The organism is Opitutus sp. ER46 (assembly GCF_003054705.1).
Classification (GTDB): domain Bacteria; phylum Verrucomicrobiota; class Verrucomicrobiia; order Opitutales; family Opitutaceae; genus ER46.
This window is the reverse complement of record NZ_QAYX01000023.1, coordinates 57,672-173,014: the sequence shown is the minus strand read 5'-3', so window position 1 is coordinate 173,014 and position 115,343 is coordinate 57,672. Positions and strand designations below refer to the sequence as shown.

Here is a 115,343-nt window from a genome sequence, read left to right as displayed (position 1 = left end):
CCTCCACGCGTCCCCGCCTGGCGGCGAGGTCGATCAGCACGCGACGCGGCAGATCGCTGAAATACACCCCACCCTGCGCGATCTGCTCAAACGCCAGGAGGAGTTCGTTCAACGACGCCCCCTTGTCGATGTAGGCGCGCGCGCCCAGCCGCACCGCCAGGTTCACCGAGTGCTCCGTGGCCGTCGCGCTCAGGATCACCACCTGTGGCGCCTTCGGCAGCTTGCCCAGTTCCTCGAGCACGCGCATGCCACCCGCACCCTGCAGATTCAGATCGAGCACCACGACGTCGATCTCCCGCGTCCCGAGTTCGCGAAACAGCGGGGCCTGGTCGACGCTCGTGCCCACGACCTCCACGTGCGCCGCCGCCTTCAGGTAATCGATCAGCAATTCGCAAAACAACTGATGGTCTTCAACGATCCAGACGCGCATCGGATGCGGCTTCGTTGGCTTCGTCGCGGCGGGGTGGGGAGCGGCGGTGGGCACGGTAGGTGTGGTGGGCATGACAGAGGGTCACCAACAGGTTACGGCTACGCCGCTCGGTACTACACCGCCAAAAACACTTAGCAATCCCGCCGTCGGACTTTCGCCTCGGGCCCGTGGTTAAGCGCTACGTGTAAATGCGAAGATTCGCCCGGACATTTCCACCCGGGCGAAGTTGAAGCTACGCAGTCTATGCCGAGCCGATCAGGCCTGGGCCGCGCCCCGCGTCTCCGCGAGGGCCGCCATGAGTTCCGCACCCGCATCACGGCGCTGCGGCGTGGGAAAATCCATGAGGTTCAACTGCGCTAGGTGCACAAACGAGGACTGCGGCCGATGCCGGAACATCGCCGCAGCGATCGGATGCGCCCGCGTCGGTGCCGCGACGCCGTCGAGCGCCTCGATCCGCTCCGCAAATCGGGCCAGTTCGCCGTCGCTGCCGAGCGCGCGTTCGAGCGAGCGCCACAGCGCCGCGTGCCCGCCGCGCAACACCAGCGCGTCCGCGTCGTCGCGCTCGAGATACGCAGGCGCCATCGCCGCAGCCGCTACGGGGACCGCCCCCACGCCCACGGCCAGAGGCTCGCCGTACGGCGAGGGCTGGGCCCAGTCCGCGGTGGCCACGGCACGCCGAGGCAGCCGCGCCCGCAGCATCACCAATTGCCCGACGGCCAGCTCCCAGGCCGGCCGCATCAGAAAGATCAGCCCCAGTCCCACCTGCGTCACTCCCATCAACTGCGTCCAGATCTCCCGCGTGCTGGAGCCGTCCACCGCCTGGCGCGGAAACCAGCCCGGCGCCACCACCGGCAACAGCCACATCGCGAGACCAACTCCGAGAAATCCGAGGGCGTTTGCGAAATTCATAGCGGCCACCCTAAAGCGACGCCCGTGCCAGTGATCGCCCCCACGCTCCGGAACGTTGCACCGCAGCAGGATGCGAATTCCCGCCCACCTCATTGGCCAACATCCATCCCACATTTCGCACGATCCTATCCCCTCCGCTCGTGCATTCCTCGGCCGGCCTCCCCCGCTCCGCGCCCCTCCACTCTCACTCCCTCATTCCCTCACTCCCTCATTCCCTCACTCCCTTTTCACACATCCCCTCGCTGCGGCCGTAGCACGATCTCCTCGACGACGGTCCGCCGCGACAGCTGGTAAACACCCACAAACGCCTGCGCCACATCGTCCGCTGGCATCATCCGTCGCGGATCCACCCCGCTGCCCGCCCAGGAAGGCGACGAGGTCGCGCCCGGTTCCACGCAGCAGACGCGCACGCCTTTGTCGCGCAACTCCGCCCGCATCACTTTGCTGAGGCCCCGCACCCCGAACTTCGCTGCTGAATACCCGGTGCCTCCGCGGTACGCGTCGAGCCCGGCGATCGAACCCATGTTGAAGACGTCCCCCCGCCCGCGCCGCACCATCGCCGGCACGAACGCGCGCGACACCAGGAACGTGCTCCGGAGGTTCGCCGCGAGCACCTCATCAAACTGCGCCACCGTCATCGTCGTGAACGGCGCCGAGACAAACTTGCCGGCGTTGTTGACCAAGACATCCACCGGACCGAGCCGTCGCCGCACGCTCACCGCCAGCTGCGCCACCGCGGCTGCATCGGTCACGTCGCACGGGAACACCTCCGCCTTCGCGCCCAGCCGCCCGCACGCCTTCGCCACCGCGCCGAGCTTGCGCGCATTCCGCGCGACCAGCGCCAGCACGACGCCGGGCACCGCGCGGGCAAACGCCCGCGCGATCGCCGCGCCAATTCCCTGCGAGGCACCGGTGATCACCACGACCGTCTTCATGGGCGGACGGAACACGCGTCAGCAGACGAGCGACCCAAAGTCCATGAAGTCGGCATTGAAGCCGCCCTTCACGCCCTTGCAGATCACGCTCACGGCGTCGTGCGAGTGCAGCGATTCGAGGTGCGAGCACGCGATCCGGAAGTCCCGGATGCGCGGGTCGGCGTCAAACTCCCGGTACAGCAGCCGCGCCGCATCCTCGACGAACTTGAGATGCGCGCCATTCAGCTCGGCAAACGCCTGCTCGTCCTCGCGCTTCACCATCACCTGCGTCTCCGTTTGCAGTCCGCGCGCGCACAGCGCCTGGATGTCCTCGATCCAGATCTTCTTCCCCGGCGCCTCCTCCACCGTCACGCGCGCCTTGCTGCGCTGCGAATGCGGCACCGTGTACATGCCCCGCGTGTCGCGCGCATGTTCCGACAGCTCCGCCGAGCAGGGGCAGGCCGAGGAATACACGAAGTCGAAGTGGATGAACCGGCGGTAGTCGCCGCCGCGCGTCATCACCCCTTCCCAAGCCACGTCGTAGAACTGGTAGCCCTCGAGTCCGCTTCGCAGGCTGCGCTGCAGCATCGGATACGAAAATTTTACCCGCAGCCGCGCATCCTTGGTCGCCACGTTGCGCAGGTAGGCGCGCAGGATGCGGCCCATCCACTCGCCGGTGAACACCGCGTCCTTGTGCTCGTAGAACGAGCGGACGATGCGGCTCATGTTGATGCCCTTGAGGTCCGCCTCCAGCGAGACGGTCCCCGTGACGCTGGCCTCCAGCGTGACGATCTCCTTCTGCTTGGTCCGGAACTTCAGCGGCAGCCGAAAATTATGCACCCCGACCTGCTGAATCGGGACGTGGGCCCCCTGAATGGCGTCATGCTCCGCTTCCATCATGTCGGGAAGCGAGGCGCGGTACTGCGGCGTCACGCGGAAGGCCGCGTCATAACGACGCGCAATCCGGGGCGCAGTGCCGCTCGCCGAGCGGTGGAGGTACATTGGTTTGGCTTTGCTCATGTTCGTTTTTGATGCAGGGGCCAGGCGGTTGGATACGATAACCGTAGTCCCGACACGGCGGGATTAGCTGGCTGAAAGGTCGTCACAGCGGCGCGTCCGGGCCGTTGTACTCGGCGAAGTTGCGCGGCGTCTCGTAGAGCCGCACCCGGTGCAGCCGGCCGCATGGCAGGAGCGGCTCAATCCGCTGCCAGAACGCGATCACGAGGTTTTCGGTCGTCGGGATCACGCCGCGCAGGAATGGCACGTCGGTGTTGAGGTTGCGATGATCGCAGGGCTCCACGATCGCCCGGTTGAGAATCTCCTTCAACATGCCCAGGTCCAACACGTAGCCGGTCTCCGGATCCGGGGTGCCGGCCACTGTTACTTCGAGCACGTAGTTGTGCCCGTGCCAGTGGGGGCGGGTACAAGCCCCATATTGAGCCTGGTTCCAACGCAGGCTCTTCGTCGGGTTTTCGAGCCGGTGCGCCGAGTTGAAATGCACCTGGCGCGTGACGTAAACCGTTCCACCCAGCGCGCGCACCGGCGCGGACCGCCCTCCCCGGCGAGGTGATGCGTCGGGTTTCTTTCCGCGTGGTGAGATGGCCGGCATGAGGGGTCAGCAGTAGCACAAAACCCCGGTCGGTCAACCGCCGCCACCCCACCGGATTGCACCCGGCGCATCGATATGCGCCTCCCTGGCCCAGCCACGCCGGTCCCGGGCGGGAACCGTCACCCGGACCCCGCGACTATGCGGCACCATGAACGCGAAACACCTCACGCTCTCTCTCGCCCTTTCGGCCCTCGCCGCGGGCTGCGCCAGCACGGGTCCCAACACGGAACGCGGCGCCGCGGCCGGCGCTGCCATCGGTGCGCTCGGCGGCGCCATCATCGGCAACAATGTCGGCGACGGAAACAACAAGCTCGCCGGGGCCGCCATCGGCGCCGCCGCCGGCGGCCTCGCCGGCGGGGCCTACGGCCGGCACCGCGACCAGCAGCAGGGCACCGAAACGCAGATCATCCCGCCCACCACCCAGGGAGGCCAGTATGGCCAGAACCAATACGGCACGGGCGCCGTCGTCACCCAGCCGCCGCCCACGCCCACCGCGGAACCCCAGGACGTCCCGACGCCGCAGCCGACGCCCAACGCCGTCTGGGTTCGCGGCCACTACGAATACGCCGGCGACGGTCGCAACTACCAGTGGGTGCCGGGGCATTGGGAGACGCCCCCGTCTGGCGCGCGCACGTTCGTCACCGGCCACTGGGAGCCCCAGGGCAACGGCTACGTCTGGGTGCCGAGCCGCTGGCAGTGAGCGGATAGCCCCCTCCCGCCCCACCAACGCAAAAAAGTGTCACGCCTAAGACGGCGTGACACTTTTGTTTTAGCCAGACCGCGGCACTCAGACCGGCGGGCGGCCGCGAAATGCGCCCACGATCGCCGAGATCACGAGCAGCACGAGAAACACGAAGAACAGGATGCGGGCGATATCCGCCGCGGTGCCGGCGACACCGCCGAAGCCGAACACGCCGGCGATCACGGCTACGATCAGGAACAGGAGACTCCATCTAAGCATGATTCGAGTGGGTTGAGGGTTGGTTGCGGGCACTGGGCCCGCGCACACGGACCCGCCCTGCAACGCCCGCGTTCGTCAGGCCGTGGCCCGCATCGCGCGCCGGAGATTCTCCACGCCGGGCGGGGAGTTGCCCACTCCATCTCCTGGCAACCGCACGCGTCCTCCGCGCCGCCGGCCCGCGCGCCGCGGGAACCATCCGCAGCCTCGCGGTACCGTGCACCAGCCGACGCCGCGCTGGGCGCCGCCGGCACGCAATCCTCAACCTCTAATTCCACGAACATGCCTGCACTGAAAAATCTCCGCGACCTCCTCGTCGACGAACTCCGTGATCTCCACAACGCCGAGTCCCAACTGGTCAAAGCGCTGCCCAAACTCGCCAAGGCGGCCTCCAACGAAGAGCTCCGCGAGGGCTTCGAACAACACCTCGAGGAGACCCGCGGCCACGTCGACCGCCTCGACCGCTGCTTCAAGATTCTCGGCGAAAAGGCCAAGGGCAAAACCTGCCACGCGATGAAGGGCCTGGTCGAAGAGGGCTCCGAGGCGATCGAGACCGAGGCGCCCGACGCCATCCGCGACGCCAACCTCATCGGCGCCGCGCAGCGCGTGGAGCACTACGAGATCGCCGCCTACGGCACGGCCCGCTCCTTCGCGGAAACGCTCGGCGAGACCAAGGTCGCCAATCTGCTCCAGGAAACCCTCGATGAGGAGGGCGAGACCGACAAGCGGCTCACCGCCCTCGCCTCGCAGATCAACGAGGAAGCGTCCTCGTCCGACGACGAAGCGGAAGAGGACTGAGTGCCTCGTTGGCGCCGCATCCGGCGCAACACTCCGCGACCTCACTCCCGCCCGGAGTGAGGTTCGCGCGTCCTTCGCTCCGTGGTCCCGCTTCCGTCCGCCCCGCTCAACCATCTCCCCCGCCCATGAGCACCCGCACTCCTTCCGCGCCTCCGCGCCGCCGCAGCAAACCCAACCGGTCTGCCCCCGTTTCCCGCCGCAAGCCGCTCATGCAGGACGAACCCAAGGGTCCGTTTCCGGAGCAGCATCAGCCCCAGCCCGGCCTGGAGTCCGAGCTCAAGCCGCGCCCCCGCTGGGAAGCGACCCGCTATCGCGCCGCGGGCAAACTCGAGGGCCGCGTCGCCCTCATCACCAGCGGCGACTCCGGCATCGGCCGCGCCGTCGCCTTCCTCTACGCCCGCGAGGGCGCCGATGTCGCCATCAACTACCTGCCGGAAGAACAGTCCGACGCCCAGGAGGTGCAGCGTGCCATCGAGGCTCTCGGACGCCGCTGTCTGCTCCTCCCCGGCGACCTCACCCGCGGCGCGGTCTGCACCCAGATCGTCGCACGGACCGTGAAGGAATTCGGCCGCCTCGACCTCCTCGTGTCCAACGCCGCCCACCAGTCGCGCAAGGAGCGACTGGAGGACGTCACCGACGAGGAGTTTGACCGCACCTTCAAGACCAACATCTACGCCTACTTCCGCCTCACCAAGGCCGCCCTGCCCCACCTGAAGCCCGGGGCGTCGATCATCGCGACCAGCTCCGAAACCGGAATCATGGGCTCGAACAAGCTGCCGGACTACTCTTCGACCAAGGGCGCCATCAACGCCTTCACCAAGACGCTCGCGCTCGATCTCATCCCGCGCGGGATCCGGGTGAACGCCATCGCCCCCGGTCCGGTGTGGACGCCGCTCAATCCTTCCGATCCCGGCGCTTCGCCGCAGAAGGTCTCCAAGTTCGGCTCGCAATCTCCCCTGGGCCGGCCCGCCCAGCCCGAGGAGCTCGCCCCCGCCTACGTCTTCCTGGCCTCCGACGCCGACTCATCGTACATCACCGGCATCGTACTCCAGGTGATGGGCGGTGAGACCACCGGCGGCTGAGGCCCGCGACCGCCGCTCCGGCGCCGGCCCACGCGCGCGCGCCGCCGCGCCCTCCCGCTGCATGCGCCCCGCCTCCCTCCGCGCCTCCCCGCCTCCCGACGCCCTCCAGGACGCTCGCGCCGCGGGGCTCCGCTATGTCTCCGACGCGGCGCCGGGGATCCGCCGCGTCGGCGCGCCCGGGCGCTTCCAGTTCCGGCACGATGAGGGCCGGCGCATCCAGGATCCGGAGACACTCAACCGCATCCGCCGGCTCGCCATTCCCCCGGCGTGGCAGGAGGTGTGGATCTGCCCGCGCCCCGACGGGCACCTGCAGGCCACGGGCCGCGACGCGCGTGGCCGCAAGCAGTACCGCTACCACCCCGACTGGCGCGCGGTACGCGACGAGAACAAGTACGAGCGTACGCTCACCTTCGGCCAGGCGCTGCCCCGCATCCGCCAGCGGGTCGCCCGCGACCTCCGCCGTCCGGGCCTCGGCCGGGACAAGATTCTCGCGACCATCGTCCGCCTCCTCGAGACGACCCTCGTGCGCGTAGGCAATGAGGAGTACGCGCGGACCAACGGCTCCGTCGGCCTCACCACGATGCGCGACCGGCACGTTCGCGTCCGTCGTGGCACGCTGCGCTTCGCCTTCAAGGGCAAGAGCGGCCAGCATCACGACATCGAGCTGCGCGACCCGCACCTCGCCCGCATCGTCCGCCGCGCCCAGGACCTGCCGGGACAGGAGCTGTTTCAATACGTCGACGCAAACGGGCAGCAGCAGACAATCCACTCGGAGGACGTGAATGGCTACCTGCGGGAGATCGCCGGCGCGGAGTTTTCGGCGAAGGATTTTCGCACCTGGGCCGGGACCGTACTCGCCGCCGTCGCGCTCGCGGGGCTCGCGCCGTCCGCCACCAAAAGGGAAGCGAAGCGCAACGTCACCCAGGCGATCACTCGCGTCGCCCAGCGGCTCGGCAACACCCCCACCGTCTGCCGCAAGTGCTACATTCATCCCGTCATCCTCAGCAGCTATCTCGCGGGAGAAACCGTCGGCCAGCTCCGCGCCGGCGCCGACGCCCTGCTCCAGGAGCAGGGCCCCCGCCTGAGTCCGGAAGAACGCACCGTCCTCCGCTTTCTCCGCCACCGGTTGCGCCAGCCGCCCGCGCCTTCGCTCGGCCAGGCGCTGCGCGCCTCCCTCAGCGCGGCCGCGCGTTCACCCCGCCCCGCCATCGTCAGCCGCCGGCGCCCGCGGGGTGCACGCGGCGGTGATGCCCGCGGAGCCACCACAGGACCACGCCGCAGATCACGATCTGCAGCCCCTCGATCGCGACGAGCATGACCAGGCGCCGCCCATCGGGGTCAGCCCCCATGTCGCCGACCAGGATTGAGACATAGGAACGGATCACATGGATGGGGAGGCAGACCCAGAAGAAAACCGCGAACCGGATCCCCGCCATCGCCAGCAGGTAGTTGCGGACCACATACGGGAGCCCGGGCACCAGCACGGCGATCACCGCCACCGCCGCTTCCTCATCGCGCGGGATCTGCGGCAGATGGGCCTGCCACCGGACCAGCCGCCGCTCGAGCGGACCCCGCAGTACCGTCCGGGCGATGACGAAACTTCCCAGCAGATGCGCGGCGGTCACGAGCGCGACCACCAGACCTCCGCCCCAGGCGCCAAAACGCGCGCCCGCCACCAGGTACACCGGCACGATCGGAAAGCCGACCAGCGGCAGCACCATCATGGCCACGAGCAGCGGCCCCGGCCGCAGCGCCTCCACCGCGCGAATCACGCGGCTCCACTCAAATCCCGAAAACACCAGCGTCGCCACGATCGCACTCACCAGCACCGCCCCCACGCCCGCCGCCAACCACCACGTCCGCGGCCGCACGCGCCGGGTCGCGAAAAGCAGCGCGTGATGCGCAGGTCGCGCCGGCTGCCCGGCTTGCGAATCACCCGCGCCCGCCGCCGAACCTGACTCCGTTTGTGCCATGCCCGCATGGACCACGCCCGGCGTCCTTTGCGCCGCCACCCGCGCAGTTCTCTCCGCGATACGGAGTCGATCCGTCTGGCAGCCTGAAACAGGCCAACCTCGCCCCCAACCGCTCCTCTCCCATGATTTGGTTGGAGATTGATGCTGTATCGGCCGAGCGCCCCGGTATGGTCGCTCTCCTAAACCGCGCCTGATGAGCGAGCTTTTCCCCGCCGTTCACGACCCCGGGCCCACGCGAGACGAACGTCTTGGTGCCGCCGCCATTGCCTTGGGCGCAGCCGTCACTGCCGGGCTCTATCTCGTCCGCCACTTTACCGGCGCACCGGTACCGAGCCTCAACGAGATTCCCGCGCGCGAGCAGGGCGCCGCGGCCGCCTTGTGCCTGCTCGGCCTGGCGCTCGCCGCGCAGCAGACGCGCCTCCCTCCCGTCTGGCAACGGGTCGTCAGCGCGGTGATCGCGGGCATCGGGCTCCTCAACGCCGGTTTCGCATTGGCTGACCTCCTGCAGATTTCGTCTCCCCGCTGGATTCCCAACCTCTCCGCTGGCATCGCCGGCGGCATCGCCCTCGTGGCGCTGCTCCAACTCGCCTGCCGGTTGCTGCCGCGGCCCCGCTGGCACAGCACTTGCCTTCTCGGCAGCCTCATGCTCTTCGGCGCCGGGGGCGTCATCGCGCTCACCGGCGCCTCGGGCCTGCCGCTCCTTTCCATGGACGGCACAGTCCTGATTCCGTTCTGGATCGGCAGCGTCCTGATGGCGCTTTGTGCCGCGACCGCTCTCAGCATCGGCATGCAGCGCCTGCCGCACTCCGCCGCCCACGCCGGCAGCTCCGAATGGCGCCCACAGGCCTGGCTGCTCTGGGCCACGCTGCTCGCCGGCGGCGGCGTGGCCTTCGGCAGTTACGCGTACCTGCGCCTCCACTACCGCCAGGTCTCCACCACCATCGAGGCAACACTGTCCTCCCTCGCGGACCTGCAGGCCGGCCAGCTCGCCGCCTGGCGCCACGAGCGCATCGCCGACGCCGCGCTGCTCATGCAGGCGCCGTATCTCGCGGATGAAGTCCCCGCCCTCCTCTCCGGCCAGGGTTCGCAGATCGACCGGCAGCGCTGGACGACCTACTTTGAACAGTTTCGCCGGAGCTACGGCTACCACTCGGCCACGCTGTACGACGTCACCGGTCGCCCGCTCTATTCGTCGCCGCCCGCCGCCGCCCTCGAGGGCGACCCCGCCCCTTGGGCCCGGGCCACCCAGCAGGCCAACGACGCCCTCGTGCGCGATTTGTACCGCGACCGCAATCGCGGGATCTGGATCGAGTTCTGGGCCCCCATCCGCGATCCGGAGAACAACCAACCCCAGGCGGTTCTCCGTCTGCGCGTCGACGCCCGCACCCACCTCTTCCCGCTGATCAAGTCCTGGCCGCTGCCCAACGTCAGCGCCGAATCCCTGCTCCTCCGCCGCGACGGCGACCAGTTGCTCGCCCTCAACGAACTGCGGTTCGAAGTCGATTCTGCGCTCCGCAGCTCGCGCCTGGTCTCGGAACGACAGCTCCTCGGCGTCAAAGCCCTCCTCTCGTCCTGGCTTCCGCTCACCGCCGGCATCGACTACCGGGGCCAGAGTGTCGTGGGCGTCGCGCGACCGGTGGAGGGCACCGCCTGGGTCCTCGTCGCCAAGATCGATCGGGCCGAGGCCTTCGCCCCGGTGCGCAGGGAAGGGTGGCGCGTCGCCCTTGTCCTCACTGGCTTGTGTGCCCTCGCCGGCCTCCTGCTCAGCCGGTTCCTCCGCCGGCAACGCGCCCGGCAGGAAGTTGCGGAACGCGACCGCCGCGCCGCCCTCGAACGGCTCGGCCTCGTCCTGCGCAACGCCAACGATGTCGTCCTCCTCCTCGACGAATCCCAGCGGATCATTGAGGCGAGCGAACGCAGCCTCGCCGTTTACGGCTGGCCCCCGGCGGAGATAGCCGGCCGGCACGCCGCCGACCTGCGCGTGGCCGACGCCCCCGGCGCGGTGGACGAATCTCTCGCCACGTTGCCCGACACCGGTCGGGTGTTCACCACCATCCACCGCCGCAAGGACGGCACCACATTCCCCGTCGAGATCAGCGCGCGCCCCGTCCGCATCGAGGGCCGCACCCAGATTCTCGCCATCATCCGCGACATCACCCAGCGCCGGGACCACGAGCGCGAGATCGAGCAGCTCAATCGGCTCTACCAGGTGTTGAGCCGGGTAAACAGCGCCCTCGTGCACCGGCAGGAACGCGCGAGCCTCTTCGACCGCGTCTGCCGCGCCTTCGTCGAGGAAGGCGGATTCAAGGCCGCGTGGATCGGCTGGCATGATCCCACTCTGGAAGAAATTGTGCCCCAGTGCGTGGCCGGCGGCACCCGCGAACTCGTCGCCAACCTCCACTCCTCCACCGACGCCGCCCTCCCCACGGGCCGCGGCCCCTGCGGCACCGCCTTCCGGGAAGCGCGCATCGTTGTCTGCAACGACGTGGCCACCGATCCCTCCACCGCCCCCTGGCGTGACCAGGTGCTCCAGATCGGCATCCACTCGGCCGTCGCCCTGCCGCTCGCGCCCCATGGCACCGTCCAGGGCGTGCTCGCCATCTACGACACCCGGATCGACTCCTTTGGCCCGCGCGAGATCGCGCTCTTCGAGGAGGCCGCCCGCGATATTTCGTTCGGCATCGAGGTCCTTGACAGCGAGGCAGCCCGCCTCGCCGTCGAGGAGGAGCTGCGCCGGAGCGAGCTGCAGTACCGCAACCTTTTCGAAAGCATGGATCTCGGGGTCGTGTACCACGACGCCACCTGCCGCCCGACCTCCGCCAATGCCTCCGCCCTTCGCATCCTCGGCCTCACGCTGGAACAACTCGTCGATCCGGGAATCCGCCCCGAGGGCTGGCGCACCACCCGCGAGGATGGCTCCGACTTCCCCCGCGAGGAGCACCCTATCGCCACCGCCCTCCACACCGGCCAGCCGGTGAGCGGCGCGATCGTGGGTGTCGTCCCGGCCACCGGCGCCGAGGTGCGCTGGGTGCTGATCAACGCCGTGCCGGAGTTCCGGCCCGGCGAGGACAAGCCGTTCCGCGGTTTCACCGTCTTCGCTGATATTTCCGAGCGCATTCACGTCGCCGCCGCGCTGCAGGAAACCCAGGAGCGGTACCGTCTCGTCGCCGAGAACACCGAAGACGTGATCTGGCTCTACGACCTGACGACCCACCGGTTCGCCTACCAAAGCCCGTCCCTCGCCCGCGTCCTCGACCTCGATCCCGACGAGCTCAACCAGCTCACTCTCGAGACGCTCTTCGCGCCGGAATCGCTCGCGCGCCTGCGCCAGGAGTTCCAGCAGCGCATTGCCGACTTCACCGCCGGCGACGACGCCGCCCGCATCGGCGTCCTCTACGCCGAGCAACTGCGCCACGACGGCACCACCATCCCGACCGAAATCGTCGCCACCCTGCTCACCGATGAGCACGGCCAGCCCACGCGCATCCTCGGCGTCAGCCGCGACATCACCGAACGCCAGCGCGCCTCGGACGAACTGCGCCGCAGCCGCGACCGTCTCGCCAAAGCCGAACAGATCGTCCACCTCGGGAACTGGGAATACGACGCGGCCCGGCGCGAGAGCCTCCTCTCCGACGAGGTGTACCGAATCTTTGAGTACGAGCCCGCCGCCGGAGCCGACGCCTTGTTCGACCGGTTCATGGACCGGGTGCATCCGGAAGACCGCGACCGGGTTACCCGCGCCATCAACGAGGCGGTCCAGCACCAGGGCCGCTACAACTTCGGGCACCGCCTCCTCCTCCCCGACGGCCGCATCAAGTACGTCGAGTGCAGCGGGGAGCTCGTGGCCGGCCCCGACGGCCGCCTGGCCCACGCCGTGGGCACCGTGCAGGACGTCACCGAGCGCAAGCTCGTCGAGTTCGAGCTGCACGAGCTGGTCAAGGTCCTGCGCGCCGTGCACGTGATCACGCTCACCACCGAGCAACGTCAGCTCAGCGTCGCGGACCTGATCAGCACCATCGTGCGTCAGCTGCCCAGCGGCATGCGCGTACCCCGCCTCGCGCAGGCCGAGATCACGGTGGGCGCGCACAAGGCCCAGGCGGGCGCCGAGGGCGCCCGCACCATCGAGGCCTATGCCCCCATCACCGTGAACGGCGAGATCGCCGGGCGGGTGATCGTGGGCTACATGCACCGCCCCGACGCCGCCACCGAGGCCTGCACCGTCCAGGAACACGAGTTTGTCGAAAGCGTGGCCCGCACCATCGGCCTGGCCCTCGGCGAACGTGAATCCTACGAGCAGATGCGCCGCAGCGAGGAGCGCTTCCGCGCCATCTTCGATCACGCCGCCGTCGGCATGTTCGAGACCACGCCCGGCGGCCGCATCACCCGCGCCAACCCCTTCCTCGCCGAACTCCTCGGCGAGGCCGCGGCCGCCTGGGTCGGTCGCCACTGGACCGAGTTTGTCGCCGGCGATGACGTCGCCCCCGACACTCCCCCGCCGACCGCGCCACGCGAACTGCACTGCAAGCGGCGCGAGGGTCGACCTTTCTGGGGCCTCGTCTCCAGCAAGATCGAGCGCAACGCCGACGGCCAGGCCCTCGGCCATATCTGCCTTCTGCAGGACATCTCCGCCCAGGTGACCGCCCGTCAGACCCTCATGCGCTTCACCTCGGAACTCGAAGCCCAGGTCAGGCAGCGCACGGCGGAACTCGATGCCCGCAACCGCGAAGTCCAGGGCTTGCTCCAGGCGAATCCCGACCTCGTCCTGCGTCTGCGCACCGACGGCACCATTCTCACGGTGCAGCGGGCCCAGGGCGCGCAGCGCCTCGCCTCCATCGACACGAACCTCACCCGCGGCGGCTCCGGGGTGCTCTACGACCTCGCCTCCCGCAGCGTCGAGATCGGCCGCCGCGCCGTCACCGAGGGCACCACCCACAGCGTCGAGGCCAGCGTGCCCCTGCCCGACGGCGAGTGCTTCGTCGAACTCCGCGCCGCGCCGGTCGGCAGCGACAACTTCGTCGTGTACGTCCGCGACATCTCCGCCCGTCGCCGCCTTGAGGAGGAGACCGCCGCCATGCTCGAGAAGGAGCGGCAGGTCTCGGAAATGAAGACGCGGTTCATCTCCGTCACCTCCCACGAATTCCGCACGCCGATGTCGGCCGCCATGGGTTCGGCCGAACTGCTCGCCAACCACCTCGATCGGCTCGCCCCCGCCAAGCGCACCGAGCTCCTCAGCCGCATCAGCCAGTCGCTCCGCCGCATGACCGACATGCTCGACGACGTGCTCACGCTGAACCGCATGGACGCCGGCCGCACCCAGGTCCGGTTCGTTCCCGTGGACCTGCGCGCCTTCCTCCAGAGCGTCATCGACGAGATCAAGCTCGGCGACCGCGACGCCCACCCCATCGACTTCCGCCCCCACGGCACGCCCGAGGACTTCATCAGCGACACCAACCTCCTCCACCACATCTTTTCCAATCTCCTGAGTAACGCCGTCCGCTACTCTCCGGCCCAGGCTCCGATTCACGTCAGCCTCGAACTCAGAGGCACGCTCGTCTCCGTTACGGTCCAGGACCATGGCATCGGCATCCCCCCGGCAGACCGCGCCCGCATTTTCGAGCCATTCGAACGCGGCTCCAACGTCGGCACCATCAACGGCACCGGCCTCGGCTTGAATATCGTCCGCCGGATGACCGAGCTGCTCGGCGGCACCATCTCCGTCGACAGCGAGACCGGCCGCGGCAGCTCCTTCCACGTCACGCTTCCCCGCACTCCGCCCGACCGGCCCCAATCATGAAACACGCCAACGCGACCATCCTTATCGTCGAAGACGACGCGGCGGTTCGCCAGACGCTCAGCGACATTCTCGAGCTCAACGGTTTCCGCCCCATCGTCGCCGCCAACGGCATCGAGGGTCTCGAAGCCGCCAAATGCGAGGCCCCCGCCCTCATCCTCACCGACGTCTCCATGCCGGGCATGACGGGCTTCGAGTTGCTTGAAACCTTCCGTGCCGACCCTGACCTGCGCAGCATCCCCGTCATCATCATCTCCGCCAAGGTCGACCGTGCCGCCACCCGGCAGGGGATGGAACTCGGCGCCGCCGACTTCATCACCAAGCCGTTTACCGAGTCCGAGGTCATTCACTCCGTCGCCACCCGCCTCGACCAAAAGGAGCTGCTCGATGAGCTCGACGCCTTCGCCCACACCGTCGCGCACGATCTCAAGAATCCCCTCTGCGCCCTCAACGGCCGGATCATCCTCGCCCAGATGACCCTCGACGAGGGCAACACCGACGAACTGCGCCGCCACCTCGCCGAGGCCACCGTCGCCTCCGAGCGGCTCAGCGCCATCATCGATGAACTGCTCCTCTTGTCCGGCGTCCGCCGCCAGCACGTTCCGCTTCGGACGCTGGACATGACTGCCATCGTCGACGAAGCGCTCGAGCGCGCTGCGAGCACCCTCCAGCAGCACCCCGCCACCCTCCACCGGCCCGAGGGTTGGCCCGTCGCCGTGGGGCACGCCCCGTGGGTCGTCCATATCTGGGTCAACTACATCACCAACGCCGCCAAGTACGCCGGCCCCAACGCCGACATCACCCTCGGCAGCCAGCGGAGCGCCGACGAGACGCGCGTTCGCTACTGGGTTGAAGACCACGGGCCCGGCCTCGACGCCGCCGGCTGCGCCAAGATGTTCGTCCCCTTCACCCGCATTTCCACCGTGCGCGCCACCGGCCACGGGCTGGGGCTCTCCATCGTCCGCCGCATCGCCGAAAAGCTCGGCGGGGGCGTCGGCGTGGAAAGCACTCCCGGCAGGGGCTCCCGCTTCTGGTTCGAACTGCCCGCCTCAACCCAGGCGCGCTTCTCCAGTTGAGGCACTCTCACCCGCCCGCCAGAGGGACGAGTATCTGGACATTATTCGGGGAGTATCTGGACATTATCCCGTTAAGCATTGCGGGATAGTTATTAATAATTGCAGGCCTCCTGCCCCCTGAATCGAGGAGGTAGGACACGAAAGCCGAAATCTAGGTTTCCGCTCCGGCGAAAACCTCGCCAAGGTTCACCCTTCCCCGTCCGCTGCCGCGCTTTACCACCGGCCGCGGCCGCTTCGTTCACCTGCGTTTCATCACCCGCAACCGCTTATGCTCACCGTCCTCGTCACCGGCGCCGCCGGCTTCATTGGCAGCCACACCTGCGATCGCCTGCTCCAGGAGGGCCATCAGGTCATCGGGGTGGACAATTTCCGTACCGGCCACCGGGAGAACCTCACCGCCGCCCTCGCCCAGCCGCGGTTCCGCCTCGTCGAGGCCGACGTCGCCGCGGACGGCGTGCTCGACGGGCTGGTCGCCTCGGCCAGGCCCGACGCGATCATCCATCTCGCCGCCCTGGTGAGCGTGCCCGAGAGCATCACCGACCCCACCACCAACTTCCGGCTCAACGTCGAGGCGACCCACCGCGTCGCCGAGGCCGCGCGCACCCACGGGGTGAAGCGCATCGTGTTCGCCTCCTCTGCGGCCGTCTTCGGCGACAATCCCGAGTTGCCGCTCACCGAGCGCAGCGCCACCCGGCCGATCAGCCCGTACGGCGGCGCGAAGCTTGGCTCCGAGGCCCTTCTGCTGGGCCACGCCGCCGCCTACGGCATCACCGTTCGCTGCCAGCGCTACTTCAACGTCTTCGGCCCGCGCCAGGACCCACGTTCGCCGTACTCCGGCGTGATCTCGATCTTCTGCGAGCGCTTCGCCGCCGGCCGCACCCCCACGATCTACGGCGACGGCGAACAGACGCGTGACTTCATCTCCGTGCACGACGTCGCGCGGGCCAACGTCCTCGCCGCCACCGCCCCCGGAATCACCACCGGCATCGCCAACATCTGCACCGGCACGCCCACCAGCCTGAACCAGCTCGCCGCCATCCTGCGGCGCGAGTTTGCCAACGCCCCCGCGCCCAGCCACGGCGAACCGCGCGCCGGCGACATCCGGCACTCCCTCGGCGCGCCGGAACGCGCCCGCGCCGAACTCGGTTTCGCCGCCGCCCATCCACTCGAGCCCGCGTTGCGCGAACTCGTCGCCAGCGTCCGCTGACCCACGCCGCCCCACACTCGCCGTGCGTCGCCTGCTGCTCCCCGCCGCCGTCCTGCTCGCCCTGCTCCTCGCCGCCGGCTCGGCCTGGATTGTCCAACGCGCTTTCCGCGGACCGGAGCGCGCCTTCATGCCCGGCCCGCTCGGCCGCGAAGCATCGCGCCCGGTGCACACCGTGCAGCAGCGCGATCCCGAGGGTCGCTTCCACGCGCAATCCGGCTTCCAGATGCGCCACATCGGCCTGCGCACCGAGGAGGAGCGCGCCTGGGGCCGCCACAACGACCTCACGCCCGGCCTGCCGTTCTCGCACAACCTCAACCGCGTGTTCCCACCCGCCCTCGCCGAAACCCACCCCGAGTTCTTCCCGCTCGTCGGCGGCTCGCGCCTCAAGCCGCCGGAAAAGTCCTATTTCTGGAATCCCGACCTGGGACGCGAAGACGTGGCCCGCTGGGCCGCCGCCGCCGCCAGCGCCCGCTTCGCGCAGCATCCCCACGAGGTCTCGTTTGCCCTCGGCGTGAACGACGGTCTCGTCTTCGGCGAATCGCCCGAAACCCTCGCCCTCATCCAGCCACGGCAATGGTTCCGCGGGCGCCCCGACTTTTCCCGGCTCGTGTTCACGTTCATGAACCGCGCCGCCGCCGACCTCGCCGCGCGACACCCCGACAAGTACCTCGGCTGCCTCGCGTACTACTGGGCCGAGAATCCGCCGCCTTTCCCCGTCGATCCCCATGTCATCCCCTTCCTCACCGCCGACCGCAGCCAGAGCTACGACCCCGCCTTCAAGCAGGAGGAGTTTGACCTCCAGCGCCGCTGGGCCGCCACGATGGGCAAGGGCCCGGATACCCTCGCCCCCGGCGCCTCCGCCGTGCCCAGCCCGGGCCCCGGTTCCCCGCCGCGGCGCATCGGGTACTACGACTACCTCGACGGCTATGGCTTCCTGATCCCGCGCGTGCCGATCCGCGCCTTGGCCGAAAGTCTCCAGCACGCCCACCGGGTCGGCTTCACCGACTACTACGGCGAATCGAGCCGCAACTGGGGCATCGACGGCCCGCTGCCGTGGGTGATCGCCCAGTTGCTCCGCGCGCCCGCGCAGGACGTCGAAGTTCTGCTGCGCGAGTACTACACCAGCTACTTCCAAGGCGCCGCCGAGCCCATGCGCGCGTTCTTCGAGCGGTGCGAGCAGCAGTGGATGCAGCAGCCCGGCCCCTCGTACTGGCTCAAGCACTACCGCAATGAGTCGCAGGCCATCGTGTTTCCGGCCGCCGTCTGCGCCGAGCTGCGCACCCTGCTGAACACCGCCGCCTGCCGCGCCAACAACGAGCGCGTGCGGCAGCGCGTCGGCTTCGTCGCCCGCGCCTTCGGCGTCACCGAGCGCTTCGTGGCCTTCCAGGAGGCCCGTGCCGCCCTGTCGACGCGGCTGCTCCGGGACCGGCTAAGTGACGAGGCCGGCCTGCGGCGGTTCGAGGACTACATTGCGAAACGCGGCGAGTTCATCCGCTACACCCAACAGCTCACCGCCCGCGAGCCGCTGAGCTTCCATCCGATTCCCTACGCCGACTTTCTGCAGAACGATCCCACCGCCCCCGCGGCCGCCGCCCTCGCCCGCGCCGGCTTCGCCGTCGCCGTGGCCCGGCACGATGCCGCCGGCGTCGCCGACGGTCTCGCCGCCGCCGATGTCCCGGCGACGTTCCAAAGCCGCGAGGTCCTGCCCGGCCGCGGCTGGGCCGGCGTGCTGCCGCCGGCCCGCCGCATCGCCGGGATGGACTACGGCATCAGCCTGCCCGCGCCGTGGCGCTCCTCGCACGAACCCACGCAGCACGGGTTCGCCGCGCTGGTCTCGCCGGCCGGCGCGAACGGCGACCAGGCGCGGGTGCTCCGGATCTCCGGTGCCGAGAACACCACCGCCTTCCAATGGGCCCCCGCCACGCCCGGTCATCTTTACGTCGCATCGGTGCCCGCGCGCGGTCGCGTCAGCAACAGCGACCTTGTCGCGCTTTCGATCGGCTTCCTCGACGCCCAGCAGAAACCCGTTGGCCGGCTGCTCTTCATGCGCCTGCCCGATGGCGAATGGCCCGACTGGGCCACGCTCCGGCAGGCCGCCCGCGCCCCCGGGAACGCGGCCTGGGTCGGCGTGGGCCTGCGCGTCATGCACCAGGTCGCACCCGACTGGATCGAGTTCGGCCCGGTCAGCCTGCGCAGCTCGAAGTAGGTGGCCGCGCGCGGACGCTATCCGCGCCGGCTTTCCTCAAAGCGCGCCCACATCACCGCAAATACCCAGAGCACGCACCACGTGATCAGGATGGCGGGACACTGGAAGACAAAGTCCCCCCAGGCCATCACGAGCATCAGGATCGCGCCGAGCACCAGCGCCGCACTCACCGGGTTCTGCCAGAACGCCGACCGGATCAGCGCCACGCCCCAGTAAGCGAACCCGCCCAGGATCAGCAGCATGCCGGGCACGCCGAACTCGAGAGGAAACTGCAGGACGTCGTTGTGCGCATGTTCCCAATACATGCCGCGGCCGTTGCGCTTCCGAATGTCGGGGTAGTTCTGCTGGTACACCGGGAACAGGAACCGGAAGCTGCCCGCTCCGATGCCCCCGACCCAGTTTTTCTCCAGCGCATCGAGCGTCGCGCGCGACGCGATTTGTCGCGCCTCGACCGATACGTCCTGGCCGGACACCGCCCGCTGCAGCCGCTCCCAGGCACGATCCGCGTTGAGGGAATCCCAGCCGGTTTTCACGAAGAGGCCGAAGAGCACCAGCAGTGCGACAGCGATCAGCGGGTTGCGCACTTCGCGCGGCAGCCGCCACTGGTGCACGACAAATGCGCCCACCACCACCGCCATGTACGCCAGCGTGATCAGCGTCGCGCCGCGCGCGTAGCTGACGAGCACGCTCACCGCGATGCACGTCGCGAGAAACGCAAACACCCCCGAGGGATTGGATTTCTCCATGCGGCGCACGCCGCGCAGATAGTACCAGCCGCCCAGGCCGCACACGATCGCCAGGGCCAGGTTCAGGTAGGCGCCCGCGTGGTTCTTGTAGATGAAGCTCGCGAAGAACATCTCGTTGGGCGACGTCACGAACCAGAAAATCTTCTTCGCGCCGGTGAGCCGCTCCGCGATGCCGAACAACGCCAGCACGATGCCGTTCACTCCGAGCACCAGCAGCAGCCGCTGCAAGCTCCGCCGGCGCGTGAAACCGACCCAGATCGCGCAGACCGTAAGCCAGCCCGCCGCATAAATCATCAGCATGCGCCAGGGGCCCCACCGCTCGAATGGCCCGCGCACGCCGCTGGGCAGCCACTCGATGTGCGGGATTCCCTGCATCCACCAGACCTTGCCGTCGGTGCGAAATTCCCACGCCGGATTCAGGCCGTGCAGCGTCACCAGCCCCAGCAACGCGAGCCCCAGCCAGAAAATCGGAAAGCGAAGCAGCTTCGGGAAGGCGTACAGCTTGAACGCGGGGCCGCCCGTGTACGCCTCCGTGTAGGTTCGGGGCAGCAGCGCCAGCACCAGCGCCAGCGCCGCCGCGATCAGGCTCGGGATCTGCGCCCACAGCCGCATCGTCCCCAGCGCCCATGGCAGGAACACCAGGTGCGCGGCGACCAGCCACAGCAAGGTCAGCTCGAGCGGATGCGTACGGGGGCGGCCCCCCTCGGTCCTGAACGACTCCAGCGGCACGCTGCCAGGCGCCCCGGAATCGCGGTTCACCGGCGGAAAGGGAGCGTCCGAGGGACGGCTTTGCAGCTTTTCGAAGTTGGGATGGGAGCGTCGACGCACAGGCAGGCGGCGAGCAGAAGCAGGAAACCACGCCCACGCAAGCGCCCTCCCTCCCGCCGCCCCTCACTCTCTCACGCTCACTCTCACTTTCCCTTTCGCCGTTTGGAATGCTGGTGGTGCGCATGGCCTGGCCGTGGGGCCGCCGCCGTCTGCCACCCCGCGCGTTTCGCGGGCTTGCCCCTCGCCACCTGCTCCGGCCGCGAAGGCGGCCGGAGGTTTGACTTTGGCCGGAGGATGGCCGCCATTGTCGCTCACCCGCATGCGTTCGAACGTCCTCAACTCTAGGCTCGATTTCCGGCGCCCATCTGCGTCGGCCATCGCGGGTATTCACGCCACACCGGGCTAGCCCCGGGTGCGCGGACCGTCCAGCTGCCTATATTGGAGCCGGACCCCGCTCCCGGGGTGCGCAGTCACGCACCTGCTGGGTGCGCCACCGCGGCCGATCGCCGCGTTTCCCTCGCCTACAATCTCAACGCCTTCTCCGCCTGCTTGGGCAGGCGGCATCGCCGTCGGCCTACCCCACCGCCCGGCGCCCGGGGCGCAACGTTTCAAACCCCGTTCATCATGTCCGACACTCCTCTCTATCTCGCCACCACCGATCACGCCCGCCTGCGCCAGTTGCTCGCCTCCCTGGGTTCGAGCCGCACCGCCACGCTGGAACAACTCCAACGCGAGCTCGATCGTGCCGTCGTCCTCGATCCCGCCGCCATCCCGCCCCACGTCGTCGTGATGGGCTCCACGGTCGAGGTCGAGGATCAGGAGACCGGGGAGGTGGACACCTACACCCTCGTGTATCCGGAGCGTGCCGACATCGAAAAGGGCCAGCTCTCTGTCCTCGCCCCCATCGGGACCGCGCTGATCGGATTTCCGCGCGGTACGGAGATTGCGTGGCAGACGCCGGGCGGCACGCGCCGCCTGCTGATCCGATCCGTCACGCCGCCGGTGCGCCATGCCGCGCCCGAGCTGCTGCCGACCCGCTGATCCTCCGGCGCTGCCTCCCGCAATCTCCGCCGATCTCGTGACCCCAGCCTCAGCCGTCGCTCTCAGGCGTGCGGCTGTCGCGGTGGGCCGCAACCTCCGCGCCGCGATGGGGCGTTCGTGAACAGGCGTGCCACCTTGTCGGGCACGCGCTCCGCCGTGCCAGGTCCAACTCGCAGCGCTGCCGCCGCCCCAAACCCAAACACCGCCACCCGGGCCTTCCTCGGTCACGCTTACTGTCCGCGCACTTTCACTCTCACTCTCACTTTCACTTCCCCCCATGCCCTCCTCCCTTGCCGCGCGCCTGCTCCTGGCCGGCGTACTGACGTCAGTCGTGTGCGGCGCCAGTGCCCCGCCTTCCCCACCGGCGCCCACCGGTCCGAAGGTCGTGCCTTGGCAACCTCCGCTGATCTCGAGCCCCGCCTTCGAATCGCATCCCGCGTTCGATCCGCTCACCGGCGACTTCTACTTCGTGCGGAGCACCCCGCAGTTCTCCGGTTGGCGCATCTGGGTCTCGCATCCCACGCCCAAAGGCTGGTCCACGCCCGAAGTCCCGGCCATGGCCGGCGATGGCGTCGAGGCCGACCCGTGGTTCACCCCCGACGGACGCACGATGTATTTCATTTCCAACCGCTCCACCGACGGCGTGAAACGCAAGGATCTCGACCTGTGGCGCATCGACCGTGAGGGCGATGGTTCCTGGGGCTCCGCCGTTCGCCTGCCCGAACCGCTCAACTCCACTCACACCGAGTGGTTCCCCCGGCCCGCACCTGACGGCTGGCTTTATTTCGGCTCCAACCGCCCCGGCGGACGCGGCGGCAACGACATCTGGCGCGGACGCCAGGCTGCCGACGGGCGCTGGACCGTCGAAAATCTCGGGGATGCGATCAACACGCCCGGCGACGAGTTCGAACCGCTCCCCTCACCCGATGGCTCGCGGCTCGTCATCATGGCGTCCGACGGACTCTACGAGTCGCATCGCACCGCCACCGGCTGGTCGCCGAAGCAGAAGCTCGGCTACGGCGTGAACGACGAAGGCATGGAGGGCGGCGCCGTCTTCTCACCCAGCGGTCGTTCGCTGCTCTTCGCCCGTGACACCGGCCGCACTCTCTCCGGCGAGTTCTTCCTGTTGAAGGATCCCGCCGACACCTCCTGGCCCTCCGACGGCCGCCCCGCCGCCAAGTGACGCGGTGACGCCCGCCGTTTTCAGGCAAACGGGGTCAGAGTCACCGCGTCACATTTCTCACGGCAATCGGTGGCGTGACATCGGCGGAAGGGTGCACTTCGCTGGTGGGTCACCAACATGCAGGGCCTCGCATTGCTCAAAACCATCCACTCCCTTCCGGCCCACGCCCCCGCGGCCGCCTTTCTCCGGCACGCGGAACGCCACCAGATCGTTGACGTCAAGGACCCGGCCGCCGCCGAACTCACGGCCAAGGGTCACGCCGACGCCGAAGCCTTCGGCCGCCAGATCCATGGTTTTGACTGCGTGCGACTCTTCCACAGCCCGGTGAAACGTTGCCGCCAAACCGCCGAGGCGATCGCGCGCGGCATCGCCGCCACCGGCGTCAGCTCCACCGAGATTGTCGGTCCCGAAAACGCGCTCGGCATCGACTACATCCTCGATCTCAAGGAGGCCGGCCGGCTCACCCTGCTGCACGGCGATCATTTTGTCCGTCTCTGGTTCACCGGCCAGATTCCCGCCAACGTGGTCGAAGCCGCCGAGGCAATCGCCGCCCGCAAGGTCACACACCTCGTGCAACGCCTTCAGGAGCCCTGCGCCCAAGGCCGGCGACTCGACCTCCACGTTTCGCACGACTGGAACATCCTCATCCTTCGCGAACTGATGGTCGGTGTCCGCCACGAGGACGCCGGCTGGCTCAACTTCCTCGACGGAGTGGCCTTCGCCCCCACCGCCGACGGACTTCAGGCCGTGTACCGCACCACCACTGTCACCCGTCCCCTCCCCTGGTCATTCGCTTCGCGCTGAGCTTCGGGACCGGGGCAACCGCGGCACGCCCCGCGTCCGCCAGTCTCGCGAGTCCTTCACCACCCGCACCGGCGTCGCATGCAGCCGCGTCGCCGTGCCGAGAACATCCCGCACGGCCGCAGCAGCTCCGCCATCGTGCACCTCGCGCGAACTTTTTGGCGCCGCACGCTACTCTGGGGCCATGCAAGCCACCCTCGAAACGCTTCAAAAACCAGTCACCTGGGCCCGCCAGCAAATGGGCTCCCTACCGTGCAACGTCGGCCGCACCGAGCAGAAGGTCCGGATTGTCGCCGGTTCCGTCATGATCGCCGCCGCCTTCGCCGCGCCGCTCCCCTCTCGCTGGCGCACCCTCCTCGGCGTCTTCGGCGCGATGGAACTCGCGACCGGCGCCGTGCGCTACTGCCCGGTCTCCCACGCCCTCGGGATCAACACCTGCCGGCTCGGCGACCTCTAGTCAGCCCCGTCTCTGAGACGGGAGCCGTCGGTAACGTGACCACGTGACGCCGTGACGACCTTGATGCCCCGTCTCCGGAGGATGGGGTCAGCAACGGCGTCACCGCGTCACAATTCTCCCGCATCGGCCCAGAGCGCTCAGGCCGGGGCCAGAGCCGGGGCGCCAACGAGGTCTTCGATCGAGTCGCTCTCAACGTTCACGTCGGCAAACAGCCATGTGGACAGGTACCGCTCGCTGCTCGAGGGGATGATCGCGACGATCTGCTTGCCCTTGTTCTCGGGCCGCTTCGCCAACTGGATCGCCGCCCAGACGGCCGCGCCCGAGGAGATGCCGATCGGAATGCCGTCGAGCTGGTTCACCTGCTTCGAGACCGGACCGGAGTCGGTGTCCTTCACGCGAATCACCTCGTCGTACACCTTCGTGTTGAGCACGGCCGGGATGAACCCCGCGCCCAGCCCCTGCAGCTTGTGCGGGCCCGGCTGGCCACCCGAGAGGATCGGCGAGGCATCAGGCTCAACCGCGATGATCTTCAGACCGGGTTTGCGCGGCTTCAGCACCTCGCCGATGCCCGTGATCGTGCCGCCCGTGCCGATGCCCGAAACGACGAAGTCCACCTTGCCGTCGGTATCGCGCCAAATCTCCTCCGCAGTGGTCTTCCGGTGGATCTCGGGATTCGCGGGATTCGAAAACTGCTGGAGAATGACGGCGTTGGGAATCGTCTTCGCGAGTTCCTCGGCCTTCGCGATCGCGCCTTTCATGCCCTTTGCGCCCTCAGTGAGCACCAGGCGCGCGCCAAGCACCTTCAGGAGCTTGCGGCGCTCCGTGCTCATTGTCTCGGGCATCGTGAGGATCAACTTCAGGCCCTTCGCCGCCGCGACGAACGCCAGCGCGATGCCGGTGTTGCCACTCGTCGGTTCGATAAGGACCGAGTCCTGGCGGATTTTGCCGGTGCGCAGCGCGTCCTCGATCATCGCGGCGCCGATGCGGTCTTTCACGCTCGAGAGCGGATTGAAGAACTCGAGCTTCAGCAGAATCTCCGCCTGCGCGCCATGGGCGGCAGCGGTGCGGTTCAGACGAACGAGCGGCGTGTTGCCGATCGTCTCAGTGATATCGTTGTGGATCTTGGCCATGGTGCGTGTGTGTCGGCCGTACATCTGCCCCGGTATCAGCTGCTTCGCAAGGCATTTCTTTACTACTTGAGTCATCCGGTTATTTTATGCCTCTAAATCGCTGTCCTAGCGTCGCATCAAAATCTAGAGATAACTGGCATTCGCCCCACTTCCCGCGCGCTACCTCCTCCGCTCCGCCTCGGCGCTTGCCCCGCTGGCGCCGCTCTGCGGCGATACCCTCCGCGCGATGAAACCGCCCGCTCCGCCCACTTCCCCCTTCGGTGGCCTGATCTCCGCGGCAGAGTGGCAGGCTCTCGCCAACGCCCATGCACGCACCACGCGCCTGCACGTGCGCCCCACCGATGTGCACGGCACCTGGCTGGACGATCACGGCGAGCCTCGCTCCTGCTCCCACGCCGCCGACTGTCCTCTGGTTCGCGCCCAAGCGATCGCCGAGGCGCTCCGCTGGGGCGAGCCGTGCGTGGTCTGCTGTCCCGGCGAGCGCGCCGTGTGGGGCGTTCCCGTCATGCGCAACCAGCGCGTCGAAGGCGGGCTCGTCGTCACCTGCGTTTCCCTCCAGCGCCCCAACCGCGCCGGTTCGCTCGATCGCCGCATCCTCCAAGCCTGCCAGGCCCTGCAGCGGCTCGCCGTCGATCACAACCTCACCAACGAGGCCCATCTCTCCACCCGGCGCCAGTTCGCCAGCCGCGAACGCGAAAAGGCCGAGGCTATGCACGAGTTGAAGGGTCGGCTCCACGACGACATCCGCAGCACCTATCTCCACGAGGAACCCGCTCTCCTCGCCGCCATTCGCCGCGGCGAGCGTCGCGAGGCCCGCCAGATTCTCAACCGGGTCCTCACGGCCATCTACGCCGCCGGCGGTTCCCACACCCCGCTCCTCAAGAGCCTCGCTCTCGAGCTGGTCGTCATCATGACCCGCGCGGCGGTCCAGGCCGGCGCCCAGCCCGAAAAGATTCTCGGCTTCAACTATCAGTCGCTCACCACTCTCGCGCACGTCGACGACCAGGAGGTACTCGCCGCCTGGCTCTGCCAGATGCTCGAACAGCTCATCGACGCCATCCAGGCCAACGTCCGCCATCCCAACTCCGTCCAGCTCGCCCGGGCCGTGGAGTTCATGCAGGAACACCTCGCCGAGCCGCTCACCCGCGAAACCGTCGCTCGCGCCGCCGGCCTGTCGCCCAGCCACTTTTCCCATCTGATGCGCGCCAAAACCAGCTGGACGTTTGTCGAGCTGCTTACGCGCCTCCGCACCGATCACGCCTGTCATCTCCTCGCCCACACCGCCGCCGACCTCACCCGCATCGCCCTCGACTGCGGCTTCAGCGACCAGAGCTACTTCACCCGCGTCTTCCGCCGCCGCACCGGCCAGACGCCCGGCGACTACCGCCGCGCCCGCCTCGCGCCCGCACAAAAGTCCTAAAGAAAGGCACCCGCTTACAAGCGGCCCGCCTGCCCGCTCCGGTACTCTCGGGGAAACTCCTCCCCGCGATGACTACCCTGGAACTCCTCGCCGAGGCCGTCGCCTCCGGCAAAAGCAACGACGCCAAGGCCCTTGCCCAACGCGCCCTTAACGAGGGCACCCCGCCCGGCACGATCGTCGACCAGGCCCTCGTTCCCGCGATGACCTCCGTCGGCGACAAGTTTAAGCGCAACCTGATCTTCGTCCCCGAGATGCTCATCGCGGCCCGCGCAATGAAGGCCGCCATGCTCGAGCTCGAACCCAAGCTCATCGCCGCCGGCATCACCCCGAAGTACACCGCCGTCCTCGGCACCGTCCAGGGCGACCTCCACGACATCGGCAAGAACCTCGTCGGCGTCATGTGGAAGGGTGCCAACTTCAAGGTCGTCGACCTCGGCACCAACGTCCCGCCCGCCAAGTTCATCGCCGCCATCCGCGAGCACCAGCCCCAGATCGTCGGCCTCTCCGCCCTGCTTACCACCACGATGCCGGCCATCACCGACACCGTCCGCGCCATCCGCGCCAGCGACTGCCCCCCCGTGAAGATCATGATCGGCGGCGCCCCGGTCTCCCAACACTTCGCCGATGAGGTCGGGGCCGACGGCTACACGCCCGACGCCGCCTCCGCCGTTGATCTCGCCCGCACGCTCGTCGGCGCCGCCTGACCCCCGCCATGAAATACCGCCAACTCGCCATCCCGCATGCGGATGGCCTGCTCTTCGGCACCGCGCCGCACCCGCTCATCACCCGGCGCGGACTGCGCCTGGGCGGCGGCCTGGTGTATCCGGAGCTCAACTTCACGCTCCCCGCCATGGAGGTCACCGCCGCGACCATGCCGGTCGTGGCGCGACACTACCGCGACATCATCACCGACGCCCTCCGCCGCGCGGTCGACCTCGACGCCCCGGGTGTGGTCATCGAGTTCGAAACCCTGCCGCCCATGACGGCGACGCCCGCGTTCGGCCTGGAAATCGTCCAGATCCTCCTCGGCGCCATGGAGGAAGCCCACCGCCAGCACGGTCTCAAATCGGTCCTCCGGATGACCCCCAACGACAACCGTGAGTTCGCGCGTCCACCGGTCATGCGCTCCGGCGAGCACTGGGAACGCATGCTCGAGCTCTTCGACGGCGCCGCGCGCGTCGGCGCCGAGCTCCTCAGCATCGAATCCGTCGGCGGCAAGGAACTGCACGACGACGCCTTGATGATGGGCGACCTCGGGCAGGTCATCTACTCGCAGTGCGTCCTTGGCGTGCGCGACATGGAATTCCTCTGGCGTCAGCTCGGCGCCATCGCCCGGCGCCACGGCGTCGTCTGCGCCGGAGACACCGCCTGCGGCTTCGGCAACACCGCCATGGTGCTCGCCGAGCAGCGCATGATCCCCCGCGTGTTCGCCGCCGTCGTCCGCGCCGTCTCCGCCGTGCGCACCTTGGTCGGCTACGAACAGGGCGCCGTCGGTCCCGGCAAGGACTGCGGTTACGAGAACCCCTACCTCAAGGCCATCACCGGCTACCCGATGGCGATGGAGGGCAAAACCTCCGCCTGCGCCCACCTCAGCCCGCTCGGCAACATCGCCGGCGCGTACGCCGACACGTGGTCCAACGAGTCGGTGCAGAACGTCCGCCTCCTCGCCGCCTCCGCGCCCACCTGCTACCTTGAGCAGCTCATCTACGACTGTCGCCTGATGAACCGCGCCCTGGCTGAGGGCACGGCCTCCGCCCTCACCCTCCGGCGCTGGATGGTCGACTCCGACGCCGCGCTCGACCCGCAGGCCTGGGTGCTCACGCCCGACAGCGTCATCGCCATCGCCCAGGCCATCGTCAGCGCGCCGAACCATTATCAGGCCGGCGTCGCCGCCGCGCGTTGCGCCATCACCCTCCTGCGCGACGCGCACGCCACGGGACGCTGCCGCATCGCGCCGCGCGAAGTGCCGTTCCTCGAAACCATGCTGGCGCACGTGGACGCCCTGCCGGCCGATGAGGCCGAGTTCATCGCGCAACAGAAGGGCGTGGTCGACGCCTCCCGTTACCTGCCCGCCGAATACGGCGTGTAAGCCGGTGCGGCCCGGCCGGTCCCCATCACCGTCGGGCCGTCGCGTCCACTCCCTGCCCCGGCCGTCTTCCGGCCTCTGGCACTGACATCTGACCTCAGGCTTCCGGCTTCCGTCCTCTGGCCTCCGGCTTCCGGCCTCCGGCTTCTGGCTTCCGTCCTCTGGCTTCCGGCTTCCGGCCTCCGGCTTCTGGCTTCCGTCCTCTGGCCTCCGGCTTCCGGCCTCCGGCTTCTGGCTTCCGTCCTCTGGCTTCTGGCCTCCGGCTTCTGTCCTCCGGCTTCCGGTCCCACGTCAGCAGTACACGTTCACGGCGCCAGGCTCCACCTTCACGTCGATCCTGGCGCGGTGATCCGGCAGCTTGGCGAAGTCCGCCGGTGTCATCGCAATCTTGTCGTCGATCCGCAGTTCGCAGGGGGCGATCTCGAGCCGCAGTTTCTTGATCGCCTGTTCGTGCAGCGAGTTCTTGCCCTGGTCGTGCGCCACGTGCCGCTCAAGCTGTTCTATAAACGTCTGCCGCTCCTCACTTGGGACGGACACGACGTTGAGCTTGCCGTCGGTCGGCTTCGCGTCGTTGGCCAGCACGATGCCCGGCCCCGCGCGGCTGATGTTCAATATCTCCAGCAACAGGAACTCGTCCTTAACCTTTTCCTGACCAAACTTCAGCCGCGCCTTGATCGGCGGCATCTCGTGCGTCAGCGCCACCAGCACCGACACATCGCGGTGCAGCTTGTCCGCCGCACTGGGAAACGTGTGCACCGTGTGTTCATCCAGGCTGTCGAGGATCGCCATCGTGCGGCTGATCAACCCGAAGCCGATGCCCTCAATGAAGGCGGTGCGTCCCCAAGGTCCCTTCGCGACGCCGAGATCCACCGCGCGCGGCTTGCCGGTCTTCCAGCCGGCGACAACGGCCGCGACGTCGGTCGATATGCCGAGGCTTCGGGCGATGTTGTTGGCAGTGCCGAGCGGCAGGATTCCAACCGGAGCCTTCCGACCCGCCATGCGGATGACGGTCCGCCGGATCGTGCCATCTCCGCCCGCCGCAATCACCATATCGGCGCGGTCCAGGAGCTTACCGTTCCCGAGCCCCTCTTGGACGGGTGAGTACGTGACCTTGTGACCGTGACGCTTCAGGAGGCGGACAAGCTTGGCCTCCGTATGGTCCTCATCCCCGGCGGTGTGGTTGTGAAGCAGGAGGGCATCCATGGCGCAGCGTGGCGGGAACCAGACAGGCGGAGCGGGTACCAGTTCGGCATGCGCATCCTGATTTCGAACGACGACGGCATTTACAGTCCCGGCCTGGCGGCCCTGGCGCGCATGGCCTCGGCGTACGGCGAGGTCCGCATCGTGGCGCCCGACGTGGAGCAATCCTCGAAAAGCCACTCCATAACCTCTTCCCGTCCGCTGAACATCCGCCGCACGCAGGTGCCGCTGCTGGACGGTTTCGAAGCCTACCGCGTGGACGGCACGCCGGCCGATTGCGTGGCGCTGGGCGTCTCGAGATGGGGCAAGCCGGACCTCGTGCTGTCGGGCGTGAACCTCGGGCCCAACCTCGGCAACGGCATCTGGCATTCTGGCACCCTCGCCGCCGCGAAGCAGGCGGCCTTGCACGGGGTCCGCGGCATCGCGTTCAGCACGCCGGTCCCCGATGACGAACCCAAGTTCGACCGGGTCATGCCTTGGGCCCGGAAAGCGCTGGAGATTCTGCTCCCGCACGCCCAGTTGCCCCTCGTCAACGTGAACATCCCGGAGAACGCCCGGGGCCTCGCGTGGACCTGCCAGTCGTTTCGGCATTACGACGGTTACGTCGTGCCGGGCACCGACCCGCTGGGCCGCCAGCACTACTGGTTCAGCGTCCGCCCCATCGAGGAAGTTGAGCCCGGCAGCGACCGCTGGGCCGTCGAGAACCACTTCGTGTCGCTCACGCCCCTGCGCCTCGACCTCACCGACGAGGCGCGGCTCGAAGAGGTCGAGAAACTAACCCCGCTCGACGCCAGCTGCGCCGCCAGCGAAACGGCTCGGTGACGCACGGTCTCCCGGGCCCGAAGCGCATGGTGTTCCCTCACTTCTCGTCGCCGATGCACCACTCGTCGTGCCAGCGCAGGACGGGGACGTCGTTTTCAAAGGCGATCGGGAGCCAGATGTAGCGGCCATCGATCGCGTCCTTGGGACGCCACCGGTCCGCCATGAAGATGAAGGTGTCCTTCCGTCCTTGCACGGGCAGCACGAACGTCGACTGAGACTCGAACGTATTCGCGCACTGTTCCGGCGTGCCAACGCATGGATTGCCGAGCGACCGCCACGGCCCCCAGATCGAGGTCGCCACCGCCAGCCGCGCGGCGTTCGGTCGCCAGCCGGTGCAACCCGAGGTGAAAAGGAAGTACTTTCCGCCGCGCTTCAGCACCGCCGGCGCCTCGTTGAACTCTCCCGGCAACACCCGCACGTACCGGCCTGCGGGCCGCAAATAGTCGTCCGTCAACTGCGAGATCTGCAACGTGCCGTTCTCCTCGGACGCGTAGAGGTGGTACGCCTTTCCGTCGTCATCGACGAACAGCGTCATGTCGCGTGCCATCTGCCCGCCGGCAAAATCGCGTCGGCAAACCAGGTCGCCAGGGAAGCTCGGCACGGGGCCGCCCACCAGCTTCAGCTTTTGGAGCTTATCCGCCTCCTCCGCACTCAGCGGCCGGCGCGCGTCCGCCGGCAGGTTCTCCGGCCACACGCCTGCATTCGGCCGGAAACTGCCCAGAAAGCGAAAGGGACCCGTCGGAGCGTCTGCCACCGCCACGCCGCTCCGCGCGGCGCGATAGCCCTGGCCCTTCAGCTCGAGGTGAAACCACATCACGAACTTTCCGGTGCGCGCGTTGTGCAGGACTTTTGGCCGCTCGAGAATGCAGCCGCGCGCCAGGTCGTGCGCCGGATCGTCCGAGACCGCCAGTGCGATCCCGGCGTCCGCCCAATGATAGAGATCCCGCGAGGTGTACACGTGCACGCCCACCTCCGCGCGGTTGCCGGCGCCGCCGGCCACCTTGTGCTCGCCGTACCAGTAGTACGTTCCGTCGTGCCAGAGCACGCCTCCGCCATGGGCGTTGAGATGCACTCCGCGATCGTCGGGCCAGAGTTCCCCCGGACGAAACGAGGGGACCGCCGCCACCGCGGCCGGCAAGGCGATCGCCAGCAGCAGCGTGACCAGAACCCGCGGCGAGAAGAAATCACGGCGAACGAGGGAGGCGATCATGGGCGGGAGAAGACGAACGAAACGGAGCTGAGCCGCGGAGGCTAGCGGCCGGACCGGGGCCGGCGCCACCTTGCATTGCGCCCCCGCGGTTCAGGGGACCGGACCACGCTAGAAGCTGACCTTGGTGGTGAAGAGGAAGCTGATCGGCTGCTGGTAGTCGGCGATGCGCGAGGCCGTCGCCACGCGATACGGGACCGAGAGGTCGCCGCCGGGCGCGCGCAGCGTGATGCCGGAATCCTGATACACGATGGCCTGCTCGTTCAGGAGGTTGCGGATGTTCAGCTGAAAATCCACGTCCCGGCGGAAAAGCTTCGTGTGGTAGCCAATCGTCGCAACCGTGTTCAGCGGCTGCTCGATGTACACGTTGTTGTAATTATCGACGGTCGGATCGTCCACGACCACACCCGCCGCATTCACGATCGACTGGCCCACGCGGGTGCCGGCGACGTTACCGCGCCGGCCGCCACGCCACTGCACGCCCAGGCCCAGGCGCAACGCCTTGAACAGGCCGCCCTGCACGGTGTAGTCGGCGTAGACGTTGCCGCGAAGGTAGGTGACGATGTTCTGCCGCCCCAGCCGGGCGGGCGCGACCACGCCGGAATATTGCGCCCACATGTTGTTGTACGCGTTCACGGCATTCGTGCGCGCGGTGCCATTCAGCGGCGTCACGGCGGGATTCGCCACCGCCAGTCCCGGCGCGCCGCTCGCCTGCGTGCCGCCGGTCAGCATGCCGCCGGCGTCGGTCAGGACGTCCCGCAACGCCGGCTCCCACTCGCCCAGCCACGCCGCCGTGAGTTCGTACTGGTCGAAGCTGCCCTGCTTGGACGAGCCGCCGTTGAGCGTCACGCGCAACCCGCGGATCGGCTTGCCGGTCACCTCAACCTCGAAGCCCTTGTTCCACTGCGAGGCATAGTCGTTGGTGGCGAAGTCCTGGATGCCGCGGACGTTGCGGTCGCCGGTCACGGAGTTCGCCGCCGGCTGCTGCGCGAGCAGCGTGTTGGCCTGCTGCACGACCGAGCTCGTGATGCGGGCGTGGTCGGCGACATTGTAGTACGCGTTCAACTTGATGAAGAACCGGTCGTCGCGGGTACGCAGCCGAATGAAGCCGTCGGTGCCCCAGCCTACGCGGGCCGTGACCAGCTCGTTGTTGATCGTGAACGTGTCCGTCGGCGGCACCGAATACGTGCTCGCCCAGTTCGCGCCAATGTCGACCCACGGGAGCACCTCGAGCACCGCGCCGTAGCTGCCGGTGAACTTGTTTCCCTTGTTGGGCGGCGGGTTGAAATCGTTGCGGAAACGGTCGTTCGCATAGAGCGGGTTCCGCAGGTTGAGATTGAGGTTGGTGTTGCCGACGCTCGCCACCGCGGTGCTGGTGCGCGGCCGGGTCACGGCGCGCAGCGGCGTGGTCACGGTCGGGTTGCCGCTGGCGTTCCTGGTCACGTACGTGAGGTCGTACCAGTCGGACGGCGCGTCGGGCTTGAAGCTGAGCGTCGTGCCGTCCCAGTCCGCCGGCAGGTCGCCGAAGTCGGGGCTCTGGCGAACGCGCGAGTCATATCGGTCGAACCGCGGCACCGCCGTCAGCGCCAGCCGGCGGCCGAATACCGAGTAGAGGCCCTTGACCGGCAGCGAGAGCACCGAATTGGTGCGCTTGGTCTCGCCCCAGGAGCCGAGCGACCAGCGGGGCTTGAGCGCGGCCTCCTGCGTGCCGGTGAGCACGTTGCCGGTGCCATAGGCGTTGCGGCTGAGCGTCGCGGGCAGGTCGGAGATCTCGTTGTAGGGCCGGGCGGTCGCGTTCCAGTACTCGCGATAGTAGATCTGCAGCACGCTGTTGGCCCAGACGCGCGCGTCGGGCACCTCCGCCGTGGTCATCCACAACCCGCGGTCCTTCACCTCGGTCGTGTTGATGTAGGTGTTCAGCACGAGGTGGTAATCGCCCCAGCGGCCGAAGTCGTGCTTCCAGCCCAGGTTGAAGCGGGCCATGCGGCTCGAGGTGTAGCGCTCCGAGATGCGCGCCGAGGCGTCACCGTAGGGCTGGAGGAAGTACGGGTTGGCGGTCCCGTCCGGCAGGTTGCGGTTGATGTCGATCCGGGTCGTGCGCCACTGGTTCGTGTTCTGCATCCGGGTGTCGTGCGTGCGGTTGAAATCCACGCCGAGCTCGGCCACCAGGCTGGGCGTGAACTCGTGCGTGATCGCCGCGTTGAAGTCCTTGTTGTGCTGCTCGAACACGGGGTGATCCGGCAGGTAGGTGAAGGTGCGGTCCGGCAGCCGGAACGCCGAGTTGGCGATCGCACGGTCGAAGCGGTCGCCCGGCAGGTTGTCCTGGCCGAGGAACCAGATGTCGTCGCCCGGGTTCGCGGTCATGGTGGGCGCCGCGTTGTTGTTGCCGCCGTTGCCGAACGGCAGGCCCGTGCCGCGATACCACGCGCGCCCCGCCGAATAGAGCGGCGTGTCCGCGTTCTCGTCGCCGCGGCGCGTGAGGCCCTCATTCTGCCGGTTGTACACCTTGCCGATGCCGGGCACGAAGACGTAGTAGAGCCCGCTGCGGCGATCGACGCCCTGGTTCGCGCCCTGCTTCGCCATGCCGGTGTACATCGCATCGGTGATCGGCGTGCTGAACGTGGTCGCGCCATCCCAGCCCGAGAGCTTGTCCGTCACCAGTGTCACCGCCTGGCTGCGTTCCACCAGGTCCGCCACGCCTTCGAAGGTGATCTGGGTCTTCGGCAGCGGCAGGTACGTGCCGGCCACGGTCAGGCCCTTCGTCTTCTCAAACTCGCCCCGGCGCCAGCCGTTGCGGTCGAACCACACGGCGTTGCCGCGCACCGCGAAGTTCTTCGTGACCGGCACATTCGTGTCGACCGTCGCGCGGTAGTAGTCCCACGAGCCGAACGTCGTCGAGACCGTGGTGAACGGCCGGCCAAGCCGCGCCCGCTTCGAGGTCGCACTGATGCCGCCACCGAGCGGGTTGTCGTTCGAGCCGTTCGTGATGTTGAACAACCCGGCGTTCGGCCCGCGGCCAAACTCGTAACGCTCCAGGTTGTACGAATCCATGATGCTGGCGCTGAACGAGAAATTCCGCTGGCCGTTCGTGGACTGCACGATGCCGCGGACGTTCAGGAGATTGGGGTTGCCGTACATATCCACGCCCTGGCCGTCGTAGATCGGCGCCGCGTTCGTCGACCACTGCGTCGCCTCCACCAGGTTCGTGATGTTCAGCGCGTCCATGAAGTCGCGCGTCATCGAGGAGAACGGCGCCGCCACGTCCTTCATGTCGAGGTTCAGCCGCCCGCCCGTGCCCATGCTCGTGGCCACGAAGCCGTCGTCCTTGTCCGAGGTGACCTCGAAGGGCGAGAGCGCGATCACGTCGTCGCCCGCCGCGGCGGCTTTCGCCGTCGTGGCCGTCGGGGTCGCCGCCACCGCCGCATTGGCCGGCTCGGATGCGGCCCGCTCCACCGGGCTCGGTTTCGGCGCCACTTGGCCCGAGAGCGAAGAGAGGGCGAACAGCACCGCGCCAAGCGCGCAGGCCGGTCGAAACAAGGCAGCCGGAACGTGAATCGCGGCAGGTTGAACGGACGGTTTCATGGGGTTGGTGTCTTGGAAAGGGCGAGATCGCCGGGTCGGCGAAAGCGCATCGCAGCGGGGCACAGGGAACGCGGCCAACGTACCCAGCACCGCCACGGCTACGACCCTTTTGCCGGTTAGCCGTTAACCTGATCCGCCCGCCGCGCCAGTGCCTCACCTCAGGTTGCCTGGTCTCGGACGCGCGCGCCGCGCACGCCCAGGAGCCCGCGCTACGCCCCGATCACCTGCCAGGCCGCCACCTGATATCCCGGCGTACCCGCGTCGAGGTCATGCGCGCGTTCCACCCGGCCCTGACCGCGCGCGCGGTCCCAGTGCAGCCGCACCTCGTTGAGCCGGGCCGCGAAACGGCCATCGTCCTCATACAGCCGCGCCTCGCGCGCACCATCGCCATACACCCGGGCCGTGAGCCGCCAACTGGCGGGATCGCCCGTGTGCAGCGTGGCATCCGCCAGGGGCAGCACTGCCCCACTCCGCACAAAGACCGGGGTCTGCCCGAGGGGCGCGCTCACGACGAAGCGCCGTCCGCCTTGCCGCCGTTCGCCGGTCCAGAAGTCGAACCAATCCCCCGGCGGCAGGTACACCGTGCGCCGCGCCGCCCCCATCGCGTCCGCCGCCCGCGCCGAGCCAGAAGCCACTGCCCGCACGATGATCGGCGCGACCAGCAGGGCATCGCCCACGAGGTACTCGTCGTCGATCGTGGCCGCCGCCGGGTCGTCCGGGAAATCCATGACCAGCGGTCGGAAGGGCGGCAGGCCCTCGCCCGCATACCGCACGAAGGCGGCATGCAGGTACGGCACGAGCCGCATCCGCAGTTCGGCCAGCGCCCGCACCCGCGCCTCCACCTGCTCCCATCCCGCCGCAAAGCGCCCGGCATGGTTCGCCGCCCGCTCCCCCTGCTTCCAGGGCGGATGCTTCAGGTACCAGCCGTTCACCATCATCAGTGGCGAGAACACCGCCATTTCGATTCGCCGGACCAGTTCGACCGGGTCCCGGGCGTCCCGCACCTCCGGCGTCCACAACAGCCCCGCAAAGCCGGCCGACGCCAGGCCCCGCACGAACTGCCGGTGATCGTAAAGGTCGCTGTAGAGGACATAAGGCAAGGGGCTGGCGAGCGCCCCCGAGGAACGCACCAACCCGTAGGTGCGCTGTCGCCGCATCGTGAACGCCGCCTGCAACGCCTCCTGGTAGCGCAGGCCCAGGAGCGAGTGCATCTGCTCGCCGTCCGCCCCCGACGGGAAGCGCGCATGCTCCGGAAACGACCAGTTCCCGGTGAAGTCCGAGTTGTCGCACTCGTCGGCCTTGAACCCGGCAAGTCCCTCCGCGATCAGCCGCGCGTGGTGCGCCGCGAAGCACCGCCGCGCCTCCGGATCGAGGAAGTCCGGCACCACGCCGCCCCAGACCGCGACGTTTCCCACCCGCGGCAGCAGCGCCTCATACATCGGCGCCGAGGGGTGGACAAAGGCCTGCTCCCACGCGTTCACCCGAAAGCCAGCCGCCGCCAATTGCGCGAGCATCTCCGCCGGCGCCGGGAACCGGTCACTCCACGAGTACGAACACGCGTAGGCGTGCGTCTGCCAATACGGCTCCAGCCCGAGCACGTCGCAGGGGACCCGCCGCGCGCGCAGTTCCGCCGCGAGGGCCAGCGTATCGGCCTGCGTGGCGTCCGTGTGCTCCCGATACCAGAAGCCGAGGCCCCACCGCGGCGGCACCACGCCTCCGCCCGCGAACAGGTTGTAGCGCTGCACCGCCTCACGCAGCGACGGTCCGGCAAACAAGTACATGTCGACCCCGCGCGCCGGCGCGGGCACCTCGATCAGCACCTCACTCGGCTGCCCCAGCCCGAGCCGCTCGGGCGGAGTGACGCCGTTCCAGTCGTCGCGCCGCGCCGACGTTGCGCCCCCCTCGCGGACGCGCGGTGGTGCCGCCACCTTGTTGCCCAGGTAAAACGTCGCGTAACGCGCCGTGTCCACGAACACGCCGTAGCCTCGATTCGTGACGTAGAACGGCACCGGCGCATGGCTGTCGCCGGTGTCCAGCCGGGGGTCGGCGTTGACCCGCAGCCGCTTCTTCGTTCCGCGGTGCTGGAACGACTGCAACTGCAGGCCCAGCCCATAGACTCGTTCGCCGGCGGCCAGCGGCATCCGGAGCAGGACGCCGCGGCTGGAGATCTCTGCCGCGACGACGACCGGCGCGCCCGCCGGCGCCGGCAGCCGCGCCAAGGCGTCTGCGGCCACGTCATACCCGCGTGTGCGCACGGGTGTGATCGGTTCCGGCTCGCCAAACGTGACGCGCCAAACGCCGGGAAAGAGCTCAGTTGCAGGAGCGGGCACGGCTCAGCCGTCCTGGCGGTCACTCCGTCGTGCCGTCGTTCGCCCGAGCCGGACCGGATGGCGCGGCGGCCGTCGGTGTTTCGCCTCGGGATGCGCCGGTACGCTCACCAGAACACGTCCCGGACCTGCACGCGCCGCGCCAGCGCCTCCATGAAGAAGTAGTCGCCCCAGCTCGCATACACGGAGCGTGGGACGACATGGCGCGTGGCCGGGTCGAAGCTCTCGCCCACCTCAGCCTGCCGCAACAGGCCGGGGCAGCCGGGATCCGCGTTGAAATAGTCGGGCGCACCGAGCCGGGAGAGCAGCGCGTCGGCCCGCGCGGCGAGTTCCGGCTCATGGGCATGCGCGCAGATCTCGTCGATACCGCACACCGCGATGGCGGCCGCCGAGGAATCGCGCAGCCGGGGCTGACCGGCCGGCAGCCGAAAATCCCAGGGAGGCACTCCTTCGTCGTCGAGCTGCGCGCAGAAGGCGCGCGCGAGCCTCCGCGCCGTCTCCAGATACGCCGTCGCTCCGGTGTGCCGGTATGCGAGGGCAAAGCCGTAGATCGCCCACGCCGTGCCGCGCGCCCACTGCGATTCAACGTCGTAGCCGCAATAGTTGTCCGGGCCCACCGGCCGGTCGGCCCACGGGTGGAACCGGTACGCATGGCAGACGCTCTGGTCCGGGCGCACGAACCGCGCGCGGGTGGTGTCGGCGTGCCGGTGCGCAATCTCCGCCAGCCGGACGTCGCCCGTCTCCCGGCTCGCCCACCAGAGCAGCGGCAGGTTCATGAGGCAGTCGATGATCGCCAGCCCCGCGTAATCGGTGTCGGCCTCGTCCATCGGCCCCCACGCCTGGATGAATCCGCCCTCCGGCCGGAACCGCCCGGCGAGCACTTCGGCCGCCTGTAGCGCCGTCGCGCGGTCACGGGCATCCCCGGCCAGCCGGTACAGCCCGACCGAATACAGCGAATACAGGAAACCCAGGTCGTGCATGGTCTCCCGGCGGTGCGTCGTCACCTTCGCGCGGTACACTTCGCGCAGCTGCCCGAGCGGCTCGAGCAACGTGGCATCACCGGTATGTTGATACGCGAGCAGCGCCATGCCGGTGCAGAACGAGGAGGTCCAGTTGCCGATCTCGAAGAACCCGTCGCCCGCGGCGAAATAGTCGCCGTCCCCCGCCCACGCGGCCGCGCCCGGCCGTGCCGCCAGCCGCCGCACATTGGCGCCCGCCTTGGCGACACACGTCGCCAGCCAGGCGGCCGCGGTCGCCGGCGCCAGGGGGGAGAGGCTCGGGTTCGGGAGCATGGCGATGACGGTGCCGGACGCCGGAAAGGGACTCGACACCTTCGCGGGTTAGCAGTTAACCCACCGCCGTGGCCACCCCGCCCTCTCCCGCCTCGCCCCGCCCCACCATGCGCACGCTCGCCGAGCGCGCCGGGGTCAGCTCCGCCACGATCTCGCTCGCGCTGCGCGGGCACCCCCGCATCTCCGCCGCCACCCGGCGCCGCATCCTCCGCCTCGCCGAGCAGCTTGGCTACCGGCCCGACCCGAGCATCGCCAAGCTCATGCTGCACCTGCGCACCCGCCGGCCGCCGGGGTTCCAATCGCTGCTCGCCGCGCTCACGACTGTGCCGGAGGCGGAAGAGCAGCCCTACCTGCGCGAGCTCCGGCGCAGCGCGCAGGCCCGCGCCGAGGCGCTCGGGTACGGGCTCACCGTGCTGCGCGTGGCAGCCGATGCCGCACGCCGTCCCGATCTCGAGCGCATGCTGCGGGCCCGCGGGGTGGACGGCATCCTGCTCCTGCCGATGGCGGCGCCGCGCGAATTCCGCCCGCTCCTCGACTGGCGCAAGTTCTCCGTCGTAAGCGCCACCAACGCCGTGCTCGCCCCGCAGTTTCACCGCGTCGTCCCCCACCAGTTCAGCAATGCCCTCCTCCTCTGCGAGGAGCTCACCCGCCGCGGTTACCGCCGGCTCGGCCTGGTCATGAACTCGCGGCACGACCTCACCGTCGGGCATGGCCCCTCGGCCGCCGTGGTGTGGCAGAACATGCTCGGCGGCACGGAACGCGTCATGCCCCTGATCTTCGATCCGGCCGGGGCCGGCGACCTGCGCGAGTGGTTCGAGCGGGAGCGGCCCGATGCCATCATCGCCGAGGGCGCGGACAACGCGCAGGACATCGCCCGGCAACTCGGGCTCCGCGTGCCCGGCCCGGTGGGCTTCGTCACCACCAACCGCTCGGGCCCATCGGTCTTCGCTGGCATTGAGGAACGACCCGACGAGATCGGCGCCGCCGCGATCCGACTCCTCACCAGCCTCATCCAGCACGGCGAGAAGGGCATCCCCAAGGTGCCCACGGTCACGATGGTGGCCGGCGCCTGGGTCGAAGGTCGATCGGTGCGCGCGCCCAGCCGCGCCGCCCCACGGAAAGCGGCCACCGCCTAGTTCACCGCCGGCGCCGGCCCCGCGCCCGATTTGCGGCGGCTGATCGCATACAGCACCGCGCCGGCACCGCCGATGGTGCCGCCGACAAACAGGAAACAAAGCCGGCCCACCAGGCCGTTGGGGATCGCCATCAGCAGGAGCACAAACGCGCCGTACACGAGACAGAGCAGGCCCAGGAGGCGATACACGCCCGCTTCGCTGCCTGCGCCGCCCGTCGCCGGCGCCGGCGTAAGCGGGGTGCGCAGCTTGAGAAACATCGCCTCCACCCGCGCGCGCTCCCCGTCGCCCGTACGGCGATACCAGAACGTCGAGCCAAAGAAGACGAGCGTGCCGACCAGCAGCGTCCCGAGCACCGTCACCGCGAGCAGCACGTCGCTCCGTTCGGCCGCGCTCAGGACCGCCTGCGGCCCGCCCAACTCGCCTTGGATCCACGCCGGCAGCCCGGCCACGAAATCGGCCCGCTCCACGGCATGCGCGAACCGGAAGTTCGCCCACGCGGAGAAGCCGAAGCACGCCAGGGCCGTGACCCACGCGGACCAGCCCGGCGTCCGGCGGTAGAAGAAGCCAAAGAACACGGGCACCGTGAGCGGGAGCGCCAGGCTCACCATGAACTGGTTCAACAACGTGAAGATGTCGCTGCGCCGGTGCGTGTTGATCAGCACTGCGAGCGCAATGATCGCCGCGCCGAACGCCAGCGTGCAGCCCTTGCTCACCAGCAGCAGCGTGCGCTCGGAGGCGTGCGGACTGAGCACCGGACGATAGAAGCTGCGTACGAAGACGCCGACGTACTTGTTCACCGCCGCGTCCATGTTGGTGAGCGTGGCGCCGAACATCGCGCACATCAGCAGGCCGATCAGGCCCACCGGCATCACGCGCAGCGCCACCGCCACGAACGCGCCCTCCGAGGGCTTGGCGAGCTGCGGAAACACCGCGCCCAGATCCGGGTAGAGCAAGGTGGCCGCGAGCGGCGGGATGACCCAGAGCACCGGCCCCACCAGCCCGCCCACGAGCGGGATCCACGGCATCCGCCGCGCATGCACCTCGTTCTTCGGCATCAGGTACATCGTGGAAAACTCGAGGCTGTTCAGCTCGACCGCCTTCACGCTCATGAACGCCACGCCAAACGCCGCCAGCACCGCCGGCCGAAACGCCTCCCAGAGCCGGAGGTGCGCGGGATGCGTCGCCTCGAGCTGCGTCACGAGCCCGCCCAGCCCGCCCACCGCCGGGTCGCGCAGCGTCAGCACCACGGCCAGCGTTGTGATCGTCATCACGAGCAGCAGCTGGACGAAATCACTGGCGAGCACGGCAAACGCGCCGCCCGCAAACGCCACGACCGTGATGGTGACCCCGAGCACGACGATCACCGGGTTGACCCCGACGTGCAGCACCGCCGCCGCGAACACGCTGATGGACATCAGCGTGAAGCCGGCCTTCACCAACTCGATCGGCACGCGCACCCAGGTGTAGAACTGTTCCGTCGCGGGCCCGAAGCGCTCGCGCACCGCCTCCATCCACGTGATCACGCGGAGCCGGCGAAACCGCACGCACGTGTACGCCGTGACGCCAATCATCGCCGGCACCGAGGCATAGAACACCAGCATCACATGCAGCCCCGAGCGATAGACGTCGGACGCCGCGCCCACGAACGCCCACGCGGAGAACACCGACAGCCACGCCGACGTCCCGGTAATCCACCAGGGCATTGCCCCGCCGCAGCGGAAATAGTCCGACGTGTTCCGGCTCATGCCACGGAACACGAGTCCAACGACCAGCAGGAACACGACGTACACCGCGATGATCGCGTAGTCGTACCCGCTGAGCCCGGGGGCCGCGGTCGCGAGCACGAGGGAGAAGCCGGGCGGGTTCACGCCAGCAAGGGGACCGACCGCGCTGGGGCATTCGCGGAGACGTTGAGCATGCGGTTCCCATCAAGGCCGCGCCATGCCGCCCGGCTCAAGCCTGGGCTGCGTTAACCGTTAACACGCAAAGCGGCTGGCTGGCCGATTTGCGAAAAGGGATGGGGATGCGCGGCGCGCTGGCTTCCGTTTGCACCCCCTCGCCCCAACTCGCCCATTTCCCTTTTTCCACATTCGCTCTCACCTTCACTCTTACCCTCACTTTCACTTCCCGCACTCTCACCGATGAGCCCTATCGTCCTCGCGACGCTTAACGCGAAGTACATTCACGCCTCGTTTGGCCTGCGTTACCTGCTGGCCAACCTGGGTGAGTTGCGGCCGCAGGCTCGCCTCGAGGAGTTCACGATCAGCCAGCGGCCGCTGGAGATCGCCGAGCGCATTCTCGCGCACGAGCCCAGGATCGTCGGGCTGGGCGTCTACATCTGGAACGTGGGCCCCACGACGGAGGTGGTGGCGCTCCTCAAGCGCATCCGTCCCGACCTCATCGTGGTCCTCGGCGGGCCCGAGGTGAGCCACGAAACGGGCGTCCAGGACATCGTCCGGTTTGCCGACTACACCATCACTGGCGAGGGCGACCTCGCGTTCGCCGCGCTTTGCCGGGAACTCCTGGCCGGGCGCCGTCCTGAAACGCGCGTCATCGCCGCACTTCTACCGGACTTCTCCCAGCTGACGCTGCCCTACGATGAGTACACCGACGAGGACATCGCTCACCGGCTGATCTACGTCGAAGCGTCGCGCGGCTGCCCTTTCAGCTGCGAATTCTGCCTGTCGTCGCTGGACGTGCCGGTCCGGCAGGCACCGCTCGAGCCGTTCCTGGCGGCGTTGGACCGGCTCCTTGCGCGCGGGGTCCTGCATTTCAAGTTCGTCGACCGCACCTTCAACCTGAACCTCGCCGTCAGCCGCCAGATCCTCGAGTTCTTCCTCGCGCGGCTCCGGCCAGGGTTGTTCCTCCACTTCGAGATGGTGCCCGACCGCGTGCCGCCCGAGCTCCGCGAATTGCTCGCGCGGTTTCCCGCCGGACACCTCCAGCTCGAGATTGGCATCCAGACCTTCAATCCCGAGGTGGCGACGCTCATCAGCCGGCGCCAAAACTACGCCAAGCTCGAGGAGAACCTGCGGTACCTCCGCCGCGAATCGGGTGCGCATCTTCACGCCGACCTGATCGCCGGGCTGCCGGGCGAGTCGCTCGAGAGCTTCGCCGCGGGTTTCGACCGGCTCGTCGCCCTCGGGCCACAGGAGATTCAGCTCGGCATCCTCAAGCGCCTGCGCGGCACGCCCATCGCCCGCCACGATTCCACCTGGGACATGGCGTACTCGCCGCTCGCCCCGTACGAGATCCTGCGCAACCGGCTGATCGATTTCCCGACGATGCAGCGGCTCCGCCGCTTCGCCCGGTACTGGGATCTGGTCGGCAACAGCGGCAACTTCGTCACCACCACGCCGCTCCTGTGGAACGATGGCGCCTCGCCCTTCCAGGCCTTCCTGGGGCTGAGCGACTGGCTCTTCGCGCGCGAAGGCCGGCACCACGCCATCGCGCTCGTGACGCTGATGCAGGACGTGTTCGCCTACCTCACGGAGGTGCGGGGCCTCGCGCCGACGCTCGTGGCCGACGCCTTGTGGCGCGACTTCCAGCGCGCGAACCGCGGCGAGATGCCGCCGTTCCTGCGTCCTCACCTCCCCGGCGAGCATCCCGTGCCCGCGCACCTCCGCCGCGCGGGCGGTCACCTCCCGGCGCGCCAGCAGCGTCACGCCGGCCCGGACGCGCAATAGGAAGAACGGCGGCCACATTGCCGCCGACGCCTCCCCGTCGACGCTCGGAGCACCCTCCGGCCGACTCACGGCCGCGACGTTATTCTCCATGCGTCCCTCCCCTGTTCGCCTTGTTCTCCTTTCGCTGGCGCTGTTCGTGTCGGCAGGTGCCGTCATCGCCGCCGACGCCACCAGCACGCGTCCCCCGCTCAGTCCGGTCTTCGGCGACCACATGGTCCTGCAACGCGGCAAGCCCAACACCTTCTGGGGCTGGGTGACTCCCGGACAAACCGTGCGCGTCGCGATCGGCGAGCACGCGGCCCAGGCCGTCGCCGGCGCGGATGGACGCTGGGAGGCCACACTCGAGGTGCCGCCGCCCGGCGGTCCGTACACCGTGGAGATCGACGCCGGCGAAAAGCGGACGCTGAAGGATGTGCTCGTGGGCGACGTCTGGCTCTGCGGCGGGCAGTCCAACATGGAATGGCCCCTTCGGGCGACCGACGGCGCCGAGGCCGAGTTGGCGCGCGCCAACGTCGCGACGCTGCGTCTGTGCCAGGTCGGGCGGCGCGTCGCGTACACGCCGGCCACCGACCCGAAAGTCGAATGGAAGCCGTGCACGCCCGAAAACGCGGCCGCGTTTTCCGCGGTCGGGTACCTTTTTGGCCGGAGGCTGCACGATGAGCTGCAGGTCCCGATCGGCTTGGTCTCGGCCAACCTCGGCGGCAGCCCGGCGGAGTCCTGGATGAGTCCCGCGGCATTGGCCCGGCTGGGCGAGTTCGAGCCGCAGCGCGCCGAGATTGCGCGGCTCGCGCAACAAGGCCAGCCCCCCTTCGGCAGCTTCCTCATGCACTGGCTCGACGAACACGACGCCGGCCGCGATGGCTGGGCGAAGCCGGAGTTCGACGATCACGCCTGGGCAGAGGTCCCGATGCCGGGCGGGTTTGCCGAACTGGGGGTGCCAAAGGATCCGGCGATCGTGTGGTTCCGCCGCGAGGTCGTGCTGCCGGAGATCCTGCCGGCGGGCCAGGCCCGTGTCTTCCTCGGCGTGGTCGAGCGGATGGACACGGTGTACGTGAACGGGCGGCAAGTCGGCGCCAGCTCCTGGGTGGAGAATCCCCGCGTGTATGCGATTCCCGGTGACGCGTTGCGTCCCGGCCGCAACGTGATCGCGGTGCGCGTGTTCAAGACGAAGCCCGACGGCGGCTTTCTGTCCCCGGCCGCCGCGCTGCGTATCGAACTCGGCGATGGCCGCAGCGTGCCGCTGGCCGGCGCCTGGCGCGGACACCTGAGCTACGATGCGCGTCCACCCGCGACGCTGCCGCTGGATTTCGACAACTACCCGACGATGCCGACGGTCCTGCACCACGGCATGCTCGCGCCGCTCGCGCCCCTCGCGCTGACCGGGGCGATCTGGTACCAGGGCGAAGCCAACACCTCGCGCGCGGCGCAGTACCGGCGGCTGCTGCCGGCGCTGATCGCGGACTGGCGCGCGACCTTCGGCCAGGGCGAGTTTCCCTTCTACATCGTGGGCCTGCCCGCGTTCACGGCGCGCAAGACGACGCCCGCGAGCGACGGCTGGGCCGAATTGCGAGCCGCGCAGGCGTTCACCGTGCGCAACGTCCGCAACACCGCGCTCGCCGTGACGATCGACACCGGCGAGGCCGGCAACATTCACCCCACCAACAAGCGCCCGGTCGCCGAGCGGCTCGCGCTCGCCGCGTTGGCCGGGCATTACCGGCGCGACGTCGTCGCGAGCGGCCCCACCCTGCGCTGGGCCGAGCGCCAGCCGGGAAAGTTCATCCTGCGTTTCGATCACGCCGACGGCGGGCTGCAGGTGCGCGGAGACACGCTGGCGGAGTTCTCGCTTCTGGACGCCGCCGGCGTGTGGCATTGGGCGGAAGCCCGGATCGTCGCGCCCGATACGGTGGTCGTCTCCTCGCCCGTGGTCCCCGCGCCGGTCGCCGTCCGCTACGCCTGGCAGGCCAATCCGCGCGCCACGCTCGTGAATGGCGCCGGCCTCCCCGCCGCGCCCTTCAGCACGGAGGCAGACCGGCCTTAGTCCTGGTAGCGAACGCCACCACTGTGCCCCCTACGCCTCGTTCTCCTCTTCCTGAGCGAAGCCTCTTCGTCGACCCGGGCGCAGTCACGAGGGCGTGGCCTCAACGAAAGGCGCCGCGGCTGAGCTGCTCCACGATCGTACGATCACTGCGGCAGCGCGGCATCTTGTGCTGGCCGCCCCATTTCCCCTGCTCGCGCATCCAGCGCTCGAAAGTGCCGGCGGGCACCAGGCGCACCACCGGCCCGTCCAGCCCGCCCCCCTGCCGCTTCGCGAGATAATCGTCGTTTGCCCGCTGCAGTTCGTGGTCGAGCTCCGCGGCCAGCTGTTCGCAAGACGCACCTTCCTTCGGTTCTGACTTCAGTTCCACCCACCACTCGTGGCGGCCGCGCCGCACCCCGGCCGCCGCGTTGGCAAAGAGCGGCGCCACATGGAAGTTCGCCACGCACGCGCCGATCCGCGTCATCACGCGCGTCAACGCATCCGTGAGGTCCTTCTCGATCACATGTTCGCCAAAGGCACTGAGCTGGAGCGCAGTCCGGCCGGCATACACCAGCCGCGCCGGCTGGGTGGACACGAACCGCACGACGTCCCCGATGAGATAGCGGCAGAGCCCGCCCGGCGTCGTAAGCAGCAGCGCGTAGTCCACTCCGGTCACCACATCTTCAAGCGGCACGACCGCGGCGCCGACGCCCGCCGGCCCAGACGTCTGCAACTCGGCCAGAGGCACGAATTCGAAGAAGAGCCCAGCATCGACGAGCAGCCGGAGCCCCGCTTCCGGCTCGAGATCCTGGGCCGCGATGAAACCTTCCGATGCCGGATAGACTTCGTGAAATCGCACCTCCGGGCCGAGCGCGGCTCGCAGTTCGCTCACAAACGGCCCGATGGGCACGCCGCCGTGGACCAGGCACTCGAGGTTTGGCCAGATCGACCGCAAGGTATCGCGGCCAGTGGTCTGTCGCATGACCTCGGCAAAGATGAGGATCCAGCTCGGAATGCCGGCGAGCAGGCGGACATCGCGCGTGGCGGTGCGTTGCCCAATGGCGGCCAGCTTGGCTGGCCAGTCCGCGATCTGCGCGATATCCCGGCCCGGTTCGTATAGAAAGCGCTCCGCCCAGCCGGGCAGATTCTGTGCCGTGATACCGCTGAGGTCGCCGGCCCAGGCGGCGAAATTGCCCGTCCCAGAAATCTGCGCGAGCTGCGTCGATCCTCCGAGGAAGAGCTGACGGCCGGCAAAGACGGAGCCGCTCCCAGCCCGCCGGGCGTAAAACCCCAGTGAATCCAGGCCCGCGTGGCGAAAGTGCCGCAGCATCGCCGGGGTGACCGGCAGATACTTGGTGGGTCCGTGCGTCGTGCCCGACGATACGGCATACAACGAGCAGCGGCCGCGCCAGAGCACGTCGGGCTCTCCGGCCTTCATGCGCTCGATCCAGGGCGCCAGATCCTCGTAGGTGCGGGGCGCGACACGGGTGCGGAACTCACGATAGGTTGTGCTGCGGTCGAGCCCGCAAACGGCGCCAAACGACGTGCCGCCAAATCCCGCCATGAGCGTCGCAAACGCTTCGGCCTGCGCCCGCCGCTGATAGTCTGGCAGCGCCAATCTCCGGTCGACACGACGGGTCCGCGCCATTGCGCCCCACGCAACCGTACGCTGCAGCCACGCCGGCGGTGGTGCCCCCAGCCCGCAGGAACGGTGCCCCGTAAACGCGATCATGCGGCAAACGGGAGCGTCCGCCGGCGGCGGATGCATTGATAGAAGGCCTGCAGGCGCGGCAGGAACTCGAAGGCGTGAAACACCAGCGAGGCATGCTGCACCGGCGGCAAGCCCACTCGCGCCCGCACCTGGTGCGTCGTGCCCCGAGGGAAATAGGCTGCCGTGGCCTGCTCCAGCGCGAAGCGGACCGGTGCAGCGGCATCGAGCACCGCATCTTCGCACTGGGCGAACAGGATCATTGCGGGCGCCTCCGTCAGCGGCAGCTCGGCGGGAGAAAAATACTGCGGCGGCGGTGCCATGGCCTGCAGCGCCTCCACGCGGCCCACCGCCCCGCGGGCCGTCACGCTGCGGATGGTCGCGTTGACCGCGCTTCGCAGATGCGTCAACTCGTGGGCAGTCATGAGCCGGCGCAACGCGGCCTGGTTCTGCGCGCCGGCCTCAAACATCCGGACGAAGAGCGCCCGGGACTTTGCGACGATGGCGTCGCCGGGCGCCGTCACACCGAGATACGGTTTCAGCGCCCGTCCCAATAGCGTCGTCGGCTTCGCGGAACCAGGCGCGATCAGGTCGTCCACGCAAGCCACCGGGCTGATGAGCACCAGCCCGGCGAGCAGCGGCTCCCGGCCCAGCCGGCGGCACTCCCGCAGCCAGTGCAGCACAATGCCCGCACCGAAGCTGACGCCCAGGATCACCGGCGGCTGGCCCGCCCTCACGCATTCGCTCACCAGCCGATCGAGCTGTCCACACAGCGTCGCCAGGCAGAATCCGCCGCGCGGGTAGTGCACGTAATAGAGATCGCCCGAGCGCAGCAGCGCCCGCCTCAACAGGAAGACCTGCTCGAGCGCATCGGGCACCAGCCCGCCGAGGACGATGGTCGGACATTGCCCCGCGCCCCGCTCGCGCAGGATCGTCGCGGCGCAGCCTTCGTCCGCGGCGGCCGGGCCGGCGTGCAGCGTGATTTGCGACGGGCGGAAACGCTCTCCCGCCGCGCGCACGAGCGCATGCAGCGGGCGCAGAGGCTCCGCCGTCAAAACCGAGAAGAAGGAGACAGCGGGCGCGAGGTTCGGCGCGGACATGAGAGCCCGATACCGAGCGGCAATCCCCGGGGGCAACCGCGATCTACGAGGGTCGCCGCAATGCTACACGGCCGTCACCTAACCGTCGCTTGGCCGCGATCCCGCACCGTTTTGATCTGCGGGACAGGTCCTACGTAATACACGTAACCCAGCTCCGCATCGACGGCGATCGCCTCAATCTCCTTCCACGTGCTGAACCGGCCGAACTGCCGCAAAAAAGGCGGCCCGGAAAATCCGGGCCGCCTGAAAGCGTTGCCTTGGTCCTTAGGTTTTCGCGGAAGCGAAAACCTGTGGGAACCTCACTGGCCGACCTGATAGCGGATGAAGCGGCGGACCTGGAGGTTCTCACCGATCGTCGCGATCTTCTGGGTGAGGATCTCCTGGATCGTCTTCTCCGGCTGCTTCACGAACGGCTGATCGAGCAGGCAGACGGTCGAGAAGTACTTCTCGAGCTTGCCCTCGACGATCTTCTGGATGGCTGCCGGCGGCTTGCCCTGCACCTGGGCGGCGGCGATGTCGCGCTCCTTCTGGAGATCGGCCTCGGGCACCTCGGTCCGGCTGACGTACAGCGGGCTGGCGGCGGCGATCTGCAGGCAGAGGTCCTTGACGAAGACCTTGAAGTCATCATTGCGGGCGACGAAGTCGGTCTCGCAGTTGACCTCGATCATCACGCCGACTTTGCCGCCGACGTGGATGTAGGACTCGATGAGACCTTCCTTGGTGGCGCGCTCGGCCTTCTTCGCGGCGGAGGCGGCGCCCTTCTTGCGAAGGATCGTGATGGCTTCCTCGACGTTGCCGTTGGCCTCCGTGAGGGCCTTCTTGCAGTCCAGCAGACCGGCGCCGGTTTTCTCGCGCAGGTCGGCGACCATTTGAGCGGTAATAGGTGAGCTCATGAAAGACGTGGTCGGAGGGGATTACTCGGCCTTGACGGCGGGCTTCTTCGCGCGGACCGGCTTCTTCTTGGCGCCGGCGGCGGGGGTCTCGCTCTCACCCTCGACGAGCGGCACAACCTCGGGCGGGAGCTCGACGCGGGAAAGGTCGACTTCCTCGGTGGTCGCGGCCGGAGCGGCGGCGGCCGTCTCGACGCCGGCGGTGGCGGCCTTGATGTCGGCCTGACCGCGGGCGGCGCGGCGGGCTTCGCGCTGGGCGAGGCCGTTCTGGATGGCGGCGGTGACCGTCTCGACGATGATGCGGACCGACTTCACGGCGTCGTCGTTGCCCGGGATCGGGTGCGAGACGGTGGTCGGATCGGAGTTGGTGTCGACGATGGCGACGCACGGGATGCCGGCGCGAGCGGCCTCGGCGACGGCGATCTTGTGGTGGTTGACGTCGACGACGAACATCGCGGTGGGCAGGCCGCCCATGTCAGCGATGCCGCTGAAATTCTTCTGCATGCGCGTCATCTCGCGCTTGATGGCGGACTCCTCCTTGCGGGGGAGCTTGGACATTTCGCCGGAGGTCTCCATGGCCTGGTACTTCTTGTACTTGGCGATGGATTTCTTGACGGTCTCGTAATTCGTAAGGGTGCCGCCGAGCCAACGGTCGACGACCATGGGCATGTTGACGGAGGTGGCGGCCTCGCGGACGATTTCCTTGGCCTGGCGCTTGGTGCCGACGAAGAGCACGTTGCCGCCGCTGGCGACCTTGTCCTCGAGGAACTCGCAGGCCTTGGTCAGCGCCTCGTGCGTCTTGCCGAGGTCGATGATGGTGACGCCCTGCCGGTGATCGAAGATGAACGGCTTGGAGCGCGGGTTCCAGCGCTTGGTCTGGTGGCCGAAGTGAACACCCGCGTCGAGCAGGTCCTTGGGAGTGACGTTGATAGGCATGTTGATCTATGTATCTTCCGACACACAGGTCGGCCGGAGGGCCGCCTTGCGATCGATCGATGATGGTTGATGGTTGAATTCCCCGCCCCACCGAGGAGCGAAGAGCTGGTCAAAACACCGGAGCGGGAGGCGTGAGGCAAGAGAGAATTCGGGAATTTCAAAAAAGGGCGTTGACAGCGCTCTTCCCGGCCGGATGGTTGGCCCCTCTTCTGTTGCAGGGTGGAGCAGCCTGGTAGCTCGTCAGGCTCATAACCTGAAGGTCGTTGGTTCAAATCCAACCCCTGCACCCAATTTCAGTGAAACGCCTCCCTCTGCTCGGGAGGCGTTTTTGTCTGTAAGTGCCTCTTCCGTCGGAGGAATCGGCGCTATCTGGCGAACATCCTCTTCGCCATTCCCTGCCAGCCCGCGACAGCTCATGTCTGCGCTTTGTGAGTCTATTTGTGTGTCGGGTTCCGGTGCCGGTTTGTGGCTTGGCGTGTCCTTGGAGTCTTGGCTCTGCCAAGCGAGTGCGTTGACTGCGGCGAAGGTCGGAAGCTGCGTGGCGTCCGTGTAGATGTTTGCCGTGAGCCTAGGGTCGCTGTGTCGCAGGAGTTCCTGTGCCAGGCGCTGGGAAACCCCACTGGACGCCAGCTTGGTCGCGAACGTGTAGCGCAGCGCGTGAAAATCGAGCTTCCGCCCCAAGGGGTCAATTCGCGTGATGCCGGCTTTTTTCAGGTCGATCTTGATCCGTTCGTCGGGGTGCACGAGTTGCACAAAAACCGGATCGTTGAGCTGGGGATTCCGCCCGGCTGCGACCTCCTTTAGTTCGGCGAGCAGCTGGGGGTGGATGGGAAGCAGTGCATCCTTTCGATTCTTGGTGGTGCTGGCCCGGACCGCGATATGAGGCCGCTCATGATCGAGCCGCAAGTCACCCCACCTGACTTGTCTCAGTTCTCCTGCACGCAGACCCGTGAACGCCGCAGCAAGGTAAAGTAGCCGAACCTTCGGGGGAGCGACGTTGAGCAATCGATTGAGTTCGTCATCGGTGAAGGCGCGACGCTTCCGCTGCCTTCCTCGGACATCAACGCGGACAACTGATCGAAGCGGATTCTCGGGAAGACGGCCTTGTTTCACCATCCAGTTCAGGAAGGCGCTGACACTGTTCAGATACTCGTTGAGCGTCTTGGGGCTTGAACGGCCCTGCTGTGACCGCCATCCGACGAAACTGCCAGACGTGATGTCACTGACGCTCTTCCAGGAGCACTCACCCATAAGGCGCGAAATGCGCGCACGCACGTCCTTCTGGTACTTTGGAGTTCGGCCTATTGTCGCCAAGTCTGCCGTAAAGTCGGATACATGGGTCAGAATTGGTTTCTGCGCCGATTCACGTTGGAGCTTGGGTGCAAGGAGGCCGGCTCGTTCGCGTTCCTTCTCTGCGATGAGCTCTCGAAGCTTCTTTTCAGCGACCTGCTTGTCAGATGTCTCCAGCGAAATATCCGTCATCGTGAAGTCACCGTCTAGCCGGAACCGGGCACGGTAGATCCTTCCGATCCCCATCTTTCCGTTCTTCGTCCGTTTGGGTCTGAAAACGTATGCGATCATAGGAAAATGCAGCTTCGCCCTGCGGCCAACTGACGCGCATCCGTGCCCCGCAGGCCTTCGGAGTGAATGGTCTTCGTTAGCCGAGGAGGGCTTCTATCGCCTTCCGTGATCCCTCAGGAAGTGAGGCCCAACGTGCGACCAACTTCGCAATAACGGGACCAAGCGTGCTCAAAAATTGTGGGTCTATTGCTGTGTTCGCAGCAGTCGCAGTAGCCGAATTCCGTTCGAAAACTGGCTCCGCCGGCGACTCGGCTGCTCCTTCGAATCCTGTCGCCCCGAGTTTCTGCCGACCCTTGGCAAACTGCGCCAATACGTGCTCAAACCTCTCGGGATGAGGGCTCGCGGGTAATTCTGCTTCGCTTTTTCCTGCGCCAGAAAATGCCTGGATTTGCCCGCCAGAGACCCCGTTTTGTGGGTCTATTGCTGTGTCTGTTCTAGCCTCACAACGCCCCTGCGAATCAGCGGGGACCTTGGTACTCCCGCTCCTGCTCGTCCATTTTAGGCCGTTTACGGCGTCCCAGAGCGGTAGCTGAGTGACATCGGTGTAGATGTTTGCGGTCAGCCGTGGATCGCTATGGCGCATCAGCTCCTGCGTCACACGCTGGGATGCTCCACCTGCCGCAAGGCGCGTTGCGAACGTGTAGCGCAGTGCGTGAAAATCGAGCTTTCGCCCCAGGCTGTCGAGCCTTGCTATCCCGGCCTTTGCCATATCCTTCCGAATACGGCGGTCCATGTGGGAGTGCTGGAGAAAGACCTTTGTTTCGGGCAGCGGATTGTCGGGACGAACCGCTTGCAGCTTTTCGACTAAAGCGGGATGCATCGGAAGTATCGCAGCCTTGCGGTTCTTTGTAGTGGACGCACGGACGGCAATATAGGGTCGCTCGTGGTCGAAATGGATGTCTGCCCAAACCACTTTTTGAAGCTCGCCGATTCGAAGGCCGGTAAACGCGGCCGCCATGTAGAGCGTCCGAATGTCGGGCGTAGCGACGGCAAACAGCCTTTCAAGCTCCGCTTCGCTAAATGCACGCCTTTGCTGCTGGTGCCCTCGCACATCCACGCGAGCCACGTCTGCCAAAGGATTCCGTGCGATGTTTCCTTGTCGCGTCATCCATGTAAGGAAGCCATTCGCCGTGGCTAGAAAGTCGTTCAGGGTTTTACGACTCAGAGTTTTGTTCTGTGAGCGCCATGCGACGAAGCTTTGTGGCGTTACATCGGATGGCAGTTTCCACTGACATTCGGTGGCAAGCCGCGTAAAGCGTGAGGCGAGCATGGAAGTGTACCGAGTGACCCGCCCACGGGCGCCTAGGTCGGCCACGAACTCCTTGAGATGATCGTCCAATGAGCGGTTGGCTGCTTCGCGTTCGGTCTTCGGGGCGATGAGGCCTGCCTTTTCGCGTTCACGTTCAGCGATGATCTCGGCCAGCATACGCTCTGCGACCCGTTTGTCTGGGGTGTGCAGGGGAACTTCAGTGATCGCAAAGTCGCCCTTCAGCCGATATCGGCCACGGTAGAGACGCGCAGTCTCGACTTTCCCGTCTTTTCGACGGCGTGGACGATATACGTGGGCTAACATGGTTTATATATAATACTTGATTATAGCGTTTACGTCCAGGCTTGCGTGGACAGTGTCAGCCTCGTTGCGCGCGCAGCGACGCGAGGTAAGACTGAATGTCGGACTCAAAGAGCTTTGAGGCTCCTCCGACCTTGACGGGCCGGGGCAACAATCCACGAGCGATGAGCCGGTAAACGGCCCGCAAGGACAGATCGAGGCGCGAAGCCGCATCCTTCAGTGACATGAGTTCTTTTGGCGTAGTCGTTTCCATGGTGAATCCTCACTAGATGAATACGCGAGACAGCCCCCGTTTTTACGGACCGACGTGAAAATCTGTGCCAGATTTTGCCTGTTCACTCGTGGTGCTGCGCCGATCTGCGACACCCGATGACGTCGTTGAACTACAAAGAAGCAGCACCCTTTCGGATGCTGCTTCCGACTATACCCCCCCCGCGTATACTACTTAACCGAAATGGCTCTGTTATCGGGAATGGATTTGAAATTGATAGCGGGCTGGATCTGGACCGCAGTGACTGCGAAGCCGCTAGCGGTTGGCTTGACGTGAAGGTGCCTAGCACCCCTCAAAAGCTGCACAATATCCTTGGGCAGCTTGATCGTGTTCTTTTTTGAGAGCGTCAGGATGGTCATGGTATTGTCCTCCCTTTATAATACGCGAGTGACCGGTCAAATTTCCGGAAGAAAATGAACCCGCGACACGAAACCAGCCCGAAACCGCACTGTCCTCGAAGACGAGATTCACTCCACCTCGCTTCTCGGCGACCGGCGTATGCGCCCCTTCTTCGGCTTCGGCTTCTCCTCGGTATACGGGGTCGTCACCGGAGTCGAAGGAGTCTCGGGCACTCGGATATTCGCGAATGGCATCGTGCTGACAGCGGGAGCGACCGCCGGCACAGGGGCGCTTTGCTGCGGATTCGGTGCGGGAGCCTCTTCCTTCGGAATGCGTTTCGCTGGAAGGACAGCGACACCCAGGAAGTCCCTTAGGCCCGGTGCCTGATTGCCCTTTCGCGATTCAGTTAGCGCCTCGATCATGAGTTCGGCGTCTAGGTGATCCAGCAGCTGCCCTCGCCGAATCCGTGAGCAGTAGTACTGATACGCGAACATCGTGACGCCCATCACGATCAAGTATGTCGGCAGCGGGGATTCGGCAGCGAATTGCTGAGGACGCACGATCAATTTCGAGAGCCTCAGATTGTCGGGTAGCAGGAAAACGCCGACGATGAGGACCGCCAGCGGTTCCAGAATGTTTTTCGCGATGGAGACTGTGCTGTACGGTCCCCTCCAGCGTGCCCAGAGCTGCTGAAGCAAAGGAGCCTCAAGCAATGAGTCGCCTTCGGAATAGCTGTGCCAGTGGACACCGTTCTTCTGGGCCGAACGCAGCCGACGCGCATGCAGCACAAAGCCGATTGCGACGACTGCGATGATGATCAGTGAACGCCCGATATCGATCATCCGGGTATACTCCTGACCGTTGGGGGCGTTCATTCCGTTCAAGAGGTACACGCACGCCAAGAGCACCAGCAGGCACGGGCCGCCGACATATCGCTCTCCGATGCGCTGGCGGAACGTCAGCTCGGCCGGAAGGATCATTCCGCGCGCGAACCAGAAACCAGCCATCCGGATAAAGCCGAGAATATCGTTGCCTGCCTTTACTCCCTCGACGACCGCCGTTGGAGGATCAAAGGCGCCTCCGCCGTGCATAACTGATTTGAGCCCTTCGATTCCTTTCTGGACGTCAGGGGCGGATATTGGAGTTTCGGGATACTGGTGCGTTTGCTGGCTCATTGGCGTTGGTGGAATTCGGTAAGGAGTGCGTTCAAATGCGAGGCGCCGAACACTTTGCCCCCCTGATGAATGATGCCCTCGACGACGTAGCCGTTTTCCGGTCCGCCCTTTCGTAGTCCGGCGAACTCGCGCGGTTCGACAACATGTCGCAGCTCGTCGGCGCGATTAGTGCTGAGCCTCACTTTTCCGTCGTCGCAGCTGCTGGTGGATGAGACTCTCTCGCGCCAGTCGCGTCCAAAGAGGTCCGCGGCGTACTGATTCGTGACGGCACACGTGTTATTGTGAAAAATCTTGGTCACAAGATTTCCAAGCAGCGACTCTGTGAGTGCCTGAGCGCGCTGGTCGCCGCCGAGATAGTACCGATAGTTTGGCAGGTTCTGGGTCAGCAGAACGGTGCAGACTCGCGAGCTACGTGAAGTAGTCTGAAAGCCGACGTCGTATTCGTTGACGAAATGCTGGGCCTCATCGATCCACAAAAATACCGGGAGCGCGTGACGATCAGGTTTGCGTCGCTCAACCGCGCGCTGCCAGCAGAATTTGAAAAGCACCTGAGCATAAACGCCGAGTTCGTTGTAGAGCTTCTGCGGCAGGTCGAGAACGATGATCTTTCCATTCAGGCTGTCTTCGGGGCGAATCGTCGTCGTGGTGCCAAACAGCTCCCACAGCATCCCCCTTTGAAACGGGTCGGCCATTCCCGTGAAGCTTCCGATGATCGTAGTTTGCTGCCGAGGCTCGATAACCGGAAACGCGTGTGCCCAGTAGTGATTGGTCTTCTCCCAGTCATGTGCATCCGCCGGCGACATTTTGCCGGCCTCCAGCAGCTGGACCGCGGATAGAAACACTTCGTAGCAGAAGGAATTCTTCCGCTTGCCGTCCCTTGTTTCCTCCGCGGTGCGCGGCGCCGAGTTGATCAGTTTGGACACGTTCTCGAACGTCACGGGAACTCGGGCGAGCCGCAGCGCTTCAAGACTGTTACGCAGAAGCATTCGTCTCTGGGTACGCCAAAACACAGCGTTCTCACCGACAGGCGGTGCACTGGTACGGCTGGCGACCTGAACAAGAACGTCGAAGAGTTCGACGAGGTTTTCGGTTATGCCCGAACCGCGCCCAGGCCGTTTGCACTCGTACTCCAATGCGTTGAAACGACACGGCCCGCGGTCATCGAAGACCAGAAGGTCTTTCGAACGGCCAGTTTGATTGGCATACTGTCGCCACAGGTCGGCCTCATCGGGTTTGGCAGTGAGCACAAGTCCACCCAGTCCGGCCAGCAGGTAGCTCCGCGCCAGAAGGGCTCCGCTGCCACTGGTCTTTCCCGATCCAATGCCTCCGAATATCTGAACCCCTTCGCAGGCATCGCGGACGGTGAAGTGGTCTGAGCTGGAAAATGAAAGGAGGATCTCGTCGAGCGGATCCCTCGGCTGAGGGGCGGCAGAAGCTGGCATTTATTGTGGCAGAGTTGGTGCCGGCGCGGCGTTGAAGCGGAGATTGGGCGGGAAAAGCAGCTTGCGTTCCGGAAATCGGGCAGGTGGCTCGCGTATTTGTAATGTGAAAGGCCTTAGCGGTGCTAAGGAGAGATGTCTGAGGGCTCCCGGGGTGACTTGGGACCGTGACAATGAGCAATAGCCAACCTGATTCTGGAAAGAACCTGCAACGCAAAACCCACCAATAACGGAGACAGAACCCAGAGTGATAATCACCTGAAGACGACAACTGGAAACCAACCTCATCCATGCTTCGAATCACACAGAGTGAATCGGCAGACGCCGCGAAAAGGTACTTCGACGAGTCCCTCTCGCGCGGTGACTATTATTGCGACGAGCAGGAGATCGCCGGCATGTGGGGTGGCCGTGGAGCGGAGCGGCTTGGATTGGAGGGCAGGATTGATCGCGACGCCTTCGTGGCGCTCCTGGAGAACAAAAAGCCGGAGGGCACACGGTTGACGGCACGCATGGTCACGAACCGGAGGCCGGGGTATGACTTCACGTTCGACGTGCCCAAAAGTGTCTCGGTTCTCCACGCGCTCACACGCGATGACCGGATCATCAGCGCGATGCAGACAGCGTTCCGAGAGACACTGCGGGAGATGGAAGAGGTGATGCACGCCCGTGTGCGCAAGAGCGGTGCCTTCAGCGACCGAAAGACCGGGAACATGATCTGGGCGGAGTTCCTGCACTTTACCACGCGTCCGACTGCGATGGACAAAAGAACAGAGGCCGAACTGCTGGGAATGTTTCCGGAGCTGAATGCGCTCCGTGGGGAGGATGGACGTGTCGCCATCCCGGATCCTCATCTGCATTGTCACGTGTATGTCGTGAACGCGACGTTCGACGAGGTTGAGGAGCAGTGGAAGGCCGGAGAGTTCATGCGGATCAAACGTGATGCGCCCTACTTTCAGGCGGCCTATCACGTGCGTCTTGCCGGTGAACTCCAGAGGCTGGGATTCAACATAACACCGACGGCCGATGGCTTCGAAGTGGCAGGTGTGCCGCGCAGCCTTTGCGAGGTGTTTTCTCGCCGAACAAAGGAGATCGAGGCGCTGGCACGGGAACTGGGGATCACGAGCGGCGCGGCAAAGGACGCGCTGGGCGCGTTGACCCGGAGGGCTAAGAACCCTGCGATCGGAATGCAGCAGCTCAGGGAGATCTGGCGTGGCTTTCTCAGTCAGGAGGAAAGCCGTCAGCTGGAAGCGCTGGCCGAATCGGCTTTGAGCAACGCCCCGGCGCTGGAGCGTGACAGTCCCGACGCTGCCAGCGCGGCAGTCCGCTATGCCCTGGCGCACGAGCTTGAACGCGCTTCCGTCGTCTCCGAAAAGCGATTGCTCGCCCGAGCGCTCATGCGTGCGGTGGGACAGGTCCGTGTCCAGACGGTCCGGGATGAAGTCGACAGGACGGACGAACTCCTGCGCGCAGTGGTGGATGGCGAGAACCAGGTGACAACGCGTGATGTGCTGGCCGAGGAATCAACGCTGATGGCCATAGTGCGGAATGGACGAGGCACAGTGCCGCCGCTGTTTGCACAAGACTACCGCTTCCAGAATCCGCTTCTCGGCGCCGAAACGAAGGATGCCGAGGAACAGCGCCGTGCCATCAGGCATGTTCTGCACTCCCAGGATTGGATCGTCGGTGTGATAGGTCGCGCGGGCACAGGAAAGACTACCCTGCTGCACGAGATTCGTGCGGCGATGAAAGCTCGCGGTCAGAGAATGATTGCCTGCGCTCCGACCGCAAAGGCCGCACGCGGCGTGCTGCGCGAAGAGGGGCTTTGGGATGCCGAGACGATCGCAAAGCTCCTGGCCGACGAATCGAGACATGCAGCGTTGAGGGGCGCTCTGCTTTGGATCGACGAGGCAGGAATGGTCGGAAATCGTGACATGCTCGCGCTGCTTCGTCTGGCCCGTGCAAGAGGCGTTGAGCGCGTCGTCCTCGCGGGTGACCCATCGCAGATCAGGTCAGTGTCCCGCGGCGACCCGTTGGCATTCCTTGAGAAGAATGCCGGGCTCGCGGTCGCGCGGCTTGATCGTATCAAACGCCAGAAAACCCCGGAGCTGAAAGCGGTGGTTGAAGCGATCAGCCGCGGGAACGTGGGGCGTGGTCTGAAACTGTTGGATCGGGGGGGCGGCATTGTTGAATCCGGTGCAGGAAAGGCGTGGGTCCAGCTTGCAGCGGAATACGTCGCCTGCGTCGATCAGCCGAAGGCGCACGCCAACTCTGTGCTCGTCGTTTCACCGACCCACGAAGAAGGTGCGGCGGTTACTGCGGCTATTAGGCAGGCGCTTGTGGCTAGAGGGCTTCTGAACCCCGCGGAACGAAAGATCCAGCGAACCGTAAAGCTTGCGTGGACAGAGGCAGAGAAGGGCAGCGTTGCGCGATACAGCCCCGATTTGATCGTCCAATTCAAACAACACGTAAACGGGTTCAGGAAGAGTGAACGTGTGCGAGTGACTGAAGTGGACGTGAGAGGAGGAATCGTCGGAGTCCTTAAAAATGACGGCACCACGCGCCGGCTCCCGGTCGACCAATCCCGGAAGTTTCAGGTATACGAACTTCGGGATCTGCCAGTCGCGGTCGGTGACATGCTGCGCATCACCGAAAATGGATTTACGGAGGCGAGTCCCGAGTCGCGGGCGGATCTGGAATCAGGGCATCGGTCCAAGGGGACGCGGGTCAACAACGGTGACATTGTGCGTGTGGCAGGATTCACCGCCGACGGCGGGTTGGTGCTTGCGAACGGTTGCCAACTTCCTCGCGATTTCGGTCACGTTGACCACGGCTACGTGGTGACAGCCGACGCAGCGCAATCGCGAACCGTCGATGTAGTCCTTGCGGCTATTGGCGAGGACTCCATTGCAGCGACAGACCATCGTCGAGTATACGTTACCCTGAGCCGTGCACGGTACTCGGCCAGGGTGTTCACTGAGAATAAAGGTGAGCTGATGCGAGCCGCGCAACGTACGTCCGAACGGCAGTCGGCATACGAGGTTCTGGGCGAGACGCGCTCACGCCAGATCCTGCAACAGATGACAATTCGTGAAGCGCAGCGGGCGGAGGCAAGGAAGCGCCGCATGCCTGGTGTGACGCCTCGCATACCGGCCCGAAGCCGGACTGTGGAAATGGAGATGAGCCATGAGTAAGAACGCCCCCAATCTGTTCGATAGTGCCACAATGCTGGGGAAGGGAAAAACGCCGTTGAAACCGAAGCGGCGCAAATCGTCGGCTACGCCCGTTACGTCGATGAGCGACGAAGGGGACCCCCGGCCCTCGCGTTTCGAGCTTCTAGCGCGAGATGGGCATTATTGGTCATTTCCCTACGCGTACGTGGGGCTCATCGATGTCCCGTCGCCAGCGCAGATAACCATTCACTGTAACAGCAGTGACGTGAAAGCGATTGAAGTTCGGGGGAGGGAGCTTGGCAAAGTGGCAATCGAATTGACTCAGCAGCGGCTCGTCATGCTCAGAGAGTCCGAGCACATCGAATTCATCCGCGGTGAACCCGTGGTGACATCCATTGAGGTCATCTACGCGGAAACTGACGGTCCAGGGGAAATCCTGTGACCGTCATTCCATCTCCGGACTTCGATCGGGGGTTCTGCTGCGTTGCCGAGAAGGCCGAGAAGGCTCGGTCTTCCGCGCCTTCTCCATTTCCCGTGCGCGGATCTTGGCGATGATGCCTTCTTTGAAACCGCTGGGCACTGGACGCCCAAACTCCCGAACGAGGGTCACGAGATCCTTTTCCGTAAACTCTGAGGGGTGGTCTTTCATCAGGATTCGTTTTTATAGCTATCCATGCACTCCTTTTTCACCTTGGCCAACCAGTCGTGAACCGTTGCCACGGGCACGCCCAAACGGGAGGATACTTCTGCAAGCGTGTATCCGTCCCTTGCATTCAGCCAAAATGCCTCTTTCTGAAGGTCAGTCAAATCTACGCCTGGGAATGCCTCCCAAAAGCCTGCCTTCAGGCGCTCCTCTTCGTCGCGTGAGCTTGGCTCACGGTTGGTGGTTGGTCCGGCGACTTCTGGATATTCCGCGACGTAAGTCACGAAACCGCGTGTGCGTTTATGCCGCATCGCATCGCGCAGAACCTGGCACGCCTTGGCGATTAGCAGGCCCTTGCTTTCGAAGCGGAAGAGACTGAATTTATCATACACTTCCAGCCACAGCGTTTGCGCGAGATCTCGTGACCAGTCTGCATCGCGAGTTCGCAGCGTGAAGAACGCCAGGAAAAACGATCCATACTTGTCGATCGCTTTTTCCAAGGCCTGAATTCTGGCCTCCGACGTCTGTTCCGACATCACTGTCGGCGTACCTTTCTTGCTTCTCATATAGGAATGAGCGGCCGATGAGGATTCCCATTATTCGCCGAGAAGCGAGCAACGCGCAATGCTTTGTGGCATCTGGTCACTCATTTCTGGGTAAACACGGGAGCGAATGCATTCATTGCAGCGCTCTCCTGAATCGGCCGTCATCATATACATACGCGTCTGCTGTTACTGATTTCCGAGAATGTGAGTAAATGTGCGTAAGTTGTGGAAAATTGGAAGCTAATGCACGAACGGCTGGGGTGCACAACTGGGCACTGAGCGCGACGGCCAATTAGGCATCGGAGGGCTTCTTCTTCCGCGGTCGTCCAGCTGCCGGCTTCGCTGCTGTGGCAAGCTCGTCGCGGGTCAGTCCGGTGGCGTCGCATACCAGACGCAGGTCATCGCAGATGAGCACCCACGGTTTCGTTCCGAGCGCCTCGGCAATCTTTCGGACTGTGCCCAGTGAGGGGATCTCAGACCTGCCAATTTCTAGAAGCTGGAAGTGCTTGTAGTCCACGCCGGCCTTCTCGGCGAGTTGCTCCTGGGTCAGCTCGCGTCTTGTGCGCAATGCTCGGATAACTTGTCGGAGGTGGGGAAATGCGGGATTTGGCACGCGCCGTCATCCTGACGGAGGGAAACGATTCAAAACACCTTGACGAAACACGGTGTTTGCTCTGCCCTCCCGGTTCCCTCCTCATGAAAAGATCCTCATTCCTGCTTCTTTTCCTCGGAATGGCCTCGCTGTTCCTTCTGTCGGGTTGTGCGTCCGGGTTCATCGTCAACCCCGAGACGCGTTCCACCAAGTTCACCGTCGAGCGCCCGTTTGAGAGCGCCCACCAGCGGGCGGTGCAGACGTTCGCGGCTCTGGGCGGAAGCATCACCTCCCAAGACGCGCACGCGGGCACCATTGCAGCCACCGTTCACAATGCCGTGAACATGACCGTGACCCTCAACCGCGTAAGCGACACGCGGACGGAGGTGAGCGTCTGGGGTTCAACCATCCCCGGCAAGGTGGTGGTCGGTGTGTTTACCGAGGTGGACGACTTCCAACGCATCTACATGGAGCAGCGCTGAGCCATGGAACACCGTTGTCCGAAATGTCAGTCTGATCAGATTCAGACCTTCCAGATGGCCTATGAGGCCGGGACAGCCGTGAGCGTTCACGATAGCGCTGGCGTCGGGGTAGGTGTAGGTGCCAACGGTGGGCTCGGGCTGGGGCTTGGTGGTGTGCGAACCACGTCGTCAAGCATGACCGCCCTTGCGGAGAAGGTGGCCCCGCCGCAGCCGCGTCCCATCCACTGGCTTTTCTACCTCTTGGCCGTCTCGGGCTTTGTCGGCCTCTTCGCCAAGGGCGAGGTGGGCCTCAAGCTCGTCGGGATAGGGATATCGGCGATCGGCTGTTTCATCATCTTTCGCACGAAGAAATGGAACAGAGACGAGTTTCCCAGGCTGCTGGCCCAATGGGAACGGTCTTGGGTGTGCCACCGCTGCGGCCACACGTTCACTCGCCAGGATTGATCCTCTACCGCCTGCGTGGTGCCGGCGGGATTCAAGGAAAGTAGGTGCGTATGAGCAAAGGAACAGGTCCGAACGACTGGGTGCCAGTGACGACCAACCCCGGGAGCGACGAGCCTCGCACTGTCGAGGATCGAAACGGTCAGCAGGGGGAGGTTACCTGGAACGGTGATGTTGGCGACGTTCGGGACGCCAACGGAAACTCAATCGGGACGATGGAGCGCTAGAGATCCGCGATTGAACACAAGGCCGGCGCTCTCAGGGCGCCGGCCTTTTTTGGGACTTCGAAATAACCTGTCGCCGAGAACAGCCTTCACAGTGACACCTTCCGGGGTATAACATAGAGGCGAACCAGCTCTGTTATGAACCTAATACAACGGCTATTCGCATGCGGTTTCGTTGTTCTGCTTACTGCATGCTCAACAGTCACGAAGTCGCCGCAGCCGTCTGCACCTGTCGCTGCTTCTGCCTCAGCAATCGGCGAAAGCCGGAACGTCCTAGAGTTGGCCGTCAGCAACGCGACGGCTGCGAGTGAGCGCTATTCGGTTGGCGGGTTACCGATCTCAAAACGGCCAGCAGTCGTTCTGGAAAACACAGGATACGCGGTTGGATTCTCGGAAGACCTGATCGATCCCCTATGGGCTGCGTACTACTGCGGACCGTACGCCACTTTTGAGAACGGCAAGCGTCCCAACAGATTTTCCACCGATGATCGAGTTTGCGAGGCTGCTCAGTTGAAGCACGAGGACTACAATCGACCGCCGGGCAATCCGACTTACGACCGCGGCCACATGGCTCCAAATTATGCGATAGCGACTCGCTACGGCCGGACTGCTCAACTGGAGACATTCAAGTTGACGAACATCGTGCCGCAGCGGTCGTCACTCAATCAGAAGACCTGGAAGGCACTGGAAGCTGAGATCGCGCGAAACTTTGCCCCAGTGTGCAAAGGCGTGTGGGTGACCGTCGGGCCAATTTTTGAGGAGCCGGTCACGCGCTACAACGGGAAGGCGGCCATGCCTGCCGCTTTTTACTGCATCATCGTTGATCGTACTGACGCTGGAAAGCTGCGTGCGCTTGCGCTGACGATGAAGCAGTCCGTCACCGGTGTTCGTCGTCTCGGTGACTTCCTGACGACGATCCGGGCTATTGAGCAATCGACGGGAATCGATTTTTTCGCCGGTCTTCCTGACGACGTTGAGGAAAGGTTGGAGAAGGCCAAAGCCGACGCCGATTGGAATTGGGACCTGAAGCTCGATCCAGACAGGTACACTTCGGAGTGAGCCGAGGGCTCGGGAGCGGCGATTGAGCGTCCCGGACGAGCAAAAGAAAGCGGCCCCCGTGGTAGGGGCCGCGCACATATGGGGAACTAGTCCTCATCGGGGAGCATGACTGTGATTGCCGGGCTAGGGTCGTCGACGTCCATGGCTCCGCATTCAGCAACAAGGTTCACCAGCCGCGCCTTTCTGTTGTCGTTGCGGACGTACAACTGGAAGGGAATGCGGCTTAGGTCGCTCCGCATTTCGCGGATGGCATACCGGAGCATCCACAGGATATCCCAGAGCCGGCCTGCTTCGTCCTGCCCCACTGCGCCAGTTGGAACGGTTACATAGGCGTCAAAGACGCCATGCGTGAGGAACACCGGAAACCGAAAACCTGCCTCTTTCGCCGTAACGGTCACATCAACCTGAACCCCGTCGGCCAGTGCCTGCTTTCGGGAATAGGTGAAAATGGCGGGGCCGAATGGCTCGGTTTCCTGCCGTGGGCTCCTTTGCTCCTGGTTGGTGCCTTGGCTCAACTGCTCGGGACGGGATGAGAGCCCTGTCTGGTGGTTTGCTTGATTGTTTTGATCTATGTTCATGGTCTTTTTTTTTGCAGCTCGTGCTGCTCGGTTCGGTCGGTTCGCCCTTCGCATAGTGGCCCGCGAATCGGGGCGGCTGCGGGAGTCGCTTCAGAGGGACCCGCTGTATGTGCCCCCCGATGACAGCCGGGCCATGAAGGGCGAACGATTGAACCGGAGGCCGAAGCGAAAAGACCTGAAAGTAGTCAAAACAGCCGTACCCCAGCCGGCTCAGATGAGTCCGGCTTCTCTGAATGAGTAGATGCCCCTCCCGGTGGGGTCACTTACTGGGTCGCCGACGATGACGTGATCCACCAGTTCAATGTCCATGATTCGGGCAGCCTCTCGAAGTTGCCGGGTGAGGTGAACGTCTGCTGAACTTGGCGCGGGGTCGCCACTCGGGTGGTTGTGGGCCGCAATGATTGCCGCTGCCGATGCGAGGATGGCCGCGCGGAACACCTCACGCGGAGCAGCGAGAGCACACGTCAGCGTACCCAACGATATTCGGGTCCGGCCCAGTGGACGGTTCTTGCGATCGAGCAGGATCACCCAAAACGCCTCTTGGGTAGGTGTCTCGTCAAAGGCGGACTTTAGGTATTCGGAGGCGCGCTGGGAGCTATTGATGGAAACTGTCTCCCCATCTTGAACAAGACGGTACGAGATAGATGCTTCAAAGACGCGCATACCCAGTAAATACGCGTGAGAAGCCCCGCTTTTCCGGAATTGGGCAATTGCTACATACAACCGGCTTGCACGCGCCCTGCAAATCAGCTGTAATTATTGGTCATCCAACTTCAATCAGAATGACCAAGCAAATTCCCCTCACCGTCGTCTCGGCTGCACCCTCCGAAATCGTCGTAAAGGAACACGATTTTGCCCCGCTGTTTGAGAGATGCCTCAATTCCGTGCGGGCAGACCTCCGCGATAGCCCTTACATAATAGAGGGCCTAAAGGTGTTACCCGTGGGAGGGTATCGCAGCGCAATCGGATCATTTTGGAACGCCGTGGTGGATGATCTCCGTAACAAGATAATGGCCCGTAGCCTCAAGCTGTTCAACAAGAGCGTAAAGTTGTCTCGCGAAATCAAATCGTACGAAGATTTCCAGAACTACGTTAATGATGACGATCTCATTGAAGGCGCTTACCAAATTGGCGTAATCGGGTGGGAAGCTAGCAAGATGTTAAAGCATGCCAAAGAAACGCGACACATCTTTTCCGGACATCCGAAGAGTAGCGACCCATCAGTGCTAAAGGTGTTGGCGATGATGGATGACTGTGTTAAGTATGTCTTGAACGCCGAGTACCCCGCGCCAATCATCGACATAGACGATTACCTCGCAATTCTCGGTGGGGCGACTTTCGATCGAAACGCGATTGCGGTAGAAAACGCGTTGGGTACTTTACCGGAAGTCTATAAGACAGAGCTCATCAACCGCCTATTTACAGCATATACGCATCCGGGTGCAACCACGGTACTCACATCCAACATCGAATTTGTAGCTCCGGTTCTTTGGCAGGTGCTCCCTAAGGAGGTCAAGATTCAGGTCGTGAGAAGAGTCGATCAGGAGATTCCAAAGGGTAATGTTGCGTCAACCGAACAAGCCTTCGCATTTGTTAATGTCGTGGGTGCAATGGCCTATTTAACGCCGGTTGCGCGCAAGTACAAGATCAAGCCGCTGGTGGAGAAGTTGGCGGCAAATATGGATCAATGGACCATCGAAAATGAAACAGTAGATGCTCTTTATCCATATGCCAGCATCATACCGCAGGATCTGCTGTCTGATTACGTATCCGCGATTGTGCACACGTATGTAGGATATGTCGGACATAGCCCACAATTCGCCCGGCGTGACTTTTATGCTAACGGCGCCGCTATAACGATACCTAAGATGATCCAGCTGTTCGATAACCGAGCCGCAGAAGCTTTCGTCGAATGCGTGAAGACCAGTAGAATCCTGAGAGATCGTATACAACATCCATCAAAACTTCGGAGGTTGCGAGCACTTGGGAATATAGTCCTTGAAAAGATCTCGGCGAACTTTGTCGACAAGGCTCTCCTCGAAGCGTTAGCCGACGAGAAAGACGAAGCTGCGCTGTTTAAGCTCCTGCCTCAGGTATCGATCTAGGCTAGGCGAGAAGGCCGCATCTTCCGATCAGCGCTACCTGAGTCGAGGGCGCGCGAGTGGCGATTGACCCTCTCGAAGGCGACCTCGTGTGTGAGCCCATGGAGGCAGCAGGTATTGGATTCTGAATCAGCAGCCCATTTTTCTACCATAGGTTATTGACGCAAGACGAGTTACGCATAATATCGTTAAGTCTAGGTGCACCGGATGTGCGGAGCACGGGTTGACGCCAAAAGAAAGCTTTTGGCTGACAATGCCTGCGACTCGCAATCTAGTTCCGGTGCTCCAGAAGACAATGTTCAGCACTCCGGCAAACCAGTTTCCCGCCCGCGCCCAATGAAGCGTCCATCATGCATTGACCTGTTTTGCGGATGCGGCGGCTTCAGCTTGGGGTTCAAGCGCGCCGGCTTCGACGTGCTGGCGGCAATCGACTTTAACTCGGAGGCGGTGGATGTTTTCAGGAAGAATTTCTCTGAAGTCCCACACGTCCTCCACAAGGACTTGACCCGCTTCGGGCCTGACGAGTTGTCCCGGCAGATTGGCGCAACAACAGTCGACGTGATTATCGGCGGGCCTCCATGCCAGGGGTTTTCTACAAGCCGCCAGCGGGACGGAGCGAACAGCGGGCCGCGCATGATCGAAGATCCGCGGCGGTATCTCTACCGTGAGTTTCTGAAGTACGTCGCTTTCTTTCGTCCGAAGGTTTTTGTGATGGAGAACGTCCTCGGAATAAAGTCGGCGGCCGGGGGCCGGTACTTCACCCGTGTTCAGCAGGAGGCACGCGCGCATGGCTACCGGGTTCATCCGCAGGTTGAGAAAGCTTTCGACTTGGGTGTTCCTCAAAAACGTGTGCGACAGCTAATCATCGGGACCCGAATCGACTTGGCGGATTATTTCCCGAGCAGATTGCAGCGGGCACCGCGCGCATGCACTAACCCGACGCTTGGCGAAGCAATCGGTGATCTGCCGCCGCTGAGAGCTGGGGCGGGGACTGAGATCTCGACGTACGATATGCGGCGCAGGGTCGCTCACGTTGCCAGGTATGGCAGGCAATACCTGTTCGAGACCCTTGAGGTGCACCTCGCAGAAAATCTGACGGGCCACCGCTCACGCCCGCACAGTGACCGCGACTTGCGCGATTTCGCCAGATTGAGGGAAGGCGAACATTGTGCTGAGGCAATGAAACGCGGAATCGAGTTCGAATTCCCGTACGACCGGGGGACATTCAAAGATAGGTACACCCGTCAGCATCGAAACGAACCCTGCTCCACAATCGTCGCCCATCTGAGCAAGGACGGGCTGATGTTCATTCACCCGACGCAGAATCGTTCGCTTACGCCGAGAGAGGCCGCTCGGGTGCAAAGCTTTCCCGATTGGTTTGAGTTCCCAGTGGCCCGTACCCATCAATTTCGTCTGATCGGAAATGCCGTTCCTCCGCTTATTGGAGAGGCACTAGGCCTAACGGCGAAAGCGTATATTGAGGGGGTTAATATAAAGTCCAAACTCATCCAGTTCCCAGGTAAGCGCATTCCAGCGAGTCTTGAGGAAGCGGTTTCACGCATTATGGAGGTCGTGGTCGCTGCATCGAACAGGTCGATCGGCGCCCTCGGGACAGAAGCCTTCAAGCGCGCTTGGTGCGCAGTCGCGTATGTTTACCCAGGGCTTCATCCAAACAGTGCGCTGGAGCACGGAACAGACATCTCGAACACGGTCGATGAGGTGCCAAGCATCTTGCATATAGAGCCCCGACTAATGACACCGTACTATGTGCAAAGTGGCTGGCCCGTGCTCTTGGAGCCGGTTGTGACGGAGGCGTGGCGCCGCTACCATGCCGGCGAGCTAAAGGACGATGAATTTTACTGCAGTGAAGCAACGCAGGCAGGACTGAAGTATCGAAAACAGGCCTGAGCACGTAGCGCTGACAGTCTCCACCCCAACCCATTGTGCCCAAGAACTTTGAATCGATTAATGAGAAACAATGCGATCTAGCTGAACCGTTGGCGGCACCGATGATCGAATCGTTGCGTGCATTCGGTTACGATCTGCCCAGTGCAATTGCCGATCTCATTGACAATAGTATTTTTGCGGGTGCGAGCACGGTTTGGGTCGATTTTTTTTGGGCAGGGGAATTCTCCACTATCTGCGTCACCGATAACGGTACCGGGATGACCGAAGCGACGCTTGTGGACGCAATGCGTCCCGGCAGCCGCAATCCGCTGGAATCCCGTGACCCCAAGGACCTCGGGCGCTATGGGTTGGGCCTGAAAACCGCGTCTTTCTCCCAATGCCGCCGGCTTACCGTGAGGACCAAAGTGCGGTCCTGCCAGCCTGCGACCCGGTGTTGGGATCTGGCGTTTGTCGCATTCAAGAAGAAGTGGCTGTTGATGAGAGAAGCTGGTGATGAGGCGGAACGGCAGCTCAAGAGGCTGTCCTCACTGCCTCAGGGAACGGCGGTGCTTTGGGAAAATATGGATAGAATCGTTCGCGGCCAGAGTGCCGACAATGCCGCTCAGAAGCACCTATTCCATGCGCGGATCAATGGGGTCGAGCGGCACCTTGCCATGGTGTTCCATCGTTTCATGGAGGGAAAACGGAGGCTGAAAATCTTGGTCAACGACAACGCAATCGATCCTTGGGACCCGTTTCTAAAGAACGAGCGGGCCACCCAGCAAATTGCAGATGAGAAAATTGCACAACTGCATGGAAGGATAAATATCGTGCCGTTTGTGCTCCCGCACATTTCAAAGCTGACTGCACGAAAACACACCGAGGCAGCCGGGATCAAAGGATGGAATCACCAGCAGGGGTTCTATGTTTACCGGAATGAACGTCTGTTAGTAGCTGGCGACTGGCTCGGGCTGCCGTTCACAAAAGAGGAGCACTTCAAGCTGGCACGTATCCAACTGGATATTCCCAACTCGATGGACCAGGAATGGGAAATCGACGTTACCAAATCAAAGGCCCGGCCTCCTGATGGGTTTAGGGATGACCTGAAGAGAATCGCTGAGGCAACGCGAGCTAGGGCCAGTGAAGTTTACCGGCACCGTGGCAAGGTATCCGCCCGTCACTCGTCGCAGGATTTCGTTTTTGTATGGCAGCAGAAGATCCGAAGCGGGAAGTATCAGTACCGCATTAATCGCGAACACCCGTTAGTTAAGCATGCGCTCGCGGTACATGGCACCGATGTCGACCGCCTTTTGCGGCTTATCGAGGAAACCGTCCCCATCCCATTGCTTGCGATCACGAGCTCCGAACACCCCGACCAGCACGCAACGCCATTCGAGGGCTCATCAAGCGCAGAGGTGCTGGACACAATGAAGGCTGTTTTTGGTGCCATGAGGAAATCATCTGTTCCTGCTGTGCAGGCTCTTGAACGTATCGCCGTAATGGAGCCTTTCGATCGCTTTCCCGAACTCGTCGAATCCTTCAAAGAGACGCTAAAGAAAGAGGCAAAATGACCAGCTACCAGAAAGCCCTAAGTCACGCATTGCTCATCCTCGACCAAGGTGGCCCGCATACAAAGGACCGCATTGCGGAAATCACAGATATCGCGATCCAGACCGTTGCACTTTCGAGCAAGGGCGCGGCCATGGACGTGGACAAGGACAGACTCATTAGGGAACTGGAGGCAATGGTCGCTTGGAATGTTGGCCGCGAGTTCGTCATGGACGACATTACTGGACACGACGATTGGCTGCCGGCGCAGCGCGCTACCATCGAGTGGAAGTTCTGGGACCGGTATCGCCGCTGGCTTGGCGAGAATGGCGACCCACTCCCAGCCAAGGCCATCGGTTCCATTGACAAGCTCACTGACAAAATCCTTGAGCGCCTCGAAGATCCGAACCGTACTGGTGGATGGGACCGCAGGGGCATGGTTGTGGGCCATGTACAGTCTGGAAAGACCGGCAATTTCGTCGGACTGATCTGCAAGGCGGCAGACGCAGGATACCGAATCATTGTTGTTCTGGCCGGCCTCAATGATGATCTACGTTCCCAAACTCAGTTGCGTATCGACGAAGGGTTCCTTGGGTACAGCGCGGCCCGTGCAACCACATTCGATCAGGGCAATGAGCGCATCGGCGTTGGAACTCTCGTCACGCGTCACCGGGCTGTTGCGCACTCGCTTACGGGCTACGAGCAGGATTTCAGCCGCCAACGGGCTCGTGAACTGGGAATAAATCCGGGCGGGCAGGACCCGATCATCTTGGTTGTAAAGAAGAATCTCACAATCCTGACCAATCTGCTGGTGTGGCTAGCCTCGTATAGGGAGAGTGATACTGGCAGACTTCCAGCCGACATACCACTTCTAGTCATCGATGACGAAGCAGACCATGGCTCAATTAATACAAAAGCGGTGCCTACTGACCCGATGACTGGTGCTCCAGTTTCGGAATATGATGTCACGAAAATTAACGCCAAGATCCGCCAGATTTTGAGTCTGTTTTCCAAGAAAGCGTACGTCGGATATACTGCGACCCCCTTTGCCAACATCTTTATTCGACCGGACGACAACTCGGGCAGTGGCAGTATCGGCAAGCCTCCCAATGAAATCGAGATTCCCTACGGAGAAGGACTGTTTCCTCGGAGTTTCATAATCAGCCTGCCAACGCCAAAAAACTATGTTGGCGCGGTAAAGGTTTTCGGCATCGATTCGGATCCAGAGGCGGGGATAGCTGAAACGGTGCCGCCATTGCCGATCATTGTACCGGTCAGCGATTCGGCCGCATACATTCCTCCGAAGCACAAGAAGGACTTCAAGCCCGTAGCTCTTCCAGAGTCTCTGAAGAAGGCAATGCGCTGTTTTGTGCTCTCATGCGCCGTCAGGGCATTTCGAGGTGATGACAAGGCACACAAATCCATGCTCGTGCATGTGACCAGATTTGTGTCGGTGCAGGAAAAACTGAAAGAACTCGTTGAAGCGGAGCTTTCGGACATCTCCAACCGGCTACGGTATGGAGACGGTAACTCTTCCGCCCAGATTCTTGCCGAGCTTGAGCAGCTTTGGATTGAAAATTTCCAGCCCACCACCGCTGCGGTGAAGAGTCTCGTGGAGGATCCCCTCATAACTGAGACCGAGTGGAATGATATCAAGCCCCTTGTTGCGGCAGCCGCGCTGAAGATCAGCGTGAAGCAGATTTCTGGTGAGTCCACAGACGTTCTTGACTATCAGCGATCACCAAACGGCGTAAGCGTCATCGCGATCGGCGGGGACAAACTTTCTCGCGGACTGACCCTCTACGGATTGTCTGTCAGCTATTTTCTTCGACCTTCGCGCATGTACGATACTTTGATGCAGATGGGCCGTTGGTTCGGATATCGACCAGGGTACCTGGATGTCTGCCGGCTGTTCACAACACCGGATTTGATCGAGTGGTATCAGAATATCGCTTTCGCCTCTGAGGAGCTGCGGAATGAGTTCGAGTTGATGGGCGATCGTACACCGAAGGAGTATGGCCTGAAGGTTAGGAGCGATCCGAATGGGCTTTGGATCACCAGCCTCGTAAAGATGCGCGATTCCCAGAGACTCAGGGTCTCGTATGATGGGCAGATCAGTGAAACGACCGTGTTCCAGAACGACGGCGCATTGATGCGACAAAACCTTGAGGTAACGCGTCGTCTTCTGTCATCATTGCCTCCGCCACAATCTCCAGGCAATCACGTTTGGACCGGGGTTGCTGCCTCCGAAGTTGTCGGGTTTCTGAAAGCGTACAAGACACATCCTCATGCCCCGAAAGTGAATAGCGCGCTCTTGGCGCACTACGTCTCCAAACAGGTGGCAAAGGGGTATCTTAAGAACTGGACAGTAGTTCTCGTTTCCAGCGGATTCGCGACTGCGACACCGTCGAACGATTTGGGATTCAGTGTCGGATTGATTGAGCGTGCAAATCTGACACCATCCACCGCCAAGTACACGATCAAACGACTGTTAAGCCCTGTTGACGAGCAGCACGGCTTGCCGGAGGAGGCAGTAGCGAGGGCACTAGACGAAACGAGGATACAATGGGCTGCCCGCGCGCCAGAGAACCGGAGTCTAGCCGAGCCCGAAAGGCCATCTGGTCCTGCTTTGCGCAAGCAAAGGCCCCTCACAGACGGCCTTCTTTTGATCTATCCTTTGGATTCCAGCAAGGCAGGAGGCCTCAACTACACTATCCCGACGGTTGGAATCGGAATCAGCTTCCCTGGTGATCGGCTGAATCCAACGGATGGGGTAGAATATGAGGCGAACTTGGTCTATATCGGAAATCAGCTCGACGAGGAGGTAGAAGACTGATGATCGGACCGCATACATGGAAGCAACTGGCCAAAGCGGATGCGGAGGGGGCATCGGTTGTCGGGCTGCGCTTGTTGCCTTCGTCAAAGCTCAACGTATTCGCTGCACTTGATCGTTCTTCGGCGCACCGCTTTCTCCTGCTGAAGGCCAACTTGAAGCACGAACGTACATCGCAACAGCTCCCATCTGGTCGCGGCTTTGCCGTCAGGTTCGTAAAGAACTCCGCGGATTCCGAGGGACACCATTGTCTCCAATTTGAGCTTACGGACTCTGCTCATGCTGAAATTTTCGACGTGGTCGCAAACGACATGCTCGACCACATCGGCCAATGTCACGATGTGGAGTCGGCATTCTCGGCATTCCTCCAGCGTATCGCCGAGTGGCAGACGTTTCTGAACCAGCTGCCGTCCTCAGGTTTGGGTGACGGGGCGCAACAGGGCCTATTTGCGGAATTGTGGTTCTTGCAGGAGAAACTGCTCTCCCGTGTCGCGCCGCTGCGTGCAATCGCGTCTTGGGCAGGACCAAAGCGACTTGCGAAGGACTTCCAATTCCCAGGAATCGCAATTGAGGTCAAAACCACCACCGCAAAACAGCACAGCACGTTCGCAGTGAGCAACGAGATGCAGCTCGATGCCAGTGGCGTCGGCCGTCTTTTCGTTTATGGACTGCTGATGGAGAGGCTGGTCGCCGGTGGTACATCGCTTCCGGAGATTGTCGAATCAGTGCGCGCAACGATCCAGCGCGAGCCTGACGCATACGCGCGATTCTCCGAGCTGCTGCTGCTTGCCGGCTACGTCGATTCCGAGGCCGGGAAGTATTCGACCAGATATGCCGTGCGTTCACAGGACTTCTTCGAAGTCCGGGATGAGTTTCCCCGCATCGTCGGTGCCGACATCCGGAAAGGTGTTGGCGACGTCAAATACTCGATCGCCGCCGCTGAGTGCGCCGCTTATCGGGTGGAAGCATCGACTGTTTACGAGCTTATTGAAAGGGCGCAGTCATGACCATCGAGGAGTTCGCGGAGGAAATACGTCAGGAAGTACTATCACGCTGCACTGACGCAGACACTGGACACTTCAAAGAAGACAAATTTACGGAGGTGCTGATCGAGTATCTCGTGCAGGCGAACGAGGTGGATGACAGCGAGGTTTGCTACTACAAGCACAACAATCGTGGAGAGAAGATTAACGCGTTCAATCTTTCGGCTGACGGCGAATGCCTCGACTTGTTCGTGACATGTCACACGGGAGCCGTGCCCCCGGAGTCAGTGCCGAATTCCGAAGTCAACAATCATTTCCGTTGGCTGCATCGCTTTTTTGAAGCGGCACTCCAAGGCTTGCACAAGAAACTTGAGGAATCCTCGGCGATATTTGCCTTGGCAAAGGAGATATATGAGCTCCGTGACGACCTTTCCAAGGCACGCTTCTTCCTCCTAACCGATGGTGTCGTCCGCAATCCTGAGGTCGAGGACGTGACCGTCGATGGTGTCGAGGTCAGCCACTACATCTGGGATTTGGAGAAGCTGCGCCGTTTCTTTACCTCCAAGATGCAGAGGGAGGTCATTACCATCGATTTCGAATCGAGTTTTGGAGGCAGTGTACCGTGCATTTCAACATCGGATTCAACCGGTGAATACAGAACATTCCTGGCGTACTTCCCTGGGCTGCTACTTGCAAAACTGTATGGAGAGTACGGACCCAGATTGCTGGAAAAAAACGTTCGTTCGTTTCTCCAGGCGAAGGGCAAAATCAACAAGGGCATTCGTTCCACAATTCAGAGCGAACCGCATCGCTTTCTCGCGTACAACAACGGCATCTCTGCTACCGCCGAGAATGTTGACGTTGAGGAACGGGGTGCTGGTTTTGCCGCGTTGAAGCTTGCCCGTGACTTTCAGATTGTGAATGGAGGGCAGACAACGGCATCGATCTATCACGCGTTCAAGAGGGATAAGGCAGACCTTACCAGTCTGGTTGTGCAGGTGAAGCTGACCGTCCTAAACGACCCAAAGAAGATCGACGTCTTTGTTCCGCTCATATCGCAATACGCGAACAGCCAGAATAAGGTGAACGCCGCCGACTTCTCGGCAAATCAGCCCTATCACGTGAAGCTTGAGGAGTTATCACGCCGGCTTTGGGCGCCCGCCGCATCCGGCACTGAACGCCAGACACGCTGGTACTATGAGCGCGCGCGCGGTTCCTACCTTGACGACAAGATGCGTGAGGGAACGCCGGCCCGCATGCGCGCATTCGACGCACTTAGCCCTATTCGACAGAAGTTCACCAAGACGGACCTCGCGAAGTACGAGAACACATGGAACCAGCTGCCGCACCATGTCTGCCTTGGTGCCGAAAAGAACTTCATCAAGTTTACGGAAGCGAATCTTGAGCGGGGCCATCCGACGGTGGACGAGGACTACTTTCACCGGCTGGTTGCAAAGGCGATTCTCTTCAAGTCCGCCGAAAAGCTTGTTGGGGCACAGAACTACGGCGGCTTCCGCGCCAACATTGTCACCTATACGCTCGCATGGCTTTCGCACCACAGCGCCCAACGAATCGATCTGGATCGCATCTGGCGGGAGCAGAAACTTTCAGATGCTCTCGCCGCCGCAATTGTGAAAGTCTCGGCGTTCGCAAACGAACACATCATTAACCCGCCTCCGAACCGACGTAACCCGGGCGAATGGTCGAAACGTCAGGAGTGTTGGGATTCATTTCGGGAGGGAGCCATTGATCTGGCCACCGATTTCGAGATCGAACTGGTCGACTTGACGATGGCAGGGAAAGAACCTGGAGTGCCGCAAAAAGACCTAACCAACGTCAACGGCGCGGCTCCATCCGAGGACGTTGTGCGGCTCATGAAGATCGATTCCGACACATGGTTCCAGCTCGCCCATTGGGCCAAGGAGACCGACAATCTGAGCCCGTGGCAGCGAGGTCTTGCGTTCAGCCTCGGAAAGCTCGCAGCGAACAAGAAAGCGCCGTCAGAAAAGCAGGCTGTGCAGGGACTGAAGATCCTCGAAGAGGCGGCGCGGCGCGGCTTCAAGACCGTGGTGGAGACGTGACTGATGTATTCACAGTCGAGAAACGGTCCGAGGTGATGGCGCGCATTCGGGGGCGAGGAAACAAGGCGACGGAAATCGCCTTAGTAATCGCCTTTAGGAAATCGGGCATCATTGGATGGCGTAGACACTACCGGGTATTCGGAAGGCCAGATTTCGCGTTCCCCTCAAAAAAGGTCGCCATTTTCGTGGATGGTTGTTTCTGGCATGGCTGCCCCAAGCATTGTAGTCTGCCAGTAAGCAATCGCGAATTCTGGCGGCGAAAGCTCGGGCGAAACAAGACACGAGATAGGTTGGTTGCGAAGACGCTCCGAAAGCGAGGGTGGACCGTTGTGCGCATCTGGGAGCATGACTTGGCGGCCCGGAATCTAGTCAGAACTGTCAGTCGAATTCATAGAGTACTGGAGGACTAGTGCCTGGAGCAGCCCCCGGTGAAGGCCCAGATCAGCCCCAGCTCTTTCAGCGACTCGAATGGTCGCTTTTGGTCATGACCTGCCCCCCGAAGCTGGAGGGTCAAAACGAGAGAACCGGATTGGTTGAGGTTGGTTTACTGACTAAGGTTTCGACTGCAAGCGGAGGGTTGATCAGGTCCACAGGAGCCCCCATGGGGGCTCGCGCGATTTTCGCCGCAAACTCCGCTGGCGTCAGATCCGCGAGCGAGCTGTGTGGGCGCTGGTGGTTATAGTCTTCGCGAAACGCTTCGAGCAGATCGCGGGCATGACTGACGGAAAGGAACTCGGTTTCGTTGAGGCATTCGTCGCGCAGCTTGCCGTTGAAGCTTTCGATGTAGCCGTTCTGGGACGGCTTTCCCGGCGTGATGAAGCGATGGTGCACTTGCCGGTCATGTGCCCAGCGCTCGAGCGCCAGGCCGGCAAACTCCGGTCCGTTGTCGGTGAGCAAGCTGCTGGGCCGGCCGCGCAGCTCGGTCAGGTAATCAAGCACGCGTGTCACCCGCGGCCCGGACAACGACGTGTCGACCTCGATCCACAGGCACTCGCGGGTGTAATCGTCATGCACGGTGAGCAGGCGCAATGAGCGGCCGCTGGCCAGCCGGTCGTGGACGAAGTCCAGGCTCCAGCGTTCGTTCGGCCGTTGTGGCACGGCGACCGCTTCGACGCCACGGGCCAGCCGCTGCTTGCGCCGGCGGCGCTGCCGCACTTGCAGCCCTTCTGCGCGGTAGAGGCGATACACCCGCTTGTGATTGTCAGCGATGCCTTCCCGGCGCAGCAACACCAGCAACCGTCGATAGCCCCAGCGTCGGCGCACCGCCGCATGGCGCCGCAGCGCGGTTCGCACTGGCTCTTCATCATGCCGGCCGTGTGACTGGTAGTAGTAGCTGCTCACGGCCAAACGCAGCAGCCCGCACGCTCTGGCGCCGCTTACCGGATAACTTTCCTGCAGGTAATCCACGGCAGCGCGACGAGTGGCGGGCTCTACCAGTTTTTTGAGTTCACGTCCTTGAGCATCCGCACGTCCAAGGTCAGATCGGCCACGATCTTCTTCAGCTCCGTGTTTTCCCGCTCCAGTTGCTTCAAGCGGTGCAGCTGACTCGGCTCCAGGCCGCCGTAGCGGCTCTTCCACCGATAGAACGTGCCGCTGGAGATCGCGTGCTGACGCAAAAGATCGGGCAACGGTTTGCCCATCTCGGCTTCCTTCAAGATCCCGAGGATCTGCTCCTCGGTGTGGTGCTTCTTCATGTCGGGTGAGGTTCATTTTCACCCGGCTTTCTCGCTCACGCCACTCCAGTTTCAGGGGGGCAGGTCAGTCATACTGTTAAGGGCCAGCCCGCCCCCTGCGGCAGGGCTTGGGCGCAGGGACTATTAGTCCCGCAACTGCATGACATTAATCCAGTCGAAACTCCGATTCTGCGTACAATCTCAATTGTCAATTCAGTGAACTAATGGCATCAATTTCTTGGCCATCTTCAACTCGGCTTACACGCGTCTGATGCCGTAGCCGATAATCGCTCCTCAAAATGAAATTGTCGCCCGATCCGTACGAAAAGGAAATCGAGCGCATGGGGGATGCGATTCGAAAATATGCTGGCTTTATAATTCTATTTATACTCGGTATAGCACATCTATTCCATAAAGTATCGTTCGATTGGCCGGTTATAGTTGTCTTCATAATCGCCTTGCTCCCGCAGATTTCGGGGATTATCGAATATTTAAAGGCAGGTAAAGATGGGGTCGAGATGAAGCTTCGCACAGGCTTTCTAGCCGCTGATGAGGTCGAGTCCGTTGCTAAAAGAAACCCGGTGGAGACCAATGATTGCTCTCAGAATCGACAGACTGAAGATCGCAATTCGACGAAAACTGAAAATAGAAATGGGGCGGGATCGATTCTGCGGCCAGGGTTTGCGTCCCTGTCTGAAGACCAGAAAAGACTATTCAAATCTCTATGGCACTATCAAAAGGAGAGCTGCGGCCTATCTTCGAATACTAGATGGGGATTTACTGTTCCGGTAAATTCTCTAGACTATTCTAGCTTTGTCTCTGGCCTCGGACTGCTTGTGGCGAAAGACCTCGTCACGCTTGGCCGAAATGGGCTCGTGTTTCTGACCAATCGAGGCATCGAGTTTGGGTTGAGCCATGATCGAGAAATCCAAGATTTTCCTCTATATTACAAAGACTTCGAAGCGGTTTGAATTGGAAATATAACGTCGTAACCGAATGAATGCTAATCAACCGACGGACGTTTCTGGTGTGTACGGTCGGACGTGGTCCGAACAGGAGTGCATGCTTGTTTTATACTATTATTCAAAAAATCGGCATATTCCTAGAAGTGAGACCACGAAATATGTAAATGAACTTTCGCGGATGATTGGTCGGAATACCAGCTCGATACTTATGAGACTGGAGAACTTCGCAGCTCTGGATCCTGATATGAGCAGGGTCGGTTTGAGGCATGGTGGACCAATGTGTGAGAAGGTCTTCAAGAAGCTGTTCAATTCTCCGGCGGCGCTGGATGCTACTGGGGAACTTTTGATGGATCAGTATAAACGGCGATCTGAGCCGACGTTGTTCGACCCCGAGCCGGTCAAAATTCCCAAGGCCTTTGGTAGGTATGAGTTGCTTGATCCCATCGGAGCAGGAACATGTGGGAAAGTATTCTCCTGCGTAGATACGCATGACGGCAAAGCTTACGCGCTTAAGATAATTCTTACCGACAAGCACCCATCCGAGAGACAAATAGCTAGATTCAGGCGCGAGATACTCCTCCTGAAATCACAGAAACACCCCGGCATCATCTCGATTTTTGAGGATAATTTGGACACGATGCAGGAGTTCCCCGGGTTTGTCATGGAGTTGGCCCGGATGTCTCTTGCGGATCACATTCAGCTATCTGCAAGACCCGGTCCTTCACAAGCAGAGCGACCGCTGCTAGAAACGAGGGAGGCAATATCCATATTGCGCAGCGTCTTTGACGCAGTCAGTGCGCTCCACAGGAGCGACCCCGCAGTGATTCACCGGGACATTAACCCAAGCAACATCCTGCTGCTACCGGATGGACGCTGGGTCATAGCTGATTTCAGTTTGGGGAAGTTTATCCCGTGCCAAGAGAAGCTCACGACCAGAGTCGGTGGAACATTCCCTTACGCGGCTCCTGAACAGCAACGAGAGGGTGCAGTGATTGATCACCGTGCAGATATTCACGCGTTAGGCGTTCTGGTATGGGAGTTGATGTGCCCTGGGTGGCCTCCTTATTACAACGATACGTCCGTACCTAAACCGTTGCAGCCGTTGATTCGACGGGCGACGCAGCGCGCCCCCAATGAGCGTTATGAAAGTGTGGAGGAATTGGTTGATGCCTTCGAGGCTGCGATCCACACGAACGGTGTTTTGGCCATCGGGGACATGCAATAACACCAAAGTCAGCCAAGCGACTCCTGAGACCGCTTGAATGGAGTTCACTCGATTTCTACCTCGGTTAGCTCGGCAACACGCACTGCCAGTACTTTGTATCCTCGCGTGGTCAGAAACTTCCGAAAACCGACCTCGGCGGCAGCGTCATTCGGGAACCAGTCAACGAACGTTGTTGGCACAACCTGCTTGCCGCCCGAAAGCACAATAGCCGGATAGCGAAATGTCCCGTCCCTCTCGGGTCTCCTGAGAGGCGGAGGTAGTAGACGACTGATTGCCTCCCGAGTTGATGGCGAGAGGGTTGCCCAAGCAGCGACAACTTTGGTCAGCATGTGACAATCGACGCCACCGAGTTGTGAGTTCAGTTGTGAGTTATGAGTGGGGGTGTCGTCTTTGGGATCCGATGAATCAACAGCTTGCGATATCGCAGGGGCGCGTTCAAATCCAACCCCTGCACCCAATTTAGAACGCCTCCCACTGCTCGGGAGGCGTTTTTGCTTTATAGGGGTTACAGGACGTCTGGGACAGACGGTCGCGAGAACCGCCGTTTGCGAACCAAGGCGAACAGGGCGGATTCCGTTAAACTGAGCATGCTCTACTCTGCGGGTTGGGCGGCGGTACAACTAACCAACTCCGCATGATTGGCTTGGCTTGAAACGAAAAAAGGCCATTTATTGTTTCATAATTCCGATGAGTGAAGTGCTACAATCTGTTGATGCGTCGGTTCGTAGCCGAATCTTTGGCCATAGGAGGGGTTGGGTATTCACGCCCAAGCATTTCCTCGACTTAGGGAGTCGGGCTGCGGTGGCTCTGGCGCTGCATCGGTTGAAAGCGGAAAGCACGATCCGTCAGCTCGGACGCGGCCTCTATGACTACCCTCAGAACGACCCAATTTTGGGAACCATCACTCCGTCCGCCGATGCTGTTGCTCGTGCGTTGGTGGTTCGCGACGCCATTCGGCTGCAACCGTCGGGAGCCTACGCAGCCAACCTGCTTGGGCTTTCTGAGCAGGTGCCGTCGCGTGTCGTGTTCATGACTGATGGCCCGGCCCGAAAGGTTAGATTCGGCAAACGTGAAATCATCCTCCAGCACACGACGCCCCGCAACATGGCCACTGCCGGTCGCAAGAGCGGCACCATCATCCAAGCTCTGCGGTATCTCGGACGAGAACAGGTGGACGCCCACGTGCTCGCCACGGTTCGCCGACAGATGAACGATCAGGACCGCGCCACGCTGCGCAAGGACCTGGTGTACGCTCCGGCTTGGATGGCGGATTTGCTACGCCCCGCGCTCGACGGCGAAACTTCCGACGCCCAGTGAACACATTTCTCGAAATTCCAGCCGAGCGCCGTCGTCTCGCGTTTCAGCAGGTAGACGAGGCAATGGGCCTCCAGGCATTCAGCGTCGAGAAGGACTTTTGGGTCTGTTGGATTCTGCGCGAACTGTTCACCCTGCCGGATATTGGTGAACACCTCACGTTCAAGGGCGGCACTTCGCTCTCGAAGGCATGGAGGGTGATCCAGCGGTTCTCGGAGGATATCGACATCGTCATCGACAAAGCCCCGCTGGGTTTCGGTGGCGATAATTCTCCGGACAAAGCGCCAAGTAAAAAACAGCGGCGCGCTCGTCTCGAAAGCCTGATGACTGCGGCGCGAACATGGGTGCAAGGCTCGCTTCAGCCAGCACTGGAGAAGCGCCTCAACACAACACTCGGTTCCGACGGTTGGAAACTTGAAGTCGATCCGGACATGGCGGATGGCCAGTGCCTCCTTTTCCACTATCCCTCGGTGTTCCCGCCGAACTCTGCGGGCTACATCCCCCCGCGAGTGAAGATCGAACTCGGCGCACGCTCCGACGATTGGCCGGCGGAGCCCAAGGTTCTAACGCCCTACGTACTCGAGCAGTTTCCCACCCTGGGTCGCGAGCCAGCCGTGCCGGTCCGGGTGCTCTCAGCCGAACGCACGTTTTGGGAGAAGGCCTGCCTGCTTCACGAGGAGACCTTCCGCCCTCCCGACAAGCCGCGCAAGCTGCGCATGGCGCGTCATTATTACGACCTATGGTGCCTGCTGCGTGCAGGTGTTGGCGAGCGAGCGCTCGCGGATATGAACCTCTTTGCGCGAGTCGCCGAGCACCGAGAAGTGTTCTTCCGTCTTTCGTGGGTGGATTATTCCACGCACAAGCCTGGCAGATTCCGCCTTGTTCCGCCGGCTGAACAGCTGCCGGCTTGGGAATCCGACTTCGCCGCTATGCGCGGGCCGATGTTTTTCGGGCAGGTGCCCGAGTTTTCTGAGATCCTGGCGGCCATGCGCGAGTTTGAACAACGCGTCAATGGCCTGCCTGCGCATTCATGAGGGTCATGATGGTGAGCGAGATGGACTCCAAGTGACCGTAAACGATCCAAGCGAAGTTCGCGCGCCGACCATCGCGATTACAGGTGCTGCTGGCAATCTGGGCGACCTGCTCGCGCGGCACATGCTCGCAAACACAGGCGCGGAGTTGCGGCTGTTGATCCATCGGCGGGACGTGGCCGACGATCTCGGGCGGCATCAGCGGGCAAAAGTCTTCAAGTGTGATTTGGCGCAACCGGAATCGCTCGGGCAGGCACTTGCCGGCGCAGATACAGTGGTTCACTTCGCTGGCGTCCTGTTCAAGGCGCGGCCCGAACGGTTCCTGCCGGTCACAAACACGCAGTATTTCCGGAATCTGATCGAGGCGGCGGTCCAGCAGCGTGTCCGCCGGGTCCTCCTGATCAGCTTTCCACACGTGGAAGGCGAGACCACGCCAGACCGACCCGCCACTGGTCGCCTAGACGGCAAGCCAGAGTCGGTGCATGCGAGGACGCGTCTGGAAGAAGAGCGGATGTTGTTCGAAGCGGGCCAGCGGCACGGATTCGAGGCGGTCTCGCTCCGTGCGGGAATGGTCTATGGGCGTGGGGTTTTGATGATCGACACGGCGCGTTGGCTCGCGGTCTGGACAGAGCCTACGTGGATTCACCTGATCTCAAAAGACGACTTCGTTAGGGCGACCTCGAACGCCGCGATACAGGTCGGCGTCTCCGGGATCTACCACCTGGGAGATGAAGGAAAACAGACGCTCCAGGAATTCCTGGATAAGTGTACGGTGACGTGGAACACAGCGAAACCGTGGCGACTACCGCTCCGATTGATCTATGCCGCCGCCCGACTTTGCGAGTGGCAGTCGACGGTTTTGGCCACCGCCTCACCGCTCACTTGCGACTTCATCACGATCGGCCGCTGCTCCTATTACGGCGACACCCGGCGTATGCGGGCCGAACTGCTTCAACACCTCAAGCACCCAACTCTCGCATCCGGCCGGTGGATTCTCTAATCGCGAACGGCCAACTTCGGAGTGCGCGTGTCAACCGTCACGACGTGACCCTTTGGATCGACTTAGTCGATGGCCGAAACCCAATCGACCACTTGCAAGCGATGTCGAAGGCTATCTTTCCGAGGACAATGCCCGGTTAGGCGCAAGAGCTACGTTGGAAGGTTTTTGTGCTGTCCGAATCTTTCGATGGGTTTCCGGGAAAGCAATCGGCAAGCTGAGCATGCCTTAGCCGTCCACTAGGCTTCCAATCAGCCTCTTGACGTGACCCCATGCGGATCACCAAACATCGTCGGTCCTACTCTTTCGATTTCCCGGTGTGCTGCGTCAGCCAGAGGCCCAGTGATGTTGCCGTCGTGGTTCGCTCTCAGCCGGACACGTTCCTGCCGTCTTGAAACAAAGCGATCAAACCGGGAGGTTGCCCTCTGCTTAAGGTAATCGATCACAGCGCCAGCCTCTTCCGGGAGCTTCCAAACTCGGTCGAACGCCTCCAGATGGGACTGAGTGATCACTTGGGCGGGCAATGGCCTCGGTGATTTCAATGGTGCCCTGCCCCCGTGGTACACATGGTGAGAAGCGTCTGGAACACAGGCATAGGAGAAGGCCGCCGGACGGGGCGAAACTGAACTAGATCGGGAACGGCGCATGGCACAAGGGTCGCACCGCAAGCGCGAGAAGCTCACGTTCGCTATCGTCTCCGGCAACGCGGTTGACGTGCACGGCCCTGCATGTGCCGCAGCGATGCACGATCAGCCACTCGCCGTCGGGGCGTGCACTGATCGCAATCGGTTCCATGCCGCCCTTGCAGTCGGCTGCACGGTCGCCGGGGGTGTTGTCGAGATGCACGCTCCAGAGGCACCACGGGCAATGGTTACGATGACGCGTGCCCGGCGCGTCCAGCGAGAACTCTCCGCCGCAGTGGTGGCACCGTAGATAGGCGGGACGACCACGAGGCGGATCGCGATCGTCGGACGATCGCAGGTCCAAATGTGACATTTTGAAAGAGACGCCCGGCTGAACTTCGGGAAAACCGCGATATGCGCGGCCAGCTTTGTTCCCAACGGGACCGGACCATGAACACACGCCAGAACAGCCAGAGCATTTACTCCGCGCGGCTCAGGGAAACGGGATCCACCCGTTGGGAAGTTCAGGCACGGTCCGACAATGACAACACGCTGGCCAGAGAAGCCTCGGGCCCCCGCGGGTCAAGCCCGACGCTTGATGGCGAAGCACAGTACCCCATCACGGAGACGATTACTGTCAGGCAGCTCACTCACGGGAATAGCCAGCCGTCACCATGTCGTGTGCACGCCCCCTCCAGCCGGCTGGCGTGATCGCCAGCGGCCTTGAGCCGAGTGGCAGCGTTACGTTGTGTTCTCACTTCCGTATTCTTGGTGTGACAACGTAACACCGAGACGAGGCGATACGCTGCGTGCCACAATCAGGCACTCGAACGGAGGCCGTGGTGGATTGCCAGGCGCCTGGTCTCGCGTTCCCGCCGCGAAAACTCGCCGATATGCGCCGCGAGGCGCTGAAAAAGTCTACCGGGGATCCAGGATCTCCCAGAGGACTCGGCCATCGGGGGCGGAGAGGTCGCGGCCGAGGAGGCGCATGATCGTCGGGGCGACGTCGACGTTGTGGATCACCTCGAGCTTCGCCCCGGCTTTGATCCCCCGGCCGCGTGCAATGAAGATCGCGTTCATCTCCGGGGTGTCGGCGAGGTGGCCGTGAAAGCCGACGTTGGTCTCCTTCGTCGCCGGCCCGACCACCGCTTCCGCGGTCGCCGAACTTGCCATCGCGTACCCCGGCTTGGCCCGCAGGATGAGTTCGCCGCACCCACCCTGCCCCGCCTCCGGCAGGCCGAACTCCGCGAACCGCTCGGCGCCGATCACTTCGGCCACGCCTTCACACTGCGCAAAGAGCTCCGCGGCCCTCCGTTTGTCCGCTTCGCGCGTCGCCGGATCCGTGCAATAGACAAAGGCGCTGCCGCCTAGCGCAATCACCTGGATGCGCGCCTCCACCACTTTGCCGCGCTTCACTTTCAGCAATCCGGCCTCCCGCAAGAGCACGTTGGGCTGGACCACGCGTTGCGCCGACGCAAAGCCGTGGTCGCCGACCACCAAGACCGTCGTGTTCTCCTCCTGCCCCGCCACGCGGATCGCCGCGAGGATGTCGCCCACGAAACGATCCGCCAGCGCGAGGCCCACATAGCTCGCGAGCGACTCCGGCCCATAGGCGTGGTGCAGTTCGTCGGTCGCGAGCAGGTGCACCGCCATGAAATCCGGCATGCGCGTCCGAATGAGGTGACACGCGGCCGCCGTCCACACGACGTCGTGCCCCGGCTCCTCCATATGCGCGAAATCCGACTGCCGCGGGCTGCGTAGGACGTGTTGGGCGACCAACTCCTGGACGAGCCGCGGGGTGGTCACGTTCAACATGCCGGGCGTGTCGGGGAAGTTGTCGTCGATCGACGGCGAGTTGCGGGTGCAGGGCCAGTTCACGCCGGCGGTGGTGAGGCCATCCTGGTGCAGCAGGTCGAAGAGGCTGGGCACGGCGACCATCTCCCGGGCGGTCTTTTCCCGCTCCATCCGCACCGGCTCGCTCGGCCCCCCGCGGACCACGACGGCATTGGGCAGCACCGAGTGCCGCCGGGGATACACTCCGGTCACCAGGGTCGTGTGGTTCGACCACGTCGACGCCGGGCTGGACACCACCATCGCCTCGGCGCGAACGCCGCCCGCCGCGAGCGCGCGCAGATGCGGAACGAAGGTCTTCGGGTCATCGAGCATCCGCGCCGGGAAACCATCGATCGTGATCAGCACCACGTGCGGCCGCGGCACCGGCGCACCTGACTCCGCTGCAGCGAGCGGCCGGAGTCCGGCGAGGGCCAGGGCCGCGAGCGCAACGAGCGACCACGGCGTTTTCAGATGGAGTGGCCGGGCGCGATCCCGGAGGCGCAGAGATGATTTCATGGGCAAAGGAAAGCGTGCGGTCGCACCCACGTGCCGGGTCGACGCGAGGACTCAGGGCGATTTCACCAACGGGGAGCGCTGGCTCCAGGTGGTCAGCAGCAGCGCGGCGCCAATGACGGTCGAGGCCAGATAGAACCAGAGGGCGGCATTCCAGCCGAAGCCGTCCACCAGCAGGCCCGTGGTGACGCCGCACACCGAGGCGCCGACGTAGCCGAACAGGCCGGTGAGCCCCACCGCGCTCGACGCCGCTTCCTTGGTGGCGAAATCCGCCGCCGCCACGCCGACGAGCATCTGCGGCCCGTAGATGAGGAAGCCCAGCACGCAGAACAGCAGGGTCATCGTCACCACGCCGCGGTTCGGCACCAGGAAGAGCGCGAACAGGAAGACCGCCAGGAGCGCCAGGAACACCACCGACACGGGGCCGCGCCGCCCGCGGCAGACCCGGTCCGAAAGCCAGCCCGCGCCGTACGCGCCGAAGATGCCCGTCAGTTCGAAACAGAAGACCGAGTAGCTCGCCTCCTGGAGCGTGAACCCCTTCGCCTCGACCAGATACTTCGGCGTCCAGCTCAGGACGCCGATGCGCACCACGTACACGAAGAAGTTGGCGACGCTCACGATCCAGACCCACTTGTTGGTCAGGATGTGCGTCCGGAAGATATCGCGGAAGGGCAGCCGCGGCTTGGGCTCCGGCTTCGCCTCGCCCTGGAACACCTCGACCGCCGGCAGCCCGAGCGCCTCCGGCGAATCCGTCAGGCGGTAGAGCACCCACAGGCCGCCCGCGAACGCCACGACCGCCGGCGCCCAAAACGCCGACCGCCAGCCGTAGTGCGCCACCAGCCAACCGGCCCACAGCGCGATCAGGGCGCCGCCGATCTGGTGCGACGCGTTCCAGACGCCCCAGGCCCGGCCGATCTCCCGCGGACTATACCAATACGTGAGCAGCCGCACGCAGGGTGGCGCGCCCATGCCCTGGAAAAGATTGTTGAGCGCCCAGGCGCCGACGAAGAACGCGAGCCCGTGCCCCATCCCGAAGACGCAGCTCACGACGGCCGACGCCAGCAGGCCGAGGCCGAGCAGGAAGCGGGGATTCGCCCGATCGCCGACGATGCCGCTGAGAAATTTCGAGAGCGCGTACACGATCGTCGCCGCGCTGACGACGAGACCCCACTGCTTGTTGGTGAAATGAAACTCGTCGCAGATCGACTTCGCCGCCATCGGCAGGTTGCTCCGCAGGAAATAGAACAACGAGTACCCCAGGATCATGGCGCTCATCACGCGGCGCCGCCAATACGCGTAGCGGTGCTTGATCTCAGCGGGATCGGACAACGGCGTGGCGGCGGGTTGCGCGCCCAGCGCGGCGAAAAGGAGGCGAAGACGATTCACGAAAGAGAACGCGGCGGCGCGAAGCCACCGCCAGGGTTGGCAGGACCGGGATTGGCGCCGTCGCGGGCGCCAGCGCGCGAGCCGACGGCACCGGCCGTCCGCCCGGAGCGTCGCGACGACTAGAAGGCCACGGACGCCGTGGTGATGATCTGGCGACCGGCGTTATACCGCACCCAGGTGTAGCTGTTGCCCTGGTTCGTGCGGCGGTCGAAGACGTTGTTCACGTTCACCTGCAGGGACGCGCGGTAGCCGAAGACCTTGCGGCGATACGTGACGAACGGGCTCCACGTGACGTTGCTGGCCGTGCGCGAGGCCGGCAGCACCTCGACTCCGCCCACGGACACGGCCGCGAGCGTGTGGCCCAGTTCGTAGCGCGCGGCCAGTCCGAGCGAGAGTCCACTCAGGCGTCCTGCGCCGAAATCGTAACGCGTCACGAGATTGGCCGCCTCCCGGCGCACCGTGCTCACCGAGCCTTCGGTATCCGCGAGCAACTCGGTGGTGATGGCCGTCGCCTGGTCGGGATTCAGTCCCTGCGCGGCGGCCTGCGTGCGCGCGAGATCGAGGTAAGGCCGCACGAGCGGGTAGAAGCGGGCATAGACCACGTTGCTCATCGAATAGGCACCGCGGAGCGTCCACTGCCGCGTGAGATTGCACTGCAGCTCCAGCTCCCACCCCTTGCTCTGCTGGTCGCGATAGTCGCCGTTGCCGACCAGCTTGGTCGAGTCGGGCAGCAAGTCGTTGAGCTCGGTCACCGCGTCGTCGCTCAACGAGAGCGTGTTGTTCTCGGAGACGCTCTCGAACCGCGTCACCGCCGCGGTGATGCGGTCATCGAGCAGGTTGAACCGGGCGCTGAACTCGTGCCCCTCGCCTTCCCGCGGGAGCACCGGGCGGCCGGCCAGATCGGTGGTGGTGCTCTCGGTGAACAGCGCGGATTCGAAGTACCCGCCGCTCAGCGAAAACCAGGGCAGCACCCGCACGACGGCGCCATAGGACTGGTTGGTGGTGTAGCCCCGCTTGAAGGGCGCCACGGGCACGTTGTAGTTGCCGGGGTTGTCCAGGTAGTTGCCCGCCAGATCGACAATCTGCGACTCGCCAAATGCGTCGGTTACGGGAGCGAGATTCCGATTCTGCCGGAAGTAGTACCGGCTCACGCCGACCGAGGTATGCACCCGTTCGTTGATGAACGAGCCGAGCGACGTCAGGCTCGCGGAACCGAGGGTCTGGTCGTAGCGCGTCTGGCTGGTTCCCTGCCGGTAGTAGCTCGCGACCCCGGGCTGCTGCCGGAACGCCAGCGCTTCATCGGAGTTGCCGTCCTCGAGGTAGTGAATCGGGTTCACCGCGGTGTTGGAATAAGTGGCCGCGGCCCCGGTGAGGCCCCGGCGCGCCATTTCCTCCTTGGTCAGCGCATAGCGAAAGGAATTCCCGTAATTGCGCTCCCGCCGGTACGTCGCGCCGGCGACGGTGCGCAGCCGCGAGTTCCAAAACGGCAGCGGCGAATCGTACACGGCCGACGTGCGCCAGCCCGTCGCCTTGGCGCCGCTGAGGGTCAGCACGGGCACGTGGGCGACGAAGTATTTCTCGAAACGGGGATTGGGGATGGTCGCGCCCGAGCCGCTCGGATCCGGCAGCACGCGGTTCACATCGATGAACACCGTGCGTGAGTTCATGCCCATGACGGACGCGCCCGAGAACATCGTCTGGGTGTTCGAGTCGTTGTACTGGCCGTTGTGGGCCACGAGGAACGTCAGATGCTCGTTCACCGCATGGGTGAACTCGATGTTATAGACGCCGTACTTGATGTCCGTCCGGTTGTCGGGCCCGCCCCAATCCTCATTCTCGGGATAGATATCATCCGCCACCGGCAGCAGCGGGTAACGCAGCGGGTTTTGCGGATCGCTGCCGGTCGCGACGCCCGAAGTCGTGAGCAGCGCCGAGCCCCGGTACACCGTGGTCGGGGTCGACCGCATGTCGTACAGCGTTCCGTTCATGTCGAAATACACGTGCGTGCTTCCGGTCGCCGACGCGATCCGGCGCATGCCGACGCCGTTGGTCTGCGTGCCGGAGCGGGTGGGATCCGCATCCAGGGCGTTCGTGCCGGTGCCACGCACATAGGCGCTGACGCCATCGTTGAGGCGCAGCGCCGCCGTGTTCCGGCGGTAGTTCCCGCCCTCGTAGCTCACATCGACCTGGGTGCGGCCGCTCGCGAACGGCCGCCACCGCAGCGCGCCGGCGTAGGCCCGCATAATGGCGTTGGCCCGCTGGCGGGCCTGCTCGGTGTCGGAGTTCACGGCGTTGAAGCGCACCGCCAGGCGCTGGCCGGCCGGCACGTTGATGTCGGTCCGGTACCGGCGGGAGCCAAAATTGTCGTAGCGCGTCTCGAACAGCGCGCTGCGCTTCGCCCGGGGCCGCTTCGTCGACATGTTGAGCGTGCCCGACGGATCGACGTCACCGTAGGCCGTGCCGTTGGGCCCGCGCACAAACTCGATGCGCTCCATGTTGAAGCTGTCCTGCGGCACGAACCACACGAAGCCATCACGCAGCTGGCGCAGGGACGGGATGCCGCGAAAGTTCACCTGGTTGCTGGCGGAGGCGCCCACCGGGGCGCCGAGCACGCCGGTGTCATTATAGACATTCAAGGTGCCGATCCCGTACTCCACCGCCCCGAAAAAATCATTGATGGCGAGATCGCTCATCAGGTCCGATGTGAACACCGAGATCGTGTTCGGCAGGTTCGCGAGCTTCTCGTTGGTCCGGGTGCCGGTGAGGGCCGAGGACGCGGCGTAACCGCGGTCAGCCTCGGCGTTCACCTCAAAAGGGGACATTTGCACCGTCTCATCCGCGCCGGAGGTCGCATCCGAGTTACGCTCGGGACGCACTGCAGGCGTGGCCTTGCCGCCCTTGGCCTCCTCGCGGCGGATGGAAAACGCCTGGGTCTTCGGATCCTGGATCACGACGAAACCCGTGCGCGCGAGCATGCTTTCCAACGCTTCCTTCGGCGTCATCTCGCCGCGCACGGCATTCGTCTGCACCGTCTGCGCGACCTGCGTCGGGATGAGCACGTCCATGCCCGACTGCTGCGAAAATCGTTTGAGCGACTTGTCGGCACTCTCCGCCGGCAGGTCAAAAACGCGTTTGGCCGGCTCGGCCGCATACAGGGCGCCCGCCGCACACAGGCAGAGCGTCACCCAGATGCATCGCCGGCCGACCGCGCTGCGGCCGACCGCTTTTCGCCGAAACAACCACTGGAAGGGGGTAGCCATGCCCCCATAACGGACGAGCGACATAAATCAGTTACACACCCGCCGAAGATTTAATGCCATCCCCGGCTCGCCCTTTTCCCGCCGGGCCCTCTACGCTCAGCCCGAACTCGCTCTTCAACCGACCGCCCCGTCCGTCCCGAAAGCCGACTTCCGCTGTGCCGCCCTTCTCGTCTTCTGCCGTCGATTCCCCGCAATTGTCGCCCACCGACCTTGCGGACCTCACCACGCAAACGGAGCATCGACGCGCCCAGTGGTTCGCACAGGAGATCCAGGCCCACGACGGTCAGCTCAAGGCCTATCTCCGCAGCGCCTATCCCTCGGTCCGCGACGTGGACGACGTGGTGCAGGAGTCGTACCTGCGGATCTGGCAGCGGCACGCGACCAAGCCGATCACGTCGGCGAAGAATTTTCTCTTCAGCGTCGCGCGGCATCTCGCCGTCGACCTCCTCCGCCGGAAGCAAATTTCCCCGATCACTGCGGTAACGGATTTGGCCGCCCTCAACGTCATGGATGAGAGCGCGGCCACCGTCGAAACCACCTGCACCCGCGAGGAAGTCGCGCTGCTGCTGCAGGCCATCGACCAGTTGCCGCATCGCTGCCGCGAAATCATGATCCTACGCAAACTCCAGGGGGTTCCCCAGCGGGAGATCGCGCAACGGCTCGGCCTCTCCGAGCAGACGGTGCAGGTCCAGATCGGGCGCGGCACGCGGCGTTGCGAAGAATTCCTGCGCGCGCGGGGCGTCTTCTCCGAAAGGGAGTCATGAAGCGATCCGCCACCAAGCCTGCCCCGATTGAAGCCGCCGCCGCGGACTGGATCGCGCGCCGCGACGCGGGGCTGACGCCCGCCGAGGAGGCGGAGCTCACGCGCTGGCGCGAAGCCGACCCACGCCATGACCAGGCCCTCGCCCGGCAGCTCCAGGCGTGGTCGTTTCTCGATCGCCCGCTGCAGGGCGGCCAGGCGAACGCCATGGTCCGGACCTTGAAGCTGCGGGCGCAGACGCGGCGCAGACGCCAGATCGGCGCGGCCGCCGCGTGCTTCGTCGTGCTACTGACGCTCGCGATCCTCTGGCGCCGACCGTCAGGGCCGACTCCGAAGGCGGGCGCCGTGGCGACCGCCACCGCCACGGTGATCGAACCGGAAAAGCGCACGCTGCCGGATGGCAGCCTCGTCGAGCTGAACACGGGCGCGATCGTCGACGTGCGTTTCGATGGCGCCACCCGCCGGGTTTTCCTGCGGAAGGGCGAAGCCCATTTCGAAGTCGTCAAAGACCCCGCCCGCCCGTTCGTCGTGGCCGCCGAAGGCATCGAGTTCAAGGCGGTGGGCACGGCCTTCTGCGTCGATCTCGGCGCCAGCAAAGTCGAGTTGCTCGTCACCGAGGGCCGCGTGGCCGTGCAGAAAAACGCCGCGGCGTTGCCCGACCAACCCGCGCCGGAACCTGCGCCCGGTGGCGCCGCGCCCGAGCCGGCCACGCTGGTGACCGCCGGCAACCTGCTGCAGGTGGAACTCGCGCCAGCGGCGGCGCCGTCCGCCTGGAGTCCCGTCGCGGTGCCCGCGGACGAAATTGCGCGCCGGCTGGGCTGGCGCACCGCCCGGCTGGAGTTCACCGCGACGCCGCTCGCCGAGGCCGTGGCGGCGATGAACCGGCACAATCGCGTCCAGTTCGTCATCACCGATCCCTCCCTGGCCAAAGTAGAGGTCAGCGGCTTGTTCCGCGCCGACAACACCGACGCCTTTCTGCTGCTGCTCGAAGGGAGCCTCGGCGTGAAGGCCGAGCGCTCCGGCGACACCGTCCGGCTCAGCCGCGGGCCAGGACGCTAGACAAAACGCACGGCTGCGGCCGGCGCTGGGAGACGAGAGAACGCGAAGCTGGGAGCGGGTTCGCCCAGATTAAGGCCGGCGGGCTCCACCAGCGCGCGAACCAGCATCCGCACCACCGGGGCGAGCCCGGTCCGGGACACGCCAATCTGGTCGGCCGTCGTGATCTAAGCGCGCTCGGCGCCAGGGCGTTCGCTGAGATAACACGCCAAAATTGGCGTGTTATCGGGGATAATACGCCAGATTTGGCGTGTTATCTCGGTTTGGGCCGCTCCGACGGTTCGGCTCACCCCAACCGCCCGCCAACTACAGCCAGATGGGCAGCCAGACCTGGAAGGGGGAATTCGCGCCGGCGTTCGCGTACGGGATCAGCCGGAGCGGCAGGTTGTGCTGGCGCGGGGCGTGCGGCACCTCCGGCACGGTCGACGTGATCACCGTGAAGACCGGCGTGTTCGGCAGCAACGCGGCGGCCTCCGCGGCGGGCACGACCGCAAACTTCAGCGCGGCGATGTCGCGGTGGTAGAGCTGGAACGTCCCGAGCTTAAGGTCGGGGTTGACGCGGTCGTCGGCGGCGAGCACCAGCGGGCCGTAGAGCACCGCGGCGCGGCCGACGTTGCCATGCGTGCCGAGCAGGAGCCGTGGCTCCAGCGGCAGGCGGAGTTCGACCGTGTCGCCCGTCCGCCACGTGCGGCGCAGGCTTTGGTAGGCGCCGGCGGACGCGGAAACGTGCAGGCCGTTGCACGACACCGAGGCCTGCCGGGCCCACGCCGGGATGCGCAGCTTCAGCGCGAAGTCCCCGGAGCCCTCCGCCGCGGTCACCGTCAGCCGGACCGTTTCCTGCAGCGGGTAGTCGGTGTCGACGCGCAGGGTCACGCGGCGTCCGTCGCGCAATACCAGCCGCATCTCCCCGCGGTCATACAGGTTCACGACCGCGCCCTCGGCGTCCACGCCGCCGGCGAACGTCGGGATCAAGGCGACGCCGCGCGGGCCGCTGGAGAGGCAGCAATGGCCAGTGAGATCCTGCGAGAACGGTTTCCGGCGGCCCTCGAGTTCGACGTAGTAGGCCCAGCCGGCGCCATCGGGCTGCTGCGCTCCGAGCAGGTGGTTGTACGCGGTGCGCTCGAGTTCCTCGGCAAACGCGGGCTCGCCCGTCAAAGCGAGGAGGTGGGCGTTGAACTGCAGCCAGGTGACGGTCACGCACGTCTCGCCGACGTTCTGCAGCGCGTTGGGCAGCTCGAAGGCGTCGTGGAAGTGCTCGTGGTGGCTGCAGGTGCCCGTGAGGTAGAGCCGCTGCGCGACGATGTCGGCCCACGCGGCCCGCGCCGCGCGGAGGAGGCGGGCGTCTCCGGTTGCCCGATACAGCTCCAGCGTGCCGTTGATGCAGGACAGCATCTCGTACGCCTTCGCGTTGGCGACCTGGTGCACGCCGCGGCCGGCGTTGAGGTCGGTGACGATCCGCGGGCCATTCGGTCCGTCCCAGGCGCGCACGATCATCTCGCAGAATTTCAGGTACCGCTCCTCACCGGTCAGCCGGTAAAGCCAGACCATCGGCTCGAGGATGCTGCTGTGGGCCATGCCGACATGCGGGCTGCCCTCGAGGATGCTGCGCTGGCCGGGCGCATCGCCGATGTCATGGCAAAGCAGGTCGGCCATCCGGCGGCAGGCGGCAAGCGGGGTGGTGTCGCCCGTGTAGCGGACGTAGGTGAGCAGCCCGAGCAGGTTGTATTTGTGCGCCCAGACGTCCCACACCGTCCACCGCTGTTCGGGCACGTAGGTGCCGAGGTAGCCGTCGGGGAGCTGGCACTTGAGCAACTCGCGCACAACGAGATCCAGCTTGGCGCGCAGCGCCGGGTCGCCGGTGTTGACCCAGGCGAGCGTGGCGGCGTGCAGCCATTTGCCGACATGCTCGCCGTCCCATGGCTGCCGGCCGGGGCGCTTGCGAAAACCTTCGAGCAGCCGGTTCTCGTCAATGGCGAGCAGCCGGTTGCGCTCGTTGGCGGCGATGCGGACGCCGAGGAAGCCTTCGAGGTGCGCCTGGTCGGCGATGAGGGCAGACTGGACGTCAGCCACTTTCGCCGGAACGACGAACGGGAGCGGCAGGACATCCGCCGCGCGGGCATTGAAGACGGTGAGGAGAGCAGCGGACACGATGAGGCAGGAACCGAGTTTCATAGGGGGTACGGTGCATCCCCTGGGGCAGGGGAAAGGGTTGGCGGCATGCGAACGGAGACGCCCGCCGATGGCAATCTCATTTGCGCAAACGTTTGTGCAGAGGTGGATTGACCTGCACAAACGTTTGCGCCTACATGCGCCTGCCTTCCGGCTCCACCCCGCCCCCAAAATGGCCGCCTCTTCCCTCAAGCGCATCGCCGCCGCCACCGGCGTCTCCGAATCCACTGTTTCCCGGATTCTCAGCGGGCAGGCCGCCCGCTACCGCATCAGCCCCAAGACCGCCGCGCGCGTGCTCGCCTGCGCCAAGGACGAAGACTTCGTCCCCAATTCGCTCGCTCGCAACCTGCGCCTCAAACGCACCCACACGCTGGGCCTCGTCGTTCCCGATCTCACCAATCCGTTCTTCGCCGGCGTCACCCGCCAGATCGCCGGCGCCGCCCGCCGCGAAGGCTTCTCCCTCGTCCTGTGCGACAGCGAGGAAAACACCGCGCTCGAAATCGACGCGTTGCGCCGGCTGCGCGGTCGCAATGTCGAGGGCATCGTCATCTGCCCCGTGGGCCTGTACGCCGATCACCTGCGCGAGTTTGCCTCGTCCCACGTCCCGGTCGTGCAGGTGGACCGCTACTTCGCCGATCTTCCTTGGCCCTACGTCGGCTGCGAGAATCAGGCGGGCGCCCGGATCGCCACCTCCCACCTGCTGAGCGGGGGACGCTCCCGGATCGCGTGCATCCAAGGCCTGCCCGGCACCTCCACCAACGATCTCCGCGTCGCCGGTTACCGGAACGCCATCCTCAGCACCGGTCCCGGCGTCGCGGCCCCGCTCATCGTCGGCGACGCCTTCACCGAGCAGAGCGGCTACGAGCATGCGCGCCGGCTGCTGGAGCTCAGCCCGCGGCCCGACGCGATCCTCGCGCTCGGCAACGTCATCGCTCTCGGCGCCATGCGCGCCATCGCCGAGGCGGGTCTCTCTGTGCCGCGCGACCTCGCCCTCGCGTGCTTCGACGAGCAGCCGTACGCCGAGTGGCTCGCCGCCCCGATGACCACGGTCGTCCAGCCGGTGCACCAACTGGGGGAGCTCGCCGCCCGCCAGATGTTCACGCTGTTGCGCGAACCGGCGGCCAAGCCCGCCAGCGTGCTGCTCCCCACTCAGCTCGTGATCCGCGCCTCGACCGCGCCCACCTCCGCCTTTCCTCCCCATCACTAATCCAGCCTCCCCGTCATGTTTCTTGTCGAATCCTACCCCCTCGCCGTCGCGCTGTGCGTCGTGACCATGCTCTGCTGGGGCTCCTGGGCCAACACCCAGAAGCTCGCGACCAAAGCATGGCCGTTTCAGCTCTTCTATTGGGACTACGCCATCGGCGTCCTGCTCCTGTCCCTCGTGCTCGCCTTTACGCTCGGCAGCTCCGGCCCGGCCGGCCGCGGCTTTCTCGCGGACCTCGCCCAGGCTGACTCGCGCTGGCTCGGCTCGGCCTTCGCGGGCGGCGTGATCTTCAACCTGTCCAACATCCTGCTCGTCGCCGCCATCGACATCGCCGGCATGGCGGTCGCGTTCCCCGTCGGCGTCGGTCTCGCGCTGGTTGTCGGTGTCATCACCACCTACCTCGCCACGCCTTCCGGCAACGTGCCCATGCTCGCCGCCGGCGTCGGCGCCATCGTGATCGCGATCATCCTCGACGCCTTCGCCTACAAGCGGCTCGCGGGCGCCAACGCCGGCGCGTCCTCCAAGGGACTCGCCCTCTCCATCGCCGCCGGCCTACTGATGGGCTGGTTCTACAGCTTCGTCGCGAAGGCCATGGGCGCGATCGACCCCGCCACGCACGCCCTCGAGGCGGGAAAGCTCAGTCCGTACACCGCCATCGTCCTGTTCAGCGTCGGCCTGCTGCTCTCCAATTTCCTCTGGAACACGCTCATGATGATCAGGCCGTTCAAGGGCGCCCCGGTCCCGTTCGGCGACTACTTCACCAAGGGCACGCTGCGGCTGCACCTCATCGGCATCCTGGGGGGCGCCATCTGGAATCTCGGCATGAGCTTCAGCATCATCGCCAGCACGCTCGCCGGCGCCGCCCTCTCCTACGGGCTGGGCCAGGGCGCCACCATGATCGGCGCTTTTTGGGGCGTGTTCATCTGGAAGGAGTTCAAGGCCGCTCCTCCCGGCACCAACCGGCTGCTCGCCGCCATGTTCTTTTTCTACGTCGTCGGCCTCGCCATCCTCATCCTCTCGAAAGCCTGACCCATGAGCCGCGCCCGCATCGCCGTCATCGGCAGCTCCAACACCGACATGATCCTGAAGCTCCCGCGGATCCCGCGGCCGGGCGAAACGCTCCTCGGCGGCGAGTATCTCTCCGCCGCCGGCGGCAAGGGCGCCAACCAGGCCGTCGCCGCCGCGCGGCTGGGCGGCGCCGTTTCGTTCATCGCCCGGGTCGGTGCCGACGTGCTGGGCGAGCAGGCGATCGCCGGTTTTCAGCATGAAGGCATCGACGTCCAGCACGTGCAGCGTGACGCCGCGTGCGCCTCGGGCGTCGCCTTGATCTTCGTCGACGCCCAGGGCGAAAACTGCATCGGCGTCGCCGGCGGCGCGAATGGTCGCCTGAGCGCCGACGACATCGCGCGCGCCCACGCGACCATCGCCGGCAGCGCCGTCGCCCTCCTCCAGCTCGAAACTCCGCTCGCCACCGTCCAGGCCGCCGCGGAAACCGCCGCAACCGCCGGCGCCACCGTGATCCTGAATCCTGCGCCGGCGCAGGAACTGCCCGACGCCCTGCTGCGCCACATCTCCGTGCTCACGCCCAACGAACACGAGGCCGCCCTCCTCTCCGGCCTGCCGGTGACTGACGCCGCCAGCGCCGCCACCGCCGCCGCCCGGCTGCTCGCGAAGGGCCCCAAGGCCGTCGTGATCACGCTGGGCGCGCTCGGCGCCTACGTGCACACCGCTTCCGGCGGGCAGTTGGTGCCCTCGTTCCCGGTGCAGGCGGTCGACACCACGGCCGCCGGGGACACGTTCAACGGCGCGCTGGCGGTCGCGCTGGCGGAGGGCCGGCCGCTCGCCGAAGCCGTCCGCTTCGGCAACGCCGCCGCCGCCCTCTCCGTCACCCGTTTCGGGGCGCAACCCTCCGTGCCCACCCGCCGCGAGGTCGAGGCGTTCCTCCGCGGCTGAGCGCCGCGCCCCGCGCCCGCCGCGGCGTCACCCAGAGGCGGGACGTTTCGCGCTGGGCAGTGAGAACCAAAACGTGCTGCCGCGCTCGCCCGTGCTCTCGACGCCGATCGCTCCTCCGTGAGCTTCGACGGCCATGCGGCAGAAGGTCAGCCCGAGCCCCGAGCCGCCCATGCGGGCTCCCGCCGTGGTCTGGTGAAATTTCTCGAAGAGCTTCGCCTGGTCCTCGCGCGTGATCCCCGGGCCCTCGTCGACCACCGCGACCCGGACCGAGTCGCCGGCCGGGCGGACGACGATCTGGATACGACCGGGCGGTCGCGTGAACTTGATGGCGTTGCCGAGGAGATTCGTGAGCACGCGGCGGATGAGAGGGCAGTCGATCTCGGCCATCAGCTCAGGCGGAGCGTCGAGGCTGAGCGTACGCCCCACCGCCAGCGGCTGCAGCGTGGCGATCACCTCGCGAGCCAGCCCGACGAGATCGCAGGACGAACACTCCAGCACCATCTTTCCCGCCTCAATCCGGCTGACGTCCAGCATCTGGGTGACCATCTCGACCACCTGCGCCGCGCCCCGCCGGGCCGTGGAGGCCAGGGCCGCGGTGTCGGCATCGGACAGGTTGGCCGCGTCCGCGAGAAGCTGAACCGACATCTGCAGCGCGAGCAGCGGCGACCGCATGTCGTGCGCGATCATGTGGGTGAGATTGTCGCGCAACTGCTCCAGCGCCTGGAGCCGGGTGAGACTCTCGGCCAGGGCCTGGGACTTGCGCCGCAACTCGAGATGGGTGCGCACGCGGGCGTCGACCTCCTCGAACTGAAACGGCTTCCCGACATAGTCCACGCCCCCCGCCTGAAACGCCCGGACCTTGTCCGCCGTGTCCGAAAGGGCGCTGATGAAAAGCACCGGGATGTCGCGCCAGCGGTCATCGGCCTTGAGCCGACGGCAGACTTCATAGCCGTCCATGTCGGGCATGTTGATGTCGAGCAGCACCAGGTCGGGTGGCGTGGCCTCGATGACCCGGAGCGCCATCTGGCCGCTGGAGACCGGACGAACCTTGTAGCCGCCGTCCCGGAGCATGGTCGTCAACAACTGCAGATTGGCGGGAGTGTCATCCACGACGAGGATCGTGGCCGGCCCGAGGTTGGCGTCGGTGCTCATGGCAGGGGCTGGGACGGGGCTGACGAGGGGAGCAGGGTCGCGATGCGATCCCAGTCGAAACGATCCGTCATCGTCCGCAGCTCGGCGGCGAGCTCCGGAGAATCCACGTCGAGTTCGTCGAGCAGGACGAGGACGGCGTCGAGGTCCGCGGAGGCAACGGCGCGACGCAGCGGCTCCACGAAACGCGCCGGCAGCGCGGCCAGCCCGCACGACGCCGCGATCGCGGCGCGCGCATCGGTTTCGAAGCGGAGGTTGAGCAGGCGCCCAAGCCGGTCGAGGAGTTCGTCGTCGCGGAACGGTTTGCCGAGGAAGTCGTCGGCGCCCTCCATCGGGTCGCGCAACTCCTGGATGACGCTGGCGGAGAGGCCCAGGATGCGCACATCGCGCCCGCCCGGCAGATCGCGGATCCGCCGGATGGCTTCGGCGCCGTTCATGACGGGCATGCGGAGATCCATGACGATGGCGTGCGGATGCCACCGCTCAAATTCGGCGACCGCCGCGGCCCCGTTCGCCGCAGTTTCGACCTCAAAGCCGACCGAGCCCAGGAGGGAGGAAAGCAGGAGGCGGCTGTCCTCCTGGTCATCCACGACGAGAATCCGGCAGGACGGCTGGCCCGGCGCGATCCGGAGGATGCGCGGCAGCGAGGAGGCCCGGGCACTCGCGGGTTCACCGGCGACCGCCGCGAGCCGGAGACTGACCGTGAACACGGAGCCCACGCCCTCGGTGCTGCGGACGGTGACGTCGCCTTCCATCATGCGGGCAAACTCGCGGCTGATGGCGAGGCCGAGCCCGGTGCCCGAACCCGTCCTGCGACCGGCGCTCGTCTGTTCGAACTGCTTGAAGAGCACGCCGAACTCGTGCGCGGCAATACCGATGCCAGTGTCCTCGATCTCCGCCTGGATCAGCCAGTGTTCGCGGTCCTGCGGGAAGGCGCGCAGGCGCAGCGTGATTTCGCCGCGCGCGGTGAATTTCACCGCATTGCCCAGGAGATTCACGAGGATCTGGCGGATTTTTCCCTCGTCGCCGAGGACGACCGACGGCACGTCGTCAGCGAGGTCGAGGGTGAAGGTGAGTTTCTTGGCCGCGACCCGGGCGGCGAACGTCGACCCAAGGTTGCCGACCAACTGTCGCAGACTGCACGGGCCGAGCTTGAGGGTGGCGCGCTGGGCTTCGATCTTCGAGAGATCGAGCACGTCGTTGAGGAGGGCCAGAAGGTACTCGCCGTTGCGGTCGATCGTCTCGAGGGCGGTGCGATGCTCGGCGGTGATGGCGGAATCGCGCAGCATGAGCTGCGTAAAGCCGAGGATCGCATTCATCGGCGTCCGGATCTCATGCGACATGTTGGCGAGGAACACGCTCTTCGCCTTGTTCGCGATCTCAGCCTGGGCCTTGGCCGCCTGGAGCTCGGCCATGCGCTTGTGCTCGGTGATGTCGAGGCAGGTTCCCTGGTAGTAGAGCAGGCGGCCGCTGGTGTCGGTGACGGTGCGGCCGCTCAGCAGGACCCAGATCAGCTGCCCATCCTTGCGGCGCGCCTGGTACTCGTAGTTGTGCACCCAGCCGGTGCGGGCCAGCGAGTCGAGGATGCGGCGACGGTCCTCGGGGTCGGCGTACACCTGGGTGGCCAAATCGGTGACGGTGGCGAGCATCTCCGCCGGCGTCTCGTAGCCATGCATGCGCGCCATCGCGGGATTGACGGCCAGGAATCGCCCCTCCGGCGTGCTGCGGAAGATGCCCTCGAGCGCGGTCTCGAAGATGCCGCGGTAGTTGGCCTCGCTCTCCCGCAGCGCCTGCTCGGTGCGCTTCAGTTCTGTGACGTCAAAGAGCACGCCCTCGAGCGCCACCAGCCGACCGGCGGCGTCGAAGATCCCCTGCCCCTGCTCGGCGACCCAAACCTCGCGGTCGGTGCGCGTGGCCACCCGATAGTTGAGCCGGTAGGGCTCTCGCGCCGCGAGGCAGCGTTGCACCTCCTGCCAGACGGCTTCGCGCTGCTCCGGCGGGATGATCTCTTCGAGCAGGGCCTTGCGGGTGACCAGATAGTCCTCCTCCGGAACGCCGAGCAATTCGCGGCAGCTCGCGCTGATGAATTCGACGGTCCAGTGCGGATCGTTGGCACAGCGGTAGGTGACGCCGGGAAGATTTGCGACGAGCGTGGACCAGCGGCGCTCCTTTTCCCGTAGGGCCGCTTCCGCCTGCATGCGATGCGTGACATCCTGCAGCGTGCCCGTGAGGTAATGGACCTTGCCGTCCTCACCCAGGTGGGGCCGGACGTCGAGCTCGAGGTAGCGTTCCGCGCAAATCGCGGGGTTGGCTCGATAGATCAGTCGCCCCGGTTGGTGCGATTCGACCACCGTCCGGACCGAACGCTCGATCGCCGCACGGTCCTCGGGATGCGCCAGTTCTGTGAACTGTGAAAACGGGGGTGGCGTCGCGGTCGGCTCCAAATCGAAAAGCCGGAACATCTCCTTCGACCAGTAGCCGGTGTCGGTAGCCAGATTCAGGTCCCAACTCCCGATGCGGGCCTGTTCCTGGGCCGTCTGCAGTCGCGCCTCGCTTTGCCGCAGGGCGGCCGCGGTCGCCTCGCGCTCCGTCACATCCTGAATTGTACCCAGCAAGCGGCGACCCGCCGCCGGGGCCGATGGATCCCGGTGAATGCGGATCTCAAACATCGTCATCCCACCCTGGTTTGCCTGGGTCCGGCATTCGAGCTGAGCAGGAACTCCGGTCTCGCCCGTCCGGGCAAAGGCCGCCACGAGGCGCTCCCGGTCCCGCGAATCGACCAGCTCCAGAAACTCGGTGAACGAGGGGATCCGGTTCGCGGGCGGAACACCAAAGAGCCGGTAGAGCTGGCGCGACCACGTGCCGCGGCCCGCATCGAGGTCCAGACTCCAGCTCCCGATGTGGGCATGTTCCTGCGCTGCCGCCAACTCGGCCTCGCTCCGGCGCAGTGACTCCTCCGTGCGCTTGCGTTCAGTGACATTGCGGCAGTTCAGCACGATGCCATTGATGCTGGGATCGTGCAGCCAGTTGGCACCGACCGCCTCGATGTGCACCCAGGACCCGTCCTTGTGCTGATAGCGATATTCCGCGCTGACCGTGCAGCCCGGAGCGGCCACGGCGGCAGCCAGATGCTCCGCCACGCGCTGGCGGTCGTCGGGGTGAATCCCGTCCAGGCTATTGCCGCCCACCAGTTCCTCCGCCGTGAGGCCGATCATCGCCGCCACCGGGCCGTGGACCGAACGGTAAACGCCCGCCGCATCGATCACGATGAACAGGTCGTTGGAATTGGAGAGAAGCCGCTGCAGCCGCTCCTCGCTCTCGCGCAGCGCCTGCTCGGCCCGCAGTTGCTCGGTCATGTCGCGGGCAAAGCCCACGAGGCGAACCACCGGTCCGCCCTCGGTCGCGACCACGGGGACCAGCTTGGTGGCAAAAAGCCGGAGGCCGCGCGGGGTCGTCAGCTCCTGCCGGACCTCGATCATCCTGCGCGCCTCGACGCACTGTTGATACTGGCCGCGGATCGTCTCGGCCGTGTCCGGCGGGAAGATGTCGGCCGGCGTCGTGGTGCCGGCCCGAAAAGCTTCCACCGACAGTCCGAACTGCTCCACCGCCGCGTTGACGTCTTCGTAAACAAAACGGCCATCCGGCTCGACCCGAGCAGTGAAAATCGCGTCGCTCGTGTGATCCAGGGTCTCGCGCAACCGGGCCTCGCTCCGCCGGACGAGGGCTTCGGCCCGCTTGGTGGTGGTGATGTCCATGAGCATCACGATGTACGCGCCGTCGGGAACGGCGGGATCAATCGGCGCGGCCTTGATCAGGATATCGAGCTCGGTGCCGTCCTTGCAGCGGTGTACCGCCTCGATCCGAGCCGGCTCGCCGCTGGCGCGCTGCTGATAGACCTTTCGGCCCACCTCTTCAAACTTCGCCTGGTCCGCGTAGAGCAGGCGCGTGTTCTTTCCGATCAACTCCTCAGGTTGATAGCCGAAGAGCTCGGCGAACCGTGCGTTGACCCGGTGAAAGATCCGGTTGTGGACCACCGCGATGCCCACCGGGGCCGCCAGGAACAGGCTGCGCATCTCGAGTTCGCTCTGTCGCACGGAAGTCTGCGCAGTCGCCTCCGCGCGCAGCCGCGATACCTCCGCCTCGGCCCGCATCTGCTGCTCGCGCGCCAGCGCGGCGGTGGTTTCGGCGACCTCTGCATTATGGAGGATGAGCCGGCGGATGAGAAAGCCGATGAGGACGACGATCACGCCGCAGCTGAGGGCGAACCCGAGGGCGTTCTCCAACCAGTAGGCGGCAGTGGCCGCTCCCTCGATCCGCCGCACCGACTGCAGCGGCAGCCAACCTGCGCTCCAGCCGAGGTAGGCGCAAAGGTGCCAGCCCAACGCAGCGCCATACGAGAGCACCATCGCGCGCAGGCCGAAACTCAGGCCCGCAAAGAGCGTGGCGATGGTGAGGAAGAGCGAGGAGTTGGGCGTCGCGCCGCGATACGCAAAGACTCCGAGCGCCATGAGATGGCAGAATGTGATCAGGACTGTGCCGCGGAAGGCGATCGGCCCCCGGCGCCAGAGCAGCGCAGTCACACTGGCCAGCAACTGTGCTCCCTGCAGCCAGCATATCGGCATCAGCCAGAAACCGGCCTGCTGATGCAGGAATCCGACACCCAGCACGAAGGTGCTGCCAAGCGCGGCCAGCCAGAGGCAGAGCGACAAGACGGGGTCGCGAACCTCAGCCGGCAGCGGACGGCCAAGCCAAAAATCGGAAGGTTTGAGCTGGGGAGACATCGCAGGGGGCGGCTGGGGGGCCTGCCCACGCACGTCAGGAACTCCAACAGCGGATGCCACTTGGATCACTCCAAATCTCCCAGATGCCAAAATATGGCGGCGGTACGGAGCCGGACTCGCCGGCACGACGCCCTTTCCTACGCGTTTGCCGCCCCATTTGCGGTCTCCGTGATTGCGACGCCGCCCGCGCCTCGCACGATCCTCGGCGATCGTACCCCATGCGCATCCGAATCCTTGTCGTCGACGACCATGAACTCATCCGCACCGGTCTGCGGCTTCGCCTGCAGGGCGAGGACGGTTTCGAGGTTGTCGGCGAGGCCGCCGACGCCGCGTCCGCTTGCGCGATGATCGGGGAAAAGTCGCCGGACATTGTCGTCATGGATATCGGCTTGCCGGAACAGGACGGGCTGGCCGCGACTCGCACGATCAAAACGCGCTGGCCCAAGACGCGCGTGCTCGCGCTGACTGGAATGAAGCCCGGCACTGTGGCGCGCGCGACCCTCCTCGCCGGCGTCGACGGCCTCGTCTTCAAGAGCGAAGCCAGTGACTACTTGGTCCGGGCGGTCCGCACCGTCATGGCCGGCAAGGTGTATTTCTCGCCTGAGGCCGCGACCGCGCTGGCACCGACACTCCGGGAGCCGCCGCCTCCGATGCCCGCGACCGGGGAGGGAAAGATCGACCTCTCCGCGCGTGAGCGCTCGGTCCTGAAAGGCTTGGCCGAGGGCCTGAGCTACAAGGAACTCGCCGCCGAGTTGGGCCTCAGCGTGAAGTCCATCGACACCTACCGCGCCCGTCTGGTGAAGAAGCTCGGCTGCTCGAGCCGCGCCGCCCTCGTCCGCTGCGCCGTCCGACTCGGTCTCGTGTCGCTCTGAACCGCGGGGTTGGGGATTTCCCCGACAGCACCGCTGCGCGAAATCAGACGTTCGCTTGGGGATATCCGGAGTCTCTCCGCCCCGGGCCGGGGCCGATGTAAGTTGTGATCATGCAACGCCCAGCGGCGGCGTGGCATCGCACCTCACAACACTCCCGCATCGTCCCTCCTCGCCCCCACTCTCGCCGCCCGCGACCTCAGCACCCGCACCCGGATCAGGTTCGCGGCATCAAATTCTGTCCTCCTTTCGTTCATGAAAACTCGCACCATCGGACAACGCGTCACGATCCTCGTCTCCATTCTCTGTCTCGCCCTCATCGGCGTCGGAATCTTCGCCGTCAACCGGCTGATCGCCCTCAATCGCATCAGCGATTCCATTACGCAGGATGCGATCCCCGGCATCACGCTCATGGCCAGCGTCAACTCGATTCAGGCCGAGAGTGAAATACGCGTCGAACGCTTCCTGCGGGCCACCACGCCCGAGGCCCGGCAGAAGATCCAAAACGAACTGGCCCAACTCAGCCAGGCGAACGACGACGCATTCAAAAAGTACGAGCCCACCATCATTCTGGCGGACGACCGCAGGCTCTTCGCCCGGCTGCAGGAGACCAGAAAGGCCAATGGCGACACGCGGAAGCGGCTCCTCGAGCTCGCGGAAACGGACCTGGCGGCGGCCGAGGCCTACAACGAATCGACCGCTATCCCGGCGTACACCGCGTATTCCGAGGCCGGCACCGCCCTGCTCAACTTCAACGCCAAGCACGGCGCCGATCTCGGCGATGAGATCGACGCGGCCGTGAAGAACGCCACGTGGCTCATCGCCATCACGGCCGCATCGGTTCTGCTCGGCGCCATCGTGCTCGCCGTGCTGAACATCCGCTCGATTGTGAAGGTCCTGGCGACCGTGGCCGATTCGCTCCAGGCCGGTTCGCTCCAGACCACCGCGGCGGCCACCCAGGTCGCCTCGGCCAGCCAGTCGCTGGCGGAAGGTTCGACCGAACAGGCGGCATCGATCGAGGAAACCAGCGCGTCGCTCGAGGAGATCTCGAGCATGACGAAGCGGAACACGGACAATGCACAGCGGGCCAAGGAACTGGCCGGGGCCGCCCGCCAGGCCGCCGATGTCGGCGTGACCGACATGCAGGCGATGAAGACCGCGATGAACGACATCAAGACGTCCAGCGACGACGTCGCAAAGATCATCAAGACGATCGACGAGATTGCATTCCAGACGAACATCCTCGCGCTGAACGCCGCCGTCGAGGCCGCCCGGGCCGGCGAGGCCGGCGCCGGCTTCGCGGTCGTCGCCGAAGAGGTCCGCAACCTCGCCCAGCGCTCCGCCCAGGCCGCCAAGGAAACCGCAGGCAAGATCGAAGGCGCCATCTCCAAGACCGCGCAGGGCGTGGCGATCAGCCACAAGGTCGCCACGAGTCTCGAGGAAATCGCCACCCGCTCCCGCCAGGTCGACGAGCTCGTCGTGGAAATCGCCACGGCCTCCGTGGAGCAGAACCAGGGCATCGGCCAGGTGACGCAGGCGGTGTCCCAGATGGACCAGGTCACCCAGAAGAACGCGGCGAACGCCGAGGAAAGTGCCAGCGCCGCCGAGGAGCTCAACGCCCAGGCCCAGGCGATGCAGGAGAACGTCGGTCAGTTGCTGGCGCTCGCCGCCCGCGACGCCAAGACCGAGGATCCGGTCCGCACCGCCAGTCCGACCCGCGCTCCCCGTTCCATCCGGACCGAGCTCAAGATGGCGCCGGCCCGGACCAAGCCTGCGCCCAAGGCGGCAAACTCCTCCAACCGCCAGATCGAGAACTTCGCCGAGATGTCCTGACGGCCGGGAATATTACTCAGCTCGGAGCACCCAATAGCCTGCCCCCGCGCGCTGCACTTGGTTGCACCGGGGGCAGAGGTGCGCCGGGGGAGATCACGCTCGACACCATCCCAGGCGGGGCCCTTGCCGCCCGAGCCGTCACCATCAACCGGCCTTCAGCAGCTCGCGCCCGGCATGGCGGGAGCCTTAGGACGTACGAAGCGGAGCGAAATCGCGACCGAGCCGGCGAGAATCGCCGCGATGATGCCCAGCGACCAAGTGACGGGAAACGTGCCCCCGAAAACGTCGTTCAACCAGACCATCTGGCTCTCAGGGTGATCCCCGAGATCGCGCGCCAGCTTTTCATGCGTGAGCCGGTTGCGAGCCAAGGGACGCACAGGAGGGCCACATGGCGCCAACCCTCCGCGTCGAACCTTCGGACGCCGCCTCGTTCGATTCAAAGCCGCTCTTGTGGCCATCGTCTTCCCCCGCTAAAGACGGGCAAACACGTCTTGCCGATGAACCTAGGATATCGCGCTCTCGGGTGTCTGCTGTCGTTCGGACTCGCCGGGTGCATCACAGAATCGAGCGGTGTCGTTCAGACGGGGCCTGACACCTACATGATCACCCACAGCGAAACGGGCTTTCAGTATGGAGCGAAAATGAAAGCCGCGGCGCTGAATGACGCGAGGGCATGGTGCGAGCGACACGGGAAAGTCATGAAGATGATCAGCGCGACGCAAAAGGACGTAGTCGTCGGAAGATCCTGCGCGTACGCGGAGGTTCACTTCAAGGCCCTGGCGCCCGATGATCCCGAGGCGCAGGCGATATCCTCTGGCGACCTCAAGGGCACTGGCACCGTGGCTCGCGATCGCTACACGGAGTTGGCTCGGCTCGGTGAACTGCGTAACACGGGGCTGATCACAGAAGAGGAGTTTCAGACCGAGAAGAAGCGGCTGCTCGGAACCAAGTCGGTGCCAGAATTTCCGCGGCCGCTTTGACCGCGTGCTCTCCGACCGCTAGCCCCGAACTCGTGCCCTCCTCGTTCGCCGCGCCCAACCACCGCCCCTCCTCGCGCCAGCACCCATGTGCGGGGCGCCCGCTTTTCTCGTGAAAACCTTCCCCGTTCATCCTGCCCGCCAGTGTTTCCGTTGCGCGCTGCTCGCCCTGCTGTGCAGCGCTGCGATCGGCCTCGCCCAGATTCCCAGCACGGCCACGCCCCTCGTCATCGTCAGCACGACCGCCGAGCCGGTGGCGCCGGGCAAGTTCACCCCGGACTGGGAGTCGCTAAAGCAGTACCGGGTGCCCACCTGGTTCCGGGATGCAAAATTCGGCATCTGGGCCCACTGGGGCCCGCAGTGCCAGCCCGAGCGGGGTGACTGGTACGCGCGGGAGATGTACAGCGAAACGAGCGGTCGCTATCGCGCGCACGTCGCCGCCTTCGGCCACCCTTCCAAGGTCGGCTTCAAGGACGTCATTCATGCGTGGCGGGCGGAAAACTGGCGCCCCGACGACCTGCTCCGCCTGTATGCGCGGGCCGGGGCAAAATACTTCTTCGCGCTGGCGAATCACCACGACAACTTCGACAACTGGGACTCGAAGTATCAGCCGTGGAACTCCGTGAACCTGGGCCCGCGGAAGGACTTGATCGCCGGCTGGGCCGCCGCGGCCCGCAGGCACGGGCTGAAGTTTGGGGTCAGCGTCCACGCCGCCCACGCCTGGAGCTGGCTGGAGACCGCCCAGGGCGCGGATGCCACCGGTCCGCTCGCCGGCGTGCCCTACGACGGCAAACTCACCAAGGCCGACGGCAAAGGGACGTGGTGGGAAGGATACGACCCCCAGGACCTCTACGCCCAAAACCATCCGCCAAGTCCCGGTTTCGCTGAGCTGAAGAAGATCCACGAACGCTGGAACTGGGACCACGGCGTGACCCTGCCGGACCAGGCGTATTGTGAGAAGTTCTACAACCGCACCATCGACCTCATTAACAAGTACCAGCCCGACCTGATCTACTTCGACGACACCGCCCTGCCGCTGTGGCCGGTAAGCGACGCCGGCCTGAAAATCGCCGCCCATTTCTATAACAGCAACGACCGGTGGCGCGGCGACGACGGCGTGATGTTCAACAAGATCCTCGACGGGGAGCAGCGGCGCTGCATGGCGTGGGACGTCGAGCGCGGCAGCAGCAACGAGATCGAGCCCAATCCGTGGCAGACCGACACGTGTATCGGCAGCTGGCACTATGATCGCGGCATCTTCGACCGCCACGGCTACAAGACGGCGCGGACTGTCGTTCATACCCTCATCGACGTCGTCAGCAAAAACGGCAACCTGCTCCTCAGCATTCCCGTCCGCGGTGATGGCACCATCGATGACGACGAGCTCGAGATCGTGCGCGGCATCGGCGACTGGATGCAGGTCAACCAAGAGGCGATCCACGGCACGCGGCCATGGCAGGTCTTCGGCGAAGGCCCGCAGATGGCGAGCGTACCGCCGCTGTCGGCCCAGGGCTTCAACGAAGGAAAGGCCAAGCCGTTCACGGCGGAGGATGTCCGCTTCACCACCAAGGGAGAGGTCCTCTACGCGATCGTGATGGGCACGCCCTCGGGACCGGTGACGATCAAATCGCTCGGAACGAAGCGCGGGCTTTGGCCCGGTGCAATCGCCGAAATAGCGGCCCTGGGCAGCACCGAAAAGCTCACGTGGTCCCGCACCGACGATGCCCTCGTGATCGAGCCTCCCCGAGTGATCGCAAACGGCACCGCCGTGGTCTTCAAGATCACGCCCCGCCGCTGACCGCCGGCTTCGGCTCCCTCGACCTGATCTTCACGATTTGAAACTCCGCCAGAGCTGCGGTTCGCTGGCGGCCAGATTCCGACTCCGGCGCGCATGACGATCCCCGACAAAACCTCCACCGAGGCATACCTGCGGTACACGAAGTCACGGAGCCTCCGCGCGAGTCGCGGCAAGGCGTGGCAGGACCTGAAGGCCTGGATCCATGAACCGTTGCGCACGACCGACGCCTTGGCCTTGCCGGCAGTGAACGAACCGCATCTGGCGTGGACGTTTTCCGGCGAGGTCGAGTTTCAGGAACGTGAGGGCAACGGTCCCTGGGTCACGCATCGGATCCGTCAGGGCTCATTCTTCCTCACCACCGGAGGCGGCCCGTATGAGTGCCGCTGGAAGGCCCTCACGCCCGAACCGTTCCTCGCCATGATGGTCTTCGTCGAGTTGCCGCTCTTCAATCGCGCCCTCGAGGAGGTTTTCGGGGCCGATGCGCCCAAGGTGCGCCTGCGCGACCTGTCGGCATTCACGGATCCCGACCTGAACTGGATGATGGAGAACGTCCGGGGCGAACTCATGGCTCCGCGCGCAAGCGCGCTGCGCGTCCAGGGCCTCGCGCACCTCATCGCGATGCATCTCGCGCGCCACTACGCCGAGATCCCCCGCGACGCCCGCGGCGCCAGCTCCTCGCTCCCCGGCTACAAGCTGAAGCAGGTCACCGACTGGATGGAGTCTCACCTCGACGAGCCCTTCGACCTCGCCCAGACCGCGGCGATGGCCGGGCTGAGCAAATTTCACTTTCACCGGCTCTTCAAAAGCGCCACCGGGATGTCCCCGGGCAAGTACCACGTGAACGCGCGCATGCAGGAAGCGCGCCGGCGCCTGCGGGAGACCGACCAAAGCATCGTCGCCGTGGCGCTGGACCTGGGCTTTTCCACCCCGAGCCATTTCGCCCAGGTCTTCCGCCGCGAGACCGGCCTTTCTCCCAGCGACTACCGCCGGAAACGCTGACGCCAGTCTTCGAGCCCTGCTGGCCTGCCGTCCTCATCGATCGAGACCGCAGGCCTGCGCCTGCCGTCGTAAGCGGCGGCATGGCCCGGGCCGATCCTCCGCGCCCGGGCCACCGCTGCGCCGGCGTCAGGACTTCAGCGACGCCATGTCGATCACGAAGCGGTACTTCACGTCGCTCTTCAGCATCCGCGCGTAGGCCTCGTTGATCTGGTCCATCCGGATCATCTCGATGTCGCTCGTGATCCCGTGCTGGCCGCAGAAATCCAGCATCTCCTGCGTCTCGCGGATGCCGCCGATCATCGAGCCGGAGAAACTCCGGCGCCCCATGATCAGGCTGAACACCGCCACCGGCAGCGGCTTCTCCGGCGCGCCCACGATCGTAAGATTGCCGTCCACCTTCAGCATCGCGAGGTAGGCGTTGAGGTCGTGCTCCGCCGACACGCAATCGAGGATGAAGTCGAACGTGCCCGCCTGCGCCTTCATCTCCTCCGGCTGGCGGGACACGATCACGTCGTGCGCGCCGAGCCGCAGGGCGTCCGGCTTCTTCGCCGGCGAGGTGGTGAACACCACGACGTGGGCGCCAAACGCCCGTGCGAACTTCACGCCCATGTGGCCCAGCCCGCCCAGGCCCACGATGCCGACCTTCTTGCCCGGACCGACCTGCCAATGCCGCAGCGGCGAATAAGTCGTGATGCCCGCGCAGAGCAGCGGTGCCACCGCCGGGAGATTCAGGTTGGCGGGGATGCGCAACGCGAAGTGCTCGTTGACCACGATGTTCTCCGAGTAACCGCCAAACGTCGGTCCGCCGATGTGCCGCTCGGTCGAGCCGTAAGTCTGCACGTGCGTCGGCGAAAACTGTTCCTCCCCGGCGCGGCAGAAGGGACAACTCAGGTCGGCGTCGACCATGCAGCCCACGCCGGCGATGTCGCCCGGCTTGAACTTCGTGACCTTCGGGCCAACGCGCTTCACACGGCCCACGATCTCATGGCCCGGCACGGCCGGGTACTGCGTGAAGTGCCACTCATTGCGCGCGAAGTGGATGTCGGAATGGCAGACGCCGCAGTAGAGGATTTCGATCTGCACATCGCGATCGGTCGGTTCGCGGCGCTGGATCGACGCCGGCGCCAGGGGCGAGGTCGCGCTGGCGGCGGAGTAGGCTTTGACGGAATAGGCGACAGGTTTGGACATGGGTTTTAAAAGTACAGGAGGGAGAGAAGGCATGGACTATAGCGCACCCGCTCGAGGTCGCGCCGACATGCTTGCGCGACCTGTCGGGTTCTTGCGCAAAACACCGGTTGCCGGGGCTCGAACCCACGACCGCCGGTTTAGAAAGCCGTCGAACCGTATCCGGACATTATCCGGGAGTATCCGGACATTATTCCCGAGTATCTGGACATTATCCCGCTACTCGTTGCGGATGGGGCAGTAATAATTGCAGTCCTCGTTCCCTCGGCGTCCTGGGCTTCTGCCCGAGCGGCGCCTCAGCCGCCGGTGGCGGGGTGGCCGAGGTACTTGGCGATCGCCTGCGAGCGGGAGCGCACGTGCAGCTTTTCGTAGATTTTGCGGATATGCGTGGCGACGGTCGGCACGCCGATGCCCATCGTGTCGGCAATCTCCTTGTAGAGGTATCCCTGGCTCAGGCACTCGAGCACCTGCCGCTCCCGCGGCGTGAGGTCCTCGAAGGTTGGTCGCGCCGACCCTGGCTGCGCGAACGACTGCACCACCTTGCGCGCGATTGCGCTCGTCATCGGCGAGCCGCCGAGCGCGATCTGCTCGATCGCCGCCACCAGCTCCTCGCGGCGCGTCTCCTTCAGCAGGTAACCCGTCGCGCCCGCCGCCAGCGCGGCGAACACGTGCTCCGCCGACTGGTAAACCGTGAGCATCAGAAACTGCGTGCCGGGCATCTGCCGCTTCAGCACGCGCACACACTCCACGCCGTTCGGCTCGGGCATGTTGATGTCCATCAGCACCACGTCCGGCCGGTCCGCCAGGAGTTGCCGCAGCGCCACCGCGCTGGAGCCATAGTCGCTCACGTACTGCAGCGTCGGCACGCAGCCGATCACCTCGATCAGGATCTTCCGGGTGGGCTCGTCGTCATCGACGATCGAAACGCGCGTCTTCATGGCGAAAGGGTCCCGTCGCCCGCGAGCGCGACGACGAGCGTCACAACGGTGCCGCCCTCCGCGGCCGGCCCCACCGTGCCGGACCCACCGAGCCGCGCCATGCGCTCCCTCAGGTTGGCCAACCCATGCCCGCTCCGCCCGCGCTCCGGCGTGTCCGCCGCCGCCGCGGCGAGGCCCCGGCCGTCGTCGGCGATCACGATCCGCAGCCGCGGTGCCGTCCACGCGAGCCGGACCGTCACTTCTGTGGCCCGCGCGTGCTTCACCACGTTGTTCAGCGCCTCCCGGCAGCAGAGGAACAGCTGGTGCCGTGTCTCGCCCGACAGAACGATCGGCGGCAGCACCGCAGGTATGTCGAGGCGGCAGCGCACGCGCGCCAGCCCGAGAAACGGCTGGGCGAAATCGGTCAGGTAGCCGACGAAGCTCTCGAGCGAGTCGTACTGCGGGTTCACCGCCCAGACGATCTGGTCGAGCGAGCGCGTGATTTCGCGCGCCGTCTCGTAGATCCGCTCCAGCTTCGGCGCCTCCGGCGACAGCGGCGAACTCGCCTGGGTCAGCAGGCTGATCCGGGTGAGGCTGGCCCCGACGTCATCGTGGATGTTCTGCGCGATGCGCGCCCGCTCCCGCGCGATCGCCGTCTCGTGCTCCAGCCGCTCGATCCGGCGGCGCAGGCGGCGGTACGTCCACACGCGGACGACGCCCGCGACCACGCCGACCAGCCCGAGCACCACCCCGGCCTGGAACCAGAGCGTCTGCCACCAGCGGCGCGGCACCGTGATCGCCACGACCGCCGGCGCCTCGCCTTCGCGGGGCTGGCCGTAGCTCGCCGCCACTTCGAAACGATACTCGCCCGGGGGCAGCCGGGGATACACGGCCACGCGCCGCCCGCCCGCTTCCACCCACCCTTCGTCAAACCCGACCAACCGGTAGCGCGCACGCACGCGGCTCGGCGCCGCCAGCGCCAGGACCGAGAACGAGAACTCCAGTTTGTGGCCCGCAGGGTCGACGACCAGCGGCGCGCGCAGCACCTGCGCCTCGCCGTCGATCCGGAGCTCCTCGATGGCCGCCTGCGGCGCCGGAGGGGACAGCGCATCGGCCTCCGGGTTGATGGCCAGCAGCCCCTGGCGCGTCGCAAACCACACGCGTCCGTCCCGGCTGCGCAGCGCGCCCGGGCCGTAAAGGCCACGGCAATTCGCGTCGCCCAGCCCTTCATCCCGCCCGAGTTGGAGCGCGGCCACGACCTTCGCCTCGCCGGCCGCCACGCGCCGGACGTCCTCCCGCGCGACGCGAAACACGCCCGCCGCCGAACCGCACCACACAAACCCGCGGCCGTCCGGCACGAGCTGCGTGAGGTTGTCGTGCGGCAGACCATTCAACGCATTCACGCGGGCGTTCCGCCCCGGCCGCATCACCACCAGCCCCTCACCCGCCGTCGCCAGCCAATAGCCATCGTCCATCGGCAGGATGCCGTTGATCGCGACGCCGAGCGACACGCCGGCCGGCAGCAGCGGGACAAATCGTCCGGCCGTGAAACGCAGCAGTTGCCCATCGTTGGTGCCGACCAGCACTTCTCCCTGGGGACCCGCCGCAAACGACCGCACCCCGCGCTCGCTCAATCCCGCCTCCACGCCGTAGCTCTGGAAGGACGCGCCGTTCCAACGCCCCACCCGCCCATCGGCCATCGTGAGCCACCATTCGCCGGCGGCCGAGGTGAAGCTGGCGGGCTGCGGCCCCGAGCTCGGCACCGCGGCGAGGAACGTCACCCCGCCCTCGCCATCGACCCAAAACGACGAGGACGACCCGGTCACCCACACGCCGCGCTCCGGGTGCGGCGACACCGACACCGCCCCGTACACGCGGCCCTCGTGCCGGAGGATCCAATGGTCGATGTGTCCGTCCCGCAGCCGCACGACGCCGCCATCGCCGTTGGCGCACCAGATTTCTCCGGGCGCAGTCTCGCAGACCGCCGTCACACCCGTCGCGGCCAGGCCATTGGCCTTGGTGTGGAGGGTGTAGATTCGCGGCGCGATCGCGTAGAGCCCGCCCGGAATTGCCGCCGCCCAGATCGTGCCCTCGCGGTCCTCGATCAGCGTCGTGATATTGTCGCTCGCGGTCGGCACCGGGATCACGCCTTCGCGCCCGACGACGTGGACGCCCTGCGACCGCGTGCCCAGCCAGAGCCAGCCGCGGCTGTCCTCCGCTGCGGCTGCGACGTAATGAGCCCCGACGAGCGGCGGTAGCTCCGCCATCAGCACCGGGCGTGACGCGGCGTCCATCTTGTACACCTGCCGGTCTGTGATCACCCACGGACCCGCGGCGCGCGACGAGGCCAGGCGCAACTCCGACGCCACCGGCAGCGGGACGCGCACCAAGCGTCCGTCCTCGTACCGCGCCAGCCACTGGTCGCTCGCCAGCCACACCCGCCCCCCGCCATCGAGCGCGAAGCGGGTCCAGCTGCCCTCGGCGATGCCGTCCGCCCGACCGAAAACCTTGTGGTCTTTTCCCCGCACCCGCTGCACCGCGCCGCGGACCGAGCACCAGAGCGCTCCGTCCGGCGCACGCAACGCCTGCCCGCCTGCCTGGCCGGCCAGCGGCGCGGCCAGCGGCTCCCTTCGCCACCCGCCGTCCTTGAACCGGACCGGATCCCCGGTGCGCGGCACCAGCAGCACCGAACCGTCCGCCTCCGGCAGCAGGTTCAAATACAGGTCGCGCCCCGCCGCGCCGGGCACCGGGAAGAAGCCCGCCCCATCGAAGCGGACGACGCCGCTGCGCGTGGCCACCCACAGATGGCCGCGCGCGTCCTGAGCCACCTGGTACACGTCGT

Annotated in this window: 85 protein-coding genes, 1 tRNA gene and 1 pseudogene (2 of these 87 cut by a window edge); 48 read left to right on the top strand and 39 right to left on the bottom strand. The window is 64.9% G+C overall.

The window, feature by feature from the left end:
• The 5 genes from DB354_RS13615 to DB354_RS13595 all read right to left on the bottom strand — a co-directional run.
• Positions 1–502, bottom strand: partial view of a response regulator transcription factor gene (locus tag DB354_RS13615; protein WP_107836183.1) — the 5' portion only. It extends 218 nt beyond the left edge of the window; only the first 502 of its 720 coding nucleotides appear in the window; its start codon is at positions 500–502; its stop codon lies off the left edge, out of view.
• Between the two features lie 183 nt (positions 503–685).
• Complete coding sequence (locus DB354_RS13610) at positions 686–1,339, bottom strand: hypothetical protein (RefSeq protein ID WP_107836182.1); 654 nt, start codon at positions 1,337–1,339, stop codon at positions 686–688.
• 227 nt (positions 1,340–1,566) lie between these two features.
• Complete coding sequence (locus DB354_RS13605) at positions 1,567–2,274, bottom strand: SDR family oxidoreductase (protein WP_107836181.1); 708 nt, start codon at positions 2,272–2,274, stop codon at positions 1,567–1,569.
• An 18-nt stretch (positions 2,275–2,292) separates the two neighbouring features.
• Entirely contained in the window at positions 2,293–3,273 is a 981-nt protein-coding gene (gene folE2 / locus DB354_RS13600; RefSeq protein WP_107836180.1) for a GTP cyclohydrolase FolE2, read from the bottom strand.
• Positions 3,274–3,355: 82 nt separating this feature from the next.
• The gene (locus DB354_RS13595) at positions 3,356–3,862 is read right to left on the bottom strand and encodes a 6-carboxytetrahydropterin synthase (protein WP_107836179.1); all 507 of its coding nucleotides are present in this window, start codon (positions 3,860–3,862) and stop codon (positions 3,356–3,358) included.
• Positions 3,863–4,010: 148 nt separating this feature from the next.
• Between DB354_RS13595 and DB354_RS13590 the strand changes: the two genes are divergently transcribed.
• Positions 4,011–4,562 (top strand): YMGG-like glycine zipper-containing protein, encoded by a 552-nt coding sequence (locus DB354_RS13590; RefSeq protein WP_107836178.1) that lies wholly within the window; start codon positions 4,011–4,013, stop codon positions 4,560–4,562.
• An 87-nt stretch (positions 4,563–4,649) separates the two neighbouring features.
• Here DB354_RS13590 and DB354_RS13585 read toward each other — a convergent pair whose 3' ends face one another.
• Entirely contained in the window at positions 4,650–4,823 is a 174-nt protein-coding gene (locus DB354_RS13585; protein WP_107836177.1) for a DUF1328 family protein, read from the bottom strand.
• 279 nt (positions 4,824–5,102) lie between these two features.
• On the opposite strand from DB354_RS13585, the gene DB354_RS13580 reads away from it, so the two are divergent.
• The 3 genes from DB354_RS13580 to DB354_RS13570 all read left to right on the top strand — a co-directional run bounded on the left by DB354_RS13580 (position 5,103) and on the right by DB354_RS13570 (position 8,018).
• Positions 5,103–5,618 carry a ferritin-like domain-containing protein gene (locus DB354_RS13580; RefSeq protein ID WP_107836176.1) on the top strand — a complete coding sequence of 172 codons (516 nt, stop codon included), beginning with the start codon at positions 5,103–5,105 and terminating at the stop codon, positions 5,616–5,618.
• 125 nt (positions 5,619–5,743) lie between these two features.
• On the top strand, positions 5,744–6,700 hold the full coding sequence (locus DB354_RS13575; RefSeq protein WP_107836175.1) for an SDR family oxidoreductase: 957 nt from the start codon (positions 5,744–5,746) through the stop codon (positions 6,698–6,700).
• Positions 6,701–6,761: 61 nt separating this feature from the next.
• Positions 6,762–8,018, top strand: coding sequence for a DNA topoisomerase IB (locus DB354_RS13570; protein ID WP_107836174.1), 1,257 nt, complete (start codon positions 6,762–6,764; stop codon positions 8,016–8,018).
• On the opposite strand, the gene DB354_RS13565 is transcribed toward DB354_RS13570, so the two are convergent.
• Positions 7,912–8,673, bottom strand: coding sequence for a VTT domain-containing protein (locus DB354_RS13565; protein WP_146180251.1), 762 nt, complete (start codon positions 8,671–8,673; stop codon positions 7,912–7,914). The two genes, DB354_RS13570 and DB354_RS13565, sit on opposite strands and share 107 nt — an antisense overlap.
• A gap of 193 nt (positions 8,674–8,866) precedes the next feature.
• On the opposite strand from DB354_RS13565, the gene DB354_RS13560 reads away from it, so the two are divergent.
• From DB354_RS13560 to DB354_RS22830, 4 genes are all read left to right on the top strand, one after another.
• On the top strand, positions 8,867–14,467 hold the full coding sequence (locus DB354_RS13560) for a PAS domain S-box protein (RefSeq protein WP_107836172.1): 5,601 nt from the start codon (positions 8,867–8,869) through the stop codon (positions 14,465–14,467).
• Positions 14,464–15,540, top strand: coding sequence for a HAMP domain-containing sensor histidine kinase (locus tag DB354_RS13555; RefSeq protein ID WP_107836171.1), 1,077 nt, complete (start codon positions 14,464–14,466; stop codon positions 15,538–15,540). Before DB354_RS13560 ends, DB354_RS13555 begins: the two co-directional genes overlap by 4 nt.
• Positions 15,541–15,808: 268 nt before the next feature.
• Positions 15,809–16,747, top strand: coding sequence for an NAD-dependent epimerase/dehydratase family protein (locus tag DB354_RS13550; RefSeq protein ID WP_107836170.1), 939 nt, complete (start codon positions 15,809–15,811; stop codon positions 16,745–16,747).
• Positions 16,748–16,769: 22 nt separating this feature from the next.
• A complete protein-coding gene (locus DB354_RS22830) occupies positions 16,770–18,953 on the top strand; it encodes a DUF4838 domain-containing protein (RefSeq protein ID WP_107836169.1) in 2,184 nt (727 codons plus the stop codon).
• A 17-nt stretch (positions 18,954–18,970) separates the two neighbouring features.
• Here the strand turns inward: DB354_RS22830 and DB354_RS13540 are convergent, their stop codons facing one another.
• A complete protein-coding gene (locus DB354_RS13540) occupies positions 18,971–20,458 on the bottom strand; it encodes an O-antigen ligase family protein (RefSeq protein WP_146180250.1) in 1,488 nt (495 codons plus the stop codon).
• Positions 20,459–21,091: 633 nt separating this feature from the next.
• On the opposite strand from DB354_RS13540, the gene rnk reads away from it, so the two are divergent.
• The 4 genes from rnk to DB354_RS13520 all read left to right on the top strand — a co-directional run bounded on the left by rnk (position 21,092) and on the right by DB354_RS13520 (position 23,949).
• A complete protein-coding gene (gene rnk, locus DB354_RS13535) occupies positions 21,092–21,508 on the top strand; it encodes a nucleoside diphosphate kinase regulator (protein WP_107836167.1) in 417 nt (138 codons plus the stop codon).
• A 277-nt stretch (positions 21,509–21,785) separates the two neighbouring features.
• Complete coding sequence (locus tag DB354_RS13530) at positions 21,786–22,691, top strand: PD40 domain-containing protein (protein WP_107836166.1); 906 nt, start codon at positions 21,786–21,788, stop codon at positions 22,689–22,691.
• 132 nt (positions 22,692–22,823) lie between these two features.
• Positions 22,824–23,495, top strand: coding sequence for a histidine phosphatase family protein (locus tag DB354_RS13525; RefSeq protein ID WP_158277532.1), 672 nt, complete (start codon positions 22,824–22,826; stop codon positions 23,493–23,495).
• A gap of 181 nt (positions 23,496–23,676) precedes the next feature.
• Positions 23,677–23,949, top strand: a complete 273-nt coding sequence (locus tag DB354_RS13520; protein WP_107836164.1) for a DUF2892 domain-containing protein — start codon at positions 23,677–23,679, stop codon at positions 23,947–23,949.
• 137 nt (positions 23,950–24,086) lie between these two features.
• Here the strand turns inward: DB354_RS13520 and cysK are convergent, their stop codons facing one another.
• Positions 24,087–25,079, bottom strand: coding sequence for a cysteine synthase A (cysK, locus tag DB354_RS13515; protein ID WP_107836562.1), 993 nt, complete (start codon positions 25,077–25,079; stop codon positions 24,087–24,089).
• Positions 25,080–25,305: 226 nt separating this feature from the next.
• On the opposite strand from cysK, the gene DB354_RS13510 reads away from it, so the two are divergent.
• From DB354_RS13510 to DB354_RS13500, 3 genes are all read left to right on the top strand, one after another.
• Positions 25,306–26,499 (top strand): AraC family transcriptional regulator, encoded by a 1,194-nt coding sequence (locus DB354_RS13510; protein WP_107836163.1) that lies wholly within the window; start codon positions 25,306–25,308, stop codon positions 26,497–26,499.
• Between the two features lie 68 nt (positions 26,500–26,567).
• Positions 26,568–27,203, top strand: coding sequence for a corrinoid protein (locus DB354_RS13505; protein WP_107836162.1), 636 nt, complete (start codon positions 26,568–26,570; stop codon positions 27,201–27,203).
• A gap of 8 nt (positions 27,204–27,211) precedes the next feature.
• Entirely contained in the window at positions 27,212–28,588 is a 1,377-nt protein-coding gene (locus DB354_RS13500; RefSeq protein ID WP_107836161.1) for a methyltransferase MtaB domain-containing protein, read from the top strand.
• A 288-nt stretch (positions 28,589–28,876) separates the two neighbouring features.
• Here the strand turns inward: DB354_RS13500 and DB354_RS13490 are convergent, their stop codons facing one another.
• Positions 28,877–29,788 carry a diacylglycerol kinase family protein gene (locus DB354_RS13490; RefSeq protein ID WP_107836160.1) on the bottom strand — a complete coding sequence of 304 codons (912 nt, stop codon included), beginning with the start codon at positions 29,786–29,788 and terminating at the stop codon, positions 28,877–28,879.
• Positions 29,789–29,836: 48 nt separating this feature from the next.
• Between DB354_RS13490 and surE the strand changes: the two genes are divergently transcribed.
• Positions 29,837–30,607, top strand: coding sequence for a 5'/3'-nucleotidase SurE (surE, locus tag DB354_RS13485; protein ID WP_107836159.1), 771 nt, complete (start codon positions 29,837–29,839; stop codon positions 30,605–30,607).
• A gap of 37 nt (positions 30,608–30,644) precedes the next feature.
• On the opposite strand, the gene DB354_RS13480 is transcribed toward surE, so the two are convergent.
• The 4 genes from DB354_RS13480 to DB354_RS13465 all read right to left on the bottom strand — a co-directional run bounded on the left by DB354_RS13480 (position 30,645) and on the right by DB354_RS13465 (position 39,054).
• Positions 30,645–31,817 carry a glycoside hydrolase family 43 protein gene (locus DB354_RS13480; protein WP_107836158.1) on the bottom strand — a complete coding sequence of 391 codons (1,173 nt, stop codon included), beginning with the start codon at positions 31,815–31,817 and terminating at the stop codon, positions 30,645–30,647.
• 108 nt (positions 31,818–31,925) lie between these two features.
• A complete protein-coding gene (locus tag DB354_RS13475) occupies positions 31,926–35,396 on the bottom strand; it encodes a hypothetical protein (protein ID WP_146180249.1) in 3,471 nt (1,156 codons plus the stop codon).
• Positions 35,397–35,605: 209 nt separating this feature from the next.
• Complete coding sequence (locus DB354_RS13470; protein ID WP_199226856.1) at positions 35,606–37,651, bottom strand: glycoside hydrolase family 31 protein; 2,046 nt, start codon at positions 37,649–37,651, stop codon at positions 35,606–35,608.
• 179 nt (positions 37,652–37,830) lie between these two features.
• A complete protein-coding gene (locus DB354_RS13465) occupies positions 37,831–39,054 on the bottom strand; it encodes a glycoside hydrolase family 88 protein (protein WP_146180248.1) in 1,224 nt (407 codons plus the stop codon).
• 68 nt (positions 39,055–39,122) lie between these two features.
• Between DB354_RS13465 and DB354_RS13460 the strand changes: the two genes are divergently transcribed.
• Complete coding sequence (locus DB354_RS13460) at positions 39,123–40,151, top strand: LacI family DNA-binding transcriptional regulator (RefSeq protein ID WP_107836154.1); 1,029 nt, start codon at positions 39,123–39,125, stop codon at positions 40,149–40,151.
• Here DB354_RS13460 and DB354_RS13455 read toward each other — a convergent pair.
• Positions 40,148–42,019 carry a hypothetical protein gene (locus DB354_RS13455; RefSeq protein ID WP_107836153.1) on the bottom strand — a complete coding sequence of 624 codons (1,872 nt, stop codon included), beginning with the start codon at positions 42,017–42,019 and terminating at the stop codon, positions 40,148–40,150. The two genes, DB354_RS13460 and DB354_RS13455, sit on opposite strands and share 4 nt — an antisense overlap.
• Positions 42,020–42,292: 273 nt before the next feature.
• Here DB354_RS13455 and DB354_RS13450 point away from each other — a divergent pair, with 273 nt between their 5' ends.
• On the top strand, positions 42,293–43,837 hold the full coding sequence (locus DB354_RS13450; protein ID WP_107836152.1) for a B12-binding domain-containing radical SAM protein: 1,545 nt from the start codon (positions 42,293–42,295) through the stop codon (positions 43,835–43,837).
• 88 nt (positions 43,838–43,925) lie between these two features.
• Entirely contained in the window at positions 43,926–45,875 is a 1,950-nt protein-coding gene (locus DB354_RS13445; RefSeq protein WP_107836151.1) for a sialate O-acetylesterase, read from the top strand.
• A 100-nt stretch (positions 45,876–45,975) separates the two neighbouring features.
• Here the strand turns inward: DB354_RS13445 and DB354_RS13440 are convergent, their stop codons facing one another.
• From DB354_RS13440 to rpsB, 4 genes are all read right to left on the bottom strand, one after another.
• Positions 45,976–47,586 (bottom strand): GH3 auxin-responsive promoter family protein, encoded by a 1,611-nt coding sequence (locus DB354_RS13440; protein WP_158277531.1) that lies wholly within the window; start codon positions 47,584–47,586, stop codon positions 45,976–45,978.
• The gene (locus DB354_RS13435) at positions 47,583–48,662 is read right to left on the bottom strand and encodes a hypothetical protein (RefSeq protein WP_107836149.1); all 1,080 of its coding nucleotides are present in this window, start codon (positions 48,660–48,662) and stop codon (positions 47,583–47,585) included. Before DB354_RS13435 ends, DB354_RS13440 begins: the two co-directional genes overlap by 4 nt.
• Before the next feature lie 299 nt (positions 48,663–48,961).
• Positions 48,962–49,555, bottom strand: a complete 594-nt coding sequence (gene tsf, locus DB354_RS13430) for a translation elongation factor Ts (protein WP_233256640.1) — start codon at positions 49,553–49,555, stop codon at positions 48,962–48,964.
• 21 nt (positions 49,556–49,576) lie between these two features.
• Positions 49,577–50,488, bottom strand: a complete 912-nt coding sequence (gene rpsB, locus DB354_RS13425; RefSeq protein ID WP_304595631.1) for a 30S ribosomal protein S2 — start codon at positions 50,486–50,488, stop codon at positions 49,577–49,579.
• A 213-nt stretch (positions 50,489–50,701) separates the two neighbouring features.
• Between rpsB and DB354_RS13420 the strand changes: the two genes are divergently transcribed.
• Both DB354_RS13420 and DB354_RS22690 read left to right on the top strand, forming a co-directional pair.
• A tRNA-Met gene (locus DB354_RS13420) sits at positions 50,702–50,778 on the top strand.
• 289 nt (positions 50,779–51,067) lie between these two features.
• On the top strand, positions 51,068–51,292 hold the full coding sequence (locus DB354_RS22690; RefSeq protein WP_233256639.1) for a hypothetical protein: 225 nt from the start codon (positions 51,068–51,070) through the stop codon (positions 51,290–51,292).
• Between the two features lie 853 nt (positions 51,293–52,145).
• Here DB354_RS22690 and DB354_RS13410 read toward each other — a convergent pair.
• The 4 genes from DB354_RS13410 to DB354_RS13390 form a co-directional block, all read right to left on the bottom strand.
• Positions 52,146–53,642, bottom strand: coding sequence for a site-specific integrase (locus DB354_RS13410; RefSeq protein ID WP_107836147.1), 1,497 nt, complete (start codon positions 53,640–53,642; stop codon positions 52,146–52,148).
• Positions 53,643–53,697: 55 nt separating this feature from the next.
• Positions 53,698–53,892, bottom strand: a complete 195-nt coding sequence (locus DB354_RS13405; protein ID WP_107836146.1) for a helix-turn-helix domain-containing protein — start codon at positions 53,890–53,892, stop codon at positions 53,698–53,700.
• A 485-nt stretch (positions 53,893–54,377) separates the two neighbouring features.
• Positions 54,378–55,424 (bottom strand): hypothetical protein, encoded by a 1,047-nt coding sequence (locus DB354_RS13395; protein ID WP_107836144.1) that lies wholly within the window; start codon positions 55,422–55,424, stop codon positions 54,378–54,380.
• Positions 55,421–56,866 carry a TraM recognition domain-containing protein gene (locus DB354_RS13390; RefSeq protein WP_107836143.1) on the bottom strand — a complete coding sequence of 482 codons (1,446 nt, stop codon included), beginning with the start codon at positions 56,864–56,866 and terminating at the stop codon, positions 55,421–55,423. Before DB354_RS13390 ends, DB354_RS13395 begins: the two co-directional genes overlap by 4 nt.
• 287 nt (positions 56,867–57,153) lie before the next feature.
• Here DB354_RS13390 and mobF point away from each other — a divergent pair, with 287 nt between their 5' ends.
• Together mobF and DB354_RS22025 are read left to right on the top strand one after the other, a co-directional pair.
• Positions 57,154–60,054: a MobF family relaxase gene (gene mobF / locus DB354_RS13385; RefSeq protein ID WP_107836142.1), complete on the top strand. Its 2,901-nt coding sequence runs from the start codon at positions 57,154–57,156 to the stop codon at positions 60,052–60,054.
• Positions 60,047–60,475: a hypothetical protein gene (locus DB354_RS22025; RefSeq protein ID WP_146180247.1), complete on the top strand. Its 429-nt coding sequence runs from the start codon at positions 60,047–60,049 to the stop codon at positions 60,473–60,475. Before mobF ends, DB354_RS22025 begins: the two co-directional genes overlap by 8 nt.
• 206 nt (positions 60,476–60,681) lie before the next feature.
• Here the strand turns inward: DB354_RS22025 and DB354_RS13375 are convergent, their stop codons facing one another.
• Together DB354_RS13375 and DB354_RS13370 are read right to left on the bottom strand one after the other, a co-directional pair.
• On the bottom strand, positions 60,682–61,242 hold the full coding sequence (locus DB354_RS13375; RefSeq protein ID WP_107836140.1) for a sigma-70 family RNA polymerase sigma factor: 561 nt from the start codon (positions 61,240–61,242) through the stop codon (positions 60,682–60,684).
• A 271-nt stretch (positions 61,243–61,513) separates the two neighbouring features.
• The gene (locus DB354_RS13370) at positions 61,514–61,834 is read right to left on the bottom strand and encodes a helix-turn-helix transcriptional regulator (protein WP_107836139.1); all 321 of its coding nucleotides are present in this window, start codon (positions 61,832–61,834) and stop codon (positions 61,514–61,516) included.
• Between the two features lie 83 nt (positions 61,835–61,917).
• Between DB354_RS13370 and DB354_RS13365 the strand changes: the two genes are divergently transcribed.
• The 3 genes from DB354_RS13365 (at position 61,918) to DB354_RS13355 (ending at position 64,019) form a co-directional block, all read left to right on the top strand.
• Entirely contained in the window at positions 61,918–62,295 is a 378-nt protein-coding gene (locus DB354_RS13365) for a hypothetical protein (protein ID WP_146180246.1), read from the top strand.
• A 174-nt stretch (positions 62,296–62,469) separates the two neighbouring features.
• Positions 62,470–62,739, top strand: coding sequence for a hypothetical protein (locus DB354_RS13360; protein WP_107836137.1), 270 nt, complete (start codon positions 62,470–62,472; stop codon positions 62,737–62,739).
• Positions 62,740–63,098: 359 nt separating this feature from the next.
• On the top strand, positions 63,099–64,019 hold the full coding sequence (locus tag DB354_RS13355; protein WP_107836136.1) for a DNA/RNA non-specific endonuclease: 921 nt from the start codon (positions 63,099–63,101) through the stop codon (positions 64,017–64,019).
• 86 nt (positions 64,020–64,105) lie between these two features.
• Here DB354_RS13355 and DB354_RS13350 read toward each other — a convergent pair whose 3' ends face one another.
• Both DB354_RS13350 and DB354_RS13345 read right to left on the bottom strand, forming a co-directional pair.
• Positions 64,106–64,597 carry a DUF6573 family protein gene (locus DB354_RS13350; protein ID WP_146180245.1) on the bottom strand — a complete coding sequence of 164 codons (492 nt, stop codon included), beginning with the start codon at positions 64,595–64,597 and terminating at the stop codon, positions 64,106–64,108.
• Between the two features lie 210 nt (positions 64,598–64,807).
• Positions 64,808–65,260 carry a JAB domain-containing protein gene (locus tag DB354_RS13345; protein ID WP_107836134.1) on the bottom strand — a complete coding sequence of 151 codons (453 nt, stop codon included), beginning with the start codon at positions 65,258–65,260 and terminating at the stop codon, positions 64,808–64,810.
• A 119-nt stretch (positions 65,261–65,379) separates the two neighbouring features.
• On the opposite strand from DB354_RS13345, the gene DB354_RS13340 reads away from it, so the two are divergent.
• From DB354_RS13340 to DB354_RS23010, 7 genes are all read left to right on the top strand, one after another.
• Positions 65,380–66,702, top strand: coding sequence for a hypothetical protein (locus DB354_RS13340; protein WP_199226855.1), 1,323 nt, complete (start codon positions 65,380–65,382; stop codon positions 66,700–66,702).
• 333 nt (positions 66,703–67,035) lie between these two features.
• The gene (locus DB354_RS13335) at positions 67,036–68,607 is read left to right on the top strand and encodes a DNA cytosine methyltransferase (RefSeq protein WP_107836133.1); all 1,572 of its coding nucleotides are present in this window, start codon (positions 67,036–67,038) and stop codon (positions 68,605–68,607) included.
• Between the two features lie 35 nt (positions 68,608–68,642).
• Entirely contained in the window at positions 68,643–70,157 is a 1,515-nt protein-coding gene (locus DB354_RS13330) for an ATP-binding protein (RefSeq protein WP_199226854.1), read from the top strand.
• Positions 70,154–72,970, top strand: coding sequence for a Z1 domain-containing protein (locus DB354_RS13325; protein ID WP_107836131.1), 2,817 nt, complete (start codon positions 70,154–70,156; stop codon positions 72,968–72,970). Before DB354_RS13330 ends, DB354_RS13325 begins: the two co-directional genes overlap by 4 nt.
• Positions 72,970–73,974 carry a PD-(D/E)XK motif protein gene (locus tag DB354_RS13320; protein ID WP_107836130.1) on the top strand — a complete coding sequence of 335 codons (1,005 nt, stop codon included), beginning with the start codon at positions 72,970–72,972 and terminating at the stop codon, positions 73,972–73,974. The genes DB354_RS13325 and DB354_RS13320 overlap by 1 nt, the downstream gene beginning before the upstream one ends.
• Positions 73,971–76,031, top strand: coding sequence for an AIPR family protein (locus DB354_RS13315; RefSeq protein WP_107836129.1), 2,061 nt, complete (start codon positions 73,971–73,973; stop codon positions 76,029–76,031). Before DB354_RS13320 ends, DB354_RS13315 begins: the two co-directional genes overlap by 4 nt.
• On the top strand, positions 76,028–76,441 hold the full coding sequence (locus DB354_RS23010; protein WP_107836128.1) for a very short patch repair endonuclease: 414 nt from the start codon (positions 76,028–76,030) through the stop codon (positions 76,439–76,441). The genes DB354_RS13315 and DB354_RS23010 overlap by 4 nt, the downstream gene beginning before the upstream one ends.
• Positions 76,442–76,655: 214 nt before the next feature.
• On the opposite strand, the pseudogene DB354_RS13305 reads toward DB354_RS23010, so the two are convergent.
• Positions 76,656–77,725, bottom strand: a pseudogene (locus tag DB354_RS13305) (IS3 family transposase); the annotation flags it as partial.
• Positions 77,726–78,003: 278 nt separating this feature from the next.
• Between DB354_RS13305 and DB354_RS22020 the strand changes: the two are divergent.
• From DB354_RS22020 to DB354_RS13285, 5 genes are all read left to right on the top strand, one after another.
• Entirely contained in the window at positions 78,004–78,675 is a 672-nt protein-coding gene (locus tag DB354_RS22020) for a hypothetical protein (RefSeq protein WP_146180244.1), read from the top strand.
• Positions 78,676–78,877: 202 nt separating this feature from the next.
• The gene (locus DB354_RS13300) at positions 78,878–79,894 is read left to right on the top strand and encodes a serine/threonine-protein kinase (RefSeq protein WP_158277529.1); all 1,017 of its coding nucleotides are present in this window, start codon (positions 78,878–78,880) and stop codon (positions 79,892–79,894) included.
• Positions 79,895–80,581: 687 nt separating this feature from the next.
• Positions 80,582–81,211: a DUF6088 family protein gene (locus DB354_RS13295; RefSeq protein ID WP_107836126.1), complete on the top strand. Its 630-nt coding sequence runs from the start codon at positions 80,582–80,584 to the stop codon at positions 81,209–81,211.
• Positions 81,208–82,242, top strand: a complete 1,035-nt coding sequence (locus tag DB354_RS13290; RefSeq protein WP_146180243.1) for a nucleotidyl transferase AbiEii/AbiGii toxin family protein — start codon at positions 81,208–81,210, stop codon at positions 82,240–82,242. Before DB354_RS13295 ends, DB354_RS13290 begins: the two co-directional genes overlap by 4 nt.
• Positions 82,220–83,239, top strand: a complete 1,020-nt coding sequence (locus tag DB354_RS13285) for an NAD(P)-dependent oxidoreductase (RefSeq protein WP_107836124.1) — start codon at positions 82,220–82,222, stop codon at positions 83,237–83,239. The genes DB354_RS13290 and DB354_RS13285 overlap by 23 nt, the downstream gene beginning before the upstream one ends.
• A 624-nt stretch (positions 83,240–83,863) precedes the next feature.
• Here DB354_RS13285 and DB354_RS13280 read toward each other — a convergent pair.
• The 4 genes from DB354_RS13280 to DB354_RS13265 form a co-directional block, all read right to left on the bottom strand.
• Complete coding sequence (locus DB354_RS13280) at positions 83,864–84,232, bottom strand: RNHCP domain-containing protein (protein ID WP_107836123.1); 369 nt, start codon at positions 84,230–84,232, stop codon at positions 83,864–83,866.
• Positions 84,233–84,777: 545 nt separating this feature from the next.
• Positions 84,778–86,208: an alkaline phosphatase family protein gene (locus tag DB354_RS13275; protein WP_107836122.1), complete on the bottom strand. Its 1,431-nt coding sequence runs from the start codon at positions 86,206–86,208 to the stop codon at positions 84,778–84,780.
• Between the two features lie 51 nt (positions 86,209–86,259).
• Complete coding sequence (locus DB354_RS13270) at positions 86,260–87,591, bottom strand: MFS transporter (protein WP_107836121.1); 1,332 nt, start codon at positions 87,589–87,591, stop codon at positions 86,260–86,262.
• A 119-nt stretch (positions 87,592–87,710) separates the two neighbouring features.
• Positions 87,711–90,851 carry a TonB-dependent receptor plug domain-containing protein gene (locus DB354_RS13265; RefSeq protein ID WP_107836120.1) on the bottom strand — a complete coding sequence of 1,047 codons (3,141 nt, stop codon included), beginning with the start codon at positions 90,849–90,851 and terminating at the stop codon, positions 87,711–87,713.
• A gap of 194 nt (positions 90,852–91,045) precedes the next feature.
• Here DB354_RS13265 and DB354_RS13260 point away from each other — a divergent pair, with 194 nt between their 5' ends.
• Together DB354_RS13260 and DB354_RS13255 are read left to right on the top strand one after the other, a co-directional pair.
• Positions 91,046–91,615 (top strand): sigma-70 family RNA polymerase sigma factor, encoded by a 570-nt coding sequence (locus DB354_RS13260; protein WP_158277528.1) that lies wholly within the window; start codon positions 91,046–91,048, stop codon positions 91,613–91,615.
• On the top strand, positions 91,612–92,670 hold the full coding sequence (locus DB354_RS13255) for a FecR domain-containing protein (RefSeq protein ID WP_107836118.1): 1,059 nt from the start codon (positions 91,612–91,614) through the stop codon (positions 92,668–92,670). Before DB354_RS13260 ends, DB354_RS13255 begins: the two co-directional genes overlap by 4 nt.
• A gap of 303 nt (positions 92,671–92,973) precedes the next feature.
• Here the strand turns inward: DB354_RS13255 and DB354_RS13250 are convergent, their stop codons facing one another.
• On the bottom strand, positions 92,974–94,839 hold the full coding sequence (locus tag DB354_RS13250; RefSeq protein ID WP_158277527.1) for a beta-L-arabinofuranosidase domain-containing protein: 1,866 nt from the start codon (positions 94,837–94,839) through the stop codon (positions 92,974–92,976).
• Positions 94,840–95,008: 169 nt separating this feature from the next.
• Between DB354_RS13250 and DB354_RS13245 the strand changes: the two genes are divergently transcribed.
• The 3 genes from DB354_RS13245 to rbsK are packed head-to-tail and all read left to right on the top strand — an operon-like array spanning position 95,009 to position 97,993.
• Positions 95,009–96,043, top strand: coding sequence for a LacI family DNA-binding transcriptional regulator (locus DB354_RS13245; RefSeq protein ID WP_158277526.1), 1,035 nt, complete (start codon positions 95,009–95,011; stop codon positions 96,041–96,043).
• A gap of 15 nt (positions 96,044–96,058) precedes the next feature.
• Positions 96,059–97,069, top strand: coding sequence for a multidrug DMT transporter permease (locus DB354_RS13240; protein ID WP_107836116.1), 1,011 nt, complete (start codon positions 96,059–96,061; stop codon positions 97,067–97,069).
• Positions 97,070–97,072: 3 nt separating this feature from the next.
• Positions 97,073–97,993 (top strand): ribokinase, encoded by a 921-nt coding sequence (gene rbsK, locus DB354_RS13235; protein WP_107836115.1) that lies wholly within the window; start codon positions 97,073–97,075, stop codon positions 97,991–97,993.
• Between the two features lie 27 nt (positions 97,994–98,020).
• Here rbsK and DB354_RS13230 read toward each other — a convergent pair whose 3' ends face one another.
• Complete coding sequence (locus DB354_RS13230; protein ID WP_107836114.1) at positions 98,021–99,145, bottom strand: hybrid sensor histidine kinase/response regulator; 1,125 nt, start codon at positions 99,143–99,145, stop codon at positions 98,021–98,023.
• Positions 99,142–103,923 (bottom strand): PAS domain S-box protein, encoded by a 4,782-nt coding sequence (locus DB354_RS13225; protein ID WP_107836113.1) that lies wholly within the window; start codon positions 103,921–103,923, stop codon positions 99,142–99,144. Before DB354_RS13225 ends, DB354_RS13230 begins: the two co-directional genes overlap by 4 nt.
• A gap of 218 nt (positions 103,924–104,141) precedes the next feature.
• Here DB354_RS13225 and DB354_RS13220 point away from each other — a divergent pair, with 218 nt between their 5' ends.
• On the top strand, positions 104,142–104,795 hold the full coding sequence (locus tag DB354_RS13220; RefSeq protein WP_158277525.1) for a response regulator transcription factor: 654 nt from the start codon (positions 104,142–104,144) through the stop codon (positions 104,793–104,795).
• A 252-nt stretch (positions 104,796–105,047) separates the two neighbouring features.
• Positions 105,048–106,625, top strand: a complete 1,578-nt coding sequence (locus tag DB354_RS13215) for a methyl-accepting chemotaxis protein (RefSeq protein WP_233256638.1) — start codon at positions 105,048–105,050, stop codon at positions 106,623–106,625.
• Positions 106,626–106,780: 155 nt separating this feature from the next.
• Here the strand turns inward: DB354_RS13215 and DB354_RS22360 are convergent, their stop codons facing one another.
• The gene (locus DB354_RS22360) at positions 106,781–107,002 is read right to left on the bottom strand and encodes a hypothetical protein (RefSeq protein ID WP_158277524.1); all 222 of its coding nucleotides are present in this window, start codon (positions 107,000–107,002) and stop codon (positions 106,781–106,783) included.
• A gap of 222 nt (positions 107,003–107,224) precedes the next feature.
• Between DB354_RS22360 and DB354_RS22355 the strand changes: the two genes are divergently transcribed.
• From DB354_RS22355 to DB354_RS13200, 3 genes are all read left to right on the top strand, one after another.
• On the top strand, positions 107,225–107,605 hold the full coding sequence (locus DB354_RS22355) for an SHOCT domain-containing protein (RefSeq protein WP_158277523.1): 381 nt from the start codon (positions 107,225–107,227) through the stop codon (positions 107,603–107,605).
• A gap of 226 nt (positions 107,606–107,831) precedes the next feature.
• Entirely contained in the window at positions 107,832–109,400 is a 1,569-nt protein-coding gene (locus DB354_RS13205) for an alpha-L-fucosidase (protein ID WP_343205584.1), read from the top strand.
• A 93-nt stretch (positions 109,401–109,493) separates the two neighbouring features.
• Positions 109,494–110,399, top strand: coding sequence for an AraC family transcriptional regulator (locus DB354_RS13200; protein WP_107836109.1), 906 nt, complete (start codon positions 109,494–109,496; stop codon positions 110,397–110,399).
• Positions 110,400–110,525: 126 nt separating this feature from the next.
• On the opposite strand, the gene DB354_RS13195 is transcribed toward DB354_RS13200, so the two are convergent.
• From DB354_RS13195 to DB354_RS22015, 3 genes are all read right to left on the bottom strand, one after another.
• Positions 110,526–111,587, bottom strand: coding sequence for an NAD(P)-dependent alcohol dehydrogenase (locus DB354_RS13195; RefSeq protein ID WP_107836108.1), 1,062 nt, complete (start codon positions 111,585–111,587; stop codon positions 110,526–110,528).
• Between the two features lie 293 nt (positions 111,588–111,880).
• Positions 111,881–112,522: a response regulator transcription factor gene (locus DB354_RS13190; RefSeq protein WP_107836107.1), complete on the bottom strand. Its 642-nt coding sequence runs from the start codon at positions 112,520–112,522 to the stop codon at positions 111,881–111,883.
• On the bottom strand, positions 112,519–115,343 hold the 3' portion of the coding sequence (locus DB354_RS22015; RefSeq protein ID WP_158277522.1) for a sensor histidine kinase. Its footprint extends 115 nt past the window's final position; the window shows 2,825 of its 2,940 coding nt (coding positions 116–2,940); the start codon falls outside the window, past its right edge — the gene reads right to left on this strand; it ends in the stop codon at positions 112,519–112,521. The genes DB354_RS13190 and DB354_RS22015 overlap by 4 nt, the downstream gene beginning before the upstream one ends.

What these genes read in the sequence shown, in the direction of transcription:
- tsf (WP_233256640.1), bottom strand. Translation starts at nt 49,555, where the DNA reads ATGAGCTCACCTATTACCGCTCAAATGGTCGCCGACCTGCGCGAGAAA.
- DB354_RS13365 (WP_146180246.1), top strand. Translation starts at nt 61,918, where the DNA reads ATGAAAAGATCCTCATTCCTGCTTCTTTTCCTCGGAATGGCCTCGCTG.
- DB354_RS13500 (WP_107836161.1), top strand. Translation starts at nt 27,212, where the DNA reads ATGAAATACCGCCAACTCGCCATCCCGCATGCGGATGGCCTGCTCTTC.
- DB354_RS13450 (WP_107836152.1), top strand. Translation starts at nt 42,293, where the DNA reads ATGAGCCCTATCGTCCTCGCGACGCTTAACGCGAAGTACATTCACGCC.
- DB354_RS13320 (WP_107836130.1), top strand. Translation starts at nt 72,970, where the DNA reads ATGATCGGACCGCATACATGGAAGCAACTGGCCAAAGCGGATGCGGAG.
- DB354_RS13590 (WP_107836178.1), top strand. Translation starts at nt 4,011, where the DNA reads ATGAACGCGAAACACCTCACGCTCTCTCTCGCCCTTTCGGCCCTCGCC.
- DB354_RS13195 (WP_107836108.1), bottom strand. Translation starts at nt 111,587, where the DNA reads ATGTCCAAACCTGTCGCCTATTCCGTCAAAGCCTACTCCGCCGCCAGC.
- DB354_RS13335 (WP_107836133.1), top strand. Translation starts at nt 67,036, where the DNA reads ATGAAGCGTCCATCATGCATTGACCTGTTTTGCGGATGCGGCGGCTTC.
- DB354_RS13255 (WP_107836118.1), top strand. Translation starts at nt 91,612, where the DNA reads ATGAAGCGATCCGCCACCAAGCCTGCCCCGATTGAAGCCGCCGCCGCG.
- DB354_RS13585 (WP_107836177.1), bottom strand. Translation starts at nt 4,823, where the DNA reads ATGCTTAGATGGAGTCTCCTGTTCCTGATCGTAGCCGTGATCGCCGGC.
- DB354_RS13610 (WP_107836182.1), bottom strand. Translation starts at nt 1,339, where the DNA reads ATGAATTTCGCAAACGCCCTCGGATTTCTCGGAGTTGGTCTCGCGATG.
- DB354_RS13520 (WP_107836164.1), top strand. Translation starts at nt 23,677, where the DNA reads ATGCAAGCCACCCTCGAAACGCTTCAAAAACCAGTCACCTGGGCCCGC.
- DB354_RS13295 (WP_107836126.1), top strand. Translation starts at nt 80,582, where the DNA reads ATGAGTGAAGTGCTACAATCTGTTGATGCGTCGGTTCGTAGCCGAATC.
- DB354_RS13565 (WP_146180251.1), bottom strand. Translation starts at nt 8,673, where the DNA reads ATGGCACAAACGGAGTCAGGTTCGGCGGCGGGCGCGGGTGATTCGCAA.
- DB354_RS13595 (WP_107836179.1), bottom strand. Translation starts at nt 3,862, where the DNA reads ATGCCGGCCATCTCACCACGCGGAAAGAAACCCGACGCATCACCTCGC.
- DB354_RS13355 (WP_107836136.1), top strand. Translation starts at nt 63,099, where the DNA reads ATGAACCTAATACAACGGCTATTCGCATGCGGTTTCGTTGTTCTGCTT.
- DB354_RS13405 (WP_107836146.1), bottom strand. Translation starts at nt 53,892, where the DNA reads ATGGAAACGACTACGCCAAAAGAACTCATGTCACTGAAGGATGCGGCT.
- DB354_RS13460 (WP_107836154.1), top strand. Translation starts at nt 39,123, where the DNA reads ATGCGCACGCTCGCCGAGCGCGCCGGGGTCAGCTCCGCCACGATCTCG.
- folE2 (WP_107836180.1), bottom strand. Translation starts at nt 3,273, where the DNA reads ATGAGCAAAGCCAAACCAATGTACCTCCACCGCTCGGCGAGCGGCACT.
- surE (WP_107836159.1), top strand. Translation starts at nt 29,837, where the DNA reads ATGCGCATCCTGATTTCGAACGACGACGGCATTTACAGTCCCGGCCTG.
- DB354_RS13265 (WP_107836120.1), bottom strand. Translation starts at nt 90,851, where the DNA reads ATGGCTACCCCCTTCCAGTGGTTGTTTCGGCGAAAAGCGGTCGGCCGC.
- DB354_RS13390 (WP_107836143.1), bottom strand. Translation starts at nt 56,866, where the DNA reads ATGCCAGCTTCTGCCGCCCCTCAGCCGAGGGATCCGCTCGACGAGATC.
- rnk (WP_107836167.1), top strand. Translation starts at nt 21,092, where the DNA reads ATGTCCGACACTCCTCTCTATCTCGCCACCACCGATCACGCCCGCCTG.
- cysK (WP_107836562.1), bottom strand. Translation starts at nt 25,079, where the DNA reads ATGGCCAAGATCCACAACGATATCACTGAGACGATCGGCAACACGCCG.
- DB354_RS13435 (WP_107836149.1), bottom strand. Translation starts at nt 48,662, where the DNA reads ATGTCCGCGCCGAACCTCGCGCCCGCTGTCTCCTTCTTCTCGGTTTTG.
- DB354_RS13395 (WP_107836144.1), bottom strand. Translation starts at nt 55,424, where the DNA reads ATGAGCCAGCAAACGCACCAGTATCCCGAAACTCCAATATCCGCCCCT.
- DB354_RS13490 (WP_107836160.1), bottom strand. Translation starts at nt 29,788, where the DNA reads ATGGATGCCCTCCTGCTTCACAACCACACCGCCGGGGATGAGGACCAT.
- DB354_RS13240 (WP_107836116.1), top strand. Translation starts at nt 96,059, where the DNA reads ATGTTTCTTGTCGAATCCTACCCCCTCGCCGTCGCGCTGTGCGTCGTG.
- DB354_RS13275 (WP_107836122.1), bottom strand. Translation starts at nt 86,208, where the DNA reads ATGAAATCATCTCTGCGCCTCCGGGATCGCGCCCGGCCACTCCATCTG.
- DB354_RS13350 (WP_146180245.1), bottom strand. Translation starts at nt 64,597, where the DNA reads ATGAACATAGATCAAAACAATCAAGCAAACCACCAGACAGGGCTCTCA.
- DB354_RS22020 (WP_146180244.1), top strand. Translation starts at nt 78,004, where the DNA reads ATGAAATTGTCGCCCGATCCGTACGAAAAGGAAATCGAGCGCATGGGG.
- DB354_RS13475 (WP_146180249.1), bottom strand. Translation starts at nt 35,396, where the DNA reads ATGAAACCGTCCGTTCAACCTGCCGCGATTCACGTTCCGGCTGCCTTG.
- DB354_RS13605 (WP_107836181.1), bottom strand. Translation starts at nt 2,274, where the DNA reads ATGAAGACGGTCGTGGTGATCACCGGTGCCTCGCAGGGAATTGGCGCG.
- DB354_RS13340 (WP_199226855.1), top strand. Translation starts at nt 65,380, where the DNA reads ATGACCAAGCAAATTCCCCTCACCGTCGTCTCGGCTGCACCCTCCGAA.
- DB354_RS13445 (WP_107836151.1), top strand. Translation starts at nt 43,926, where the DNA reads ATGCGTCCCTCCCCTGTTCGCCTTGTTCTCCTTTCGCTGGCGCTGTTC.
- rpsB (WP_304595631.1), bottom strand. Translation starts at nt 50,488, where the DNA reads ATGCCTATCAACGTCACTCCCAAGGACCTGCTCGACGCGGGTGTTCAC.
- DB354_RS13560 (WP_107836172.1), top strand. Translation starts at nt 8,867, where the DNA reads ATGAGCGAGCTTTTCCCCGCCGTTCACGACCCCGGGCCCACGCGAGAC.
- DB354_RS13220 (WP_158277525.1), top strand. Translation starts at nt 104,142, where the DNA reads ATGCGCATCCGAATCCTTGTCGTCGACGACCATGAACTCATCCGCACC.
- DB354_RS13410 (WP_107836147.1), bottom strand. Translation starts at nt 53,642, where the DNA reads ATGTTAGCCCACGTATATCGTCCACGCCGTCGAAAAGACGGGAAAGTC.
- DB354_RS13580 (WP_107836176.1), top strand. Translation starts at nt 5,103, where the DNA reads ATGCCTGCACTGAAAAATCTCCGCGACCTCCTCGTCGACGAACTCCGT.
- DB354_RS13215 (WP_233256638.1), top strand. Translation starts at nt 105,048, where the DNA reads ATGAAAACTCGCACCATCGGACAACGCGTCACGATCCTCGTCTCCATT.
- DB354_RS13190 (WP_107836107.1), bottom strand. Translation starts at nt 112,522, where the DNA reads ATGAAGACGCGCGTTTCGATCGTCGATGACGACGAGCCCACCCGGAAG.
- DB354_RS13570 (WP_107836174.1), top strand. Translation starts at nt 6,762, where the DNA reads ATGCGCCCCGCCTCCCTCCGCGCCTCCCCGCCTCCCGACGCCCTCCAG.
- DB354_RS13315 (WP_107836129.1), top strand. Translation starts at nt 73,971, where the DNA reads ATGACCATCGAGGAGTTCGCGGAGGAAATACGTCAGGAAGTACTATCA.
- DB354_RS13285 (WP_107836124.1), top strand. Translation starts at nt 82,220, where the DNA reads ATGGCCTGCCTGCGCATTCATGAGGGTCATGATGGTGAGCGAGATGGA.
- mobF (WP_107836142.1), top strand. Translation starts at nt 57,154, where the DNA reads ATGCTTCGAATCACACAGAGTGAATCGGCAGACGCCGCGAAAAGGTAC.
- DB354_RS13510 (WP_107836163.1), top strand. Translation starts at nt 25,306, where the DNA reads ATGAAACCGCCCGCTCCGCCCACTTCCCCCTTCGGTGGCCTGATCTCC.
- rbsK (WP_107836115.1), top strand. Translation starts at nt 97,073, where the DNA reads ATGAGCCGCGCCCGCATCGCCGTCATCGGCAGCTCCAACACCGACATG.
- DB354_RS13280 (WP_107836123.1), bottom strand. Translation starts at nt 84,232, where the DNA reads ATGTCACATTTGGACCTGCGATCGTCCGACGATCGCGATCCGCCTCGT.
- DB354_RS13225 (WP_107836113.1), bottom strand. Translation starts at nt 103,923, where the DNA reads ATGTCTCCCCAGCTCAAACCTTCCGATTTTTGGCTTGGCCGTCCGCTG.
- DB354_RS13530 (WP_107836166.1), top strand. Translation starts at nt 21,786, where the DNA reads ATGCCCTCCTCCCTTGCCGCGCGCCTGCTCCTGGCCGGCGTACTGACG.
- DB354_RS13440 (WP_158277531.1), bottom strand. Translation starts at nt 47,586, where the DNA reads ATGATCGCGTTTACGGGGCACCGTTCCTGCGGGCTGGGGGCACCACCG.
- DB354_RS13325 (WP_107836131.1), top strand. Translation starts at nt 70,154, where the DNA reads ATGACCAGCTACCAGAAAGCCCTAAGTCACGCATTGCTCATCCTCGAC.
- DB354_RS13360 (WP_107836137.1), top strand. Translation starts at nt 62,470, where the DNA reads ATGACCGCCCTTGCGGAGAAGGTGGCCCCGCCGCAGCCGCGTCCCATC.
- DB354_RS13200 (WP_107836109.1), top strand. Translation starts at nt 109,494, where the DNA reads ATGACGATCCCCGACAAAACCTCCACCGAGGCATACCTGCGGTACACG.
- DB354_RS22025 (WP_146180247.1), top strand. Translation starts at nt 60,047, where the DNA reads ATGAGTAAGAACGCCCCCAATCTGTTCGATAGTGCCACAATGCTGGGG.
- DB354_RS13245 (WP_158277526.1), top strand. Translation starts at nt 95,009, where the DNA reads ATGGCCGCCTCTTCCCTCAAGCGCATCGCCGCCGCCACCGGCGTCTCC.
- DB354_RS13550 (WP_107836170.1), top strand. Translation starts at nt 15,809, where the DNA reads ATGCTCACCGTCCTCGTCACCGGCGCCGCCGGCTTCATTGGCAGCCAC.
- DB354_RS13250 (WP_158277527.1), bottom strand. Translation starts at nt 94,839, where the DNA reads ATGAAACTCGGTTCCTGCCTCATCGTGTCCGCTGCTCTCCTCACCGTC.
- DB354_RS13480 (WP_107836158.1), bottom strand. Translation starts at nt 31,817, where the DNA reads ATGATCGCCTCCCTCGTTCGCCGTGATTTCTTCTCGCCGCGGGTTCTG.
- DB354_RS13300 (WP_158277529.1), top strand. Translation starts at nt 78,878, where the DNA reads ATGAGACTGGAGAACTTCGCAGCTCTGGATCCTGATATGAGCAGGGTC.
- DB354_RS13375 (WP_107836140.1), bottom strand. Translation starts at nt 61,242, where the DNA reads ATGAGAAGCAAGAAAGGTACGCCGACAGTGATGTCGGAACAGACGTCG.
- DB354_RS13345 (WP_107836134.1), bottom strand. Translation starts at nt 65,260, where the DNA reads ATGCGCGTCTTTGAAGCATCTATCTCGTACCGTCTTGTTCAAGATGGG.
- DB354_RS13575 (WP_107836175.1), top strand. Translation starts at nt 5,744, where the DNA reads ATGAGCACCCGCACTCCTTCCGCGCCTCCGCGCCGCCGCAGCAAACCC.
- DB354_RS22355 (WP_158277523.1), top strand. Translation starts at nt 107,225, where the DNA reads ATGATCACCCACAGCGAAACGGGCTTTCAGTATGGAGCGAAAATGAAA.
- DB354_RS13505 (WP_107836162.1), top strand. Translation starts at nt 26,568, where the DNA reads ATGACTACCCTGGAACTCCTCGCCGAGGCCGTCGCCTCCGGCAAAAGC.
- DB354_RS13555 (WP_107836171.1), top strand. Translation starts at nt 14,464, where the DNA reads ATGAAACACGCCAACGCGACCATCCTTATCGTCGAAGACGACGCGGCG.
- DB354_RS13230 (WP_107836114.1), bottom strand. Translation starts at nt 99,145, where the DNA reads ATGAGCACCGACGCCAACCTCGGGCCGGCCACGATCCTCGTCGTGGAT.